Annotated in this window: 81 protein-coding genes, 5 tRNA genes and 1 other RNA gene (1 of these 87 only partly in view); 44 read left to right on the plus strand and 43 right to left on the minus strand. The window is 71.0% G+C overall.

The window, feature by feature from the left end; genetic code table 11:
• From BG418_RS18030 to BG418_RS18045, 4 genes are all read left to right on the plus strand, one after another.
• A protein-coding gene (locus BG418_RS18030) for an ABC transporter permease (RefSeq protein WP_188274933.1) crosses the window boundary here: on the plus strand, positions 1–814 show its 3' portion. The gene continues 5 nt to the left of window position 1, outside the view; only the last 814 of its 819 coding nucleotides appear in the window; its start codon lies off the left edge, out of view; the stop codon is at positions 812–814.
• 29 nt (positions 815–843) lie between these two features.
• Positions 844–2,082, plus strand: a complete 1,239-nt coding sequence (locus BG418_RS18035; protein WP_188274934.1) for a sensor histidine kinase — start codon at positions 844–846, stop codon at positions 2,080–2,082.
• Positions 2,079–2,744 carry a response regulator transcription factor gene (locus BG418_RS18040; RefSeq protein ID WP_188274935.1) on the plus strand — a complete coding sequence of 222 codons (666 nt, stop codon included), beginning with the start codon at positions 2,079–2,081 and terminating at the stop codon, positions 2,742–2,744. The genes BG418_RS18035 and BG418_RS18040 overlap by 4 nt, the downstream gene beginning before the upstream one ends.
• 22 nt (positions 2,745–2,766) lie before the next feature.
• Positions 2,767–2,839 (plus strand) — tRNA-Gly (locus BG418_RS18045).
• A 51-nt stretch (positions 2,840–2,890) separates the two neighbouring features.
• On the opposite strand, the gene BG418_RS18050 is transcribed toward BG418_RS18045, so the two are convergent.
• From BG418_RS18050 to ffs, 6 genes are all read right to left on the minus strand, one after another.
• The gene (locus tag BG418_RS18050; protein WP_188274936.1) at positions 2,891–3,802 is read right to left on the minus strand and encodes a phosphoribosylaminoimidazolesuccinocarboxamide synthase; all 912 of its coding nucleotides are present in this window, start codon (positions 3,800–3,802) and stop codon (positions 2,891–2,893) included.
• 97 nt (positions 3,803–3,899) lie between these two features.
• The gene (locus tag BG418_RS18055; RefSeq protein ID WP_188274937.1) at positions 3,900–5,351 is read right to left on the minus strand and encodes a N,N-dimethylformamidase beta subunit family domain-containing protein; all 1,452 of its coding nucleotides are present in this window, start codon (positions 5,349–5,351) and stop codon (positions 3,900–3,902) included.
• A gap of 376 nt (positions 5,352–5,727) precedes the next feature.
• The gene (locus tag BG418_RS18060; RefSeq protein ID WP_188274938.1) at positions 5,728–7,395 is read right to left on the minus strand and encodes a hypothetical protein; all 1,668 of its coding nucleotides are present in this window, start codon (positions 7,393–7,395) and stop codon (positions 5,728–5,730) included.
• Between the two features lie 407 nt (positions 7,396–7,802).
• Positions 7,803–9,059 (minus strand): phosphoribosylamine--glycine ligase, encoded by a 1,257-nt coding sequence (purD, locus tag BG418_RS18065; protein ID WP_188274939.1) that lies wholly within the window; start codon positions 9,057–9,059, stop codon positions 7,803–7,805.
• A gap of 61 nt (positions 9,060–9,120) precedes the next feature.
• Entirely contained in the window at positions 9,121–11,403 is a 2,283-nt protein-coding gene (locus BG418_RS18070; RefSeq protein ID WP_188274940.1) for a DNA polymerase III subunit gamma and tau, read from the minus strand.
• Positions 11,404–11,505: 102 nt separating this feature from the next.
• Positions 11,506–11,604: signal recognition particle sRNA small type (gene ffs / locus BG418_RS18075), an RNA gene on the minus strand.
• A gap of 71 nt (positions 11,605–11,675) precedes the next feature.
• On the opposite strand from ffs, the gene BG418_RS18080 reads away from it, so the two are divergent.
• From BG418_RS18080 to BG418_RS18105, 6 genes are all read left to right on the plus strand, one after another.
• Positions 11,676–11,763: transfer RNA gene (locus BG418_RS18080), tRNA-Ser, on the plus strand.
• A gap of 1,130 nt (positions 11,764–12,893) precedes the next feature.
• Positions 12,894–13,370, plus strand: coding sequence for a sigma-70 family RNA polymerase sigma factor (locus BG418_RS18085; protein ID WP_223279991.1), 477 nt, complete (start codon positions 12,894–12,896; stop codon positions 13,368–13,370).
• Positions 13,370–14,407, plus strand: a complete 1,038-nt coding sequence (locus BG418_RS18090; protein ID WP_188274942.1) for a hypothetical protein — start codon at positions 13,370–13,372, stop codon at positions 14,405–14,407. The genes BG418_RS18085 and BG418_RS18090 overlap by 1 nt, the downstream gene beginning before the upstream one ends.
• Before the next feature lie 39 nt (positions 14,408–14,446).
• The gene (locus tag BG418_RS18095) at positions 14,447–15,586 is read left to right on the plus strand and encodes a hypothetical protein (RefSeq protein ID WP_188274943.1); all 1,140 of its coding nucleotides are present in this window, start codon (positions 14,447–14,449) and stop codon (positions 15,584–15,586) included.
• A gap of 63 nt (positions 15,587–15,649) precedes the next feature.
• Positions 15,650–15,865 carry a type II toxin-antitoxin system VapB family antitoxin gene (locus BG418_RS18100; RefSeq protein ID WP_114041710.1) on the plus strand — a complete coding sequence of 72 codons (216 nt, stop codon included), beginning with the start codon at positions 15,650–15,652 and terminating at the stop codon, positions 15,863–15,865.
• Complete coding sequence (locus BG418_RS18105) at positions 15,862–16,284, plus strand: PIN domain nuclease (RefSeq protein ID WP_188274944.1); 423 nt, start codon at positions 15,862–15,864, stop codon at positions 16,282–16,284. The genes BG418_RS18100 and BG418_RS18105 overlap by 4 nt, the downstream gene beginning before the upstream one ends.
• A 289-nt stretch (positions 16,285–16,573) precedes the next feature.
• Here BG418_RS18105 and BG418_RS18110 read toward each other — a convergent pair whose 3' ends face one another.
• Both BG418_RS18110 and BG418_RS18115 read right to left on the minus strand, forming a co-directional pair.
• Entirely contained in the window at positions 16,574–16,801 is a 228-nt protein-coding gene (locus BG418_RS18110; protein ID WP_188274945.1) for a hypothetical protein, read from the minus strand.
• A 19-nt stretch (positions 16,802–16,820) separates the two neighbouring features.
• On the minus strand, positions 16,821–19,172 hold the full coding sequence (locus tag BG418_RS18115; protein ID WP_188274946.1) for an N-6 DNA methylase: 2,352 nt from the start codon (positions 19,170–19,172) through the stop codon (positions 16,821–16,823).
• Positions 19,173–19,594: 422 nt separating this feature from the next.
• On the opposite strand from BG418_RS18115, the gene BG418_RS18120 reads away from it, so the two are divergent.
• From BG418_RS18120 to BG418_RS18130, 3 genes are all read left to right on the plus strand, one after another.
• Entirely contained in the window at positions 19,595–20,509 is a 915-nt protein-coding gene (locus BG418_RS18120; protein ID WP_188274947.1) for a hypothetical protein, read from the plus strand.
• Between the two features lie 748 nt (positions 20,510–21,257).
• On the plus strand, positions 21,258–22,241 hold the full coding sequence (locus BG418_RS18125; protein WP_188275006.1) for an ATP-binding cassette domain-containing protein: 984 nt from the start codon (positions 21,258–21,260) through the stop codon (positions 22,239–22,241).
• Positions 22,238–23,080, plus strand: a complete 843-nt coding sequence (locus BG418_RS18130) for an ABC transporter permease (protein ID WP_188274948.1) — start codon at positions 22,238–22,240, stop codon at positions 23,078–23,080. The genes BG418_RS18125 and BG418_RS18130 overlap by 4 nt, the downstream gene beginning before the upstream one ends.
• 68 nt (positions 23,081–23,148) lie before the next feature.
• Here the strand turns inward: BG418_RS18130 and BG418_RS18135 are convergent, their stop codons facing one another.
• The 4 genes from BG418_RS18135 to BG418_RS18150 all read right to left on the minus strand — a co-directional run bounded on the left by BG418_RS18135 (position 23,149) and on the right by BG418_RS18150 (position 28,209).
• Positions 23,149–26,289 carry a BTAD domain-containing putative transcriptional regulator gene (locus tag BG418_RS18135; protein ID WP_188274949.1) on the minus strand — a complete coding sequence of 1,047 codons (3,141 nt, stop codon included), beginning with the start codon at positions 26,287–26,289 and terminating at the stop codon, positions 23,149–23,151.
• 92 nt (positions 26,290–26,381) lie between these two features.
• Complete coding sequence (locus BG418_RS18140; RefSeq protein ID WP_188274950.1) at positions 26,382–26,597, minus strand: hypothetical protein; 216 nt, start codon at positions 26,595–26,597, stop codon at positions 26,382–26,384.
• A 204-nt stretch (positions 26,598–26,801) separates the two neighbouring features.
• Positions 26,802–27,239 carry an ATP-binding protein gene (locus BG418_RS18145; protein ID WP_223185027.1) on the minus strand — a complete coding sequence of 146 codons (438 nt, stop codon included), beginning with the start codon at positions 27,237–27,239 and terminating at the stop codon, positions 26,802–26,804.
• Positions 27,240–27,468: 229 nt separating this feature from the next.
• On the minus strand, positions 27,469–28,209 hold the full coding sequence (locus BG418_RS18150) for a GntR family transcriptional regulator (protein WP_188274951.1): 741 nt from the start codon (positions 28,207–28,209) through the stop codon (positions 27,469–27,471).
• Between the two features lie 78 nt (positions 28,210–28,287).
• Here BG418_RS18150 and BG418_RS18155 point away from each other — a divergent pair, with 78 nt between their 5' ends.
• Positions 28,288–29,430: a DUF1152 domain-containing protein gene (locus tag BG418_RS18155; protein ID WP_188274952.1), complete on the plus strand. Its 1,143-nt coding sequence runs from the start codon at positions 28,288–28,290 to the stop codon at positions 29,428–29,430.
• Here the strand turns inward: BG418_RS18155 and BG418_RS18160 are convergent.
• From BG418_RS18160 to BG418_RS18175, 4 genes are all read right to left on the minus strand, one after another.
• Entirely contained in the window at positions 29,394–30,770 is a 1,377-nt protein-coding gene (locus BG418_RS18160; protein WP_188274953.1) for a serine hydrolase, read from the minus strand. The genes BG418_RS18155 and BG418_RS18160 overlap by 37 nt on opposite strands.
• A gap of 121 nt (positions 30,771–30,891) precedes the next feature.
• A complete protein-coding gene (locus tag BG418_RS18165; protein ID WP_188274954.1) occupies positions 30,892–32,163 on the minus strand; it encodes an ATP-grasp domain-containing protein in 1,272 nt (423 codons plus the stop codon).
• Positions 32,164–32,186: 23 nt separating this feature from the next.
• Positions 32,187–32,657, minus strand: coding sequence for a pyridoxamine 5'-phosphate oxidase family protein (locus BG418_RS18170; RefSeq protein ID WP_188274955.1), 471 nt, complete (start codon positions 32,655–32,657; stop codon positions 32,187–32,189).
• A 31-nt stretch (positions 32,658–32,688) separates the two neighbouring features.
• Positions 32,689–33,708, minus strand: a complete 1,020-nt coding sequence (locus BG418_RS18175) for a dipeptide epimerase (protein WP_188274956.1) — start codon at positions 33,706–33,708, stop codon at positions 32,689–32,691.
• Between the two features lie 485 nt (positions 33,709–34,193).
• Between BG418_RS18175 and BG418_RS18180 the strand changes: the two genes are divergently transcribed.
• From BG418_RS18180 to BG418_RS18210, 7 genes are read left to right on the plus strand one after another with little or no spacing between them, the layout of a single operon-like run.
• Complete coding sequence (locus BG418_RS18180; protein WP_188274957.1) at positions 34,194–35,564, plus strand: SUMF1/EgtB/PvdO family nonheme iron enzyme; 1,371 nt, start codon at positions 34,194–34,196, stop codon at positions 35,562–35,564.
• Between the two features lie 11 nt (positions 35,565–35,575).
• Positions 35,576–36,979 (plus strand): MBL fold metallo-hydrolase, encoded by a 1,404-nt coding sequence (locus BG418_RS18185; RefSeq protein WP_188274958.1) that lies wholly within the window; start codon positions 35,576–35,578, stop codon positions 36,977–36,979.
• Complete coding sequence (locus BG418_RS18190) at positions 36,976–37,983, plus strand: alpha/beta hydrolase-fold protein (RefSeq protein ID WP_188274959.1); 1,008 nt, start codon at positions 36,976–36,978, stop codon at positions 37,981–37,983. The genes BG418_RS18185 and BG418_RS18190 overlap by 4 nt, the downstream gene beginning before the upstream one ends.
• Positions 37,984–39,753 (plus strand): asparagine synthetase B, encoded by a 1,770-nt coding sequence (locus BG418_RS18195; protein ID WP_188274960.1) that lies wholly within the window; start codon positions 37,984–37,986, stop codon positions 39,751–39,753.
• 11 nt (positions 39,754–39,764) lie between these two features.
• Complete coding sequence (locus tag BG418_RS18200; RefSeq protein ID WP_188274961.1) at positions 39,765–40,865, plus strand: hypothetical protein; 1,101 nt, start codon at positions 39,765–39,767, stop codon at positions 40,863–40,865.
• Complete coding sequence (locus BG418_RS18205) at positions 40,862–42,301, plus strand: aldehyde dehydrogenase (protein ID WP_188274962.1); 1,440 nt, start codon at positions 40,862–40,864, stop codon at positions 42,299–42,301. Before BG418_RS18200 ends, BG418_RS18205 begins: the two co-directional genes overlap by 4 nt.
• Positions 42,298–43,341, plus strand: coding sequence for a low specificity L-threonine aldolase (locus tag BG418_RS18210; RefSeq protein ID WP_188274963.1), 1,044 nt, complete (start codon positions 42,298–42,300; stop codon positions 43,339–43,341). The genes BG418_RS18205 and BG418_RS18210 overlap by 4 nt, the downstream gene beginning before the upstream one ends.
• 267 nt (positions 43,342–43,608) lie before the next feature.
• Here the strand turns inward: BG418_RS18210 and BG418_RS18215 are convergent, their stop codons facing one another.
• The gene (locus BG418_RS18215; RefSeq protein WP_223185028.1) at positions 43,609–43,776 is read right to left on the minus strand and encodes a hypothetical protein; all 168 of its coding nucleotides are present in this window, start codon (positions 43,774–43,776) and stop codon (positions 43,609–43,611) included.
• 483 nt (positions 43,777–44,259) lie between these two features.
• On the opposite strand from BG418_RS18215, the gene BG418_RS40915 reads away from it, so the two are divergent.
• A complete protein-coding gene (locus tag BG418_RS40915) occupies positions 44,260–45,159 on the plus strand; it encodes a LuxR C-terminal-related transcriptional regulator (protein WP_188274965.1) in 900 nt (299 codons plus the stop codon).
• Between the two features lie 307 nt (positions 45,160–45,466).
• Here BG418_RS40915 and BG418_RS18225 read toward each other — a convergent pair whose 3' ends face one another.
• The 12 genes from BG418_RS18225 to BG418_RS18280 are packed head-to-tail and all read right to left on the minus strand — an operon-like array spanning position 45,467 to position 58,783.
• Entirely contained in the window at positions 45,467–45,925 is a 459-nt protein-coding gene (locus BG418_RS18225) for a rhodanese-like domain-containing protein (protein WP_188274966.1), read from the minus strand.
• Entirely contained in the window at positions 45,922–46,764 is an 843-nt protein-coding gene (locus BG418_RS18230) for a hypothetical protein (RefSeq protein ID WP_188274967.1), read from the minus strand. Before BG418_RS18230 ends, BG418_RS18225 begins: the two co-directional genes overlap by 4 nt.
• Positions 46,761–48,398 (minus strand): class I tRNA ligase family protein, encoded by a 1,638-nt coding sequence (locus BG418_RS18235; RefSeq protein WP_188274968.1) that lies wholly within the window; start codon positions 48,396–48,398, stop codon positions 46,761–46,763. The genes BG418_RS18230 and BG418_RS18235 overlap by 4 nt, the downstream gene beginning before the upstream one ends.
• Positions 48,395–48,997 carry a serine O-acetyltransferase EpsC gene (gene epsC / locus BG418_RS18240; RefSeq protein WP_188274969.1) on the minus strand — a complete coding sequence of 201 codons (603 nt, stop codon included), beginning with the start codon at positions 48,995–48,997 and terminating at the stop codon, positions 48,395–48,397. The genes BG418_RS18235 and epsC overlap by 4 nt, the downstream gene beginning before the upstream one ends.
• On the minus strand, positions 48,984–50,192 hold the full coding sequence (locus BG418_RS18245; protein WP_188274970.1) for an FAD-binding oxidoreductase: 1,209 nt from the start codon (positions 50,190–50,192) through the stop codon (positions 48,984–48,986). Before BG418_RS18245 ends, epsC begins: the two co-directional genes overlap by 14 nt.
• Positions 50,189–50,602 (minus strand): cupin domain-containing protein, encoded by a 414-nt coding sequence (locus tag BG418_RS18250; protein ID WP_188274971.1) that lies wholly within the window; start codon positions 50,600–50,602, stop codon positions 50,189–50,191. The genes BG418_RS18245 and BG418_RS18250 overlap by 4 nt, the downstream gene beginning before the upstream one ends.
• 30 nt (positions 50,603–50,632) lie before the next feature.
• Positions 50,633–51,928, minus strand: a complete 1,296-nt coding sequence (locus BG418_RS18255) for a SidA/IucD/PvdA family monooxygenase (protein ID WP_188274972.1) — start codon at positions 51,926–51,928, stop codon at positions 50,633–50,635.
• The gene (locus BG418_RS18260) at positions 51,925–53,322 is read right to left on the minus strand and encodes a diaminobutyrate--2-oxoglutarate transaminase family protein (protein WP_188274973.1); all 1,398 of its coding nucleotides are present in this window, start codon (positions 53,320–53,322) and stop codon (positions 51,925–51,927) included. The genes BG418_RS18255 and BG418_RS18260 overlap by 4 nt, the downstream gene beginning before the upstream one ends.
• 19 nt (positions 53,323–53,341) lie before the next feature.
• Positions 53,342–54,688 carry a lysine N(6)-hydroxylase/L-ornithine N(5)-oxygenase family protein gene (locus tag BG418_RS18265; protein ID WP_223185029.1) on the minus strand — a complete coding sequence of 449 codons (1,347 nt, stop codon included), beginning with the start codon at positions 54,686–54,688 and terminating at the stop codon, positions 53,342–53,344.
• The gene (locus tag BG418_RS18270; protein WP_188274974.1) at positions 54,685–56,214 is read right to left on the minus strand and encodes an ABC transporter substrate-binding protein; all 1,530 of its coding nucleotides are present in this window, start codon (positions 56,212–56,214) and stop codon (positions 54,685–54,687) included. Before BG418_RS18270 ends, BG418_RS18265 begins: the two co-directional genes overlap by 4 nt.
• A 29-nt stretch (positions 56,215–56,243) precedes the next feature.
• Positions 56,244–57,533 (minus strand): ATP-grasp domain-containing protein, encoded by a 1,290-nt coding sequence (locus tag BG418_RS18275; protein WP_188274975.1) that lies wholly within the window; start codon positions 57,531–57,533, stop codon positions 56,244–56,246.
• A complete protein-coding gene (locus BG418_RS18280; protein ID WP_188274976.1) occupies positions 57,530–58,783 on the minus strand; it encodes an ATP-grasp domain-containing protein in 1,254 nt (417 codons plus the stop codon). The genes BG418_RS18275 and BG418_RS18280 overlap by 4 nt, the downstream gene beginning before the upstream one ends.
• 235 nt (positions 58,784–59,018) lie before the next feature.
• On the opposite strand from BG418_RS18280, the gene BG418_RS18285 reads away from it, so the two are divergent.
• The 6 genes from BG418_RS18285 to BG418_RS18310 are packed head-to-tail and all read left to right on the plus strand — an operon-like array spanning position 59,019 to position 63,294.
• Positions 59,019–60,263 carry an MFS transporter gene (locus BG418_RS18285; RefSeq protein ID WP_188274977.1) on the plus strand — a complete coding sequence of 415 codons (1,245 nt, stop codon included), beginning with the start codon at positions 59,019–59,021 and terminating at the stop codon, positions 60,261–60,263.
• 41 nt (positions 60,264–60,304) lie between these two features.
• A complete protein-coding gene (locus tag BG418_RS18290; protein WP_188274978.1) occupies positions 60,305–60,940 on the plus strand; it encodes a DinB family protein in 636 nt (211 codons plus the stop codon).
• Between the two features lie 41 nt (positions 60,941–60,981).
• Positions 60,982–61,758, plus strand: a complete 777-nt coding sequence (locus BG418_RS18295) for a 2OG-Fe dioxygenase family protein (RefSeq protein ID WP_188274979.1) — start codon at positions 60,982–60,984, stop codon at positions 61,756–61,758.
• Positions 61,758–62,207 (plus strand): GNAT family N-acetyltransferase, encoded by a 450-nt coding sequence (locus BG418_RS18300; RefSeq protein ID WP_188274980.1) that lies wholly within the window; start codon positions 61,758–61,760, stop codon positions 62,205–62,207. The genes BG418_RS18295 and BG418_RS18300 overlap by 1 nt, the downstream gene beginning before the upstream one ends.
• Positions 62,195–62,971 carry an AzlC family ABC transporter permease gene (locus BG418_RS18305; protein WP_188274981.1) on the plus strand — a complete coding sequence of 259 codons (777 nt, stop codon included), beginning with the start codon at positions 62,195–62,197 and terminating at the stop codon, positions 62,969–62,971. The genes BG418_RS18300 and BG418_RS18305 overlap by 13 nt, the downstream gene beginning before the upstream one ends.
• Positions 62,968–63,294 carry an AzlD domain-containing protein gene (locus tag BG418_RS18310; protein ID WP_188274982.1) on the plus strand — a complete coding sequence of 109 codons (327 nt, stop codon included), beginning with the start codon at positions 62,968–62,970 and terminating at the stop codon, positions 63,292–63,294. Before BG418_RS18305 ends, BG418_RS18310 begins: the two co-directional genes overlap by 4 nt.
• 72 nt (positions 63,295–63,366) lie before the next feature.
• Here BG418_RS18310 and sigJ read toward each other — a convergent pair whose 3' ends face one another.
• From sigJ to BG418_RS18335, 5 genes are all read right to left on the minus strand, one after another.
• Positions 63,367–64,281 carry an RNA polymerase sigma factor SigJ gene (gene sigJ / locus BG418_RS18315; protein ID WP_398999281.1) on the minus strand — a complete coding sequence of 305 codons (915 nt, stop codon included), beginning with the start codon at positions 64,279–64,281 and terminating at the stop codon, positions 63,367–63,369.
• Complete coding sequence (locus BG418_RS18320; RefSeq protein WP_188274983.1) at positions 64,278–65,054, minus strand: SDR family oxidoreductase; 777 nt, start codon at positions 65,052–65,054, stop codon at positions 64,278–64,280. Before BG418_RS18320 ends, sigJ begins: the two co-directional genes overlap by 4 nt.
• Positions 65,055–65,195: 141 nt before the next feature.
• Entirely contained in the window at positions 65,196–66,158 is a 963-nt protein-coding gene (locus BG418_RS18325) for a cation diffusion facilitator family transporter (RefSeq protein ID WP_188274984.1), read from the minus strand.
• Positions 66,159–66,170: 12 nt separating this feature from the next.
• Complete coding sequence (locus BG418_RS18330) at positions 66,171–68,438, minus strand: terpene synthase family protein (protein WP_188274985.1); 2,268 nt, start codon at positions 68,436–68,438, stop codon at positions 66,171–66,173.
• Positions 68,439–68,563: 125 nt separating this feature from the next.
• Positions 68,564–69,286, minus strand: coding sequence for an ANTAR domain-containing protein (locus BG418_RS18335; protein ID WP_223185030.1), 723 nt, complete (start codon positions 69,284–69,286; stop codon positions 68,564–68,566).
• A 123-nt stretch (positions 69,287–69,409) separates the two neighbouring features.
• Between BG418_RS18335 and BG418_RS18340 the strand changes: the two genes are divergently transcribed.
• The 3 genes from BG418_RS18340 (at position 69,410) to BG418_RS18350 (ending at position 71,218) form a co-directional block, all read left to right on the plus strand.
• On the plus strand, positions 69,410–70,015 hold the full coding sequence (locus tag BG418_RS18340; RefSeq protein WP_188274986.1) for an HhH-GPD-type base excision DNA repair protein: 606 nt from the start codon (positions 69,410–69,412) through the stop codon (positions 70,013–70,015).
• A 173-nt stretch (positions 70,016–70,188) separates the two neighbouring features.
• The gene (locus tag BG418_RS18345) at positions 70,189–70,485 is read left to right on the plus strand and encodes a type II toxin-antitoxin system VapB family antitoxin (RefSeq protein ID WP_053725882.1); all 297 of its coding nucleotides are present in this window, start codon (positions 70,189–70,191) and stop codon (positions 70,483–70,485) included.
• 85 nt (positions 70,486–70,570) lie between these two features.
• Entirely contained in the window at positions 70,571–71,218 is a 648-nt protein-coding gene (locus BG418_RS18350) for a LytR C-terminal domain-containing protein (RefSeq protein ID WP_188274987.1), read from the plus strand.
• An 80-nt stretch (positions 71,219–71,298) separates the two neighbouring features.
• Here the strand turns inward: BG418_RS18350 and upp are convergent, their stop codons facing one another.
• On the minus strand, positions 71,299–71,934 hold the full coding sequence (gene upp, locus BG418_RS18355; protein WP_188274988.1) for a uracil phosphoribosyltransferase: 636 nt from the start codon (positions 71,932–71,934) through the stop codon (positions 71,299–71,301).
• 108 nt (positions 71,935–72,042) lie between these two features.
• Between upp and BG418_RS18360 the strand changes: the two genes are divergently transcribed.
• The 9 genes from BG418_RS18360 (at position 72,043) to BG418_RS39965 (ending at position 77,970) form a co-directional block, all read left to right on the plus strand.
• A complete protein-coding gene (locus BG418_RS18360) occupies positions 72,043–72,291 on the plus strand; it encodes a hypothetical protein (RefSeq protein ID WP_188274989.1) in 249 nt (82 codons plus the stop codon).
• A gap of 135 nt (positions 72,292–72,426) precedes the next feature.
• Positions 72,427–72,996 (plus strand): hypothetical protein, encoded by a 570-nt coding sequence (locus BG418_RS18365; RefSeq protein ID WP_223185031.1) that lies wholly within the window; start codon positions 72,427–72,429, stop codon positions 72,994–72,996.
• A 44-nt stretch (positions 72,997–73,040) separates the two neighbouring features.
• Complete coding sequence (gene tadA, locus BG418_RS18370) at positions 73,041–73,469, plus strand: tRNA adenosine(34) deaminase TadA (RefSeq protein ID WP_188275011.1); 429 nt, start codon at positions 73,041–73,043, stop codon at positions 73,467–73,469.
• A 103-nt stretch (positions 73,470–73,572) separates the two neighbouring features.
• Positions 73,573–73,657 (plus strand) — tRNA-Ser (locus tag BG418_RS18375).
• Between the two features lie 419 nt (positions 73,658–74,076).
• Positions 74,077–74,238 carry a hypothetical protein gene (locus BG418_RS18380; RefSeq protein WP_188274990.1) on the plus strand — a complete coding sequence of 54 codons (162 nt, stop codon included), beginning with the start codon at positions 74,077–74,079 and terminating at the stop codon, positions 74,236–74,238.
• A 97-nt stretch (positions 74,239–74,335) separates the two neighbouring features.
• A complete protein-coding gene (locus tag BG418_RS18385; RefSeq protein ID WP_188274991.1) occupies positions 74,336–74,629 on the plus strand; it encodes a Dabb family protein in 294 nt (97 codons plus the stop codon).
• 200 nt (positions 74,630–74,829) lie between these two features.
• Positions 74,830–75,681: an RNA polymerase sigma factor SigF gene (locus BG418_RS18390; RefSeq protein ID WP_188274992.1), complete on the plus strand. Its 852-nt coding sequence runs from the start codon at positions 74,830–74,832 to the stop codon at positions 75,679–75,681.
• 234 nt (positions 75,682–75,915) lie between these two features.
• The gene (locus BG418_RS18395) at positions 75,916–76,875 is read left to right on the plus strand and encodes an RNA polymerase sigma factor SigF (RefSeq protein WP_188274993.1); all 960 of its coding nucleotides are present in this window, start codon (positions 75,916–75,918) and stop codon (positions 76,873–76,875) included.
• An 852-nt stretch (positions 76,876–77,727) separates the two neighbouring features.
• The gene (locus BG418_RS39965; RefSeq protein WP_223185061.1) at positions 77,728–77,970 is read left to right on the plus strand and encodes a hypothetical protein; all 243 of its coding nucleotides are present in this window, start codon (positions 77,728–77,730) and stop codon (positions 77,968–77,970) included.
• A 9-nt stretch (positions 77,971–77,979) separates the two neighbouring features.
• Here the strand turns inward: BG418_RS39965 and BG418_RS18405 are convergent, their stop codons facing one another.
• Complete coding sequence (locus BG418_RS18405) at positions 77,980–78,189, minus strand: hypothetical protein (RefSeq protein ID WP_188274995.1); 210 nt, start codon at positions 78,187–78,189, stop codon at positions 77,980–77,982.
• Positions 78,190–78,451: 262 nt separating this feature from the next.
• Between BG418_RS18405 and BG418_RS18410 the strand changes: the two genes are divergently transcribed.
• Together BG418_RS18410 and BG418_RS18415 are read left to right on the plus strand one after the other, a co-directional pair.
• Entirely contained in the window at positions 78,452–78,928 is a 477-nt protein-coding gene (locus BG418_RS18410) for a MarR family winged helix-turn-helix transcriptional regulator (RefSeq protein WP_188275013.1), read from the plus strand.
• A gap of 15 nt (positions 78,929–78,943) precedes the next feature.
• Complete coding sequence (locus BG418_RS18415; protein ID WP_188274996.1) at positions 78,944–80,578, plus strand: MDR family MFS transporter; 1,635 nt, start codon at positions 78,944–78,946, stop codon at positions 80,576–80,578.
• Between the two features lie 126 nt (positions 80,579–80,704).
• Here BG418_RS18415 and BG418_RS18420 read toward each other — a convergent pair whose 3' ends face one another.
• From BG418_RS18420 to BG418_RS18450, 7 genes are all read right to left on the minus strand, one after another.
• A complete protein-coding gene (locus tag BG418_RS18420; protein WP_188275014.1) occupies positions 80,705–81,478 on the minus strand; it encodes a TetR/AcrR family transcriptional regulator in 774 nt (257 codons plus the stop codon).
• A 193-nt stretch (positions 81,479–81,671) separates the two neighbouring features.
• Complete coding sequence (locus tag BG418_RS18425; RefSeq protein ID WP_188274997.1) at positions 81,672–83,204, minus strand: MFS transporter; 1,533 nt, start codon at positions 83,202–83,204, stop codon at positions 81,672–81,674.
• Between the two features lie 384 nt (positions 83,205–83,588).
• Positions 83,589–84,326, minus strand: a complete 738-nt coding sequence (locus BG418_RS18430) for a response regulator transcription factor (protein WP_188274998.1) — start codon at positions 84,324–84,326, stop codon at positions 83,589–83,591.
• Between the two features lie 175 nt (positions 84,327–84,501).
• Positions 84,502–84,870 carry an antibiotic biosynthesis monooxygenase gene (locus BG418_RS18435; RefSeq protein ID WP_188274999.1) on the minus strand — a complete coding sequence of 123 codons (369 nt, stop codon included), beginning with the start codon at positions 84,868–84,870 and terminating at the stop codon, positions 84,502–84,504.
• Between the two features lie 132 nt (positions 84,871–85,002).
• The gene (locus BG418_RS18440; protein ID WP_317453688.1) at positions 85,003–85,947 is read right to left on the minus strand and encodes a DUF2797 domain-containing protein; all 945 of its coding nucleotides are present in this window, start codon (positions 85,945–85,947) and stop codon (positions 85,003–85,005) included.
• A gap of 43 nt (positions 85,948–85,990) precedes the next feature.
• Positions 85,991–86,063, minus strand: a tRNA-Arg gene (locus BG418_RS18445).
• 339 nt (positions 86,064–86,402) lie between these two features.
• Positions 86,403–86,496: transfer RNA gene (locus tag BG418_RS18450), tRNA-Ser, on the minus strand.
• A gap of 231 nt (positions 86,497–86,727) precedes the next feature.
• Here BG418_RS18450 and BG418_RS18455 point away from each other — a divergent pair.
• Together BG418_RS18455 and BG418_RS18460 are read left to right on the plus strand one after the other, a co-directional pair.
• Complete coding sequence (locus BG418_RS18455) at positions 86,728–87,168, plus strand: SSI family serine proteinase inhibitor (protein ID WP_188275001.1); 441 nt, start codon at positions 86,728–86,730, stop codon at positions 87,166–87,168.
• Positions 87,169–87,499: 331 nt separating this feature from the next.
• On the plus strand, positions 87,500–90,177 hold a 2,678-nt coding region (locus BG418_RS18460), incomplete at its 3' end, for a PAS domain-containing protein (RefSeq protein WP_188275002.1).

A 90,177-nucleotide genomic window follows, 5' to 3' on the forward strand; every position in this document is an offset into this window, starting at 1 on the left:
CACAACAGACGTCGTACGTACGGATTTTGACGTTTCGTCATCCGCTTCCGTCGGCACCGCCGCATCCCGTATGAAAGCGCTCGCCCGCGCCGAGCTCACGCTCTTCGGCCGCAACAAGTCGGCCCTGTTCACCGCGCTCCTGTTGCCCGCCATGCTCACCTTCTCGATGAGTTCAGCCGTACGCGGGATGGACCTCAAGGGCACCGGGCTGAGCGTCGGCACGGTGCTGCTGCCCGGGTCGCTCGGCTATGTGCTGCTGTTCGCGGTCTATTCGGCGCTGGTCGGCGTCTTCGTCGTACGCCGGGAGGAGTTGGTCCTCAAGCGGCTGCGGACCGGTGAGCTGCGGGATCAGGAGATTCTGGCCGGGGCCTCGTTGCCCGCCGTGCTGCTCGCCCTTGCTCAGTGCGTGCTGCTCGCGGCGGGGTGCAGTGCGGTGATGGACGTCGGGGCGCCGCGTGCGGTGTGGCTGGCGGTCGTCGGGCTCGGGCTCGGGATGGCGCTGATGGTCGTGCTCGCGGCGGCCACGGCTGCCCTCACCCGCAGTGCGGAGGGCGCGCAGATCTCGGTGATGCCGATGCTGCTCGCCTCGATGGCGGGTTCCGGCATGGTGGTTCCGCTGGACGTCATGCCGGACGCGGTGGCCCGCGTCTGCGAACTCCTGCCGCTCACCCCGGTGATCGAGCTCATCCGGGGCGGCTGGACCGGCGACCTGAGCGCGTACAAGGTGCTCGGCCTGCTGGCGACGGCGGTGGCCTGGATGCTGCTGGGCGTGTTTGCTGTACGGAAGTGGTTCCGCTGGGAGCCACGGCGCTGAACAGGGGAGATGACGGGGTGCTCGGGCGGATGGGTCGCGTGCGCGACTGGCGGCGACGCTGGCGGGAGCGCAGCAGGCTCCAGAAGATGGACCTCTACTCGCGCACCACGCTGAAGGTGCTGCTCTGGTTCTTCCTGGTCAGCTGGGGCGTGCTGCCGAACATCGCGGCCGGCCCCCGCAGCACCGGCGTCACCGCCCTGAGCGCGGCGCTGCTCGTGGTGAACATCGCGCAGTGCGTCCTCGGCGCCCGCCTGATCGACCCGGCGTTCGACGACTACCTCGGCCACGTCGACTTCCCCCGGCGGCGTCTGGTGGCCCCGGCCGTCCTGCTGGCCGTCGGCACGGCGCTGGCGGGGGCGCTCGCCGCCCTGGACACCAAGAGCGTGTTCCCGCTGCTGCTGATGAACCTGCCGATCGCGGTGGCGGTCCCGTACGCGCTGATCGTGCCGATCCGCACGTATCTGCTGCACTGCCTGGCGTACGCGGTGCTCACGACCGGCGTCTTCGCGGCGGCGGGGGTGCGGGGCGGCCCGCTCCTCGCGCCCACGCCGATCGTGCTGGCGATGGGCGCCCTGATGCTGCCGACGGTGCGGCCCGGCGCGTGGGGGCTGCGCAACATGTGGCAGACCGAGGAGGCCAAGGACATCCAGGCGCGGCTCGCCGTCGCCGAGGAACGCCTGCGCTTCGGCCGGGACATGCACGACGTGCTCGGCCGCAACCTCGCGGTCATCGCCCTCAAGAGCGAGCTGGCCGTGGAGTTGGCCGAGCGCGGGCGCCCGGAGGCGGTGGCCCAGATGGTCGAGGTGCAGCGCATCGCGCGCGAATCGCAGCGGGAGGTACGGGAGTTGGTGCGCGGCTACCGCGAGGCGGACCTCGCGGTCGAACTCGATGGCGCCCGGGGCGTGTTGGAGGCCGCCGGGATCGGCTGTACTGTCTCGGGCCCGGCCGACGGCCTGCCCGCCGGGGTGCAGTCGGCGCTCGGCTGGGTGGTGCGCGAGGCGACCACCAATGTGCTGCGGCACGGCAACGCGCGCTCGTGTGCGATCCAGCTGGCGACCGCCGACGCGGTGGTCACGCTCGTCGTCGAGAACGACGGCGTCCCCGACCGCGCCCCCGCCGCCCCCGGCTCGGGCCTCGCGGGCCTGCGCGAACGGCTCGCCCCGATGGGCGGCACGCTGGAGACCGCCCGCCCGGGCGACCGCTTCCGGCTGACGGTGACCGTACCGCTGCGGAGTGTGGCGGAGCTGGGCGAGGAGGTGTCCGTATGAACGAGTCGGAGGCCGGGCTTGAGGCTGGGGCCGCGCCTGCGTCCGAGTCCGCGCGGCCCGTGCGGGTCCTGCTCGCCGACGACGAGCATCTGATCCGGGGCGCGCTCGCCGCGCTGCTCGGCCTGGAGGACGATCTGACCGTCGTCGCCGAGGCCGCATCCGGGCCCGAGGCGCTGGCGATGGCGCGGGCGCACCGCCCCGATGTCGCGGTCCTCGATCTGCAGATGCCGGGCGCGGACGGTGTGAGTGTCGCCACATCTCTGCGGGCCGAACTCCCCGGCTGCCGCACCATGATCGTGACGAGCCACGGCCGGCCCGGCCACCTCAAGCGGGCGCTCGCGGCCGGGGTGCGTGGCTTCGTGCCGAAGACGGTGAGCGCGCGCGGACTCGCGGAGATCATCAGGTCCGTACATGCGGGAAACCGTTATGTGGACCCGGAGTTGGCGGCCGACGCGATCTCCGCCGGGGACTCCCCGCTGACCGTCCGCGAGGCGGAAGTCCTGGAGCTCGCGGCCGACGGGGCGCCGGTCGCGGAGATCGCCGAGCGGGCCGGACTGTCGCAGGGGACGGTCCGGAACTACCTCTCCTCGGCGGCCTCGAAGCTGGGCGCCGAGAACCGTCACACGGCGGTGCGTCTCGCCCGCCGTCGGGGTTGGGTATAGTTAGCTGCGCGCTACGGCGCATGCGGACGTGGCTCAGTTGGTAGAGCATCACCTTGCCAAGGTGAGGGTCGCGAGTTCGAATCTCGTCGTCCGCTCAGCGAAAGAAGCCCCCGGTCGGTTCTCCGACCGGGGGCTTCTTCGTGCGCTCAGCTCCAGCTGGTGCCGGTCAGCTGCTCGTACGCCTCGATGTACTTGGCGCGGGTGGCGTCGACGACCTGCTGCGGGAGCGGGGGCGGCGGCTGCTCGGAGTGGCGGTCCCAGCCGGACTCGGCCGAGGTGAGCCAGTCGCGGACGAACTGCTTGTCGTACGACGGCTGCGCGCGGCCCGGCTCCCAGGTCTCCGCGGGCCAGAAGCGCGAGGAGTCGGGGGTGAGGACCTCGTCGGCCAGCACCAGGCGGTCCTCGCCGTCGACGGTCTCGAAGCCGAACTCGAACTTGGTGTCCGCGAGGATGATCCCCCGGTCGCGGGCGATGTCCCGGGCGCGGCCGTACACGGCGAGCGTCGTCTGGCGCAGCAGGGCCGCGGTCTCCGCGCCGACCTGGCGGGCGACTTCCTCGTACGAGACGTTCTCGTCGTGGTCGCCGACGGCGGCCTTGGTGGCGGGCGTGAAGATCGGCGCGGGCAGCTCGGAGCCGTTGCTCAGCCCCTCGGGCAGCGCGAGCCCGCAGACCGTACGCGACTCGTCGTACTCAAGGAGCCCGGAGCCGGTGAGGTAGCCGCGCGCCACGCACTCGACCGGGACCATCCGCAGCGACTTGCAGACCAGGGTGCGCCCGGCCCAGTCGGCGGGGGCGCCCTCGGGCAGCTCGCTGGAGATGACGTGGTGCGGAACGATGTCCGCGAGCAGATCGAACCACCAGAGCGAGAGCTGGGTGAGCACCCGGCCCTTGTCGGGGATCTCGGTGGGGAGCACCCAGTCGTACGCGGACATACGGTCGCTGGCGACCATGATCAGGTCACCGGCCTCGTTCTGATAGAGGTCCCGCACCTTGCCCGTGTGGAGGTGGGTCAGGCCCGGGACCTGAATCGGCTCGGGCTTTTCTACAAATCCGGACACGGTTCCTCCGCGTAGATTGATCCAGGAGCGCTTCCGATTCTCTCGCACGCGACGAGTACCCCGGACACGCGCCTGGTCGCGCGCCCCTGCTCTTGGCTCAGTCCCGCTTGCAGATCCGGTCCAGCAGGTTGGCGGTGGCGCGCTGGACGCGGGCGTCGGTGTGGCCGGGGCGGTCCAGGGCCGGGGACCAGGCGAAGGTGCCGGAGGCGAAGACGAGGGCGCCGGAGGGCGCGCGGTAGAGCGAGGTCTCCTGGTGCCGGGTCGCGCCCTCGCTGTCGCGGTACGGGGAGTGGGCGAGCAGGATGCGGTCCTGGTGCTCGGGGAGCGCGGTGCGCGGGTAGTACCGGTCGGCCTCGCCCGCCACGAGCCCGGCGATCTCGTCGCCCTCGTTGGCGCCGGTGGCCTCCCAGAGCCAGTGCTTGGCGTTGCGTACGACGAGCGGGGACGGTTCGGGGACGCGGCCCGCGTACTGGATGCCGAGCAACTGCTGCTCGGGACGGGCGACTTCGCGCCACAGCGCGGGCTTTCCCGGGACGCGCCGCTTGCGGCAGGTCAGCAGCCGGTCCGGGACGCCGGAGGCCGAGGGCGCGAGATCGACCTGCCAGTACAGGGTGTTGGCCGACAGGAAGACGAGCGAGGTGCCGCTCTCGCGGGCGAGCTCGACGGTGCGGCGCATGGGGGCCGACCAGTACTCGTCGTGGCCCGGGAAGACGAGGCCCCGGTAGCGGGTCGGATCGATGCGCCCGGCGTGCAGGTCGCGGGCGTCGGCGTACGCGAGGTCGTATCCGTACCGCTCGGCCCACCGGATGAAGTCGTACGCGTGCCCCACGTGCAGGGGCAGTCCCGCGCCCGCGTACGGCCGGTCGAAGGAGACCGTGATGGCCGCGTCCTCCTCGCCGAGCAGCCGCCCGTGCGCGTCCCACGCGTGGTAGAGCGAGGCACCGGTGCGCCCGTCCTCGGGGAAGAGGTTGTAGGCCTGCCAGGTGATGTCGGGGAGCAGGAGCAGCAGATCGGCCGGATGGCTGTCGCGGACGGTGAAGGGGATGTGCGAGCGGTATCCGTCGAGGGTGGTCAGTACGGCCACGTACGCGCCGATGGAGGCGTACGAGGGCACCTGGTAGCGCCAGGAGAGCCACCAGTGGTGGCAGGAGACGGTGCGGTCGGCGGCGAGGGGGGCGGGCTGCACGATCCCGGCGAGCCGGGGAGAGGTGGCGATCTTGGCGGCCCCATCGCCGCCGTAATGCCCGATCCGATAGATATCCACGGAGAACTGCTGAGGCGGATCGACGGTGATGTGGAAGTCGATGGCCTCGCCGGGGGCGACGGCGCCGGTGGAGGCGAACCCCTTGATCTGCTGCCGTACGTCGTCGGCGGTACGGGGCCCGGAGGAGCCGGGCCGGGCCTCGACGTACCAGGGCACCACGTGCCCGGTGTCGTCGAAGTAGTGCTCCCCGCCGCGCAGCCACGGCAGCGGGCCCTGGCCGAAGGGATCCGAGACGGCGTGCGCGAGGGCTCCCGACTCCCACCGCCGAATCTGCTCCGCCCCCATGCCACTTCCCTCCCTCTCCCCCGACACCACATCGACCGCACGCATACGTCATATGACGCCCGGCCGTTCAACGACCGGTCTCCAGCACATCACATAACGCACGCACTCCGTCACCGTTCGTCGCGAATTGACGTGAACGGAACGGGTAGTTCCGGTACGGGGCGGGGGGCTACCGCGTGCAGTGGTTCGACTGCGGGCCGTCGTGGGCTGGTCGCGCAGTTCCCCGCGCCCCTAACAGGTGCGGCCACAGAGCGGGGTGCAGGGGCCGCAGGCCCCGCAACGGGGTCCGGGGGCGTAGCCCCCGGGAAAACTCCCCCTCCCCCCTTCACCCCCACCCACCCCCGGAGGGTTTAGGGAAGGGGCGGGGAGGGGCGCGTCACACCAGTCGTACCGGCTTCTCCGGGCGGACGCCCACCCCCACCAGCCACCGCCGGAGCGGCTCCGCGTCGCCCTCCTCCAGGAGCGTCAGGACCCGCGAGGACAGGTCGCCCCGGCGCTCGCCGTCCACGAGCAGCGCGGGGCCGTCCAGCCAGTCGAGCCCCGGCGACGCCCCCGCCGTGTCGACCGCCGCGCAGCACACCATCGCGGTGACGTGGTCGGCAAGGAGCTCGCGCCCGGTCCGGGGCGGCTGCAGAGGGAACAGCGGGACGCAGTCGCCCCACTCCTCCATCGTCGGCCGAGGCGGCGAAGAGGCGTCCTCGACGGCCACCTCCGCCTCGATCCCCACCGCCAGCGCCTCCCCGTCCTGCCCGGCCAGATGCTCCAGGACCCGCGCCAGCGTCGGCGCGACCGGCTCACCGCCGGGCCCCGCCCCGGCCCCGTCCAGCTCGTCCATCCCGTCGAGCACGCGGTGCAGCCGGGCCGCCTCCGCACGCCACTTCCGGTCGACGACTTCCTCGGGATAGTGCTGCCAGTCCACCGGCGACCAGTCGGGCCCGGGCTCGGCCGGACCGCCGTGGAACAGCCGGGCGGCGAGCAGCGAGGCCGCCTCGTCGGCGGCGCCCGGCTCCTCCAGCAGATCGCACGCGGGCCGCTCCCCGAGCCGGGACGCGAACCCCTCCGCCAGCCGGTCCCGCCGGGACAGCTCGGTCAGCGCCGACACCACGCCGGCGTCGAGCCGGGACGGCCACCGCCCCATCCGCCAGGCGGGCAGCGCCACCCGCGTGAGCAGCCGGTCCCAGCCCGCATAGGCGAGCCCGACCTGCTCCTGGGCGACGATCCGCAGCCCGTAGTCGACGGTCTGCGCCCGCTCGGACGCGGCGGCCGCGACCCCGCGCTCCATCTCGGCGGCATGCGTACGGCAGCCGCGCAGCAGCAGCCGGGCGATCGGCCCGACGAACCCGAGCAGCACCCGCCGCACCCGCCCGACACCGGACCCGCTGGTCACCGCGACGGCCGCGTCCAGCCCCCGTACGAACCGGCGGGCCGAGGCTATGTCGGGGTGCGCGGACGGCCCCGTACCGGCCACGACGGGCGCGAGGATGGCCCGCAGTTCACCGACCCGCATCCACCACAGGAACGGCGACCCGATGACGAGAACGGGCGCGTCGTCACTGCGGCGACGTATGCCCCGCGCGCCGACATCTCCCCGCATACCGAGGGCGCCGCGGCCACTTCGTACGGAGTGCGCCGGATGCGTACGGTCCTCAAGCCAGCTGTCGCAGTCCGGCGTGAGGGCTATCGCGGAGGGCGCGGGCACGTCGAGCCGGTCGGCCAGGTCCCGCACCAGCCGGTACAGATCCGGCGCGGACGATTCGGCGAGGTCGACCGTCGGGGAGAGCGCGGGTCTCGCCCGTACGATCACGGCCGCGACCGCGGCGGCGGCCAGCAGCACGGCGACCGCCGCACCCGTCACCGCCCAGCGCGCCGTGTCCCAGCCCCGGCCGTCGATGCGGCCCTGCGCGCCCGCGACGAGCAGCACGACGGCGACCGCCGCCGGCAGCAGAGCCACGGCCAGCGCCCGGCTGCGCACCCGCAGCACGGCCAGCGCCCGCGAGCGCGCCGACCGCGCGCCCGCCTCACCACCCATCCCGGAACCGGACACGGCCGGACGTCACCCCCTCTGCACTGCGTCGGCGTTGCTCACTCCCCCACTGTGGCACCCCCCACTGACATCGCAATGCCGGTGACCCAAGTGCCGGACCGCTCCCGCCGCACCCTAGTTGCGCCCCCGCCACGCGTCATCCGGATGGCCGAGCCGTCACCCGATGGAATGGCTTTGGGGTGGGGTTCGCCCCGCGCCGAGGAGCCGGATCCGCAGACAATCCCGCGCAGCGGCCGCCCCTCCCCCCTCGGTTGTGGGCAGGCGTTCCGCACGGCTGGGGGTCCCCCCTGCTCCTTAAGAGCTTGGGGGAGGGTGGGCACAGGGCCCACGGTCCGCAGACGAAACGGGTCCGGGGCGCAGCCCCGACAAGGGCCGCGCCCCGGACCAGGGCACGAGGAATCAGGCGGTCACGCCTGCAAGTCCGCCGCCTTCAGCGCGATGTCGCTCCGGTGCTGCGCCCCGTCGAGCCGGATACGCGCAACCGCCGCATACGCCCGCTCCCGCGCCTCCGCCAAGTCCGCACCCGTCGCAGTGACCGAAAGAACCCGTCCGCCCGCGCTCACGACCGCGTCCCCCTCGCGCCGAGTACCGGCGTGCAGTACGTACGCATGCGGCGCATCCAGGGCCGCGACCTCGTCCAGGCCCGTGATCGGGTCGCCGGTCCGGGGCGTACCGGGGTAGTTGTGCGACGCCACGACGACCGTGACCGCCGCGTCGTCCCGCCAGGCGAGCGGCGGCTCGGAATCCAGCGTTCCGTTGGCCGAGTTGAGCAGCACGCGCGCGAGGGGCGTCTTCAGCCGGGCGAGGACGACCTGCGTCTCGGGGTCGCCGAAGCGCGCGTTGAACTCGATGACCCGCACCCCGCGCGAGGTGATCGCGAGCCCCGCGTACAGCAGGCCGGAGAACGGCGTGCCCCGGTGGCGCAGTTCGTCGACGGTCGGCTGGAGCACGCTCGCCATGACCTCGTCGACGAGCTTGGGGTCGGCCCACGGCAGCGGCGAATACGCGCCCATGCCACCGGTGTTGGGGCCCTCGTCGCCGTCGAGCGCGCGCTTGAAGTCCTGCGCGGGCTGGAGCGGCAGCACGGTCACGCCGTCCGTGATCGCGAAGAGCGAGACCTCGGGGCCGTCGAGGAACTCCTCGATGACCACCCGGTCGCAGGCGAGCGCGTGCGCGCGGGCCACCTCGACGTCCTCGGTGACGACGACGCCCTTGCCGGCCGCGAGACCGTCGTCCTTGACGACGTACGGCGCGCCGAACGCGTCCAGCGCCTCGTCGATCTCGGCGGGGGTCGTACAGACGTAGCTGCGGGCGGTCGGCACACCGGCGGCGGCCATGACGTCCTTCGCGAACGCCTTCGAGCCCTCCAGCTGCGCGGCCTCGCCGGAGGGGCCGAAGCAGGGGATGCCCGCGGCCCGTACGGCGTCGGCGACCCCGGCGACCAGCGGCGCCTCGGGCCCGACGACGACCAGGTCGGCCGCGAGGCCGGTGGCGAGCCGGGCGACGGCCTCGCCGTCCAGCTGGTCCACGGGGTGGAGTTCGGCGACCTCCGCGATCCCGGCGTTGCCGGGGGCGCAGTGCAGCGCCGTCACGTCGGGGTCGAGGGACAGGGAACGGCACAGGGCGTGCTCGCGGGCGCCGCCGCCGATGACAAGGACCTTCACGGCAGCCAGCCTAGCCTCCGTGGCGGATTCTCCCTCGTACGGGTCACCGAACCCCGTACCGCTACTCGTTCGTATATTCCTCCACCACCGTCGCACCGAGCTCGCGCACGATCAGGTCGTGACCGGAGAGCGCGTTGTCGACGAGGTCCGGATCGTCATCCTCCGGAATGTCGTCCTCCGGCCGCACGGGGGGCGCTTCGTGCGTGACGGGGGCGGGCTGGGGGGGCTGGTTCCGTACGGGTGCGGAGGCCTGCGGCGACTGCTGTACGGGGGTGGGGGCGGCCGGGGTGGAGGGCTGGGGCGGGGCGGGGGCCTGGGCCTGGGGCACTCCGGGGTTGTTGAAGCCGCCGGGGTTGCTGTTGCCGCCTCCACCGAAGTTGCCGGGGCCGCTCGGGCTCGGGGATCCACCGAAACCGCCGCCGCCACCGGACCCGCCGCCGAAGTTGCCCGCGGCGGCCGGGGGCTGGGAGCCGCCCGACGGGTCGATGATCGCCTCGACCTTCCACTGCACGCCGAACCGCTCGCCGAGCACCCCGCGCAGCACTTCCTCGCTGCCGCTGCTCGCGAAGTTGTCACGGGCGCCCGCGTTGATGAACCCGAGTTGCAGGGTGGTGCCGTCGAATCCGGCCACCTGCGCGTTCTGACTCAGCAGGATCCAGGTGAAGCGGCGCTTGTTCTTCACGGCCTCCAGGATGTCCGGCCACATGTTGCGTACGTGGACGGCGCTGCCCGGGGACGCGGCACCGGCGGCCGGGGCGGGCGCGGCGGCGGGAGCCGGCTGCTCGGGGGCCGACGGCTGCCCCGGGGTGGACGCGGAGGGCCAGGCACCGGCGGCGGGAGCGGCGGCCTGTGCGGCTTGGGCGGACGACCCGGGCCAGGCGCCCGGACGCTGACCGCCACCCTGACCGGGCGCGGCGGCACCGGGCCACGCACCGGGGGCGGGCGCCTCCGGGGCGACGGGAGCGGGCACCTGGGGCGCAGCGACCGGGGCAACCGGGGCTGTCTGCGCGACCGGCACGGAGGCGGCCGGGGCAGGGGCGGGGGCGCCGCCGCGAGCAGCAGCCCGAGCAGCCTCGGCACCACCGGTCCCACCCTGCACGACGGGCGCGGGCGGCATGGGCGGATGGGCGTCCGCCCCCGGCACGTAACCCATCGCGGGTCCAGCGGCGGCGGGAGCCTGGAAGTTGGCGCCACGCTCCAGCCGGTCGAGCCGGGACTGGATCGAACGCTCGTCGTCGTACGCGGCCGGAAGCAGCACGCGCGCGCAGATCAGCTCCAGCTGGAGCCGGGGCGAGGTGGCCCCGCGCATCTCGGTCAGCCCCGTATTGACGAGGTCGGCGGCCCGGCTGAGCTCGGCGGCGCCGAACACCGAGGCCTGCGCCTGCATCCGCTCGACGACGTCGGCGGGCGCGTCGATGAGGCCCTTCTCCCCCGCGTCCGGGACTGCGGCGAGGATCACCAGGTCCCGTAGCCGTTCCAGCAGGTCGGCGACGAAGCGTCGGGGGTCGTTGCCGCCCTCGATGACCCGGTCCACGACCTCGAAGGCGGCGGCGCCGTCCCCGGAGGCGAAGGCGTCAACCACGGAGTCGAGAAGTGACCCGTCCGTGTAGCCGAGGAGAGAAGTGGCCATGGCGTACGTCACACCGTCGTCGGCGGCACCGGCGAGGAGCTGGTCCATGACGGACATGGAGTCACGCACGGACCCGGCCCCGGCGCGTACGACGAGCGGCAGCACGCCGTCCTCGACCGGGATCCCCTCCCGCCCACAGACCTCACCCAGGTACTCGCGCAAAGTCCCAGGCGGCACAAGCCGGAAGGGATAGTGATGAGTCCTGGACCGAATGGTCCCGATGACCTTCTCGGGCTCGGTGGTGGCGAAGATGAACTTCAGATGCTCCGGCGGCTCCTCGACGACCTTCAGCAGGGCGTTGAACCCCGCCGAGGTGACCATGTGGGCCTCGTCGATGATGTAGATCTTGTAGCGGCTGCTGGCGGGACCGAAGAAGGCCTTCTCGCGCAGCTCACGGGCGTCGTCCACGCCACCGTGCGAGGCGGCGTCGATCTCGATGACGTCGATGGACCCCGGCCCGTTGCGCGCGAGGTCCTGGCAGGACTGGCACTCACCGCACGGAGTCGGCGTCGGCCCCTGCTCACAGTTCAGGCACCGGGCGAGGATGCGCGCGCTGGTCGTCTTTCCACATCCGCGCGGCCCACTGAACAGGTACGCGTGATTGACCCGGTTGTTCCGCAGCGCCTGCTGCAGCGGGTCGGTGACATGCTCCTGCCCGATGACCTCGGCGAAGGACTCCGGGCGGTAGCGGCGGTACAGCGCAAGGGACGACACACCTACGAGGTTATCGGGACACACTGACAACCGGCCCCGCCGCAGCCACCCGGCGGCGCCAGGCGAACCCGGGCCCGCCCCGAAAAGCGCTTCCGCCCCGTAAACGCAAGCGCCCCCCACGCACCCGCCAGAGCCGACCTACCCTTGCTGCCTTCCGGCCCTGGGGGAGTTCAGTCAGATAGCGCCACGTGAGGGGCTCCGCACAGGGTACCCGATCCCGGCGGGGGGAACGAGTTCGCGAGCACCCCTCAGCGTCTTGTATTGTTTGCCGCGGAGGATTCGCCTAGTGGCCTAGGGCGCACGCTTGGAAAGCGTGTTGGGGGCAACCCCTCACGAGTTCGAATCTCGTATCCTCCGCCAGTGCCTCACCGGGCACGATGTCGATGGGCCCCACCGCTTGCGGTGGGGCCCATCGACGTATGCGGTGGCTGTCTTTGGGCAAGAGGGGTCGTGAGGAGGCGCATGAGGTCGCTCCCTCGGACCTCCGGCGCGCGATGGACCGTCTACGCGGTGGCACTCCGCTCCCAGCATGACGGTCACGTCGTACTCGCGAGGAGCACGGCCTTCCCTGGCCTGGGCCGCTTGTATCGGGAAGACGACGGGAGCCCGCTCTACGAGGCAGTGGCCCATGTCATGTGAAATAGGGACTTGTTCCCGACCGTGAGCGCACCCGCCGTGCCGCTGGCGCGGACGGACCCTGCTAGTCCCAAGAGTGGGAGGAGGCGGACCGCCTCCCTCCGTCTTGCCCAGCACGCTGCTCGCGGACACGCCCTTCAGCAGGACAGTTCAATACGGGGAGAGCTCCATATCCACTGCGCTCACTGGCCGACGATCCACGCACTTCTACGTACGGCTGGCCGAGCACAGCCTGCGCATCGCTGCCGCACTCGCTGTCACAGAGAGAGCGGCTGCTATCCGCAGTGCGGTGGTCGAAGCAGCCTGGTCCCTGGTGGCGTTCCATCACGGACACCTCCGTCCTGGCCGAGGAAATCGCCCCCCATGGCCTCTCCATACATCGAGGCCGCACACTTCTCACCTGAATCTCAGAAAGTACGGATCCGCGGTTCACGCCGGGAGTTCCCTCAGCCTCCTACTTATGACGGGCCACAGGAGGTCCGCCTAACCCAGAGGGAGATGCTTGTGGACGCGCCTACGGCGACCGTCGTGATCGTGTCAGTCGCCATCACAGAACTGTGTGCCTTATGCAGACTCTGGATGCGTCTGCGAGGGGACGAGCGACGTGACAAGGCCCGGTATGGGCATGCCACTGCGATAGCCCAGCTCCTGGCGGGGTCCGGCCGCCTCGGCCTTGGGGAACATCGCATGGACGGAAAGGGACTGAGCCTCAGGTTGTCCGCCTCCCCTGCCGAACAATCGAACGGCGTCGCGTGAACCGTCATGACCCGACCGAGGAGGCTGGCCCCCCAACTACCGATGGTCGGCCAGCCGGCAAGGCACACCCTGAGGAAGCCCGTCGTACCCGTCGCTCGGTGGACCGGGAGTTCTCAGCCTTCTACCGCAGCACGATCGACAAGCTCGTCGGCTTCCTGATCCACCAGGGGGCCTCCCTGCCGGTAGCTGCCGACATCGCGCAGGACGCGATGACTACGGCTTACAGGCGCTGGGAAGAGATCAAGCAGCCGTCGGCATGGCTCCACACAGTGGCCTCGCGGGCGCTCGCACGACGCATCGCCGACGTTCGTGAGGACGCCTTCGATCAGGTTCCGGAACCGACGGCCCTGCTGCCTCATCCTGAAGCTCTCGCGGAGTGGGAGGAGCACCAGGAGATCCTTCGAGTTCTCAGGGGACTCCCACCACGCCAGCGTCAGGTTCTGGCCTGGACCCTGAGCGGCTACAGCCCCGCCGAGATTGCCGAGGAGCTCCACATCGCGCCCGAGGCAGTCCGCGCCAGCCTCAAGAAGGCACGCCGCACGGCAGCGGCCTTGGTCAGCGGAGGGGAGGACTAGTGGCCAAGGACCGCGTCGGCCCGAATGACGAGGAGCTCGACGGTGCCGTGGACCGCCTGCTCGGTGGGCACACACACACCCTGTCGGCAGCCCTCCGGAGCGCGCTTGATGTCGAGGCCGGGCTGCGCGACATCCTGCTGCACTCTCGACACGACGATCTTGTCGATGACCTCGGTGCGATCCTCGACGTGGAAGCAGGCCTGGATGACATCGTCGGTGCCGACGTCTCTCAGCAACGACAGAGGCCCGAGAAGAACAAAAAGCGCGGCAGGAAGGCGGCAACCGCGGCAGAGCAGTGCCTGCGGATGGTCAGCCCTGAGATTCGCATCACTCTGCGCGTCAGTCCCGATGTGGCGACTGCGGCACTGACCTTCGAGAGGGCACACCGCTTTCTTTCGAGCCTGACGCAGGTCAAGGACTCCACACGCACGCTGAAGGCAAACCTGGAACCGCGCCTCGCGTTTGCTGTGTGCAGCGAGCTCCGGTCCGCCCACGAACATGCCATCGGGATCGCCGGTGACCTCGCCCACTCCGACGCTTCCCTCGCGGTGCGCGATCTGGCACGCAGCCTTGCCGTCGGTCTCACCAGCAATCTGGACACCGCCCGAACGGCAGCGGAAGTTCTTCTTCAACGCGATCCCCATTGCACCGACCCCGCTGAAATCAGAGAGCTGGCCGACGCCCTGTCCAGAGCAGCTACCCGCAACTGCGCCCGCGGCCGGCGCCTCCTCCGGCTCTGCGCCGAGGAAGTCCGGGGCGCAGTCAGCACGGTCCTCGGCCGGGACCTGCCCGTCCTCGACGAGGAGTCGATCGGTGTGTTCCTGGACGACTTCACGGCCTCGGACCTACGCGCCGCCGACCTGCTCGGCGTTGTGCTGGACGGCATTCGCTGGTCGGAGTACGGCACGCTCTGGCCTGCCGCTGTGAACGTCGAGGTCCTCAAAGCCCAATCGGATGAGACGCCTCCGGGAAGCGGAACGTACACCGTTCGGAAAGGCACTGCACCGATGCACAACACCTATGCAGGACTGTTCTGAAGAGCCTGGCCCGTCGCCGTACACGACAGGAGTTTCCCAGTGACGCACTATTCCTACGCCGTCGAGTCACACGCCCTGATGGCGACTTGGGCAACTACGAGGGGCAGGACGTCCGTCATCGTCGCCACCGCGCCCGAGACCATTACAGGCGACGAGATCCTCGATCTCGCGCGAGGCCTCGAACACCTCTCCCAGGCGGCCTGGCGTACCTACATCCGCCCCGCCAGTGCCAGTTCCGCCCAGCAAGTCAACAGCGAAGGCTGGCGCCGTAGACAGGAGCGCTCCTCCTTCCTCGAAGCGCTCAAGGGCGTAACGCACCCGAATCTGCCGCAAGACGGCCACCTACTCGTCAGCTACAGCCCGATCATCGAGTCTGGCCACCGCATCGGACGCACGCTCCACTCCATCGCCGACGACCGGCTCACCGCGTCCGTCCTCGCCGAGGCAGAGACCGAACTCGCCTCGGTGGAGCAGGCTGAACTCGGCAATCTGGACGGTCGGGCACGCCAAGCGGTACTGCTCACCCGTGAGGACGTCTCACCGGTACAACTGGCCGCCGCCGACGCTCTTCTGCACGCCGCCCCATTCGGCTCGACATCGTTGCAGACCGATGTGGATCCGACTGCTGCCGCCGTCGCCGCCGCACACTGGCTTCAGGCCGCTGCGGACGTCACGGCGGTGGCGTCCGGATTCCATCCGACGGACATCGTGGTGGAAGCCGACAACATCGAAGCCCTCCCGCACGAGACGCCCACCCGCGTGCTCGAACTCATCGACGAGGGTTCGTCCCCTCACGAGGTCGTGGTCACTCTCGTTCGGGATGCGTTGGCCGTGGCCGAGGGGCTGATCCCCGACCGGTCCGGCCTGCTGGATCAGATCGACCAGGTGGAGGATCTCGTCGAACGGCATGCCAGCACGGACGACGTGCTGGCAGAGGAACTATGGCGAATCCGGCTTACACCGCTCGACCCCCAGCGCCCTGCTCCCGACCTCCTGGAAGACCTGCTGGCCGGAATACGAGCCTGCTGGCTGCTCTTCGAGGAGTACGCCGAATCCCCGGACTATCCGGATGACGAGTGGGATCAAGCCATGTGGGAGGAGTGGCACGACGGCGAACGCAACAGGTTCATCGACCAGGTGCGGGCTGAGGCTGCCCGCACCAGCAAGCGACTCATGTGACCGAGCCTCGATGCATCAACTTAGATATACTGAGCGCCATAGACGATATACAGGGAGGTCGTGATGAGCCGCACCGTGATCGATCTGGACGACGACCTACTTGCCGACGTTGCTCAGGCTCTCGGCACCAGCACCAAGAAGGAGACCGTCAACACCGCTCTCCGTGAGGTGCTGGAGAACCGGCGTCGCGCGCTGGCCCTTACCCGCCTGCGCGCAGCAGCCGGCGAGGGTGCCTTCGACCTCGATCTCTTCGAGAGCAAGGGGAACTACCGCCGGTGAACGCGGCCCAGTTCCTGATAGACACCAGCGCACTCGCCCGGTTCATGCGCAGTGACGCGGAGCAGTACGGATGGGACCGAGCTGCCGCAGCCGGGCTCATCGCCACGTGCCCCATTACTGAGCTCGAGTTCTTCTTCAGTGCCCGATCTGCCGAAGCCCGGGCCCGGGGCATCGATGACATGCGGATGATCTTTGGCTGGGTGCCGGTCGACGATCGCGCATACAGCCGCGCTTGGCAGGTGCAGGAGGCCCTGACCAAGCGAGGGCAGCATCGCAGTGCAGGGGCCGTCGACTTGTTGGTGGCTGCCACGGCAGAACTACAAGGGCTGACCCTGTTGCATAGTGATCGGGACTTTGACTGCATCGCGGCCATCACCGGGCAAGCTCTCCAGTGGTACGGGCCCGAGCCAGGTAAGTAAACCGCGCTCGGTTGCAGTTCTGGTTGCATTCACCGCCGTACGGCACCGTTCAGAAACCCCGCCGCCCCCGACTGCACCGCAGGTCAGAACGTTCCCGTCGGCTCCAGAACGGTCGGGCGAAGGCTTGGAAAGCGTGTTGGGGGCAACCCCTCACGAGTTCGAATCTCGTATCCTCCGCCGGTTCAGAGGGCCGGACTGCGAAAGCGGTCCGGCCCTCTGGCGTTACCGAGGCCTGGACCGTGCGAGCTGTTCAGGCCTTCGGCATGGGCGGGATCGTTCGACCTGGGCGTCAGCCGCCGAGGCGCTTCAATTCCCGGACAGCGGCCGGCACTGCCAGACACAAGCCGAAGGTCGTCGCGAACGCGGTACCTGCAGGCAGGAGCGCATCGGCCAGGTCGACCCGGGCCCGCACCTCGATCAGGGCCACAGCCAGGGCAGCCACGACGGACAGCAGGGTGGCGATGCCCAGCCACAAGAGCCAGACGCGCGAACGCCCTGGGGACGGATGTGTGACCACGGAGGGGTCCTTTCGTCGGTCAGAGGGGCAGGACGGACGGGGCGAGCGGCTTATCCGCCGAAGGTCCGAGCATCAGGTGCTTCAGGAGCTCCTCCCGGGCCCGGACGAGGGCGTCCGCGTACTCGCGGTGCAGCACGGCCTGCCTGCGCAGAAGCGCGCTCACGCGGACGATCTCGCGCTGCTCCGACATCGATGGGAAGCGGACCGGCAGATGGCCGAGGGCATCGCGGCTGAGCGAAGGGGCGGCGGTGGCCTCCGCACGGTTCCGCATCCACTGCATGCTGTGCGGCAGCGAAAGCTGGTCCACAAGGAAACCCGGATCCACTCCGGCGCCCTCACGGACACGCAACCGGACCAGGTTGGTACTGAGGAGCCATCCCTCCTGCTCAGGCTCCACCAGTGCGGGCGGACGAAGCTCCCCTGTCCGGACGCAGACGACGTCCCCGGCCACCAGCCTGAAGTTAACAAGCTCCCGGGCCTTCTTGAGGAAGACGTTCTCCTCCTCGAGGAACAGGATCCTCCCGCCCTCCAACTGGCGGGGAAAGATCACGGGCACTTCCCCTCTCGGCGACCGGTCGGCCTTGCCGAGACGCGTGTAGGAAGGGCCCGGCTGGATGTCGCACAGCTCGGCCAGCCGCGCTTCCGTCCATCCCGGTGACAACGCCCCCTGGGCTCGAGCACCCGTGAGCCGGGCCCAAGCGAGGCCAGCGGCATCTGCGTCCGCCTCGTGCACCAGGCGGCCGAGCCGGGTGGCCTCCCCGTGGGTCTGGATCAACTCCTCGCGGGCGGGCTGCGCCGCGGACAGGGACTCCGGAACGTGATCCATGGGGCTCAGCGAGTAGCCAGAGGCGGCAAAAGCGCCCCGCGGCACCAAGGTCGTGTGAGGACGTGGCTCGCTGTATGCGACCGAGCCAAGCGCGGCTCCGAACAGCCACGGTCGCACGACCTCCAGGATGGCGCCGAGTCCGTCGTCGCCGACCACGTTCCTTCTGCCCGTTCCGGTGCCGAGATGCCGGGCGTCCACCAGGAGTACCTCGGGACGCGGCATCTCGGTGCGCCGAAGGCACCAGAGAGAAACCGGCACCGGAGTGGTGGAGAACAGCCGGGGCGGCAAAGCCACGACGCACTCGATTGCACCACGCACGATCAGGTTCTGCCGGATCTCCCGTTCGGCGCTGTTGACCGAGTTGCCCGCCTTCACCGGCATCACCACGATGGCCCGCCCGCCTGGCTTGAGGGCGTTCATCACATGCTGTACCCAGGCCAGGTTGTCGTTGCCCTGGGGCGGGGCACCGAACTCCCAGGCACCCTGCACCCGCTCCGCCCCTGCGGTGTCGCTCATGTTGAACGGCGGATTCGTCAGCACCACGTCGGCAAAGCCGGAGCGAGCCCCCTCGGTTGCCCACGGCGTGGTCCGAGTACTGCGGAGGACCGCCGGTGAGCCGTGCAGCGCGATGTTCATCCCGGCAAACCGCAACGTATCCCTCCGCGGGCTCTCACCGTGGAGTGTGGTTCCGGGCCCGACGGTGCCACACCGCATCGCCGCCGCAACCAGCATCTCCCCACCCCGCACGTACGGGTCGTAGATCGATGCGTTCTTCGGTGCCGACCCCAGGCCCAGTTCGGCGGCCAGCTGCACGACACCCCGCGGGGTGAAGAACTCTTCGCTCCGCAAGCCGGCGCGGTCCTCGTACTGGTCGAGGATGAGACGGAATGTCCCTCTCGGCAGCTTTGCCGTGAGCCTCACGACTCCCACGAGGTCTCTGTAGGAACGGGGTTCGAGCCGCATCAGGCTCTCGCGCATTCCCGGCGGAACTCCGTACCGGCGCAGCTCCCTGTCAGCAACGGCACCGATGCATGCGAGCAAACCCGCCATGTGCTCCACGCCCGTCCCCTTCTTCGCAGCGTCTTCCACATCTCGCCACGCTGCCGGGACGGTCTCCCGGAGAAACACGAGAGAGAACAGCAGGCTGAGGAAGTCCAGCATTGAGGCCGACCCGCTCACCCGATCCGCGTGCGAGCCCATGAGCTCGTTGACAAGCGCCTTGCCTGTGACGAGGTCTCCTTGTGCACCGCGCGCTCCGGGCTCGATCTGCCTCGGGACCTGCTCGAAACCCTGCTGCTCGAGGATCCGGACCCGGTACGTCGTCCCCTCCGGTTCACCGGGGCGGAGCTGGCTTCGCGGGACGATGCGCGTGCCCAACCAATCCAGCACCTCGGAGAGGTGGAAGTACTCGGCACCACCGGATCGCACCGGGGTGGGAAAGTCACCATGCCGCTTCTCCCAAGTGGTGACGGTCGCGCGGGCGACTCCTGCTTGCGCAGCAAGTTCCGCACGGCTGATCAATGGATCCCGCTTGTCTAACCCCATCGGGCAGCTCCTTCGTCCATACCTCTGCTGACGCCCAGAACGCTAGGGATGCAGCGCCTCAGCGTCCACTGCGCATGGCGAATGCGCAGTGGGGGTATGGAGGCCGTTGTGGCGGGCTTCACGGCTTCAAGCCAGGTGATAGCTGAACAGATGGCCCGCGCGCTCTCTAACTTGCACCTACCTGCCTCCTCTTAGGTGACAGGCGGGTTAGCAGATGGCCATGCCGTGGCCCCGCCCTCTGCACAGGGTGCATGCACGACAGCTGAGGCAGCGGAGAAAGAAAGAAAATGGCCATTCTCAGGCAAGTTCTGCCGCATTTCGATCAGCCGACCTCAGGGTCAGCCCACATCTGCAATGCTCCACGGCAAGACAGACGGGCTTGGCCCGGCCGCACTCTTTTTGGAACCGGAGGGATTCCGTCCATGCGCATTGAGACGATGAGGATCACGCCTGACATCTGCGCCCACTGGATGAAAAACAGGGTTTGCAACCGTGTGCCGTTGCGTCCCTACAACGTCGAGAAGTTCCGGGAGATTCTGCAAGCCGGCCAATTCCGGACGACCCATCAAGGCTTCGCGCTGGACTTGCACGGTTGCCTCATCGACGGACAGCATCGAGCGCAGGCCATCATCGACACGGGAATCTCTGTGACCGCACAGGTCACATATGACCTTGAACCGGACGCCTTCGCTGCCATCGACGGGGGCCGTGTTCGGACTGCGGGCGACCATGTGGCCCAGGCGTCCGGCATGGCTCAGAACAACGCCAACTACTACGGTGCGGCGTTGAAGATCCTGCGGAATCGAGCCGAGGGTCTGCACTGGACCCGTTGGTCAGCGGGCAAACTCACGGCTGACGAGATTCCCGCCCTCATGGCGTCCTGGCCCATCCCGGAATCCCGGATCAACTACATGCTCGCGAAGGGACGTCAGTGCCATGCCAGCGGCACGGGACTGCTCATCAGCCACCAGATAATCCTGGAGAAGTGGCCCGAGCACGTCGCCGAGCTCTTCTTCAGAGGCATCGGTGACGCAAGTCGCGAGTACGTCGGCAAGGATCCCCGGGCCGTTTACACGAACACCATGCTCAACGTGAACAAGGGCGTCATCAGCAGGGACAGCGTGCAACAGTCAGCGCAAGCGATCAAGGCGTTCAACGCGCTCATCGCAGGTGAGACCATCGGCACCCTGAAGAAGATGAAGATGGGCGGCGTCAAGGTCGTACGCGACCGCGAGACCGGCGAGGAGATTGAGCAGCAGTACCTCGCAGATCGCTACCCCGGTGTCATCGACGTACAGACCATCAGCCAGAACTGGCCACACGCTGAATCGGTCTGAAGATATTTACCGAAGGCAAGACATGGCCTCTCCCTACGTCGAGCCGTCGGCGTAAGGAGGCTCATCGCCGCGAAGAGCACCTGTCCATGCACGGGCAACCGCGGCTGCCCGTGTTCGTACTCGACGACGGCGAGGCTCTGCCCCTCGCCGTGCGTGGCGATGATCGCCCTTCCTGGACCTTGCGATGCGCGGCGCGGCTGAGCTGGTCACATCTCAGATGACGCCGATAAAGGCGTACGACGACAGAACCATCGAGCAGCGCTGGGACTGGGTGCTCTCCCGGCTCAAGGTCACCGACATCGGGAAGGACGAGGCTCGCCGGCTCCTGGCCGACGCCAAGTTGCACGGCCACAAGTACGCAATCGACGCGGTACTCACGGTCATCGCGCGCCACCAGAAGGGGCAGGTCACCGTCTTCACGTCGGACGTGGAGGACCTGGAGAAGCTGGTCCCGGAGTCGATCGTCGTCAAGAAGGTGCGACCGGGCGCTCCGGTCTCGGTCCCGTTCTCATGCGCCTGCGCCCGCGACGGGCAGCAAACGAACGCGTCCGACAGCCTCGCCCCAGCCGAGCCACTTCCCCCGCCTCCTGACACCCGCCCCCACCCCTGTCAGCACCCCCACACCCCCTGTCAGCCACCTACCCACCCCCTGTCAGCGCCCCCCGGCATCGTCATGTCCATCGAGAACGGCGAGAACGTCGGAAACGGCGAGCGGGGCCACACGAGCGGGTCAAAGGGGAGAGAGCACATGTCGTACGCCATCCGGGCCGAGGGTCTGGTCAAGCGGTATGGGGACTTCGTCGCGCTGGACGGGGTCGACCTGGAAGTGCCGGCCGGGAAGGTCATCGGGGTGCTCGGGCCGAACGGGGCCGGGAAGACCACCACCGTACGGATTCTGTCGACGCTGATCCGGCCCGACGCCGGACGGGCCACCGTCGGCGGGCACGATGTGGTGCGCGACCCGGTGCGGGTGCGGCAGCTCATCGGGCTCACCGGGCAGTACGCCTCGGTCGACGAGGCCCTGTCCGGTACCGAGAACCTGGTGCTCATCGGGCGCCTCCTCGACATGTCGAAGCGGGCCGCCAAGACGCGGGCCAACGAGCTCCTTGAGCAGTTCTCGCTCACCGAGGCCGCCAGCCGGCCGATCAGCACCTTCTCCGGCGGTATGCGCCGCCGACTCGACCTGGCCGCGAGCCTGGTCGGACGGCCGCAGGTGATCTACCTCGACGAGCCGACCACCGGCCTCGACCCGCATGCCCGTAACGAGGTGTGGGACGTGGTCCGGGCGCTGGTGGCCGACGGTTCCACCGTGCTGCTCACCACGCAGTACCTGGAGGAGGCCGACCAACTCGCCGATTCCATCACCGTGTTCGACCGGGGGCGGGTCGTCGCCGAGGGCACTCCCGGCGAGCTGAAGCGGCGCGTCGGTGGGCAGATCATGCAGGTGCGGCCCACCCTCTCCGCCGATGTGGACGAGGTCGCCCGGATCCTCACCGACCTCACCGGCGCCGCCCCCGCCCGCGAGCAGCACACCAGCCTGCTCACCGTCCCGGCCGACAACCCGCTCCTCGTCTCCGCCCTGGCCCGACGCCTCGACGCGGCCGGTATCGGCGCCGACGAGATGGGCCTGCGGCTGCCCAGCCTGGACGAGGTCTTCCTCGCCCTCACCGGCCACGCCAGTTCCACCGACGACAACACCGACGACATCACCCCCGAGAGGAACGCGGCATGAGCGCCCCCACCATCACCCCCGCCCCCACGCACGCCCCCGCCACCCACGCCGCCGCGCCCCCGCTCCGCCTCGGGTTCGGCCGTACTGTCCGGCACAGCCTCGCGCTCGCCGGGCGCAGCATCACCAAGTTCGCCAAGTCCCCGGCCCAGCTCACCGATGTGGTCCTCACGCCGGTCATCTCGCTGCTGATGTTCGTCTACCTCTTCGGTGGCGCCATCGGCGGCGGCGACACTCATGCGTACGTCCAGCTGATCGCCCCGGGCGTCATGGTGATGACCGTCTTCCAGGCCAGCATCGGCATCGGCACCTCGCTGAACGCCGACGCGAGCACGGGGATGTTCGACCGGTTCCGCTCCATGCCGATCGCCCGCTCCAGCCCGCTGATCGGCGCCGTACTGGCCGATGTCGTCCGTTACGTGGTGTGCCTCGTCACCCTGCTCGCCGTCGCCCTGGTCATGGGCTACCGGATCACCACCGACCCGCTCTCGACCCTGGCCGCCTTCGCCCTGCTGATCGGCTTCGGGCTCAGCTTCTCGTGGCTGTCGGTGTACATCGGGATGCTGGCCAAGACCCCCGGCTCGGTGTACGGCCTGATGACCGTCCTGATCCTGCCGCTGACCTTCGCCAGCAACGTGTTCGTGAAGCCCGCGACCATGTCGGGGTGGCTGCGGGCCTGGTCGGACGTCAACCCGGTCAGCCTGATGGCCGACACGACCCGCGCCCTGCTCAACGGCGGCGACGTCGCGGGCCCGCTGTTCGGCAGCCTCGGCTGGATGGCCGGTCTGATCGCGGTCTTCTTCCCGCTGGCGATGCGCGCCTACCGCAAGAACGCGGGCTGAAGCGGCCGGAGCGGGAGGGGAGTTGAACCACTCCGCCCGCTGGCTGAACCACCCCGTACACGTACCAACTAAGACGACGCGACCGGCTGGCCGACCTCCTCGGCCAGCCGGTTCAGCGCGTCCTGCCGCGCCAGCCCCGCGCCCACGCCGTACGCCTCCCGGTAGCCCGCATCGCCGAGCCGCGCCACCAGCCGGTCCACCAGCTCGCGCAGCTCCGGCTCGCCCTCGTCGAAGGCGCCCCGGATGACCTGGCTCATGCCGAGCGCGGTGGCCGCGCCGACCGGGTCGTCCTCCAGGGCGAGCAGCCCGCCCAGCAACTCCGCGACCCACGCGAGTCCGGCCCCGGCGCCCTGCGCGAACAGCGCGGCGGCGGCCCGGGGCAGCAGCTCACGGGCCTGCGCCGCCGCGCCCTCGGCGAGCCGGTTCTCCATCCGGGTGCTCACGATCAGGTCCTCGGCGACCTCGACCGCGATCGCCCGCCGCCGCACCAGGGCCTCCAGCTGGTCGAGTACCCCGTTGGCCTGGACGAGGTCGCCCGCGCGGCGGTGCAGATTGGCGAGGCCCACCAGGATGTTGGCCTCAAGCCGCCGGTGGCTGCGCTCCTTGGCCTGCCGCAGCGCGGACTCCAGGTCGCGCCGGGCGCCGTCGAGATCGCCGCTGCGCCGCCGCTCCCGCGCCAGCCTCGCCTTGCTGAGATAGAGGAAGTCCTCGGTACCGAGCTCGGAGCTGAGTGCCACCGCCCGCTCGAACGTGGCCACCGCCGCCGCGTGTTCGCCCCGCAGCGAATGGTCCCGGCCGACCGGCATCAGGCTCAGCACCAGCCCCCAGCGGTCGCCCACCGCCTCGAAACCGCGCAGCGCCTCAAGCCGCGACGGCTCCCCCGTCCGCAGATCGCCCTGCTCGGTCAGGACGAAGTCGTACGCGAGGTGGGCGCTGGCCCGCACCCAGGGGTCGGGCGAGTCCAGCGACCGCCGCAGGCTCTCGCTCGCGTCCACGGACTCCTCACCGGCGAAGGCGAGTTGGGATACGCGCAGGAGCATGCCCGCCGGGTGGAACTCCCGCGCCCCGGCGGAATCCACCGAGTCGGCCCCGCTCATCAGCGCGTGCGCGACCCCGAGCCCCCGCACCTCGGCCAGGGCCGTCTCCAGCTGGGTGTTCATCCCCCGGACCCCCCAGTACCAGAACATCGCCTCGACGAAACGGGAGGCCAGAGCCCCGTCCCCGGCGGCCACGGCCGTCCGCAGCGCGTGGACGAGGTTGGCGTGTTCGGCGTCGAAGACCGCGATCGCGTCGAGCTGTTCTCCCGTACGCAGCCGGGGTTCGTGCTCCTCGGCCAGGCCGAGGAAGTACGCGGCGAAGGGACCGGAGACGTCGTCGCCGGACGCGGTGAGCCGGGTGGCCGCGTACGCGCGTACGGTCTCCAGCATCCGGTACCGGGGTTCCCCTGATCCTTCCGCTTCGGACGCGGTGACCAGGGACTTCTCGATCAGCGCGTCGAGTACGTACAGGACGTCGTCGGGCACCAGGGCGTCGCCGTCCGCGCACACCGCCTCCAGCGCGGCGAGCGTCGCGCCGCCGGGGAAGGCCGACAGGCGGCGGGCGAGGACGCGTTCGGGCTCGTCGAGCAGGTCCCAGCTCCACTCGACCACCGCGAGCAGCGTGCGCTGGCGCGGCAGTGCGGTCCTGCTGCCCGAGGTGAGCAGCCGGAAACGGTCGTCGAGGCGGCGGGCGATCTGCTCCACGCTCATCGACCGCAACTTGGCCGCGGCCAGCTCCAGCGCGAGCGGCAACCCGTCCAGGCGCCGGCAGATCTCCACGACGGCGCCCACCGTGGCGTCGTCGACCGCGAAGCCGGGCCGGACACTGGCGGCCCGGTCGACGAAGAGCCGTACCGCGTCCGCCTCAGCCGCCACAGCGGGCTCGGGCGTCCCCGTGGGCACGTCGAGCGGCCCGAGGTGGCAGAGCACTTCCCCGGTGATGGCGAGGGGTTCCCGGCTGCTGGCCAGAATCCTCAACTGCGGTAGGCGTTCGAGGAGTTGATGGGCGAGTTCGGCGGCCGCCTCGACCAGGTGCTCGCAGTTGTCGAGTACGAGGACGGCGTCGCCGATGTCGAGCAGCTCGGCCATGCGGTCGACGGGTTCGGTCTTCTGACCCGCCTGCCCCGCGTCGTACAGGCCGCCGTCCGTGGAGCCGATCGCGCCGAGTACGGCGTCGGCCAGCTGATCGGCGGCGCCCACCGCACCCAGCGGTACGAACCACACCCGGCCGCGCGCGTGGGCCGGGTCCTGGGTCACCGCCTCCAGGGACAGCCTGGTCTTGCCCGCGCCGCCGGGGCCGACGATGGTGACGAGCCGGGAGGAGGTGAGCAGCCCGGCGAGCTGGTCGAGCTCGGCCTTGCGCCCGACGAAGCTGGTCAGCCGCGCGGGAAGCCGATTGGCCGAGCCCTTGGTCCGGGCGGCGGGCCGCTCCAACTCCCCCCGGAGCAGGGTGAGATGGATCTCCTGAAGTTCAGGAGAAGGATCAACACCCAGCTCATCTCCGAGCCGCTCCCGTATCTCCTCATACGTGGCGAGGGCGTCGGACTGTCGTCCCGCCGCCCACAGCGCGCGCATCCGCAGCTCGGCGAGGCGTTCGCTCAGCGGGTTCGCGGCGGCGGCCGCGCCGAGGTCGGCCAGGACCTCGGCGTGCCGGCCGAGCCGCAGCTCCGCGTCGAAACGGTCCTCGGCGGCGGTGGCCCTCATCTCGTCGAGTCGCGCGGCGGCGGCCCCGGCGAACGGGGCCTCCAGGACGTCCGCCAGCGCCGCGCCCTGCCACAGCCCCAGGGCCGCGCCGAGCGCCGAGGCGGCCTCGTCGAAGCGGCCCGCCGCGAGTTCCCGTCGGCCCCGCGCGGCCAACTCCTCGAAGCGGTGGGCGTCGACGTCCTCGGCGCGTACGGCGAGCCGGTAGCCCCCGGCGGCGGATTCAACAGTCCCGGCCCCGGTGCCTCTCAGCGCCTTGCGCAGCCGGGATACGAGAGCCTGGAGCGCGTTGGCGGCGTCGGCGGGCGGTTCCTCGCCCCACAGCCCGTCGACCAGGGCGTCCACGGACACGGTGCGCCCCGCGTCGAGGGCGAGCCGAGCGAGAAGCATGCGCAGCCGGACGCCACCAATGGGAACGGGTGCCGTGTCATCGGCGTACGCCTGAACCGAACCGAGCAGAACTATCCGCACCGCACATCCCCCCACGGCCTTCGGCGTTCGCCCGGGCCCGGCACAGTTCTATCAAGCGTTCCCATGCCGTGAGAGAAGGCGGCCGCGGACCCTCACGGACTGCCGGACCGCGAGACGCTGTCGGCGAGCTGCCCCATGAAGTGCTCGACCCCCTGCCCGAACCCGGTCGGCGCCACCAGCACGCCGAACGCCAGCGCCATGACGACGGTCAACCACTGATCGGACCGACTACGCGCCTGCACGCGCCGCCGCACCCGTACGTAGATGATGACGGCCAGCAGCACCGCCACATTGATCGACAGGATCACTTGGCCGGTCCTCCCGCCAGGCAAGACATCGGACAGCGTCGCGCTCCTGTCCTGAATAGTCCGAACCGAACGGTGTGGCAGCCCAGTCACCGGGGTTTGGCGACAAAGCTCTCATCTGAGGCTTGTTTGCCGGGCATATGCGCCGACGCATACGTGTGCGGCGACGCATTGGCGCCGGGGCTTCGCCATGTCGTCGACGTCGGCTCACGACGGCCAGGCATCGGCCACTACGAAGGAGACCACCGTCCCGCCGAGGCGACTGGGTCCGTGGTGCCATGAATCGGCGATGGAGTCGACCAGGAGCAGCCCGCGCCCGTGCGCGTCATTGGCCTCCGGCCGCCGCATCTGTACGTTCGCCGGGAATCCCGGGTTGTGCACCTCGACGCGGAGCGAGTTCTGCACTCGGAACCACTCGACGCGCACCACCCACGGTTCGTCCGACCGTCCGTAGACGATGGCGTTGGTCACCAGCTCCGAGATCATCAACGCGCAGTCGTCGACCGAGCAGGCCGGGTCGTACGGAGCGATGAACTTCCGGAACCAGCGCCGAGCCAGGGACACGGACTCCGGGAGGGGGTTCAAGGTCATCGCGCCGAGTGGCGCCGGGTCGGGACCACTGAGGTTGCCGCTGATGTCACCCATCCACACTCATCTCCTTGCCACTGCCGTCGCAGTCGAGGCAGCGCGGTTTCGATGGGGCACGGGCCCGCCGGATGGTCGGTCACGCAGAGCAGCAGAACTGCATGCGGGCTGACGCCCTTCCGACTACGCCCTGTAAGTGGCCTTAGCCACTTTATGGATAGTGGCATTAGCCACTTGAGGCGGCAAGCGGTTCGGCACAACTGCCGACCCGTCAGCGCTGTCAGGACTGTCAGGTGAGCGGGTAGCCCTGCTCGAAGACCCAGCGGTCAGGCGGGTAGATCGCCTCGGCGAACTCCAACGGCCGGTCCTGGAGGTCGTAAACGACGTGATGGACGATCAGAACGGCTGATCCGCGCTCGAGTTGGAGATCCGCCGCCTCGTCGTCCGTCGCGCTTCGAGCACACATACGGTCCTCGGCATAGCTGCCCTGCCGCCCCGTCATCTGCTCTACGTACATCAACGTGCCCTGCTGAATCCGCTCCGGATCCAGGAGCTTTGGCGCCCTCCGGGCCACGTCCGATGCGAACCACGAGGTGGACAGGGTGATCGGCCCGTCCTGGTTGTTCGTCACCCGGCGCCGGTGCACCGCCCGGCGGTCCTTCACCAAGCCCAGCGCCTCCGCGACGTGATCCGGCGCTTCGAGCCACCCGGCCGACGTGATCACCGCGTACTCACCGGGCGGGTAGATCTTCCCGGTCTGCCTGGCCCGGCCGTACAACTCACGCGCCCGCCGGTTGACTTCCAGGCTGCGCACGTACGTACCCGATCCCTGGCGCTTCTCGACGAGCCCCTGGTGACTCAGCGCTTCCAGCGCCCTCGCGGCCGTCGGCCTCGACACCGTCCAGTCAGCAGCCAGTTGTCGCTCCGAGGGAACCTCGTCCCCCGGCCGCAGGTCGCCCCGAAGGATCTGATCGCGGATGAAGTGCGCGATCTGGAGATACTTCGGCTGAGCCTCCTCAATCTGAGGCATCCGTCCTCCTCGCCAAGTGGCCATAGCCTCTGGCCACTATAGGGTGAACGGTCATCCTCGAACCCGTACGCTGAGCGCATGACGAGGTTGATCGTCGCAGCCGGAGGAGGGGGCGACGCGGTCGCCGCCGCGATGCTGGATGCCGCCCTGTACGGAGGCGAGGACCGGGCGGTGATCCTCACGTACGCGTGGGACCGGCTGCTGATCGACCCCGTTCCGGGCCCCCGAGGAGCCCACAACTTCACGGGACTCGCCCCCCTCACTCCCGCAGTCCTGGCAGTGCCTGCCGAAGCCCGCCCGATTCCTCCCGCGGGCTCCACGCTCCCCCGGCTCGCGCAGGAGCTCCCGAACACGTTCGCCCTGCTCGACCCACACCACGGAGCCGAGGGCATCACCCGCCAACTCGAAGCACTGCTACGGCACTTGGAACCGGATTCGATCGACCTTCTGGACGTGGGCGGGGACATCCTCGCGCGGGGCGACGAGCCGACGCTCAAGAGCCCGCTCGCCGACGCCCTCACGCTGGCCGCCTGCTGCCAGGTGAACGCGTCCATCCGGCTGCTGGTCGCAGGCCCCGGCCTGGACGGCGAACTCCCGCCCGAAGACCTGCGCGGCCTGCTCGGACCTCTCGTCCACACCCTCACGGCTCGGGACGTGGACCCGATCAGCTCGGTCCTGGAGTGGCACCCGTCGGAAGCCACCGCGATGCTCGCCGCGACGGCTCGGGGCGCGCGAGGCACCTGCGAGGTACGAGACGCAGGGCTCCCCGTCCCCCTCACCGACGAAGGCCCGACGGTCCACGAAGTCGACCTGGACGAAGCGTTGAGCCGCAACCGGCTGGCCCGCACCCTCATGACGACCACCACCCTGGACGAGGCCGAGGCCCACTGCCGTGAGGTCTGCGGCACCTCGGAGATCGACTACGAGCGCGACAAGGCGGCATCACTCAGGCAGCAGCCGCCGGCGGAACTCGACCCCGCCACCGCACTGGCCCAGCTTGCCCGGTTCGAGGCCGAGGCCCGAACCCGCGGAGTCACCCACACAACGTTCCGCCACCTCACCGAGGCACTGAACCTGGCCGGCTCACAACGCGAAGACCTGCGCCAACTCCTCATCACCAGCCACCCGGAGCAGTACGCGGCTCCGCTGTGGCACATCCGGGCTGACGGCCGAGGACAACGCCGTCACCCCACCTTCGGCGCAGCCCGCATCCCCACGTAGCAGCATGCCGTTCCGTCGGCCAGGGTGGCGAAGACCACCGGCATCCAGTCCTCGCTGAAGGCCGCGCCGACGCCCGAGCCTGCGAAGACCGTGGACGTCACCGGGGAGAGGTCGATCTCCAGGGGCGGGGAGAAGTCCTTCATGCCGCCTACGAACTCGTAGCGCAGGTGACCCCTGCCGCCCTGTGAAGTGACCGTGATGACCACGCCCTCGCGCGCGTATGTGCCGACCAAAGCCGTGAAGTCCACCGCTACCGGGTGCGCGGCGGGCTCGAACGGGGGCGGCATTTCCACGTCCGCCAGTTCCGCCAGGAGTTCGCGCATCAGGGTCGCGTAGAGGGGGCGGGCGCCGCCGCCGTTCGTCAGGAGGGCCACGGCCACGTTCGCGTGCGGGACCACGCGGAGGTAGGCGTACTGGCCGATGGACGCGCCGTCGTGGCCGTAGCCGGGGTCGCCGGACCAGTCGTACAGGGTCCAGCCCAGGCCCCAGCCGTCCGCGCTGACCGTCCACTTGTCGGGGACGTCCACCACTCGGCGCCTCATCGAGGCCACCGAAGAAGTGGACAGTACGCGCGTGCCGTCCTGCGCCACGCCGTCGTCCAGGTGCATCTTCGCCAGGCGCACCACGTCCGCCGCGCTCGCTATCACCCGGCCGTACGGGCCCGCCGAGCGCGGCATCAGGTCCCAGGCCGGGGCCGGCGACGGGTCCTGGCCCGGCTCGCCGAGGTGGCCCATCGCCGCGCGGAAGCGCAGCGCCTCCTCGGGCAGGGTCATCGTGTGCTCGGCGCCGAGCGGCGCGAGGAGGCGTTCCTTCAGGGCCTCGTCCCAGGTCCGGCCGGTCAGCACCTCGACGATCCGGCCGAGCACGTTGTAGCCGACGCTGCTGTACGAGACCCCCGTACCCGGCGCGCAGTCGAGCGCCACACCCCGCGCGGCCTCGACGTACTTGGCCAGGCAGTCGTCACCCCGCCCGGTGTCATGCGTGAAGTCGCAGGTCAACCCGCTGGTGTGGCTCAACAGTTGGCGGGTCGTGATCGACCGGGTAGCCGTCGCGTCGGCCACCGCGAACTCCGGCAGTACGTCCACCACCGGCGCGTCCAGGTCCAGTTCGCCGGACTCGGCCAGCTGCATCACCAGCGTCGCGGTGTAGACCTTGGCGATCGAGCCGAGCTGGAACACCGAGTCGGTCGTCGCCTCCACCCCGGTCCCCCGGTGCAGCACGCCACTCGCCAACTCGTGGATCTCCCCGTCGACCAGGACGGCGAGCGTCGCGCCCGGGACGCGGTGGGCGGCGCGCAGTTCCTCGAAACGGGCCTGCCAGTGAGCGGTGTCGAAAGTCATGACGGTCTCCCCGATCGCATCGCGGCGCATGCTGTGGCGCCCTCGCGCCCAACTACGAACACTGTACGGAGTCCGTACAGTGTTCGCAAGCTTCGTACGCCGTACGCGATCGGCTGTCAGCTCATGACTCGTCCGCCTCTATGTCGTAGAAGCCCTCCCTCTCCCACCGGCGGATCGTCTCGTGGTCCCTCGCCACCACCTCCGCGTCCGCGTGGATCAGGTAGACCGCGCCCGGGCGCGTGAAGAGGTCCGTGGTCTGAGGGATGTACTCGCCCGCCTTGGGCGCCGGAGCCAGCAGGCTGTGGAAGGACGGGAGGGTGTGCAGCGGGCTCCAGTCCAGGTCGCGACGGAGACGGCCGCCCCTCGGGCAGATGAAGCTGACACCGCGCGCCACCCGCTGGAGCGGGGGCGCGGGCGGGCCGCCCCGGGCGTACAGATCCGGGTCGATCAACGCGTGCACCGCCTCCGCCACCGGGTTGCGACCCGTCGCCCGGGTGATCGCGGAGAGGTCGGCGGTGCCCTGCGGGCGCGCGGCCGTCTCCACCAGGCGGGGACCGGCGGGGGTCCCGATCACCTCCGTGTGGGACGGGCCCCACTCGATGCCGACAGCGGTCAGGGACGCGCCCACGTACGCGGTGATCTCCTCCACCGCCCCCGGATCCACCAGCTCCGTGTAGTCGTACACCGGCGACGATCCCACCACCGTCTTCACCGACCGCCACACCTCAAGGACCGTGTGACGGCCACCCGCGCTCACGCAGTTGACCATGTACTCGTCGCCCTGGAGATACTCCTGGACCAGTACGGAGTCATTGCGCTCGCCGTAGATCGACTCGCTGCCCAGCAGCTTCTCCGCCGCCCCGGCCACCTCCTCCGGGTCCGCGCAGAACACCACCCCGTCCGTGCCCCCGCTGCGCAGCGGCTTGACGATCACCGGGCCCGAACCGTTCCGCCGCGCGACCTCCCGGGCCTCGGCCGCCGAAGTCACCGCCGTGTGCCACGCCGTGGGCACCCCGGCCGCCGCCAGCGCGCGCTGCATCGCCAGTTTGTCGCGGCGGGCCGCCGAGGTCGCGGGGTGGTTGTGCCGGGTGACGCCCAGCTCGGCGGCGAGGCGGTCGGCCAGGGCGACGCCGGAGTCCGTGCCCGCGATCACCCAGCCGACCTGGTGGCGGCGCACCTCCGACAGCAGCGCCGCCCAGTCCCCGTCGTACGCGTAACACGCCCGGTACGTCTCCGGCGCGAACGTCCGCAGATGCGCCTCGGAGCGCTCCGCCCGGTTCTCCACGTGCACCGAGCCGATCCCGTACGCCGTGAAGGCCGGGGCCAGCAGCGCGCCGGTGGAGTGGCCGTCCACCACGACCGCCACCCGCTCGTTCATCGTCTGAACCGGCACCGAATCTCCCTCTGTTGGGACTGTTACCGCGGCTTGGCCGCCAACCACTCGCCGTCCTTCATCAGCGTCCGGCCCGCCAGTTCATTGACCTCCCGCCACGCCTGTACGCGGCGGGGGCGGATGCGGAAGTACTGATACGGCTCGGTCTCCTCGCGCGGATCGAAACCCGTCTTCGCGGCGAAGGCGTCCGCCAACTTCTTGTCCAGCGCGTCCTGTTCGATCGGTACGGCCTCGCCCTCGACCAGGATCACGTCCCTCGTCGCGCCGAACGCGAGCCGTACAGAGCCGCCCGCCAGCAGGTTCCTGCTGGTCGGCGACGTGCGGACCGTCGAGATGACGACACTGGTGCCGTCCCAGAGGAACGAGAGCGGGACGAGGTACGGGGTGCCCGTGTCGGACGCCGTCGACACCCACGTGTCGACGTCATCCTCCAACCGCTTCCGCGTGTCCCGGATCCGCTGCTCAAGCGTGCGTGCCGCCGCTGCGTTAGTCATGCCGGCGAAACTACCCCCGAAACACAGGGCCTCACCCCCACAACTCCCGTGCCGGCGGCTGCAACCAGCCGTCCTTCGCCGGCATCCTCGGCTCGATGTCGTCGACGAGCCGAAGGTGGCCGTCCAGGTCGACGAACTCGGCCAGTTGGGCCGCGTGGAAGCCGACGGCGGCGGAGAGCGAACTGCCGGGCAGGCAGCCGACCATGATGCGCAGGCCCTCCCGGCGGGCGCGGCCGATGATGCGCAGGGCCGCCGTGAGGCCGCCGCACTTGTCGAGCTTCACGTTGACCCCGTCGTACAGGCCGCGCACCCGTTCCAGGTCGTCCTCGGTCTCGAAGGACTCGTCGGCGACGATCGGGATGGTGCGGCGCAGGCCCCGCAGACCGGGCTCGGCCGCGTCGCCGACCGGCTGCTCGATCATGCGGACGCGATGCTTGACCAGCAGCGGAAGCATCGTGCGCAGAGTGTCCAGGTCCCAGCCGCCGTTGACGTCGACCACCAGGCGCGCGTCCGGTCGGGCGGCGCGCAGCTTCTCCAGGCGGTGTACGTCGTCGTCGGCGTCCGGGGAGCCGAGCTTGAGCTTGAGGACGTGCGCGGAACGGCTCTCGGCGAGCTCCTGGGCCAACTGGTCAGGGTCCGCGAGGGAGATGGTGGTCATGATCTGGAGGGGCTGGGGCGCGGGGATGCCGAGGAGTCGCCACACGGGGGTGTCGGCCTTCTTGGCCGCCAGGTCCCACAGGGCCGCGTCCAGCGCGTTGCGCGCGGCGCCCCGGCCGAGCCGGGACAGCAGCTCAGCGCGTTCACCCACGTCACCGAGGTCGCTCACACCGCTCTCGACCAGCGGCCCCACCGCTTCGAGTTCGGCGACGGTTTCCTCCGCGGAAACCTCGAAGAAGCTCTCGAAGGGCGCCCCTTCGCCGCGCCCGACATGCTCGCCGTCGCGCAACTCGACGCGTACGACCGTACACGTGAGGTCATGACCGCGCGCGTACGTGTAGGGAAGTGAGAAGGCAATCTCCTGGCGTGACACTGCGAACCGCAAGGAATCCACGCGCCGAACGGTAACCCAGGTTCCGGCATTTTCGACAGGGATGATTGAACTTTTTAGCTGTGACGTGCGCAACAGGTGGTTTCTGGCCAGGTCTTGGCTTGTCAATTCCCCGGACGGAGTCAATCCAAAACCGTCGCGAACAGCGGAACCCTTGATCGACGCACGATATCGGGCAGTGTCAAGGCGACCAAACCAGCCCCGTCCGCGCTCAATTGAAGATCGAGCTGTTGACGGACCACCACAAGCGACGGAACATGATTTGGGTCGGCAAGCGGTTGCTGTCCGGCCGCGGTCGACGGTCTTGTCATTTCCTATGTGGAAGGAGGCTGATTCTGATGTCGGAAAAGGACTTCATGGGAACGCGCGACAACGAGCAGGACACCACGAAGTGGTAGTTGCCTCTTAGCGACGCGATCAAGACGATAAAAGGCCGCCCGCGTGCTTCCAGCGCGGGCGGCCCTCTCAGCGGAGGAGGGAACGATCCGATGGTCGGCAACCTGCCAGCCACGACCGTGGAACTGCCGCCCGAGTTCTTGAAGGTGGACGGGTCCGACGACACCCGGTACTGGGAGTCCGTCCAGTCCGTGGTGGACCTCGCCGACCGTCGCGGCCGGGACCCCAAGGGCGTTCCGATGCTGGTCGGCCTGGCCGTGCAGCATCCGGAGTGGCCGGTCAGGGCGGCTGCGATCAGGCTGCTCGCGGTGCACCACCGGGAGGATCCGGCGGCGGCCGCGGCGGTCGCCGGCGGCACCCACGACCCGGTCGACTGGGTCGCGTTCACCTCCCTCAAGATGATCACAGACCACCGGATACGGGCCGCCGTGCCCGACCTCATCCGGATATCCGGCTGGCCCAGCAATTTCGCCCGCGAGGACTTCTCCCGTAAACCGGTGGGCTGCGGCGCCGCGTTCACCAAGCGGGCGCTGCTCACCATTTTCGGCACCCGGGACCCGGCGGAGCTGCGGCGTCTTGAGGACGAGTACTTCACCGATATGCGGGCCCGTATCAAGGCACATGGAGAACGCCCCCGGCGGACCGAGGACGCGATTCTCGTCCCCGCCGGTCCCTTTCTCGCCGGAACCGCCTCCGCGCAGAGCGGACCTTTCCGTATGACACAGGACGACAATCCGTTACGGGCCGTCGACCTCCCCGCCTTCTTCATCGACCGGACCACCGTCACCAACGCCCGCTACGCCGAGTTCCTGGAAGAGGCCGGCGAAAGCGGGGTGTTCGACCACCCGGACCAGCCCGAGGACGGCAGAAATCACCGTCCGGCACACGGACACGATCCCCGGTTCAACGCACCGGAAATGCCGCAGGTCGGAATCGACTGGTATGACGCGTGGGCGTTCGCGAACTGGGCGGGCGGCTCGCTGCCGAGCGAGCTGCAATGGGAGAAGGCGGCGCGCGGAACGGACGGCCGGACCTACCCCTGGGGGAACACCTGGGATCCGGAGCGGGTGAACTATGTCGAGCGCTCCTACGGGCGGCAGGTGGCCGACCTGGACGAGTTGGAAGCACTGTTGGTCACCACTACCCATGACGACAACCCCGCACACCCCGTCCTTCCCTCCGACAGCCTCCCCGGCGGCGCCAGCCCGTACGGAGTGCTCCAAATGTCCGGGAACGTATGGGAGTTGACCCGGACCAACTTCTACACCGGCGACGACATGGACCCCTTCTTCAAGGGCCGCCACCCGATGGAGTTCATGAACCGCAAGGACGCCTTCCATGTGCTGCGCGGCGGCACCTGGACCTCGCCCGTCGCCTGTCTGACCACGTTCTACCGGGGCAAGGACCTGATCACCGATCTGCACAACGAGGTCGGGTTCCGCTGTGTGTACGAGGCGGAGTGAAAGGCGGAACCATGCGGCTCACCTCCCTCGGCCACGCGGCCGTGCTCATCGAGACCAATGAGCGGCGCATCCTCGTGGACCCCTGGCTCACCCAGCGCCTCGACCGGTTCTGGGAGCACCACCCGGCCCTGCCCGACGGTCTCGATCAGGTCCTGGACGGCGGCGTCGACCACATCGTCTTCAGCCACCACCACTTCGACCACCACCATTTCCCGTCCCTGACCCGGCTGTCGGAGGACGGCGAGGTCGACTTCGACGACAGCCCGCACCGGGCCGCCGAGACCGAGTGCGTCTTCCCCGTCGGGCAGGTCCCGCCCCGCTTCACCGCGTCGGGCCTCGGCCACCAGGCCATTCCGTGGACCCTGCGTCGGCTCGGCTTCGAGCGGCTGACACCGGTCACCCCGGGCGACACCGTCCACCTCGGCGATGTCGTCGTGCGGACCTTCGTCTCGAACGTTCCGTTCCCCGAGATGAGCGTGCTGATCGAGACCGAGGAGGCGGTGGTGATGCTCTGCGGCGACTCGATCCTGCACGAGTCGACCGTCCGCTACTTCGAGCAGCCCGATGTGCGCCCGATCGACGTGGCCTTCGTACCGGCGCACAGCGTCTCGCCGCCCGGTGTCCTCACCGAGCGCAGGCCGCTGATCGACCCGGGCGCGGTACGGGCCCGCGCGGTCGCCAACTTCGACCGGTATGTGACCACCCTGAACGCGGCCGTCACCGTCCCGTCCTCCTTCGGCTGGAAGGTCAGCGGCGACGGCGAGCAGGACTACGACTGGTGCAACCGCACGATCTTCCCGTTCACCCCGTGGGAGGCCCTGGCCCGGCTGGACGAGCTCGGCCATGAGGGACTGCTGTGGGGCCCCGGCCAGATCCTGGAGGTCGCCGGCGGCAAGGCCGAGCTGCGCAACGGGCCGCAGGCGCCCGGAGGTTACGACTTCGAGGCCGTGTACGCCGAGGTCACCCTCGACCCGGACGCCCCGGTTCCCCCCTTCGACCCCGAGCACGACCGCTTCGGCCGCCAGACCCGCCCCTCGCACGCCCTCCTCACCGAGGTCATGGAACGGATCGTCGGCACCGACTTCTGGTACCGGGCGCTCGACAGCGGCGCCACCCACACCATCTCGCTCCACGACGACAACGGCTCCACCCACGCGTATCTGCTCGAACCGGTCAGCGGCCGCATCAGCCACCTCGGCCCGGGCCCGGCCCGCGACCACCTCAGCCAGGACAACGGCTACACCGAGATCGCCGCCAGCACCCTCCAGGCGCTCCTGGACGCCGAGTTGCTCTTCGGCAGCTCGTACGGGCTGTGGGCGAGCAACAGCAATCTGCTCTCCGCCGTCTTCCACCACCCGGCGTACTACACACGGCTGGTCGACCGAGCCCTGACAACGGGAGACGGCCGCGCATGAGTGAACAGCTCGGGACGCGCGTCCTGGTCGAACACACCAGCGCCGCGCTGCGCGACAACCCGCTCGGGGACCCGTACGAGCGCCGCATCGAGGTACTGCTCCCGCCCGGATACGACGAGTCGAAGCGCTATCCCGTCGTCCACTGGCTGCCCGGCTTCGGCGCCAACCCGACGCTGACCGGCCGCGCGCTGGCGTTCGGCGAGGCGCCGGCCGACCGCATCCACCGGGCGATGGCGCGCGGCGAGATCCCGGCCGCGCTGATCGCGGTCCCGGACGCGACCACGGCGTACGGCGGCTCTCAGTACCTGGACTCGCCCGCCTGTGGCCGCTACCTCACGTATCTGGGCGAGGTGGTCGCCGAGGTCGACCGGCGGTTCGCCACCCTGGCCGAGCCGAGGTGGCGGGCGGTGGGCGGGAAGTCGAGCGGCGGATACGGGGCCGTGGTCGCGGCGATGGAGACCGAGCTGTTCGGGGCGGTGCTCGCGCACACCCCGGACGCCGGGTTCGAGCACAGCTATCTGCCGCTGCTGCCGGGGGTTCTGGACACGGTAGAGGCGGCGGGCGGCATGGAACAGCTGCTGGCCAAGCGGGAGTCGGGGCCGCACGACACCCCGTTCATGGTCGCCATGAGCATCCTCGCCATGGGCATGTGTTACGCCGACAAGCCCGGCACCGCGCCCGCCGAGGCGCTGCCCTGCGACCCGCGCACGGGCGTGTTCCGCCCGGAGGTGTGGGAGCGCTGGCTGCGTCATGACCCCGTACGTATGGCCCCCGCGCACAAGGATCAACTCAAGGCGCTGCAACTGCTCTACCTCGACACCGGATTGCGCGACGACTACCACATGCACTGGGGCGCCCGGGCGCTGCACGCCGTCTGGCAGGAGCACGGCGTCGCGCACGAGTACCAGGAGCACGACGGCGGCCACCACGGCATCGAGCACCGCTTCCTGACCTCGCTCGCCCTGCTCGGCCGGGTGTGGGACGGCGCGGGACAGGGGGACTGAATGTGCGGGATCGCGGGCTTCATCAGCCTGGACGGCCCGCGCGAGCGGCCGTGGCTCGGGGCGCTCGGCGCGGCGATGACGGACGCGCTGCACCACCGGGGCGAGTCGGCGGCCGAGCCGTGGATCTCGCCGGACGCCACCGTGATGCTCGCCTGTGTGCGGCTCGCCGTACAGGACCGGTCGGCCGCCGGGGACCAGCCGATGTCCTCGCCGGACGGCCGGGTCACGCTGGTGTCCAACGGTGAGGTGTACGCGTCCCGGGCGCCGCTGCCCGAGCCGTGGCCCCGGCGCACGCACTGCGACACGGAGTTCGTGTTGCAGCAGGTCAGCGAGGTTGAGGACACCGGGCCCGTACTTGCTTCTCTGGACGGGATGTTCGCGCTGGCCTGGCACGACGCGCGCACCGGCCGCACCACGCTGGCCCGCGACCACTTCGGGGTCAAGCCACTGGTGTACTGCCGGGTCGCGGGCGGGCTGCTCTTCGCCTCCGAGCCGCAGGCACTCCTTGCCACGGGGCTGATCGCGCCGGAGGTGGACCGTACCGAGTTCGTGCTGCGCTCCTGGGTGCGGATGGACGCGGCGGACGAACGGACCTGGCTCACCGGCATCGATGCGCTCCAGCCCGCCGAGTATCTGACCGTCGAGGGCTCGCGGGTGCGGACCGGGCGCTACTGGCAGCCGACCCCGTCCGACGAGCCGGTCGGCGCCGAGGAGATCCGCGCCGCCTTCGACCGGGCCGCCGCACTGCGGACCGCCGCCGACGTGCCCCGGGCGGCGGTGCTCAGCGGCGGCGTCGACAGCTCGGCGATCTTCGCTGCGCTGCACACGCGGGGCGTGGAGTTACGCCCGTACGTCCTCCAGTACGAGGACGGCGTCGGCGGGTCGGGCAGCGACGTCGAGCACGCGCGTACGGTCGCCGATGTGCATCAAGTGCCGCTCACCGTCGTCGAGTTGTCGCGGCGCGACGCGGTGAAGCTCATCCCGGAGGTCGCCGGGCGGCTGACGCGGCCGATGCTGCACGGCGCCGAGCTCGCGATGTACCAGCTGTACGAGCGGATCGCCGCCGAGGGGCAGGTCGTCGTCTACTCGGGCCACGGGGCCGACGAGATGTGGGGCTACCAGGACGGCGGCTACTTCCCCGTGGTCGCCCCCGACGCCCCCACCCATCTGCACGGCCGCCACTACCTCACCCACCGCCTCTACCCGGACGAGCGGCCGGTGTGGGGTGAGCTGGTGGAGTGGATGGCGGCCGGGCTCGACGTCGACATGGACGAGATCCGGGAGCGGGTGTGGGAGCGGGTGCTGCGCGAGTACCGCGCGCTCGACACCCTCGACCCCGTCAAACGCGGCCGCCACCATCTGATGCGCCGCTTCCTGGTGTACGTGAACGACATGGTCGACCTGACGTCGTCCACGTACACGCTGGAGGACCGGCCCGTCTTCCAGGACGTGACGCTCGCCGAGCTCGCCTTCCGCTGCCCGGAGCACCTGAAGAGCACGGGACGGCCCGGCGACCACAAGGACCTCCTGAAGGAGGCGCTGAGCGGGCTGCTGCCGCCGACCGTCGTCCGGCGCCGTAAGCAGGGCTTCCCGGCCCCCTCCGACCCGTCGTACCGAGAAGCGCTGCGGAGTCTCGCGGACGAGCAGGGCATGCCCTTCGGGCTACCGGAGCCGCCGGAGGCGCTGCGCTCAGCACTCGGCACCGGCGAGCTCATGTACCTCGCGTCCAGCGCGGCCTGGCTCACCCGAACCACGCTCACAGGGAAGTAGGACAGAACCCCATGGCCTCCACCGAACTCTGGCACTGGCGCACCGCGCCCGACGCGGCCGCCCTGGAGGACGTGCCGCCGCACCTCACGCCCCAAGAGGCCCAGGAGTGGTGCAACTTCACGCTGTGGCACCCCTCCGCGCTGCCCGAGGGATGCGACACGGCCGTCGGCACCCTGCGCAAGGAGGCGCCGCCCGGGCGCACCGGCCCGGAGGCGGGGCGTTCGCCCTGGTCGGCCGCCAATCCGGCCGCGTTCCGCACCGAGATCAGCGGCCCGGGCCGCAGTCTGCGGATCAAGCAGTTCCTGTACGACTGGGCGTTCCCGGCGGCCGACCACCCGGCCCTGTGGGGCAGCGAGACCCGGCACTTCCCGATCGGCTCGGGCCGGGTGGTGTGGCTCGGCACCGACTACCTCGGGCATGCGGCGGCGTCGGCGCGGATGCTGCGGACGACCGTCGAACTCTCCGTATTGGAGGGCGAGTTCAGCGGAGAGGAGCTGGTGGAGCTGTACCGGTCGCTGCGGCCCGCCGTCGCGGAGGTGCCCGCGCGGGTGGTGCGTACGCCGTTCAGCGCGCTCAGCTACTGGGCGCGGCACCGGGACGTGGAGATGGTGTCGGTGCCGACCGGGCTGTTCACCTTCCACCGCCGCACCCGGCCGCACGAGGGCGATTGGGTGCCCACGGCGGAGCTCGCCGCCTTCCTCGCGCAGCAGCGCCTCCCGGCGTCCCTGGGCGGCTTCGCGTGCGACAGCGCGGCCGTCTTCGCGGACGCCGACGGGTCAGGCGAGCTGGAGGTGATCTACACCTCCGGCGACGGCGACGAGCTGCGGCTCGTACTCCAGCGGCCTGGCGGCGGCCGGATGCCGTTCCCGCCGCAGCGCGAGAAGCACCCGGGCCGGGCCAAGGAGATCTCGTTCGATGGCCGCACGCTCTACCTCGCGTACGTGGACGACGAGGTCGGCCCGTTCGACGCGATGTGGCAGGACGAGGCCACCGGGGTCGAGGGCAAGCTGCTCACCAGCGCGCGGACGGGCCTGGACAAGGAGTTCGTGCTCGCGTGCGTACGGGCGGTCCTCGCCGCCGCGCCGCTGACGGGTGACGGGATGGCCATATGAGCGGTGAGGGGCGGGAGTTGACCGATCCGGCGACCGGCGAGGTGTACGCGCATCTGCCCGACAGCTCGGCCGTGGAGTGCGCCCGGACCGTACGCCTGGCCGCCGGGGCCTTCGACGGCTGGCAGGCGGCCGGGCCACGCCATCGCGCGGAGCGGCTGCACGTGCTGGCCGATCTCGTACGCGGGCGGCGCGCCGACTTCGTCGAGCTGGAGCGGCGCGGTGCGGGCAAGCCGGTCGGGCGGATCGGCGGCGAGGTGGACTTCGCGGTCCGGGCGCTGCGCTGGTTCGCCGAGCAGGCGCTGCGGCCGGCGGGCGAGATCCATCCGTCGGGCCCGGGCACGCGCGCGTACACCGACCGGGTGCCGCTCGGGGTGTGCGCGGCGATCGTGCCGTCCAACTACCCGCTGCTGATGGCTGCTTGGAAGGTGGGCGGCGCGCTCGCGTACGGCAACACGGTCGTCGTGAAGCCCGCGCCGCAGACCCCGCTGAGCGTACGGCTGCTGGTCGAGCTCGGCCGCGAGGCGCTGCCCGCACATGTGCTGGGCGCGGTGTACGGCGGCGCCGAGGTGGGCCGGATGCTGTGCCAGCTCCCCGAGGTCGCGGCCGTCTCCTTCACCGGCTCCACGGAAGCGGGCCGCATCGTGGCCGCCAACTGCGGACGCACGGTCAAACGCGTCTCGCTCGAACTCGGCGGCAAGAACCCCCTGGTCGTCTTCCCGGACGCCGACCTCGACGCCGCCGCGGCCTCGGCGGTCGAGGCGTTCACCGGGAACTCGGGCCAGATGTGCGTCGGCGCGTCCCGACTGATCGTCCACGAGAGCGTGCACGACGACTTCGTACGGGCGGTCGCCGCGCGGGCCGCCGCGCGCCCCCTCGGCCCGACCGACGACCCGCGCACCGAACTGGGCCCGCTGATCACCCCGGAGGCCGTGGAGCGGATCACCTCGGCGGTCCTGGAGGCGGTGACCGAGGGCGTGCAGGCCCTGTTCCCACCCGGCGAGAAGGACGTACGCCCGGACCTCGACGCCCCGCTGAGCGGCGGCAACTACGTCAACCCGGTCGTCCTCGACGAGGTGCCGGACGCACTGCGGGCCTGGCGCGAGGAGCTGTTCGGCCCGGTGCTCGCGGTGCGCTCGTTCCGTACGGAGGAACAGGCGCTGAGCCTCGCGCACGACACCGAGTACGGCCTGTCGGCGTCGCTGTGGACCTCGGACGCGGGCCGGGTCGAACGGTTCGCGCGGCGGCTGCGGGCCGGGATGCTCTGGTTCAACACCTGGGGCGACACGGACGAGCACATCAGCGTGGGGGGCCTGGGGCAGAGCGGGTACGGGCGGGAGCTGGGGGTGCACGCGGTGGAGCAGTACACGCATACGCGGGCGGTGTGGATCGCGCACGGGGTGGGGTCGGGGGGTCCGGCTTCGGGGGGTGCCGGGTGAGCGTCCTTCTGGACTTCCGCAGCGACACCCGGACCGCTCCGGACGCGGCGATGCGGGCCGCGATGGCCGCGGCCGAGGTGGGCGACGACGCGTACGGGGACGATCCTTGCGTACTGCGGCTTGAGGAGGCGGGGGCGCGGCTGCTCGGGAAGGAGGCGGCGCTGTTCCTGCCGAGCAGCACGATGACCAATCTGGTCGCGGTGCTCGCCGCCGCGCCGGACCCCGGGACCCGGCTGCTCACCGGTGCGCACACGCATGTGGCGCGCTTCGAGGACGCGGGGATGCGGCGGTTCGCGCGCGTCGAGCTGGTGCCGCTGGCGCAGCGCGACGACGGTGCGCCCGACCCGGACGCGCTGGAGGCGGCGCTGCGGGAGGGCGCTCGCGCCGGTCGGCCGCAGGTCGTCTCGCTGGAGAACACCTGCATGCTGCACACGGGCAACGCGCTGGAGCTCGCGGTCCTGGACCGGCTGGCGGGGCTCGCCCGGTCGTACGGCGCGCACGTCCATCTGGACGGGGCCCGGCTCGCCAACGCCGCCGTCGCGCTCGGCCTGCCGGTCGAGAAGCTGGCGGTCCCGGCGGACAGCGTCACGTTCTGCCTGGCGAAGGGGCTGGGCGCGCCGGTGGGGTCGCTGCTGGGCGCGCCGGCGTCGTTCGTGGACCGGGCTCGGTCGTTACGGCTCCAACTCGGCGGCACCATGCATCAGTCGGGGGTGCTGGCCGCTGCCGCGCTGGCGGGGCTGGAGGGGGTTTCCCGGCTGGCCGAGGACCATGCTTTGGCTGCCGCCTTGGCTCGGGGGCTCGGGTCGGTGCCCGGGGCGGAGGTCGCGGAGCCTCCTTGCCGTACGAACATCGTGACGGTGCGGGTGCGGGGTGTCTCGGGCGTCGAGCTGATGGGGCGGCTCGGGGAGCGGGGTGTGCGGGTGTTGCCGCTGGATGATGGGTGGGTGCGATTTGTTGTGCACCGGGAGCATCGGGATACGGCAGTGCCGGTGGTGGTGCGGGCGGTGTCGGACGCGGTCCGTTTGCGGCCCGGCGGCTGATCCCCCACCCCGCCCCTTCCCGAAAGCCTCCGGCGGTTGTCGGTCGGCTGCGGGCCGGTGGGGGCTGGTCGCGCAGTTCCCCGCGCCCCTAGGAGCGCCCTCCGGGCGCATTTAAGGGGCGCGGGGAACTGCGCGAGCAACCCAGCACGATCCGCAGACGAAGAACCCGGCCGCCCGCCCAGGGCTTTCGGGAAGGGGCGGGGTGGGGCCAAGGGGCGCGGGGAACTGCGCGGGCAACCACGCACGATCCGCAGGCGAACCACCGGGTCAGGCGACCGTCGCGTCCCAGCCCGGCTCGGTGGGGGCGGTCGGGGCCGCGACGGCGGCGGAGGCCGGGGTGGCCGCGAACGCCGTCGCGCCGCACAGGGCGAGCAGGGCGGCAGCGGTGACCGTGACGAGCTGGGTGACGACCTTGCGGCGCATTCGGGGCCTCATATCGCTTTCGTCGGGATGACTGGCAGTTGGCCGGTTTCTTTCCCTTCCGGCGAGCACCATCGTGCCGAGGGCACACGGCCGGTGTCGTCGATTCCGGCTGGCACAAAACGCTCTGACACGACCGTGCCAGGCCGTACGACCAGGGCTTCCGCACCCTCCGCACAGCCACCCCACAGCCTCGTCAGCGGCGACGGTGACGCATGGTCATGACCATGCCTGTCCGCGTAATGGACGGTGTTTGCGCAGGCGGCAAGTGGTCTACACAATCCACTCGACAAAAGATCGCCCTTTGGGGAGGCCGCACGGGCGCCGTGTCTTCACGGCGCCTCTTCCCCGCCGCCAGCGTTGTCGGTCCGCTCCACGTGCGAGCCGCTCCAACTCGCGACCGGGGGGAAAACCGTGCTCGTCCCACTTGGGCTGACCGAACGTTCCGACACGTTGTACCGGCTGATTCTCAGACAGCCAGAACTGAGGGTTCCGGGGGTGGTGGACACCCTCGGAAGACCCGAGGACGAAGTCCGCGCAGATCTTGAGGAGTTGACCCGCCTCTCGCTCCTCGCACCGTCCTGGCGGACCGACGGGCAGCTGCGGGCGGTGCATCCGAAGGCCGCGCTCGACTCGCTCCTCGCCCACCAACAGGCCGAGATCGCCCAGCGCCATCGCGCGCTCGCCGAGAGCCAGGCGGCCGCGAGCGCGCTGCTCTCGCAGTACGCCGAGCTCCACCCGGCCCGCGAGACGCACGAGGCCGAACGTTTCCAGGGCCTCGACGCGGTCCGGGCCAAACTCACCGAGCTGAGCTCGCGCACGCGACGTGAGTCCGTCGCCTTCATGCCGGGCGGCGCGCAGAGCCCCGCCTCGTACAAGGCGAGCGAGCCGCTGTCGCAGGAACTGCTCGACCGGGGGGTCCGCATCCGTACGCTCTACCTCGACTCCATCCGCAACGACCCCGCGAGCTTCGAGCACGCGCGGTGGCTGACGGAACGGGGCGGTGGCGTACGTACGGTGCCCGCGCTGCCGATGCGGATGTACATCAGCGACCGGGAGTCGGCGATGGTGCCGATCGATCCGGCCGACTCCACGCAGGGCGCTGTGCTGCTGCGGGAGCCTGGCGCCGTGGCGGCGTTCTGCGCGCTGTTCGACGCGGTGTGGGAGACGGCGACGCCGTTCGGGGAGCCGCCGCGCCGTAGCCTGGACGACCCCGGCTCACAGCCCCGCGAGCTGCTTCGTCTCCTGGCCCAGGGCTACACGGACGAGGCCGCGGCCCGCCGCCTCGGCATCTCCCTGCGCAGCGAGCGCCGCCTGATCTCCGAGCTGATGGAGAAACTCAACGCGCAGAGCCGTTTCCAACTGGGCCAACGAGCGGCGGAACACGGCCTGTTGTAACCGGGTGGGCTCGCTTCCGTCTGCGGACCGTGGCTGGCTGGTCGCGCAGTTCCCCGCGCCCCTTGGCCCCCACCCCGCCCCTTCCCGAAAGCTCTGGGCGAGCGGCCAGGTTGTTCGGCTGCGGGCCGGTGGGGGCTTGTCGCGCAGTTCCCCGCGCCCCTGGGGGACTGTGGCTGAGCCAAGCTTTCCGGCTGCGGCGGACTACCTAAGGGGCGCGGGGAACTGCGCGATCAGCCCCTACCGGTCCGCAGACGAACGACATCCGCCGGAGGCTTTCGGGAAGGGGCGGGGTGGGGAAAAGGAACGCTCAGCAACCGCAGACCGCACCGGCGGCAACCGGCGCAGTAAGCGGATCCGGGGCCCCGCGCCGCACCCCGTCGACGTCCTCCACCGCGAACCCTTCCCGCGACCAGTACTCGAACCCGCCCAACATCTCCTTCACCTGATACCCCAGAGACGCGAACGCGTACGCCGCCCGGGTAGCCCCATTGCACCCCGGCCCCCAGCAATACGTGACAACCACGCTCCCGGCCGGCAAGGCCCCCGCCACGATGTCGTCGGTGGGCAGGTGCACGGCCCCCGGTATGTGCCCCTGCGCCCACGCCTCGGCGCTGCGACTGTCGACGAGGACGAACCCGCCCGCACCGCTCTCGATGTCCGCGTGAACGTCGGCCACGTCGGCCTCGAAGGTGAAGCGACGGTGGAAGTGGGCGGCGGCGACGGCCGGATCGGCGGGCGGGGTGCGCAGCACCTTGGAAACGGTCATGAGCGTGAACTCCTCAGAGGAAGGGAAAAAGCTACGAACAGAAAAATGGCCGCAGTGGCCAGGCCAGGACCGAGCAGCAGAACCGGCAGAGGAAGCCCCGTGGCGAGAGCCCCCAGAGCGAGCACCGCACCCGGCACCCGACTGGCCCGCCGCCCCGTGAGCTCGGCCCAACGGACGCCGGTGGCCCGGAGATTGGTGCAGCAGTAGAGCAGACAGAGAACGGCGGACGCGACGCCAAGGCCGGGGGGTACGGGCAGGACGCGCCCGGGCGGGTGCAACACGAGCGCGTACAACACCGCCGCCACGGCGACCGCACCCAACACACTCCCAAGCCGCACACCCACCACCCCCTCCAACCCCACCCACCCGAACAACAACGGCACCGCCACCACCACCGCAGGCCAACCAGCCGTCGGCGAGCCGGGGTTGGCCGGGCCGCACAGCCACCACACCGCCGCCGCCCCCAGCACCAGCCACAACCGCACCCGGCAAACCACCCCCGGCGGCGTCCACACCGCCCCCACCGCCAGCACGGCCACCGCGACCACGTACGGCTCTCGCCCCACGAACCGGCCCGCGCCGAGCGCCACGGCTGCCTGGCCGGTGGCGATCCCCGCGAAGTACAGGGCGTTCACGGCCCGGGCCGAACGGCCGCCGAGCCGGGCCCGTACGAACGCGACCGGGCCATCCGCAGACGTACCCCCCACCCGCGCCACCAGCACGCACCACCCGGCCAGCACGGTCGCGAGCACCAGCCCGGTCACCGGCGGCACCCGCCCCAGCGCCTCGGGCAGCAGCAGCACGCCCAGGCCCAGCACCGCGCCCAGCGGGCCCGTCACGACAGCTCGTGGAAGAACAGCGGCACCGACCCCGGCACCGCCGTGCCCTCCGGCAGCAATTCCCCCTCCAGCAGGGCCCATTCGGGCATCCGGGTCGCCTGGTTCACCGGCAGGCCGAGGTGGCCCGCCAGGAACGCCGACCAGCCCGGCATCAGCGGCGCCGCCGCCACCGCGACCGCCGCCAACAGCTCGGCGTGTGCGGCGAGCCGGGACGCGTACTGCTCGCGCGGGGCCGAGGCTCGCAGCAGCGCCAGCTCGCGGAGGTCGTCCGTCGCCCGGTCCACGACCGTGGCGATCGCCGCCGCCGCCCGCTGCGGCGAGAACGCCTCCGCGCCCAGGGCGGCTGCGATCTCCCGGGGCAACGCGTCCCGTTCGGCCCTGAGCGGGTCGCCGCCCCCGGCGGGAACCGTCGAGTCGAAGTCCTGCGACAGGAGGTCGAGGACCGTGTCCGTCCACCGCTCGATGCCGCCCGCGAGGACCGTGCTCATCGTGTCCGCGAACTCCTTCATGGAGAAGTTGTTCTGCTCCCGCTCGGGGCCGGTCAGGCACAGGTGGAAGCGGAGCGCGTCGGCGTTCACCCGGCGCAGGAACTCGCCGCCCCAGATCGCGTGGCCCCGGCTGGTGGAGAACTTGTCGCCCTCAAGACGGTAGAACTCGTTGATCACCACCTGGGACGGGAGCGTCAGTTCGCCCTGGGCGAGCAGCAGCGCCGGCCACAGCACCGCGTGCGAGAACGAGCAGTCGAAGCCGATGAAGTTGATCAGCTGGGTGGAGCGGTCGGTCCACAGGCGCTCCCACTCCCCCTCGTCGCCCTCAGACGCCGTCAGCCTCGCAGTCGCCGCCGCGTAGCCCCAGATTCCGCTGAACCAGGTGTCGAGGATGTGGCCCTCCCAGCCGGGCAGCGGCACCGGGACGCCGTACGTCGCCTCGCGGCTGATCGGGGTGGCCGGGAGCGCCCGCTCGAACAGGCCGTCCAGGTACTCCCGCAGCCTCGGCCGCCACTCCGCCTTCGCCTGGGCCGAGGCGTAATAGCCCTCCAGCCGCTCGCGGTAGTTCTCCAGCGGGAAGACGATCCGGCGCAGGGTGGTCGTCCGAGGCGTCTTCCAGCACGCCGTGCACTTCGGTGCCGCCAACCCCGCCGGGTCCTGCGGCAGGCCGCACGCCTCGCAGTACACGCCGTCCGACGGCTCGGCGCAGAACTGGCACTCGCCGCGCACCTCCGCCTCGTACAAGTAGCGCGAGCAGTCCTCGCAGTGGAAGACCGGGAGCTCCTGGACCTCAAGCGCGCCCGACTCCCACAGTTCGAGGAAGAAGCGCTGGACGAAGGCCGTGTGGGTCTCGTCGGTGAGCGGGCGGGTGAACCAGTCGTGGTGCATCGCGCCCAGCGACAGCGTCTCCTCCATGCGGTCGCCGAAGAGTTTCGCCGTGGGGTACGCGGTCGAGTCGATCTCGGCGGCGCGGCGCGGGACGTAGCAGGAGTGCTCGTCGGAGTAACCGACGTAGTGCACGTCGTGGCCGACCTGGCGCAGATGGCGGGTGAGGACGTCGGCGCCGAGGAAGGGGCCGGAGAGATGGCCGAGGTGGAGGTCGCCGTTGGGGTTCGGCGGGGCGCTGGTGACTACGTACGAGGTCATGAGGTGGGGGTTCCTTCGGAGAAGTCGGAGAAGAGGGTGGTTTCCAGGGGCGGGAGCGCGTACGAGGTCGCCGCGACCACCCGGCTGCGCGGCGGCAGGTCGTCGAGGACGACCGAGTGCGCGCCGATGCGGGAGTCGGCGCCGACGGTGACCGGGCCGAGCACGCTGGCGCCGGTGCCGATGACCACGCGGTCGCCGATCACCGGGTGGCGGCGCGCCCCGGACGGGCGGCGCAGGTCCTTCCACCAGCCGACCGAGCCGAGGGTGACCTGGTGGTAGAGCATCACGTCGTCGCCGATGCGCACGGTCTCGCCGATGACCACGGCCGTACCGTGGTCGACGAAGAACCGGCGGCCGATCCGCGCGCCCGGGTGGATCTCGATCCCGGAGACCGCGCGGGCCAGCAGCGACAGGGCGCGGGCCGACACCCGGTGGCCCCGGTTCCACAGCCGGTGCGCGATCCGGTACGTCCACAGGGCGTGGATGTGCGGGTAGAGCAGCACCTCGGCGCGCGAGCGGGCCGCCGGGTCCTTGGCGAGGACGGTCGCCACGTCCTCGGCGAGCACCGCCCGGATCCGCCGCTTGTCACATGTGGTCATACGGCGCCTCCGGCCGGATCGGGCGGCCCGCGAGGAACCGCTGCGGGCGGTAGGGCTCCAGGAGCTCCTGGACCGCCTTGCCGGGGACGGCCCCGCCCTCGACGATCTCCTTGGCGGCGAGCTCCGCGACGGCGGGCGCGAGCTTGAAGCCGCCGCCGCTGAAGCCGAGCGCCAGGTAGAGGCCGTCGGGGCCGGCCGCGCCGACCACCGGGCGCTTGTCGGGGGTGTAGCCGTCGAGGCCGGAGCGGGTGCCCGCCAGCGGCGCGGTGGCCGCCGCCGGGACCCGGTCCGCGATGGCGTTCAGAGCGGACTCCAGCTCGGCCTCGGTCAACGGCTCTACATCGCGGCCGAGTTCGGTGTCCGGCTTGCTGGGGACGCCGAAGTAGAAGCGGTCCAGGCCGTCCGGCCGGAAGTAGCTGCCGGTGGTGTCGTCGATGCAGGTCGGTACGGAGGCGGCCGCGCCACGCCGCCCGGCGCCGGGCAGTTCGGCCTGGGCCAGGCCGATGCGGCGCGCGGTGACGGGGATGTGGATCCCGAGGTACTCGGCGGGCGCCGAGCCCCAGGCGCCCCCGGCCAGCACCACCAGGGGCGCGTCGATACGGCCGATGGAGGTGAGCACCCCGGTGACGGTGCCCGCGTGCTCCAGGACCTTCAGGGCCCGGATGCCCTCGGAGGGCGAGACGCCGAGCCGGTAGGCGGCGGTGAGCAGCGAGGCGGACGCCGCCATCGGGTCGGCGTAGCCGCCCTCCGGCTCGTACGCGGCGAGCGCCACGCCCTCGGTCCGCAGCCCGGGGTACAGCTCCTTCAGCTCGGCGGGCTCGATCACCTCGACCCGGCGGTAGCCCGCGGCCTCGGTGGCGGCGGCCGCGTTGAAGCGCAGGTCCGCCGCGTGCTCCTCACCGACGAGCATGACGAAGCCGGTACGGCGGTAACCGCAGTCGCCGCCGATGACGTCCGACCACTGCTCGAAGACGGGCAGGCTGCGGGCGGCCAGGCGGGTGTCGGCGCGTGCGGTGTGGTGCAGTCGCAGCAGGCCGCCGGAGCGGGAGGTGGCGCCCTGGGCGTTGACCCGGCCCTGGTCGCACAGGACGATCCGGCCGATCCCGGCGAGCGCCAGCTGATGGGCGATGGCCGCGCCGATCACCCCGCCGCCGACGACGACCGCGTCGGCGTGCGCGTGGACGATGGGACTCATGCGCCCGCCGCCACAGCGCTGTCGTCGATCCCGAACTCGGCCGCCCACTTGGCCCGTTCACGCGCCACCGCCTCCGCGCCGCCCCACCAGATGGTGACGAACCGCAGCTTGGTGTCGCCGTCGTTGGTGAGGTCGTGGTCCTGGAACGGGGTGATGAAGACCGTCTCCCCGGCCCGCACCCGCTGCCGCTCCTCGCCGATCCGCATCACGCCGCTGCCCTCGACGATGAAGAACATCTCGTTCTCGTCGTGGTGGTGCGGCGTGGAGGTGGCGCCGGGCGCGACGTCGACCCAGGCCCCGCCCCAGCCGGGCTCGGCCACCGCGTCGGGCCAGGGGAAGATCCGCCGCCCGCTGACGTTGTACGGCTCCTCGAAGACCATGTCGTCGTCGTGAGCGCTGAAGATGTGCATGCGTACGGGTCCAATCGAAGTGTCGGGAGTTCAGGCGGCGACGGGCTGCCGCAGGCGGCTGCGCAGATCGCGGTGGATGGTGTCGGCCTTGGCGGCCATCTGGCTGAAGGAGGTGGCGCTGCCGATGCCGTGCCGCCACTCGGTGAGACCGTCGAGATAGATCCCGACCTCGCAGTCGTCGGTGGTCCCGGCCCGGTAGGCGCGGGTCACCTCGGGTCGGCCCTGGTCGTCGAGCTTCAAGTACGTTGAGAATGCGGCCAGTTGCTCAGGAAGGGCCGCCTCGCGGTAACCCGTGCAGACCACCACCGCGTCCACCTCGATACGGCCGCGCTCCCCGGTGAAGACCTCCTCGGTCTCCAGGAGCACCCGCTCCCCGTCGACGTCCAGGCCGGTGATCTCGGTGCGCTTGTGCATGTGCAGGCGCTGGCGCCCGGTGAAGCGGTCCTGGTAGACCGCCTGGTAGAGCGCGGTGGAGACGTCCGGGTCGACGGCCGCGTAGTTGGTGGCGCGGGCCTGGCCCAGCGCGCGCTCGCGCTGCTCGCCCTCCAGGCCGTAGAAGTAGTCGGTCTCGTCGGGGAAGTAGACCTCGTTGCTGAAGTGGCCGAGCTCGTACATCCGGAAGCCCGCGTGGCGTACGACCGAGTGGATCTCGGCGTCGGGGTTCCGCGCGGCCAGGTGCAGCACGATCTCGCCCGCCGTCTGGCCCGCGCCGATCACCGCGACCCGCCGCAGCGGGCCGAGCGCGGCCAGGGACGGAAGCAACCGGGAGGCGTGGAAGACGCGCTCGCCCAGATACGGGCGGAACGTGTCGGGAACGTACGCCTCATGGCCGGTCGCCAGCGCCACATTGCGGCCCTCGACGGAGTGCAGCGAGCCGTCGCGGGTGTCGCGGGAGACCACCCGCGCGGACCGCACCCGCCCGTCCGCGTCGGCCAGCGGCTCCACCGCGACCACCTCGCGGTGGTAGTCCACCGGGCCGCGCACCTGCCGGGCCGCCCACTGCACGTAGTCCGACCACTCCAGGCGGCTGACATAGCCGCCCATCAGCGTGAACGGGTAGAAACGGTCGCTCTGTTGGAGGTAGTGCGCGAACGTGAAGCGGGAGCGGGCGTCGCGCGGGGTGGCGAAGTCGCGCAGGAAGTGGTGCTGGATGTCGGTACCGGGCAGCACGAGGTTGGGCTGCCAGGCCGAGTCGGCGGCCTTCTCCAGATAGCGGGCGGCGAGCGGAGCGCCGCCGGTCGCGTCGTCGTGGTCCTCGACGGCGGCCGCGAGCGCGATCCCGGACGGCCCGAAGCCCGCGACGACCAGGTCCTGGACGTCCGTCATCGCGCACCCCCGAGCGAGAGCCCGGCCAGCGCCGCCGTCAGCGACTCGCGCAGGATGCGGCCCGCCGTGTCGATCTCGTACGCCGTGCAGTTGAGCGGCGGCAGCATCCGTACGACACAGTCGTCGCGGCCGCCGAGCTCGACGATCAGGCCCCGGCTCACCGCCTCCCACTGCACCCGCTTGGCCAGCGCCGTGGCGGGGCGGCCGGTCGCCGGGTCGGTGAGCTCGACGCCGGTCATCAACCCGAGCCCGCGCACGTCGGCCACGTACGCGCTGAGCGCGCGCAGGTCCTGGAGGTGGACCATCAGCTGGTCGGCGCGGGCCCGGACGTTCTCCAGGATCCGCTCGCGCCGGACCACCTTCATGGTGGCGACCCCGGCCGCGAAGGCGGGCTGGTTGCCGCGGAAGGTGCCGGAGTGGGCGCCGGGCGCCCAGGTGTCCAGCTTCTTGTCGTAGAGGATGACGGCGGCGGGCAGGCCCATGCCGCTGAGCGCCTTGGACGCGCAGACCACGTCCGGCTCGATGCCGTACTGCTCGAAGGCGAACCAGGTGCCGGTGCGGCCGCAGCCGGACTGCACCTCGTCGACGATCAGCGGGATACCGAGCCGCCGGGTCACCTCGCGCACCCGCTGGACGAACTCCACGTCGGCCGGGATCACACCGCCCTCGCCCTGGACGAGCTCCATGATGACGGCGGCGGGCAGCGTGATGCCGCCGTTGACGTCGGTGAGCGCGCGCTCCAGGAAGGCCGCGCAGTTCACCTGGCAGCTGTCGCGCTTGAGGCCGAGGGGGCAGTTGTGGCAGTTCGAATACGGGAAGAAGTGCACCCCGGGCATCCGGCCGCGTACCGGCTCCTTCTGCTCGACGAGACCGGTCACGCTCATCGCGGCCATGGTGGCGCCGTGGAAGCCGCCCTGGAAGGTGATGATCTCCTCGCGGCCGGTGGCGGTCTTGCAGAGCTTGAGGGCCGCGTCCACGGCGTTGGCGCCGGTCGGGCCGCAGAAGTGGATCCGGGTGCGCTCGCGCATCGGCTCCGGCAGCATGCCGATGGTCAGCTCGGTGAACTCGTCCTTGACCGGGGTCGGGAAGTCGAGGCCGTGCACGAACTCGTCGAGCTGGCGGTGGGCGGCGGCCAGCGGCTCGGGGTGGTTGTGGCCGAGCGAGAGGACGCCCGCGCCGCTGAGGAAGTCGAGGAAGACGTTGCCGTCCAGGTCCTCCACGTAACTGCCCCGGCCGCGGCGGATCGCGATGGGGAGTTTGCGGGGGTAGGAGCGGGAGTTGGACTCTCGGGCGGCCTGGCGGCCCAGGAGCTCGGCGCTGCGGGGGCCCGGCAGGGAGCCGGTGACGCGCGGGCCGGTGAAGCCGGGCGCCGCGTGGTCGACGGTGGCGGTCATGAGGATCGTGTCTTTCCGGTCAGGCGGCGGCGAGGGCGGCGGCGCGGTCGGTGCTGGGGTCGAGGGAGGCGGTGAGGCGGCTGGTCAGCGCGTCGGCGAGGGTCGCGGCGCGCAGCGAGAGCAGGCTGAAGGAGCCCGCGTCGCCGATGCCGTGGCTGGACTCGCACAGCCCGTTGAGGAAGAGCGGCGGTACGCCGTCGGCGACGGGCTGGAGCGCGTAGTCGGCGCCCACCAGCAGACGGCCGTCCGGCTCGGTGGTGAACCGGTCGGCGAGCGCGGCCATCAGCGGCGGGCACAGCTCCTCGTGCGCGGCCGGGCCCATGTTGCGGAAACCGGTGGCCAGCACCGCGAAGTCGACGGTGTCGGTGATCCGCTCGCCGGTGTGCCGCTCCACGAAGTCGAGCGCGACCCGCTCGCCCGCCTCGCGCACCGCCACGGCCTCGTGGTTGCCGCGCACGAACACCCGCTGCTCGCCGTCGAGTTCCTGCTCGTAGATGGTGAGGTAGAGCTCGCGCAGGACGTCGCCGTCGGCGGAGGAGTAGTTGGTGCCGTGCATATATGCGTCCAGCGCCTTCTTGCCCTCGCGGGAGGCCTGGAAGTAGTAGTCGGTGAACTCGGGGAAGTACCCCTCCTCGCTGAACGGGCTGGTGTCCTTGAGCCGCAGCGAGTGCGAGCGGGTGTACGTGGTGACCTTGGTGCGCGGGAAGCGACGGCTCAGGTCCAGCGCCAGCTCCACGGCGCTCTGGCTGCCGCCGATGACCGCGACCGACTCGGGCGCGCGGCCCTGACCGGCCAGCTCGGCGAGCCGGGGCAGGTACTGGGTGAGGTGGAAGACGCGCGGGGTGCGGACCGTGTCGTACGGGCTCGGGATGTACGGGGTGCGGCCGGGGCCGAGGACCAGGGTGCGGCCCAGATAGCGGTCGCCCGCCATGGTGGTCACCTCGTAAAGGCGCTCCCCGCCCGCCTCGACGACCTCGACGGACGCGGCCCGCTGGTTGCAGTCGACCAGGTGCGAGAAGAACGAGGACGCCCAGCGCAGATATCCGGCGTACTCCTTGCGCAGCGGGAACTCCGACGGCAGGTTCAGGTGGCGCAGCAACCGGCCCTGCTCGTGCAGGTAGTTGAGGAAGCTGTAGCGGCTGCGCGGGTTGCGCAGGGTCACCAGGTCGCGGCTGGGGTGGTTCTGGATGTCGGAGCCGTCGAGCAGCATGCCGGGCTGCCACTCGGGGGACGGGCGGGCCTCCAGGAAGCGGGCCGTGAGCGGCGAGTCGCGCTCCTCCAGGGCGATGGCGAGGGCGAGGTTGGCCGGCCCGAAGCCGACGCCGAGGATGTCGTACACCGGGCTCGTCATGGTCGCGGCGCTCATCGTGTGGTGCTCCTTGAAGTGACGGAGGAAGTGACAGAGGTGACGGTGGTGAGAGTGGGATTGCCGTCGAAGTCGATGCGCAGCCCGGCGATCCGGTCGGCGGCGTGCACGCGCTGGTCGGTGCGGTACCAGAGCGGGATCAGGGCCAGGTCGGCGAGGGCCGTGCGATCGGCGCGCCGCCAGGCGTCCGCGCGCTCGGCCGGGTCGGTGGCGGCGCGCGCCTTGGCGAGAAGGGCGTCGAACTCCGGGTTCACATACCGGCCTTCGTTGTCGCCGTGCGCGGTGCCGTCGGCGTCGGGCGCGGTGCACGAGGAGTGCAGCAGCGGGAAGAGCATGTTGTCGGGCGTCGGGTAGTCGCACGCCCAGCCCGCCCGGCAGAACCCGGCGGCGGCGAGGGAGGTGCGGTGGTCGACGAGGCCGCGCGCGTCGGTGCGGATCAGCTTGATCGCCCAGCCGAGGACATCGCGCAGACCGTCGGCGAGCGCGTGCACCCAGTCGTCGTGGCCCGCGCCCGTGTTGTACGCGAAGTCGACGCGGCTGCCCGGCGGAAGCCCGGCGTTGAGGGCCGCGGCCCTGGCCCGCTCGGGGTCGTACGTGGTCCAGTCGTCCTCGAACTCCCCGCGCGGGGTGTGCGCCTCGCCGAACCAGGGCGAGAGCAGCGAGTGCGCGACGGTGCGGCTGCCGTGGAAGTACGTGTCGATCAGGCTCTGGCGGTCGATGGCGGCCGACAGTGCCCGGCGAGCGTCGAGCGAGTCCATCGGCGCCTGGTGGCAGAACGGGATCAAGTAGAAGAGCCCCGCGCCCTCCTGCTCCAGGAACCCGTCCGATGCGGCGGCCTCGGCGGTACGGGCGGGCGGGATACGGGCGTAGTCGTACGTGCCGTCCAGGAACCGCTCGTACTCGTCGTCCAGGGCCGTGACGGGGTCGAGGATGTCGATCCGGACCTCCGCGATCTGGGGCGTGGGCCCGAACCAGCGGTCGTTGCGCAGCAGCCGGATCGACTCGCCGTGCCGCCACGGCTCCGCCATCACGAACGGCCCGTTGCCGATCGGCATGTCGTTGTACGAGGGGTCGAGCGCCGGGCCCGTGCCGCTCGGCACCGGGCTGAAGATGGGCTGAAGCGTCTTGAGGTCGAACTCGACGTCCGGCTCGGCCAGTTCGACGATCAGCGTGTCGTCGCTGTCGGCGCGGAAGGAGCGCACGCCCGCCAGGTGGTAGGCGGTCTCCGTGTTGGCCGCCGGGTCGAGCGCCCGCGTCCAGCCCCGTACGAAGCTGTGCGCGGTGACCGGCTCGCCGTCGCTGAACACCGTGTCGGTGCGCAGGGTGAAGGTCCAGACGGTCGCCGTGTCGTCGCTGTGCCAGGAGGAGGCGGTGGCCGGGGCGAGGCGCCCGTCCTCGTCGAGGGCCAGCAGCCCGGTGAACAGGGCCTTGCAGACCAGGATGCCCTCCCCTTCCTGGGCCTTGTAGGGGTCGATGGCGGTGGGTTCGGTGATGCCCATGCGGAACACGGGGTCGGTGGCGTGCACGTACAACTCTTTCCGCTTGTTCTCGCAGGTCAGACGGTCGATGCGGCCGGTACGACCACGACGTCCAGGCGTTCGTCGAGGTCGGCGGCGATGCGCTCGACCCGGTCGATGTCGGCGGGCTCCCGGTAGGGCGCGGCCACCGCGAGCGAGCCGGCGATCTCGTACCAGCCCTCGGGGGCGCGCCGCAGCCGGGCGCCGGGCCTGGAGGCGGTGATGTACGAGCGGAAGTACGGGGAGTGGAAGGCGTCGCCGGGGTTGTTGCGGACCAGCGTCCCGGTCCGGTAGGCGAACTTGATGCAGGTCGCGGCGCGCGGGACGGCCGCCCTCGGGACCTCGCCGGTGAGGATCTCGGCACGTTCGGCGGGGTCGTCCCCGGCCAGTACGGCTTTCGCGTAGAGGCGGACCGCGTCGATGCCGTGGACCTCGCGCAGATTGCGGTAGTTCTGCCCGCCGCTCATCCGGGTGGCGAACTCCACGACCCGGTAGCGGCCCTCGGCGTCCTGCCGGAACTCCGCGTTGAACAGGGCGTGTTCGACGCCGAGCCCCGCGACGATCGCCTCCGCGACCGCGACCAGACCCGGCTCCTCCTCGGGCGTGCGGAACGGGAGCGTGTAGAAGTCCTCCTCGAAGTACGGGCCCGGCATCTGCATCTTGTTGGTGACGCCCACCAGATGGAACCGCCCGGCCACGACCACCCCGTCGAGGGTGACCTCCTTGCCCGGCAGGAAGTCCTCCAGGAGCGCGATGTCGGGGCCGTCCATGGGGAAGTAGCCGGCCCACTGCTCGACGAGCTTCGTGATGTCTTCGAGCGCCCGCTCCAGACCGTCCCGGTCGTGGACCAGGCTGACGCCCATGGAGGCGGCGAGCGCGCTGGGCTTCACGATGAAGGGGTACGTGAACGACTCGGCGGCGGCGAGCCCCGACTCGACCCCCGTCACCGCGACCGCACGCGGACCCGGCAGCCCGTGCCGCTCCAGGAACGCGCGCTGGAGCCGCTTGTCGCGGGAGATCTCGTCGGCCTCCGGGCGCGGCCAGGAGTGGCCGAGCAGCTGGTTGACCCGCGAGGTCACCACGATGTCGCTGTCGTAGAAGGTGAGGGCGCTGGCGATCCCGAGATCGACGGCGGCCTTGGCGCAGACCTCGGCCAACTCCTCTGATTCCAGGCCCTTTTCGAGCCGTACGACGGAGGCGAACCGGCCGTCGTCCTCGGCCTCGGCGACCTGGGTGGCGAGATGGATCTCCAGACCCATCCGCTCCAGCGTCTCGATGTGCTCGCGGTGCCACGCGTACGTGTTCCGCATGATCAGCAGGATCTTCACGCGCCCGCTCCTTCGGTGACCACGGTGACCTTCTCGGTCAGGCGCTCGGCGGTGGCGATCGCGGCGGCGGTGTCGGCGCCGGTGGTGAGCACCTGGCCGACGCGGTCCCAGTTGCCGCGCAGCTCGCCGACCGTGTCGCCGGGGCGGACGGTGGTCTCCACGTCGATGACGTCGTCGAGCTCCTTCGCCTCCTCGGCGCCCTGGATCTCCACGACCGTGCCGGGCCGCGCCGACAGGAAGCGGGTGGCGGCCGACGTACGCGGGACCGGGCGGCCGGTGAGGGCCGGGATCAGCTCGAACTGCCAGGCCACGATCCATTCTTCGAGGTCGATGCCGAACGCCGCGTCCAGCAGGTCGAAGATCCGGTCACCGCCCATCCGGTTGTGGCTCTCGATGATCTGCGGGCCCGACGGGGAGAGCCGCAGCTCGGTGTGGGCGGCGCCGTCCCTGAGCCCGACCGCGTCCAGGAAGCGGCTCACGGCCTGCTCGATCCGGCGCTCGTCGGCGGGGTCGAGCCGGGCCGGCAGCGCGTGCCCCAGCTCGATGAACCCCTCGCCGCCGGTCAGCTTCTCGGTGACGGCGAGCACGATGTGGCGCCCGGCGAACGAGAAGGTCTCCACGCTGTACTCGGGCCCGGAGATGTACTGCTCGGCGAGGAACCGGCCGATGGTGAAGAACGCGCCCCACTGCAGATCGGTCCGCGCCCGCAGCGCCTCCACGTCCGCCCAGGCCGCCTCGGCCTCTTCCGGTCCATCGATCCGTACGACCCCGAGGCTGGCGGTCGCGTCGACGGGCTTGAGGACGAACGGGTAGCCGTGGGCCGCGCCGAAGTCCACCAGGTCCTGGGCGCCCGCCACTTCGGCGGCGGCGACGGAGAGCGCGCGGACCTCCTGGGACTCCGAGGCGGCCAGATGGCGACGCATCGCGTGCTTGTCCCGCAGGAGTTCGGCGACCTCCTCACAGGTGCCGCCGAGCCCGAGGTGGCAGCTGATCCGCCCGGCCGGGACCAGACCAGGCTCGGTGATCGAGACGACCCGGGTGAACCCGTACGCCTGGTGGGCCGCCTCGACGAGCGGGCGGGTGGTGGTCCAGTCGGTGTAGTCGGCGATGAGGACGGCCTCGGCGAGCCGCGCGGCTTCCGGCACGAACTGGTCCTTGTGCTGGATCAGTACGAAGCGGATTCCCAGCGCCGCCGCCTTGCGCAGCGTCTGTATCCGGCCGCCGACGACGAGAAGCATGTGATCGGTCATGGCCAGAACTCTGCGGCAGGAATTGCGGCGGGGAAATGCTTTCCGGCTGGCACAAGCGTGCACGGCACGAATGACGCGCGGCGGCCTGCGGAACGGGGTGCTGGCACGAATGTGCCAAGCCGTTTCGTGCCAGCTCACAGCCCTGGGCAGGGCTGTGAGCAGTGGGTTTCATGGTGGCCATCACCTCCCCGAAAGCCTCCCCCCGACCCCGGTGTCCCCCGGAAGGAGCCCCGCCATGGCGGCGAGCGACGAGCCCCTGCGCCGACGATTGCGCGAACTGCCCAGAAGCGCCTGGGTGATCTTCGCCGGAATGTTCCTCATCAAATTCGGCAATTTCCTCAACGTATTCCTGGTGCTTTTCCTCGTCTCGAAGGGTTTCTCCGCCTTCCAGGCGGGCGTCGCCCTCGGCACGGTCGGGCTCGGCGCCTTCGTCGGCAACGCGGTGGGCGGCGCGGTCGCCGACCGCTTCGGGCGGCGCACCGCGATCGCGGTGTCGATGTTCGGCTCCAGCGCGGCGACGGTGGCGGTACCGCTGACCGGCGGCCTGTACACCACGACCGCGCTTGTCGGCCTGGTCGGCGTCTTCGCGCAGCTCTACCGCCCGGCGGCGGGCGCGCTGCTGATCGACACGGTGGCGGAGGAGCGCCGGGTGACGGCGTTCGCGGTGCTGCGGCTCGCCATCAACGTCGGCATGGCGGTCGGCCCGCTGGTCGGCGGCCTGCTGAGCGGCTACTCGTACACGTACGTCTTCCTCGGCGACGCGCTCTTCTCCTTCGCCTTCGGCACGCTGGCGCTGCTCACGCTCCCGGCGGGGCGACCGGTCGCGCAGGACGTCCCGCCGGACGCCAAGTCGGCCTCGGGCAAGGGCGGTTACCGCGAGGTCTTCGCCGACCGGCCGTACCTCCTCTTCCTCGGCTCGATGGTCGCGGCGACCTTCGTGTACGGGCAGTCGACGGCCACGCTGCCGCTGCACGTCACGGACGCGGGCTTCGGCAACGGCGTCTACGGTCTGCTGCTCGGGCTCAACGCGCTGCTGTGCGTGGTCATCGAGCTGCCGCTCACCAAGTACACCGAGCGCCGCGACCCGCGCCGGGTGATCGCCGCCGGTCTGGTGCTGCTCGGCATCGGCATGGCGCTGACGGGGGCGATGAGCGCGGTGTGGCTGCTCGCGCTGACCGTGGCGATCTGGACGGTCGCCGAGACGGTCTACACCCCGATCGCCAACGCCTACCCCGCCGAGTTCTCGCCCGCCCATCTGCGCGGCCGCTACCAGGGCGCCGAGGGCATCGCCCACACCCTGGCCGGCGCGCTCGGCCCGGCCGTCGGCGGCCTGCTCTACAGCGTCTCGCCGCCGCTGCACTGGACGGTCTGCGGAGCCGTGGCCTGCGTGGGGGCGCTGCTGATCCTGGGCGCGAAGCCGCGTGTGCGGGAGGAGGTGTCGACGACGACGGAGCCGCTGACGGCCGCCGCCACCAACTGACGTATCCAGCCAGCCAGTTCACTCACCGGAGAGCACACATCATGACCACCGAGATCGCACCCGGGACCGGGATCACCCCCGAGTCCCAGTCCGTCCACCGCATCGACATCCCCTCGGCCACCGAGGACCCCGCCGCGTACGTCACCGCGCTGCTCGACGTCGCGGGCGAGCGCGACCCGTTCGACGTGCTGGCCAAGACGCCCGTCTGGGCGCGGCAGCTCTTCGCGGATCTGCCGACCGAGCTCGCCGAGACGGTGCCGGAGGAGGGCGAGTGGCCGGCCGCGTTCATCGTCGGCCACCTCTTCGACGTCGACATCGTCTACGGCTTCCGCTGGCGCCTGGTGGCCACCGAGGACAACCCCGTCTACCCCGGCTACGACGAGGCCCTGTGGGCCCCGCTGCCCCGGCTGCCGTTCCGCCAGATGCTCGACGCCTGGACCGGGCTGCGCGCCTCCAACGTGGCGCTGCTCGCGTCCCTGCCCGCCGCCGACTGGCAGCGCACCGGCCGCCACGGCGAGCAGGGCGGCGAAACGATGGAGGTCATGATCCGCAAGGTCATCGGCCACGACATCGCGCACATCAACCAGATCTACCGGGCGATCCGCCTGGTCCGCCAGGCGGCGGGTCTCGACGTGGCCGAGCTGGACGCCACGTACGAGTCGCTGGGCCTGCGCTGACCCCTTTCGTATCCACTCAACTCACCGACAAGGAACAGAAGATGACCACCGCTGCCCTGATACCGGCCCCCGGGACCATCACCTCCGTCGGCCCCGACCTGCGCGAAGAGCTGCGCGAGCGGCGTTACGCGCTGGTGTCGGCCAAGGACCTCACCCTGGACCCCGAGCTCGCGGCCGCGTTCGACGGCCTCCAGGAGTCCTGGGGCCGGCTCACGCCGGACGAGCACTTCGGCGGCGGCGACCGCGCCGTGCGCACCCGCCGCTACAGCGACTTCACGTACGTCCCCGCCACCGGCGAGCTCGCGCCGCTCGACCATGTCGCGTACTTCCAGAGCGAGGAGATGAACTCGTTCGTCGGCGGCGTGGTGCGCCACTTCGGCGACGTCGAGGAGTCGACGTACCGCAACCCGCTCTTCCAGGCGCTCGTACGGTACGACTTCGACAACCTGCCGATCGAGGACGAGTACCGCGACCGCGCCTGGCAGTGCCAGATCCACCAGATCCGGATCGAGATCAACGCGGGCCAGTACAACGAGCTGGTGCCCGAGGGCATCCACTCCGACGGCTACCCGTGGGCGGGCCTGCACCTGATCTCGCGCGTGGACGTCGAGGGCGGCCACAGCACGGTGTTCACCTGGGAGGAGGAGCCGCTGGCCAAGGCGACGTTCCTGACCCCGCTCGACTCGCTGATCTTCGAGGACCGGGCGATGAAGCACCACGTCACCGGCCTGAGCGCGGCCGAGGACAAGGGCGGCTACCGCGACGTCCTGGCGATCTCGTTCTCGCTGCCGGGCTCGCCGTACGAGACGCTGGTCTGATGAGCGCGGCGGTACTGGCGCTCGCGCCGCAGGCGGTCTCCGCGCCGATGTCGGCCTCGGACGTCCCGCAGGTGATCGCGCTGCTGCGGGCGGCACCGCAGACCGCGTACTGCGAGTGGGAGAACGAATCGCTCCTGCGGGCCCACCTGGCCCACTCGGCCGAGCTGTGCCGGGTGGTCCGGGACCCGGCGGGCCGGGTCGTCGGCGCGCTGCTCGCGGGCAGCTTCGGGGTACGCGGCAGCATCAGCCACGCCGTGGTCACCCCGACCCACCGCCAGGCGGGCCTGGCCCGCCTGATGGCCCGCGACGCCCTGACGGCCTTCCGCGCCCGAGGCGTACGCCGAGTCCACCTGGCCGTCCTGGACGGCAACCCGGCGGCGGCCGCGCTGTGGACGGCCGTGGGCTTCCGCCCGGCGCTGGGGGAGAGGACGTACGAGTGCGACCTGTAGAAGCCGTACCGGTCCCCGGGGGACTCGCCCCCGGGGCCGGGCGGGCCCCCCGCCCACTCGCCACCGGCCTCGCCCAGGCCGTCCCCGTCATGCTCGGCTACGTACCCGTCGCCTTCGCCTTCGGCGTCCTCGGCCACACCGCAGGCCTCCCCGGCTGGGCCCTGATCGGCATGTCCCTGTTCGTGTACGGAGGTTCATCCCAGTTCGCCGCCCTCCAGCTCATAGGAGTCGGCGCGGCCCCGTACGCCATCGTCCTCACCACCTTCGTGGTGAACCTCCGCCACCTCCTGCTCTCGGCAGCCGTCGCCCCCCGCCTGGCCGCATGGCGACGGCGTGAACAGGCCCTGTTCGCCTATGAGTTGACGGACGAGGCGTTCGCCGTGCACTCGGCGCAGTACGGCGAGCGACCCCACCGCCCCAAGGCCGAGGTGCTGAGCTTCAACCTCGCCGTACACGCCTCCTGGGTGGCGGGCACCGTCGCGGGCGTACTGGCCGGAGACCTGGTCACCGACGTACGCGCGCTCGGCCTCGACTACGCGCTGCCCGCCATGTTCATGGCCCTGCTCGCGGCCGGGATCGTCACGGACCGGCGCCAGCTGGCGGTCGCGGCGGTGGCGGGCGGCGGCGCGGTCGTCCTGACGCTGCTGGGCCTCCAGTACTGGGCGGTGCTGGTCGCGGCGGCGCTGGCGGCGACCTTCGGCCTGGCGATCGCGCCGAGCGAACCGGCAGAGGACCCGACCCAGAACGAAAGAACCCTCCAATGAGCCAGCTCACCCTCGCCCTCACGATCGCCGGAATGGCCGCCGTGACCTTCGGCCCCCGGCTGCTGCCCACGCTCTTCCTGGCGGCGGCGCGACTGCCCCGCCCGGTGGTGGTGTGGCTGCGCCAGGTCCCCCCGGCGGTCATCGCCGCGCTGCTCGCGCCCTCGCTGTTCGTACCGTCGGGCCACCTAGACGTCGGCCCGACCAACTACGGCCTCTGGCTGGCCGTTCCCACCCTGTTCCTGGCCTGGCGGACCCGGAACTTCTACCTCACGATCGCCTTCGGCATCGGCGCACTGGCCGCGCTCCGGCTGGTCACCGCATGACACGTGACCAGCCGGAGCGGGCTCTCCTGGACTCCCCGGACCGGTCGGCGTGGCTCGGGGTTCAGGACACGCCTACGCGTCCGGTACGTGAAGGAGCTTGTCCGGGTTACGGATCGCGTCCACGGAAGTGATCCGGCCGCCATCGACGGTGATCGCCACGATCGTCCGGGCACCGTCCCAGTGCCACAGGGCAAGACCGGGCGCGCCGTTGACATGGGCCAGGCGCAGCCCGTCCGGCGGGACATGGACCCGGGTGAGCGCGATGAGGCCGCGCGCGACACTCTCCGCCCCCCGCACGATCCCCCGCAGCGCCGTCACCTTCCCGCCGCCGTCACCGCGCCAGACCACTCCGGGGTCGAGCAGTGCGACCAGCCGCTCCAGATCGCCCTCCTGGCACGCCTTGCCGAACGCGCTGACCAGTTCCCGCTGGCGGGCGTACCCGGCGGGGTGGTGCGGACGGCTGCTGTCGACATGGCGGCGGGCCCGGGACGCCAACTGGCGTACGGCCGCCGGGGTACGGCCCACGACGCCCGCGACCTCCTCGAAGGGCAGCCCGAACACGTCGTGCAGCAGGAACGCGGTGCGCTGCGCGGGCGACAGCTCGTCCAGGACGATCATCAGCGCCATCGACACCGACTCGTCCAGCGTGACCCGGTCGGCGGGGTCCTGCTCGTCCGGCGCGTGCTCGACCAGCGGCTCGGGCAGCCACGTACCGACGTACCGCTCACGCCGTACGCGCGCGCTCCCCAGCGCGTCCAGGGCGAGACGCCCCACGGTCGTCGTCAGCCAGGCCCGCAGATCCCGTACGGCCCCGGGGTCCTTGAGGCCGCGCAGCCGCAGCCACGCCTCCTGGACGCAGTCCTCCGCCTCGGCGAGGCACCCGGTCGTCGTGTACGCGACCCGCAGCAGCCGGGGCCGCTCCCGCTCGAAGGCCCGGGCCAGACCGTCCTCGCTCGACAGCGGGCCGCGCCCACCGACCGTGCTCACCGCAGCCCCGCGACGCTCGCCCACACCTGTTCGGTGCGCAGCCACTCCCCGAACGACATGGTGCCGCGTACGTCCGGTTTCTCCACGGTGAGCGCGCCCGACCGCAGCGCCTGGCCCACGGGCCCCGGCAGCGGCACCGGCATCAGGACCGCCTTGCGGCCCGTCACCGTGCGCCAGACCCGCGCCATCTCCCGTACGTCGGTGTCCTCGGGCCCGCAGACCTCGATACGTCCCCGGTGCGGCACCCCCTCCGCCACATCGGCGACCACCCAGGCGGCCTCCATGCAGGCGACCGTCCGCAGGCGTGCCCTGGGCACCGGCACCACGCCCCATTTGGCGGCGGACGAGAGCGCCGAGGCGAGCAGTTCATGGAACTGGGTGGCCCGCACAATCGTCCACGGCACGCGTCCCTCGCGTACCACCCACTCCTGCTCGGCCTTGGTCTGCAGATATCCCATCGGCACCATGTCGCAGCCCACGATCGAGACGCACACATGGTGCTGCACGCCGACCGCGCGGGCGGCGGCCAGCAGCCGCCGCGAGCCGTCGACGAGCGTCCGGGCCGCTCCCTTGGCGGACCCGTGCGCGTTGGACGCGTCCACCACGACCTCGCACCCCGACAGGGCGTCGATCAGCCCTTCACCGGTGGTCAGATCGACCTTGTAATCCGGGGACCGACGGCTCAAAACCCGCACCCGGTGCCCCCGCGTACGCAACTCCTCGGCGACGCGGCTACCCAGCGTCCCCGTCCCTCCCGCAATGGCGATGTCCATGTCCCTAGGACGACGCGCCGCCCCGGGATGTGACAAGCACGAACCGCGCCCCCGGTTGGTACCCGAGCCGATGCTGCCCCCTGTACCTACAGGGGCGCCGGGAACTGCGCGACAAGCCCCCACCGGCCCGCAGACAAACGCTCACCCATGCAGGGCACCGGCGGCCTCCGCATGCCCCTCGGGCTCCAGCTGAATGGTCGAGTGGGCAACATCGAAGTGCTCCCCCACGCACCGCTGCAACCGCCGCAACAACTCCCCGTACCCGTCAACAAGCGCCGCCTCCTTGACCACCACGTGCACGGTGAGCACAGGCATCCCGGACGTCACGGTCCAGCCATGCAGATCGTGAACGTCGACCACACCCCGCTCCTCCAGCAAATGCGCGCGGACCACCGCGAGGTCCACATCCTCCGGCGTCGCCTCCAGCAGCACCCGCACGGAATCCCGCAGCAACCCGTACGCCCGCGGCACGATCAGCAGCCCGATCACGATGGAGGCGATCGGGTCGGCCGCCTGCCAGCCGGTCAGCAGGATGACCAGACCGCCGACGATCACCGCGACCGAGCCGAGCGCGTCGCCGAGTACTTCCAGATACGCGCCGCGCAGATTGAGGCTCTGGTCCTTGGCGTCCCGCAGCAGCCACAGCCCGACCATGTTCGCCGCGAGCCCGCCCACCGCGACCGCGAACATCAGCCCGCCCTTGACCTCGACCGGCTCCGCGAACCGACCGATCGCCGACCACAGCACCCACACGAAGATCCCGACGAGCAGCAGCGCGTTCAGGACCGCCGAGAAGATCTCGACCCGGTAGAAGCCGAAGGTGCGGCGCGGGGTCGGGGCGCGCTGGGCGAGCGTGATCGCGCCGAGCGCGAGCGAGACGCCGACCGCGTCGGTGAGGCTGTGCGCGGCGTCGGCCAGCAGCGCGAGCGAGCCGGAGATCAGCGCGCCGACCACCTGGATGACGGTGATCGACGCGCTGATGCCGATGGTCCACAGCAGCCGGCTGCGGAACGTGCCGGTGAGGGTGCCCGAGGCCGAGGATGGGGGTCCCTCCCTGTTCGAGCGAAGCCGAGAACTCGGGGGAGGTCCGTGGTCATGGCCCATGCCGCAAGTCGATCACGCCCCGGCGAGCCCCGCGACCGGACGGTCCACCGGCGCGGGCGACAGCATCCGGTGGGCCAGCCGCAGCGCGTCCGTGCCCGGGCCGGAGGCGGCGAGGACGGACGGCACGACGTTCGGCAGCGAGCCGCCCCGTAGATCCTCCTCCGAGTAGCGCCGGCTGTGCCGGTGCCAGTTCAGGATGCCCGCGAGCCAGTCCTCCAGCTCCCGTACGTACGCGTCGAGCGCGGCCCCGCCGTCCCGGTCGAGCCCGAACTCCTCTACCAGCAGCGGCAGTTCGTGCTCCTTCACATGGAAGTACTGGCGCAGCCGCGAGCGCATGAGGTCGTCGACGATCCCGAGGGCGGTCGGGTAGTCGCACCCGAAGAAGCGCTCCACGACGAGGACCAGATTGTGCACCTCGCCCTCGAACTCGATCTCCTTCTGATAAGAGAAGACGTCGTTGATCAGCATCCCGTAGTCCATGGCCGCGTGCTCCAGGGCCTCCATCGTCCCGGTCCGGAACAGCTCGGCCGGAAGCGCGTCGAGGTGCCGCAGCCGGCTCAGCGCCAAGGTCGCCTCGGAGCCGAAGGTCTCCCGGCGCATCTCGATGAAGTCGACCGGGTCGGGGATGCGGTGCTGGGCCTGGTTGTGGAGCTCCCACAGCCAGCTCCTCAGCATCACCTCGCTCCCCCGACGCAACTCCCCCCGCGCACGCGGGGACATCGGGGCGGCCGAGCGCACCCAGACGTCCGCGAGCGCGCGCTCCATCGGGGTCGCGGCGAGCGCCGCCCCGGCCGCCGGATCGTCCACGTCCATGCAGTCCAGCATCCGCTCGACGCACAGCCGCGCCCCGACGAGATCGCGCGAACGCCCGTACACCAGCGGGAAGTAGTCGTCCGCGTACGTACCCCAGGTCAGCCACTCCGCACTGAGCTCCAGCTCCTCCAGGGTGGCGTCGGGGTCGAGCCCGGCCGCGCAGAGCGTGAAGTCGTAGCCACGGAGCTTGTGTTCGTCCCAGATGTCGTCGAGCAGCCCCATCCGGTCCGCCCAGGCGACGGAGAGATCGCGCGCCTCGGCCAGATGCGGGCTGATCGTCAGCGGGAACGGCATGGCGAAGTCGGGCAGCAGGGACGGCCCGACGTGCTGCATCGGCACATGGGCGTGGCTGCGCAGCCGGGCCTGCGCCGGGCGGCCGAAGAGGGTCTTGATGTCGAGCGCGGAGGTGCCGAGTGCCGAGGTGCCGAGCGCGGAGGTGCCGAGCAGCCCGTCGGCCGTCGCCGTACGCGTCCGCGCCTCCTGGTTCATGTACCGGCTGGAGCGCATGTGCCACTCGTGGCCGCCGGACTGCCAGTCCTGGAGGCCCTTGACGTACGCGGCGACCCGCGCGCACTCCTCGGGGTCGAGCCCCTTCTCCAGGCAGAGCGGCGGGAGTTCGGTCAGCGCGGTGTTCTCGAACTGCTGGAGCCGCGAGGTGAGCAGATCGTTGACGGTCTCGGCGGCCTCCTGCGTCGTACACCCGAGAAAGGTCTCAAGGACGAGGATCCCGTTGCTCAACTCCCCCTCGTCCTCGACCTCCCGCTGATACGAGAAGAGGTCGTTGCGCAGATGGACGCTGTCCGCGAAGGCGTCGGTGAGGACGCGCAACGGCCGGGAGCCCGCGACGGCGTGCGGGATCTCGGCGTCCGCCGCGTACTCGACGAGCCCCGCCGACCAGGGCGCGCCGCCCACCTTGCGCCGCATCTCGATGTACTCGACGGGGTTGGCGATCCGCCCCTCGTTGATGTTGACGAGCTCCCACATCGACTCGTTCAGCAGATTGCGGGTGGACTCGGCGAACCGTTCCCGCCAGCCGTACGACATGCTCGGCACGGTCCGCGCCCACAGGTCCGCGAGGCCCTTCTCGACCTGGTTGACCGGCTCGGGGAACCCGTCGGCGAGGTCCATCGGCATGAACGCGGCCAGCCGCTCCAGATACTTCCTGCCGCCGTCACGGTCGAGCGTGCGCTTGAACGCCTCCAGGAAGTGGTCGTCGAAGAAGAACACCCACACGTACCAGTCGGTGACCAGCGACAGCGCGTCGGCGTCGCAGTCGGGGTGGGTGTACGAGCACAGCAGCGCGTAGTCGTGCGCGTCGAGGTCGCTCTGCTCCCAGATCCCCGACCCCTCCAGCATGCCCATCTCGCGGGCCCACGCGCGCGAGTGCGTACGGGCCGCTTCGAGATGGGGATTGAGCCGTGCCGGATACGGCATATAGAAATCCGGCAGGACGAACGGCTGGCTCACTGGGCTTCCCCTCCTGATGGCACCAGTTGGTCCGCCCAGCACTACCCCGCGCGCCCGAAGGCATTCGGAATGGGCGCGCCGGTCATACGAAAGCGTGAGTTCACGAGAACGTACGTACGAGAGGGTTACGGTCGCCGCGCCCTCCCGGCAGTCCTCATCACCGTCGTGTCCACCTCGCCCGCGATGACCCCCCTCGCCAGCACGGCGATCCGTAGCCCATGCGTACGGGCGTAGTCGCGGAGGACCGCGAACGCCTCGTCGACGGTCATCCGCCAGCGTTCGGCGAGGATTCCCTTGGCCTGTTCGATGACGATTCGGCTGGTCAGCGCGGCTGAGAGCTGGTCGCGCTCGATGCGGCCGCGCTCCAGGGCGCGCCCCTGGACGACGGCGACGGCCGCGAGGGCGGCCAGGGCCTGGGCGAGGGCGACGCCGTCGGGCGCGAGGGGGCCGGGGTCGCGCTGGAAGAGGGTCAGCGCGCCGACCGCCGCGCCCCGGCCGGGCGGTCGCAGCGGCAGGGTGTGGGCGACGGCGAATCCGGTGCGGCGGGCCCGGGCCGTGAAGTGCGGCCAGCGGGCGGCGGCCGCGGGGTGGCCGAGGTCGATGCCGGTGCGGGCGGTGCCGGTGCGGTGGCAGTCCACGCACGGCCCCTGACCGCGTTCGACGGCGAACGTCTCCAGGAGCCGGGTGGGTTCGTCGGAGGCGGCGACGAGCGTGAGCTCGTCGTTGCCGTCGGCGGCCACGACGGCGCCGGAGGCGAGGCCGAGCACGTCCGCGCAGCGCCCCGCGAGGCCCTGGAGGACGCCTGTCATGTCGACGGAGTCCAGGTCGTCGGACAGGGAACCGCTCAAGACGTGGGCCACCTCCACAACCGATACGGGACGGATGGAACGTTCCCCTGCTTCTGCCCGCAAACGGACGGGGACACGCGCGTCCGCGTGCGGGAGCGGGTGCGCGCGCCGATGATCGATGCCATGGCACCCGAGAAGCAGCCCACGACCCTGCACCTGGCCCAGCAGCCCGAGGCGGACGAGCTGCTGAGCCGCAGTCCGCTGGCCGCGCTGGTCGGCATGCTGCTCGACCAGCAGATCCCGATGGAGTGGGCCTTCGCGGGCCCGTACACGATCGCGACGCGGATGGGCGCGGACGACCTCGACGCGGCGACGATCGCGGCATACGACCCGGAGGCGTTCGCGGAACTCCTCAAGGAGAAGCCCGCGGTGCATCGCTACCCCGGGTCGATGGCGCAGCGGGTGCAGCAGCTGTGCCGCTTCCTGGTGGAGGAGTACGGCGGCGACCCCGAGGCGGTGTGGCGGGACGCCGCGACCGGCGCGGAACTCCTCACCCGCCTCAAGGCCCTCCCCGGCTTCGGCGACCAGAAGGCCCGCATCTTCCTCGCCCTGTTGGGCAAGCAGTTGGGCGTCCGCCCCCCGGGCTGGGCCGAAGCCGCGGGCCCCTACGGCGAGTCCGACTGCCACCGCTCGGTCGCCGACATCACGGGCCCGGAGACCCTGGCGAAGGTACGGGCGTACAAACAGGAGATGAAGGCGAAGGCGAAGGCGAAGACAAAGGGCGCGTGACCCAGCTCTGTGGCTGCGTCCCGATAGGGGCGCGGGGAACTGCGCGAGCAACCCGGCACGGTCCGCAGCCGAACACTGACGCGCGCACTATGTCGCATTCGCCGGGCTTGCCCCGGGATCGCGCTGACGCACCATGGCTGCGCCATGAGCCGCTTGCCCGGTAGGCTTTCCGTGTGATCTTCAAGCGCATCGGAAGCGGGCGGCCGTACCCCGACCACGGCCGGGAAAGCACCCGGCAGTGGGCGGACGTCGCGCCGCGCCCGGTCCGGCTCGATCAGCTCGTCACCACGAAGGGGCAGCTCGACCTGGAGACCCTCCTCGCGGAGGACTCCACGTTCTACGGCGACCTCTTCGCCCATGTCGTGAAGTGGCAGGGCGACCTCTACCTGGAGGACGGGCTGCACCGCGCGGTGCGCGCGGCGCTTCAACAGCGCCAGGTGCTGCACGCGCGCGTACTGGAGATGGACTGACCCTTTCGGGCTCTTTCCGGCGCATACGGCGCCATCCATTGATCATTTAGTAGGCATCGTCACCGGGCGGCACTACGCTGCCCACATGAGCATGCTCACTCCCCCCGGCATGGGCGGAAAGTACCGCATCACGGGTGACAAGTACCCGAGGATGCGCCGCCCCCGCCGACGCGGCCGAATCCTGCTCGCGGCGGTCGCCGCCGTCGTGGTCCTCGGCCTGATCGGCTGGGGGACGATCCAGCTCATCGACGTATTCGGCGGGTCGGACGACGCCAAGAAGGACTCCGCGGCAGGCTCCGGCCACGACTGCCCGGCGAGCCCGAAGCCGTCCGCCTCGACCGCCACGGCCGTGGCCGCCGCGCTGCCGAAGCCCGCGCAGATCACCGTCAACGTCTACAACGCGACGCCGCGCGGCGGACTCGCCAAGGACACGGCCGACGAGCTGAAGAAGCGCGGCTTCGCCATCGGCAAGGTCGGCAACGCGCCGGAGCCGTACGACAAGAAGGTCACCGGGAACGGGATACTGCTCGGCGCGTCCGCCGCCACGCGCGGATCGTTCGCGGTTCTGGGTACGCAGCTGAAGGGTGCGGCGCAGAAGACGGATACCCGGGCCACTGGGGACGTCGACCTCATTCTGGGTACGACGTTCCAGGCCCTGGATCCGGAGAAGGACGCGGCGACCGCCCTGGCCGCGCTGGCCAAGCCTGTCCCCGCGTCCTCCGGGAAGTGCTGAGCGCCCTACAGGGGCGCGGGGAACTGCGCGACCAGCCACAGACGGTCCGCAGCCGAAAAACAGCGCTGTCCAGCGAAGTACTACTCCGCCGAGCCGTACATGCGGTCACCCGCGTCGCCGAGGCCCGGCACGATGTACCCGTGCTCGTTGAGCCGCTCGTCCACAGAAGCCGTAACCACCGTCACCGGCGTACCCGCGAGCTCGCGCTCCATGACCTCAACGCCCTCGGGAGCAGCGAGGAGCACGACCGCGGTCACGTCGTCCGCGCCGCGCCTGATGAGCTCCTTGATGGCCGCGACCAGCGTGCCGCCGGTGGCCAGCATCGGGTCGAGGACGTACACCTGGCGCCCGGAGAGGTCCTCCGGCATGCGCGTCGCGTACGTGGACGCCTCCAGCGTCTCCTCGTTGCGGATCATGCCGAGGAAGCCCACCTCGGCGGTCGGCAGCAGCCGGACCATGCCGTCCAGCATGCCGAGGCCCGCGCGCAGGATCGGGACCACCAGCGGACGCGGGTACGACAGCTTCACGCCCGTCGTCGGGGTCACCGGGGTCTCGATGTCGACCTGCTCGGTGCGCACATCGCGCGTGGCCTCGTACGCGAGCAGGGTGACCAGCTCGTCGGCGAGGCGCCGGAAGGTCGGCGAGTCGGTGCGCTTGTCGCGCAGGGTGGTGAGCTTGTGGGCGACCAGGGGGTGGTCGACGACGTGGAGACGCATAACCCCACAGTAACCGGGGCAGCGGGCCCTGCGCGCCGTCCGCGCTGGCATCAAACCACCCACCCGGGGGAAGGTGGGAGGGACTGACACACCCGGGGCGGTGCCCACATGGCCAAGCAGCAGGACCACCGACAGGACCGACAGGGCCGGGACGACGAGCCGGCCGCGACCGACGCCGACAGCGGCGCGGACCCGTACGGCGAGCCCGCCGAGACGGCCGCCGAGCGGCGCCGCCGGCGCGCCCACTTCCTGCGCGAGCTGCACGAGGCGAAGGCGCTGCGCGACCGGGTCCAGCCGCGCCGCGCCCGCGCGGCCCGTATGCGTCAGGCCATGCGCATGCGAACCTTCCGCTGGTGACCTGAGAACCGGGCTCCACGACGACCGGGAGAAACGACCGGAGAAACGCAACCGCGGAAGAACTCTCGCAACGGCGTTGTTTCTGCAACGATTCCAGTGAAGCCACGGCCGGGGGGACCCCCAACCGGCACGCCTATGACCAGTGGGAGAGTCACGGTGTACTTCGCCGCACTGCTCGCGCGCACCGAAGACGGGTGGGAAGCGAGCGACACAGAGCTCGACGATGTGGAGACCCTGTCCGACCTCGCGGACCTGGCCCGGGAGGCCACGGCCGAGGGGGCCGACGACACGGTGCTCGTCTTCATCGAGCAGGAGGATGTCTGGTTCGGTGTCGTCCGTTTGGACGGCGAGGAGGACCCGCGCATCTACGTCTCGAACGCCGCCGCAGCCGCTCGTTCCTCGTACGGGGAGATCCTCCTCACCGACGAACTGCTCGGCCGCGATCCGGCCTCCGAGGACAGCGCCGACGACCTGGACGCGCTGGACCTCGACGGCACGGAGGACGGCGACCTCGAAGAACAGGAGGAAGTCGACGACGAGGCCGTCGACGGTCTGGACCCGGTGCCCGCGGGCCCGCTCGGCGACACCGCCATCCTCGCCGACCTGGGCGTGAGCGAGGGGCAGCTGCTGACCCTTGACTCGGACGCGCTGGTGGAGATCGCGGACGCGCTGGGAGCGGCCGAGGTCCTGGAGGCCGTCCGCTAGTGGCCGTGGCGCACGATCCCGTACGCGACCCCTGGACGGAGCCGATGCGCACCGCCCTGGGGGAGGCCGGGCGGGCCGCGCTGGCCGGCGATGTGCCGGTCGGCGCCGTCGTGCTGTCCGCGGACGGCACCCTGCTGGCGACGGGCCACAACGAACGCGAGGCCACCGGCGACCCCACCGGCCACGCGGAGATCGTCGCGCTGCGGCGCGCGGCGGAGAAGACCGGCGAGTGGCGGCTGACCGGCTGCACGCTGGTCGTGACCCTGGAGCCGTGCGTGATGTGCGCGGGCGCGCTGGTGCAGTCCCGGGTGGAGCGGGTCGTGTACGGGGCGCGCGACGAGAAGGCGGGCGCCGCGGGCTCGCTCTGGGACCTCGTACGGGACCGGCGGCTCAACCACCGCCCCGAGGTGATCCAGGGCGTCCTGGAGGACGAGTGCGCCCGCCAGCTGACGGCCTTCTTCCGCGACCGCTGAGGGGCCGGTGACGGGGCGGTGACGAGGGTGGTGACCCACGTCTCACCCCGGTCGCCGCATACGGATTTCAAACCACGGCCCACCTTGGGCTAAGCTCTCTCTCGGTAGCGTGTCCGAGCGGCCGAAGGAGCTCGCCTCGAAAGCGAGTGTGGCGCAAGTCACCGAGGGTTCAAATCCCTCCGCTACCGCTTGTGAAGGGCCCCGACATCGTCGGGGCCCTTCGTGCGTCTCCTGTACGGGTACGCCGAAAAGCCCCGGCCATGGACGGCGGCCGGGGCTTTGGCTTCTCGGGACGGGGGGAGCGGCGTCGGGGGGACAAAGCCGCTCCCCCCGGCGAGAACAGGACCTGCAAGTCCTCGCCGCGTTCAGGGGGAAGCTCGCGGCGCTGACCCCGCAGTGAGGTCCTGTTCCGGGCCCGTGGATTCCTGCCAGATCCCTCGGGCTCTGGAACCATCCTGCTCTCCCGTCACGTCCGTAACGTGCGGCGAAGGGCCCCGAACCGGGGGTCCTTGGTCCTTAAAGACGGGGTGAGGACGCGAGCGGTGTTGGTTAGACTCACGCGATCATGTAGGGGAATCGCACAGGGGATCGGGGAGGGTGCACGCACGTGGACGTGAAGAAGGTCCTGCTGTACAGCGCGGTCGTCTTCGTGCTGTACACGATCATCACCTCGCCGGTGCAGGCCGCGGGCATGGTCCAGACGGGCTTCGAGGGGATCTCGTCCGCCGCGAAGGGCATAGGCAAGTTCATGACAGAGCTGGTGCGCTGAGTTCCGACCCCTGGCGCGCTGGTCCGCCGGCTTCGCCGCTGCTGCTCGTACGATCTTCGAGGGCGCTGACTCGAACGTACGACGGCAAGGAGCACACATGATCCGCCATCTGGTCCTCTTCAAGCTCAACGAGGGCGTCGCGCGCGACGAGCCGCGCGTGGCCGCCGGGGTGAAGGCGTTCCAGGAGCTGGACGGACTCGTGCCCGAGCTGCGGTTCTGGGAGTGCGCCTGGAACATCACCGACCGGCCCATCGCGTACGACTTCGCCATCAACTCGGCGGTCGAGGACGCGGCCGCGCTGAAGCGCTACCTCGAACACCCGGCCCACCAGGCGGCCGCCGCGCAGTGGCGCGAGTTCGCCACGTGGGTGATCGCCGACTACGAGTTCTGAGCCGGTACGCGCAAAGGCCCCGCACCCCGTGGTGCGGGGTTTTTCATGTGCCTTTGTGCCCAACTTGCCCTCAACACGTGGATATACGGTGCTTGCACACAGTGGACATGTCTTGTGATGCTATGACCGCTTTTGACGGATGAGTCGACGATGCGTCGACAGTCACCGGATCACAGGACCACAAAGGGGTGGCGTTGACCGTGCCGGCCAGTACCGCACCTCAAGTGCCGCCCCAGAACGAGCCCCAGGAGGCCCCCGAGGCGCACCGGGCCCCCCTGCGCCCCAGCAGCCGGGGGGCCGACACCCGGGCGCTCACCCAGGTGCTCTTCGGGCAGCTGAAGGGCCTTCGGCCGGGCACGCCGGAGCACGACCGGGTACGCGGGGCGCTGATCGAGGCGAACCTGCCGCTCGTGCGGTACGCGGCCGCCCGCTTCCGGTCCCGCAACGAGCCGATGGAGGACGTCGTCCAGGTCGGCACCATCGGGCTCATCAACGCGATCGACCGCTTCGACCCGGAGCGCGGGGTGCAGTTCCCGACGTTCGCGATGCCGACGGTGGTGGGCGAGATCAAGCGGTACTTCCGGGACAACGTGCGCACGGTCCACGTGCCGCGCCGGCTGCACGAGCTGTGGGTCCAAGTGAACGGCGCCACCGAGGACCTGACGACCGCTCACGGCCGCTCGCCCACGACCGCCGAGATCGCCGACCGGCTGAAGATCGGCGAGGACGAGGTGCTGGCCTGCATCGAGGCGGGCCGCTCGTACCACGCGACCTCCCTGGAGGCGGCCCAGGAGGGCGACGGCCTGCCGGGCCTGCTCGACCGGCTGGGTTACGAGGACCCGGCGCTGGCGGGCGTGGAACACCGCGACCTGGTCCGCCACCTTCTCGTACAACTGCCCGAACGCGAACAGCGGATCCTGATGCTGCGCTACTACAGCAATCTGACGCAGTCCCAGATCAGCCAGGAATTGGGCGTATCCCAGATGCATGTGTCCAGGCTGCTGGCCAGGAGCTTCGCGCGGCTTCGATCCGCAAATCGAATCGAGGCATAACCGGATCGAGTGATCCACCTTCGGCCGAACATCTGGGCCGGAAAACCGGCACACCCCCCTCTAACTGCACGGATCCGCGCCTGACTTGTCGACATGTCACTACAGCGTGTTGCCGACATGTGACATTCTGCTGGAACCGCGTTTGCCGCAGCTCCGCCTCCGGTATTCAGGTGGAGGCTGCGTTCCTCCGATGGTCGTGGCCACCGCGACCGTCCGCGACCTCAAGGGGGTGGCATGTCCGCAGAACAGGGCAGCTCGAAGGTGCAGGTGCTCACGCTCACGCTCACGAAGAGCGCGCCCGCGCCCGATGTGTGCCAGAGCTCGGTAGCAGCCATCGACTCCGTGGAGGCCGCGGAAGTCCTCCGCTTCCCGGAGCCGGCCGCCCCCCGGCGCGAGGCGACCGTCCGCCCCTCGACCGGCTCCCGGGACCCCATCGACACCCGGACCCTGTCCCGCTCCCTGTTCCTGCGGCTGGCCGCGCTGGGCGGCGGCGACAGCCCGGAGCGTACGTACGTACGCGACACGCTGATCGAGCTGAACCTGCCGCTCGTGCGGTACGCGGCGGCCCGCTTCCGCTCGCGCAACGAACCGATGGAGGACATCGTCCAGGTCGGCACGATCGGCCTGATCAAGGCGATCGACCGCTTCGACTGCGAGCGCGGGGTCGAGTTCCCGACCTTCGCCATGCCGACGGTGGTCGGCGAGATCAAGCGCTTCTTCCGCGACACGTCGTGGTCGGTACGGGTGCCGCGCCGCCTCCAGGAGCTGCGCCTGGCTCTGACGAAGGCGAGCGACGAACTCGCCCAGAAGCTGGACCGCTCCCCCACCGTCCCGGAGCTGGCGGCGGTGCTCGGCGTCTCCGAGGAGGACGTGGTCGACGGCCTGGCGGTCGGCAACGCGTACACCGCCTCCTCGCTCGACTCCCCGTCCCCCGAGGACGACGGCGGCGAGGGCTCCCTCGCGGACCGCCTCGGCTACGAGGACGCGGCGCTGGAAGGCGTGGAGTACCGCGAGTCCCTCAAGCCCCTCCTGGCCAAACTCCCCCCGCGCGAACGCCAGATCATCATGCTCCGCTTCTTCGCGAACATGACGCAGTCCCAGATCGGCGAGGAGGTCGGCATCTCGCAGATGCACGTGTCCCGGTTGCTGACGCGGACGCTGGCGCAGCTGCGGGAGGGGTTGATCGCGGACTAGGCCCCCCCTTCCCCCAGCTGCGGGATGCCGCTGGGGGAGCCCGCCCCTACGGGCTGCGGGCGCCCGTACCCCCTCGCCGCTGCGGTGTGCCGCTTACCCTCTCCCCCCCCCAGCTGCGGGCAGCAGTGCCGCTGGGGCTGGGGGTCCCCCCTGCTCCTTAAGGGCTTGGGGGAGGGTGGGCGCGCGGCACTCCGCGTGCGCGGGTTAGCACATCTGCCTCCCCCGCAACCACGTTCCCGGGTTCCCATTTGACGGTGCGTCAGCAACACTGGCCGGATGCGACGTGCTGCGTTGATCGGCATAGCGGCAGCGGCCACGTTCGGCCTGGGCGGGACCTTGGCTGCCTGCGGCGGGGAAGGTGGCAAGCCGTACGTTGCGCTGGGCGCGGCTGGGCCTACGCCTGGCGTTACGGGTGCGGTGCCGCCGCGCGGCAAGGTGGAGCTGGTTCCGCTGGACGGGAGCGCGGGTACGCCGTCGACGACTGCGGGCAACACGCCCCGCACGGGGGCGTCGGGCTCGGGTCAGGCATCAGACACAGCCCGGCGGGACGGGGGCGTCTCTGTGCCCACCCGTGCCGCCCCTAGCGGCACCGCTGCCCACAGCGACGGGGGAGGTGGCAGCGGCGACCCAAGCAGCGGAAGCGACCAGGCAACCGGTGGCAGCGGCGGGGCCGGGGGCGCCGGTCAGGATGGCGGAGGCACCGGTGGCAGCGCGGGCGGGGCCGGTGGGGCGACTGGGGGCAGGGGCAACAGCAGTGGCTCCGGGGGTGCACCCCCGCAACCCCCCGCGCCCGCCGCCCTGAACGTAGGCGCGATCACCCGCACCCCCACCACCCCCCGCTGGTGCGACCGCGTGACCGTTCCGCTCAGGAACACCGGTGGCGCGCCCGTTCGGACAGGCACGCTCACGTTCGCGACGCACGTCATCGGGCTGCTCGGGGTCGACTGGGCGACGCTCACGTCGACCCAGCCGCTGCCGGCGCCGATCGCCGCCGGGGCGACCGCGTCACCCACGTACACCGTGTGCGTGGACTGGTGGCGGGTCCCCATCGGGATGCACGTGGAGACCCGGACGGTCACCGCCGACTGGCGGTGACCGGGGACGTCAGCCGAGCGCCAGCCAGGCGACGCCCGCGAGGACGGCCAGGACGATGATGACGCCCGCGATGAGGCCGACGCGGGGACCGGCCGGCGCCGCCGCCGGGGTCGCCGCCTGGCGGCCCTGCGGCGCGCCCTCGTCGACGAAGGCGCGGAACATCTGGGTGCTGCCCGCGGGGTCGTAGTTGCCCTCGGGGCCCGGGGTGTTGTGTGCCATGCACGGGACCCTAGCGAAGTCCGGGGTTCCGCCCAACCCCCGCCCCCGGACGCACACGCCACCCGCACACCGGACGCGAGCCATCGGCCGACGACCCCGCACCCGCCCCCACCTGCGGGTTGACTTCCCGTATGCAAATCCTTTGCGCGCACTTTACCCACCTTCCCCGCCATTCGCTTGCCTTCAGCAACCAACCACCCCTATCGTGCTTATGGTTGCCCTAAGCAACGAGATCATCGCTGACCTGGACCGGAGGAACCCGATGGCCGCGCAGAGCCACTACGAGGAACTGGCCCGGCAGCTCAGCGCCATCGGGGCCGTGAAGCGCGGGCTCGGGCGGATCCTGCCCGCCGAGTGCCCGGCCGGGTCCGCCGCCGTGCTCACCCTGCTCGGGCGGCACGGCGAGATGCGGATGAGCCGGCTCGCCGAGCTGCTCGACGTCGACATGTCGGTGACCAGCCGCCATGTCGCGCACGTCGCCGCCCGCGGCTGGATCGAGCGCGACCCCGACCCCCTGGACAAGCGCTCCCGCATCCTGCGGCTGACCCCCGCCGGGCACACCATGCTCGACGAACTCGGGCGCCGCACCGCGGACATGTTCGCCCACACCCTGCGGGACTGGACCGACGACGAGGTCGGGCAGCTGAACGCCATGCTCGCGCGCCTGCGAGAGAGCTTCGACTGCCGGACGACAGCCCCCGCCATCAACCCCCGTACACCCGCCGCACAACTCACGTAACAGACAAGGAAGTTCATGGCCACCACCACACCGGCCGGTGTGCGGGACGGCAGCGCCGCGCACGGGGGGCACCCCTCCGACGGCGGCGCGCCGATGACTCACCGGCAGATCATGGAGGCGCTGTCCGGGCTGCTGCTCGGCATGTTCGTCGCCATCCTGTCCTCGACGATCGTCTCCAACGCGCTGCCCCACATCATCGGCGACCTCGGCGGCGGCCAGTCCGCGTACACCTGGGTCGTCACGGCCTCGCTGCTCGCGATGACCGCGACCACGCCGCTCTGGGGCAAGCTCTCGGACCTGTTCAGCAAGAAGCTGCTGGTCCAGATAGCCCTGATCATCTACGTCAGCGGTTCGATCGTCGCGGGCCTCTCGGTCAACGCGGGGATGCTGATCGCCTGCCGCGTCGTGCAGGGCGTCGGCGTCGGCGGTCTCTCCGCGCTGGCCCAGATCATCATGGCCGCGATGATCGCGCCGCGTGAGCGCGGGCGGTACAGCGGTTACCTCGGTGCCACGTTCGCGGTCGCGACCGTCGGCGGGCCGCTGCTCGGCGGCGTCATCACCGACACCGACTGGCTCGGCTGGCGCTGGTGCTTCTACGTCGGCGTGCCGTTCGCCGTCATCGCGCTGATCGTGCTCCAGAAGACCCTGAAGCTCCCGGTGGTCAAGCGCGAGGTCAAGGTCGACTGGGCGGGCGCGTTCTTCATCAGCGCGGCGGTCTCGCTGCTGCTCGTGTGGGTCACCTTCGCGGGCGACAAGTACGACTGGCTGTCGTGGCAGACCGCCGCGATGGTCGGCGGCTCGGTGCTCCTCGGCGCGGTCTTCGTGTACGTGGAGTCGAAGGCGGCCGAACCGATCATCCCGCTGCGGCTGTTCCGCAACCGCACGATCACGCTGGCCTCGGCCGCGTCGCTCTTCGTCGGCGTGGCGATGTTCTCCGGCACGGTGTTCTTCAGCCAGTACTTCCAGCTGGCGCGCGGCGAGTCCCCGACGATGTCGGGCGTGCTGACCATCCCGATGATCGGCGGCCTGTTCATCTCCTCGACCGTCTCCGGCCAGGTCATCACCAAGACCGGGCGCTGGAAGGCGTGGCTGGTCAGCGGTGGCGCGTTCGTCACGGCGGGTCTCGCGCTGCTGGGCACGATGCGGTACGACACCGCGTACTGGCAGCTCGCGATCTACATGGCGCTGATGGGCCTCGGCATCGGCATGATGATGCAGAACCTGGTGCTGTGCACGCAGAACCAGGTCTCCCCGGCCGACCTCGGCTCGGCGTCGTCCGTGGTGACCTTCTTCCGGTCCCTCGGCGGTGCGGTCGGCGTCTCCGCGCTCGGCGCGGTCATGGCCAACCGAGTCACCCACTACGTCAAGGACGGCCTCACCGAACTCGGCCCCAAGGCCGCCGGGATGGCCCAGGGCGGCGGCGGTGGCGGCATCCCCGACCTCCACAAGATGCCCGCGCCGCTGCGGACGGTCATGGAGAGCGCGTACGGACACGGTGTCGCGGACGTCTTCATGTACGCCGCGCCCTGCACGCTCATCGCCTTCTTCGTGACGATGTTCATCAAGGAGGTCGCGCTGAAGTCCCGTGCGGCCGCCCCGGCGGAGGCCCCGTCGGAGACCGCGGAAGAGCAGAAGGCCTCGGCCTCGTAAAAGCTCGGGTGTCCCGAGCGGAGGCACCCGATACAGGGGTGGCGGGCAGGGGACGGCCCTGCCGCCCCGACTCCCCCGCGAAGGGGTCCACGCGCACCGCCCGTGGACCCCTTCGTGTTGTCCCGCTTATCCCTCGCGCTTCGCCTCGATGCCCGCGATCAGCAGGTCAAGGGCGAAGACGAAGTCCCGTTCGCGCATCTCGGCCACCGTGTCGCCGCCGCGCGCCTCCATGAGCTCCTCCGCGATCGCGAACTGCTCGTGGATCTCGGGGCGTTCGCGTACGGTGCCCATCGCCTGGGCGAAGTACTCGTCCTCGGTGACCCCGGCCTCCGCGCAGCGCGCGACGAACTGCCCCTCGATCGTGCCGAACCCGTACACGAACTGGAACACCGCCGACAGCCCGCCGGTCACACCGTGCGGCGGCAGCCCGCTGCGAGCCATGATCTTCTGGGCGGCGACCGAGAAGGCCATGAAGTTCGGGCCGATGTTGAGATACCGGCCCATCAGCGGGGACACCCACGGGTGGCGCACCAGCATCGCGCGGTAGCCGACGGCGAGCGCGCGGGTCTGCTCGCGCCAGTCGGCGCCCTCGTCCTCGACGTCCGGCACGGGCACCTCGGCGGCGACCGCGTCCAGGGCGAGTTCGAGCAGGTCGTCCTTGGTGTCCACGTACCAGTACAGGGACATCGCGGTGACCCCGAGCTCGCCCGCGAGGCGGCGCATGGAGAACTTCGCCGCACCCTCGGCGTCGAGGAGCCGTACGGACTCGGCGATGATCCGGTCGCGGTCGAGAGCGGCCGCGGGCTGCCCGGACCGCTTGGCCCGGCCCCCGGTCTTACCGGCCTCCAGCCACACGCTGGTACGCATCGGATGCTTCGCGCGGTCGGCTGCCGACACCATGGCGTGCCCTCCTCGTAGATCGTCGTCTGACGGAGCGTCGTCGGACTGGTCGTCGGACTTCTGTACGTACGACTGTCGTACGCCGTTCGTGCGGCAGTACGCCACAGCCGTCATCAGCCATGGGTCCACGGCGGTCAGCGGCCGCGGCGACCGGCGGAATACTGCCCTCCGTCGATCACCGCTCCGATGCTATCTAGGCTGCGGGTGCGGCCTGCGGCGCCGGGGTCTGCTCCCTGTCACTGTCAGAGCGCTCGGCGCGGGCGAGGAGGGCCGCCGCGAGCAGGCCGCCCGCGAGGACCGCCACCGCGCCGACCAGTTGGCTGGTCTGGAGGCCGTCGGCGAACGCGTCCGCGATCTTCTTGCGCTCGCCGTCGCTGCCCGCCGCCGCGAGCGCGGCCGGCAGGGAGGCGGCGCCCACCACGGACGGGATCAGCGCGGCGAAGCGTGAGTTGAGGACCGCGCCGAGGACGGCGACGCCCAGGCCGTTGCCGAACTCCGCGAGCGTGCCGTTGACGCCCGCGCCGACGCCCGCCTTCTCCGGCGGGATCGCGCTCATCAGGGTGTTGGCCATGGCGGGCATGGCGACCGCGATGCCCGAGCCCATCACGACCAGGCCGAGCAGCATGCCGGCGTAGTGGTCACGGCCGAGCAGCGCTATGGACGCGAGACCCAGGGCGTTGGCCGACATGCCGACCGCGATGGTCCTGGGCGTACCGAGCTTGGGCAGCAGCCGCGCGCCGACCCCCGCCATGTTCAGCGCGACCACGGCGAGCGCCAGCGGCGCCGTCCGCAGACCGGCCTCCAACGGGCTGTAGCCGAGCACGAACTGGAGGTGCTGGGTGAGCAGGAAGAGCGAGCCGCCCATCCCGAACGCGACCAGGATCGAGCCCGCGACCGCGCCGGTGAACTTCTGGTTCCGGAAGAAGTTCATGTCCAGCATCGGATACGGGACGGACAGCTCCCAGCGCGCGAAGGCCGCCAGCGCGACCAGGCCGACCGCCGCCGAGACGAGGACGTGCGTCGACGTCCAGCCGTGGCCGGGGCCGGAGATGATCGCGTAGACGACGCCGCCCATGCCGATGGTGGAGAGCAGCGCGCCGAGCAGGTCGGGCCGGTCACCGAGGGGGTTCTTCGACTCCGGGACCATGACCAGCACGGCGACCAGCCCGATGGCCGCGACCGGGATGTTGATCAGGAAGATCGCGCCCCACCAGAAGTGGTCGAGCATGAGCCCGCCGATCAGCGGTCCGGCAGCGAAGCCGAGCGAGTTGACGGTGGCCCACAGGCCGATCGCCTTGACCCGCTCCTCGTTGTCGAAGATCTGCACGACGACGGCGAGGGTGGTGGTCATCAGCAGCGCGCCGCCGACGCCCATCCCGGCCCGGGCGGCTATCAACTGCCCGGCGTTCTGCGAGAGTCCGGCCGCGAGCGACCCGATCCCGAACAGCGCGAGCCCGGCGGCCAGCATCTTCTTGCGCCCGTACCGGTCGGACGCGCTGCCCGCGGTGAGCAGGAGCCCGGACTGGACGAGCGAGTACGCGTTGATCATCCACTGGATGTCGGCGGTGGACGCGCCCACGGAGGTGGTGAGGGAGGGGATCGCGACGTTCAGGACGGTGTTGTCCAGCAGCACGGTGAGCTGGGCGAGGCAGATGACACCCAGAATCAGCCACCGCTGCGGGTGCCGCGAGGGGGCGGACGTGTTCTCGGCGGCCGTGGCCGTCATGCGGGCTCCTCATGCAGTTGTACAGCGTATGGGGACGTGCCGTACACCGTAAGGGGCTTCCTTGTACGGTGTAAAGCGATTTCCGTCTGGACGCTGGCAACTGGGTGGGAGCGGGTGGGTAGGGGCTGAGCGCGCAGTTCCCCGCGCCCCTGGGTATTTAGGGGCGCGGGGAACTGCGCGAGCAACCCAGCACGATCCGCAGCCGAACAGATCCCCCGGAGGGTTTAGGGAAGGGGCGGGGTGGGGGCTACTCCGCCGGCGACGCCAGGTCGTAGAACGTCGCACCCGCCGCGGCCAAACCGCCGAAGCGGTCGGCCGGGCCGGGGACGCGGCTGCCCGGGCCGAGATCCGCCAGGGCCGCGGCGCGGAGGCCCGGGCACCGGTTCACTCACCGGGCTTGATCAGATACCCCGCCCCCCGCCGAGTGTGGATCATCGGCGAGCGCCCCGCGTCGATCTTCCGGCGCAGATACGAGATGTACAGCTCCACGACGTTGGCCTGGCCGCCGAAGTCGTACGACCAGACCCGGTCGAGGATCTGCGCCTTGCTCAGCACACGGCGCGGGTTGCGCATCAGGAACCGCAGCAGTTCGAACTCGGTGGCGGTGAGATGGATGTTGACCCCGCCCCGGGTCACGTCGTGGCTGTCCTCGTCGAGCGTGAGGTCGCCCACGACCAGCAGCGACTCGCTCCGTACGGCCGCCGTGCCGGAGCGCCGGATCAGCCCGCGCAGCCGCGCCACGACCTCTTCGAGCGAGAACGGCTTGGTGACGTAGTCGTCGCCCCCGGCCGTGAGCCCCGCGATCCGGTCCTCGACCGCGTCCTTGGCGGTGAGGAACAGCACGGGCACGTCCGGGAGTTCGCGCCGCAGCCGCCCGAGGACGGCGAGGCCGTCCATGTCGGGCAGCATGATGTCGAGGATGACGACGTCGGGCCGGAAGTCCCGGGCGGCCCGCACCGCACCGGCTCCGTCCCCGGCGCTGCGCACCTCCCACCCTTCGTAGCGCAGCGCCATCGACAGCAGCTCGCTGAGCGCCGCCTCGTCGTCCACGACGAGCACCCGGACGGCCGCGCCGTCCGCCCTGAGCAATTCGGTACGCCCCTGGGGGGAGATGGTGGTCATGCCCCCACCCTGTGAGCGGCCCGTGAGAACACCCTTGGGCGTTTCTGTGAATTACCTGAGAAGTTACGAGGCGGGGCGATGCCGGGTGCCCTACAAGGGGCGCGGGGCTGTGACATTGTGCGGCTCCGCCGCGTGGGCGCGACCAGCCACAGACGGCCCGCACCCGACAACGCTCCTAAGAGGCCGCGCCGCTCCCACCGTCCCGCACGAAGTGGTACGCCCGCTCAACCTTGGCAACATGCAGGCTGTAGCTCTCGTACCACTCGGCCCGCCCGCGCCGCTGCGCACGCTGATGCTCCAGCCGCGACCGCCACGCGGCAATCGCGTCCTCGTCGCGGAAGTACCCCACGGTGATCCCGAGCCCGCCGGGCGTACGCGCGGACTCGTACCCCAGATACCCGGGTATCTCCTTCACCAGCTCGTTCATGAGCTCGGCGGTCTCTCCGTACCCCCGGTCCCCTTCCGTACGCAGGGAGGTGAACACGACGGTGTAGTAAGGCGGTTCGATACCGGCGACAAGACCGGCCACAAGGTGATCGCTCATGCGGCAACCTTCAGCTGTCAGTGGTCAACGTGTCCATACCCCTTACCGGAAGGGATCCAAAGGGGATCCAACTCTTGACCAAGGGGTACGGTGAGCGGCCCGGACGGCCTGGCGAGCGGGTCGGAAGCGGGTTCAGAACAGCTGGTCCTGCGGGTCGGGCCGCCGCCCCCGAAGCGCCCGTACGGGCACGGTCACGCCCCCGTCCCCAGGCGCGGCCCCCACCAGCCCCCACCCGCTCATGAGCCGCGTGTCCAGGACGACCACACGCCCGTCCCCCGTACCGAGATGCAGATCGGGCCCGGCCGCGGCCAGGACGCGCCCGGCGACGACCCCTTCGGGCACCAGCTCCGCGACCACCCCGTCGGCCGGCCCAAGCCCGGGCAGGCCGAACACCCGGGCGTGGTCGACGACGTCGCAGCCCAGCGCCGCCAGCGACTCCGGCCACCCGGCCAGCGCGACGGCCCGCGCGTGCACCCCCGCCACCTCACCGGCCCGCTCCTCGGCACCGGGCAGAGCGGCCCGTATCGCCCGCTTCTGCTCGTACGAGATCCGGTCTGGCACCCCCAACGCGGCCCGCAGCAGCTCCTCGCAGCGCCGCGCGGCCATCAGCGGCCCCCGCCCGAGCCACGAGAACGCAACCGCCCCCTGCTCCCGCAGCCGGGCACCCCCGCGCTCCTCGGCGGTGATCCCGACCTTGACGAGCCCGGGCCCGAACCAGGCCAGGTAGACCCGGTAGACCCGAGGATCATCGGGCACCCCGTCGGCGGCGACGGAATGCACCCGATCGAGCCGCCCGCACTCGGCGCACCGGGCCTGCCCACTGCCCCGCGCCACGAGCACGCGCCCCGGACACGCATTCCCCCGCGCCCCCACACACGTACGCTCCCCCACCACCCGGAAGCCGATCTCACCCCCGTACGCGATCGCACTGACCCGCCGCTCCCCGACACCCCGCTCCCACACCAGCCCAGGCCCGTCCTCCCCCCATCGCACCCCACCACTGCGCCACACCCCAGCCATGTCCACGACGGTAGCGGGGACCACTGACAACGGGACGGAACGCCGGAGCGCGGACATACGAGAAAGGCCCCCCGGATCTCTCCGGGGGGCCTTTCGGCTGTGCACTCGGCAGGATTCGAACCTGCAACCTTCTGATCCGTAGTCAGATGCTCTATCCGTTAAGCTACGAGTGCTTGTTGCGTTTGCTTCCCGGTTTTTTTCTTCCCGGTCGGCGTTGCGGGAACAACATTACATGAACCGCGCCGTGACGCGAAATCCATTCCCCACACCCCACCTGACCTGCGAAAACGCCTCTGCGTGAGCAAGGACGGGAAGAGCGGGCCGCGGGCGGCGATGTGCCCGTAAGAGGCGAAATGTGACCGGGGTCACCGGATCTGCGGGTCTCGTACGGGCGTAACCGGCCTCGACGGGGGGCAGCCTCAACAGTCGGGCGTCCGAGCCTCACTCGGTCCGCACCCGCCCCCGGAAACGGCCGAAGCCCCGGCCGTGAGGGCCGGGGCTTCGGGTCTTGCTGGCGGAGGCGGAGGGATTTGAACCCTCGATGGGCTTTAAGACCCAAACCGCATTAGCAGTGCGGCGCCATAGACCGGACTAGGCGACGCCTCCAGCACACCGTCTCGCGTACGCGAAGTGGTGCGTGCAGATGATGACACAGCCTTGCTCCGCGTCACCAATCGCACCCCACGGTACTAGGCAGGCGGCCGCCAGAGCAAAGCGTTACGCGGGCGCGCAACGCGAGGGCGTGCGACGCGTTAGTCAGGGGGAAGCAGAAGCCCCCCCCGGCCCCCAGAAAGCCCCCGGTCCCTGGAAACCCCCGGCCCCTGGAGTCACACGCCCATGTTGCGCCGCATCGCCCTCACCGCCCTCACCACCGCCGCCTTGTCCGCGTCCGGCTCCGCCGTCGCTTTAGCCGCACCACTGCCGCTGCCCACGCTCCCCCTCCTCGACGGCGGCAGCCCCGACCACCTCACGCTCACCGTCACGCACAACGGGGAGACCGACGGGACGTACGAGCTGACATGTCACCCGGCGGGCGGGAACCATCCGCAGATCAATCAGGCGTGCGACCGGCTCGACCGGGTCACCACCTGGGGCCGGGACCCGTTCGCGCCCGTCGCCCCCGGGACGGAGTGCACGATGATCTACGGCGGGCGCGCCACCGCCCACATCACCGGCAGCTGGGCCGGACGGCCCGTGGACGCCACGTACCGCAGGACCGACGGATGCGAGATCGCGCGGTGGGACGCGCTCGTGCCGGTGCTGCCCGGCGCGCGGTGAGTACGGGTACCCCGCCGCGGATCCCGAGGTGCACCCCGACGCGCGCGGTGAGCGCAGGTACCCCCACGCGTACCCTCAGGTGCACTCCGACGCGTACGGCGAACCGGTGAGCACGCCCGCGCGGCACCCGCGACACGCCGCCCCGGCCGGACCGGTGGGCGGGCAGGTGGGAGCGGTCCGACCCGTCGGTTCGATCTCCCGGCATACGCCATGGTCACAGAACCTTGGTGAGAGCTCCCCCTCATCCGCCGTCGCGCGGACATCCCCTGCCTTTAGACTCCCTCCCAGTGACAGGCCGCAAGGTGCAGTGGTTCAGGGAGGAAGCGTCGTCGTGAGCAGCAGGCCATCCCGAGGCGCTGCTCGCCTCGCAGCCATACTTGACGCCCTTCCGGACGGGCTCGTACTCGTCAACTGCAACGGCACGGTCGTCAACGCCAACACCATCGCCCTGGAGATGTTCGAGTCCCCGGGCACCGGGCTGGTGGGGCGGGGCGTGCTCGACCTGCTGCCCACCTTCGACTCCAAGCTCATCCCCGGCTCGATGCGCCGCCCCGAGTCCGAGGACGAGCAGGGCCGCACCAAGCCGACCCGGATGGTGGCCCGGCGCACCGACGGCAGCGAGTTCCCCGTCGAGGTGACCAGCGCCAACCTGGAGGACGGGCGCGACGCGTACGCCTCGCCGACCTCCACGTACGGCGGCGCCAGCGGGCACTTCTCCGGCGACGAACTGCTGATGATCGTCGTACGCGACCTCTCCGGCACCGTCGACACCGAGGCCGAACTGGCCCGTTCGCAGCGGCAGACCGAGATGATCCTGCGGGCCGCGTCCGAGGGTGTCGTCGGCACGGACACGGACGGGCGCGTCGTCCTCGTCAACCCCGCCGCCGCCCAGATCCTCGGCTACCGCGCCAGCGACCTCGGCGGCCAGGAGTTGCACCCGCTGGTGCTGCACTCGCGCGGCGACGGCGAGCCGTTCCCGTACGAGGAGAGCCCGCTCGCCGACACGCTGAAGTCCGGCCGCAAGCACCGCGTACGCGGTCAGGTGCTGTGGGCGAAGAGCGGCGCGAGCGTGCCGGTCGACCTGACGACCGCGCCGGTACGGGACGGTGACCTGCTGGTCGGCGCGGTGATGACCTTCACCGACCGCCGCCCGTACGAGGACCAGGCCGCCAAGCACGCGGAGATCCTGGAGCGCGAGACCTCGCGGCACGCCGAGGTCCTGGAACGGGAGACCTCGCGCTACGACGCGCTCTCCGCCCGGCACCAGCAGCTGCTCTCCGTGCTCGGCGGCTCGCTGCGCGGCCCGCTGGACGAGCTGCGGCGCGAACTGTCCACGCTGGCGGCCGACGACGCGGGCCAGCTGTGGCCCGAGGCCAACCAGGTCCTGCACCATCTGGCCGCCGGCTACGCCCGGATGACCACGCTCGTCGACAACGTCCTCGCCTACCAGCGGCTCGACTCCGGCACGGAGCAGCTGAAGAAGGCGAAGGTGCTGGTCGGGACGGTCGTGACGGCGGGCGTCGAGGGCGCGATCGAGCTGATCGGCCCCGGACGGGCCCAGTTCGCCGTCCACGCGCCGCCGATCGAGGCCGAGATCGACCCGGCGCGCCTCGCGACCGCGCTGGCGCACCTGGTGGCGGACGTCGCGGGCGTCGACGCCACGGGCAACGCCCCGGTCGGCGCGGGCGGCTACATGGACTCGACGGTCGTGGTCGCGGCGGCGGTACGCGGCGAGGTCGTACGGATCGAGGTGCGCGGGCCGTACGCCGGGGGCGACCCGGTGCACGAGCCCATCGTCCGGGGCATCGTGGCCGCGCACGACGGCGTGCTCCAGACCGTCGAGGTGCCGGGCATGAGCGGCAGCGCGTACGTCCTTGAGGTCCCGCTGGGGGAGGGCGCCGGGTCGGTGCCGGAGCCTGCTGCGATGGGGACCGAGATCGCGTTGATGGGTGCCCAGGAGGGCGTCCAGCCGAGCGCTCAACTCTCCGCTCAACTTCCCGCGCAGCAGGGCGCTCCGGCCGCCGGCAGCGGCCGTCGACGCGCGCGACGGGCCTCCACGGACGCGTTCCTGGAGAGCCCGGTCGAGGAGGAGAAGACCCCGACGGGCCGCCGACGGGCCCGCGCCCAGGCCGAGGCCCAGGAGGGGCAGGGTGGCGACGCCGTGGCTGCGCCTGCCGCTGCCTCTGGTTCTCCCGCTGAGCACATCCCCTCGCAGCAGACGGGCGACGGCCCGGTGCCCGCAGAGGACGCCTCCGGTACGGGACGGCGGCGCGGGCGGCCCAGCCCCGCCGAGGACGCCCCCGCGCCCGCCGAGGGCTCGGTCGTCACCGCCGCCGAGAGCGAGCGCCGACAGGGCGCCGGACGCCCGGCCGCGCTGAGCGAGACCGTCCCGCCGCAGGGCATGGCCGCCGACCCGGACACCCCCTCGGGCCGCCGCGCCCGACGTGTCCTGCCCGCCGGAACGGGCACCGCAACGGGCGCCGGAACCAGCACCGGAACCGCCTCCGGGGAGCAGGAACCGAGCGGCCGCCGGGCCCGACGCGCCCTCGCCGCCGCACCCGCCCAGCCCGAGAACGAGGGCGCGGTACGCACGGCGTTCGCCCTGCCCCCCGCCGAGGCCGACCGCACGCCCCAGCCGACGAGCCCGCTCCCGGCCGCCCCCGACGGCCGCGTCCCGGCGACCGGCCCCGCCGAGGCCCACCGCCCCCTGGGCAACGGCCCCGTCCCGGCCACCGGCATCCCCACGAGCGCCCCGGCCCACCGCCCCCTCCCGAACGGCCCCGCCGCACCCGCACCCGTAACCCCTGAAGCCGAGCGCACCCCGCTGCCCTCGGCGGCCGGTCGCGGACGCCACGACGCCGTACGCCCCGAGCCCGACGAGCACACCCCGCCGCAGCCGCATCCCGTCGAGCAGCAGCCCATGTGGGCCGTGGGCGGGGCGGTTCCGGCGAGCGGTCCGGCGGCGCCGGGCACCAGCGGCGCCGCGACGCCGCAGCCCGCGCCCGTGCG

Source organism: Streptomyces sp. CBMA152 (genome assembly GCF_014596475.1).
Classification (GTDB): domain Bacteria; phylum Actinomycetota; class Actinomycetes; order Streptomycetales; family Streptomycetaceae; genus Streptomyces.

Bases quoted from the DNA above. Each gene is read 5' to 3' on its own strand.
- BG418_RS18035 (WP_188274934.1), top strand. From the start codon at position 844: ATGGGTCGCGTGCGCGACTGGCGGCGACGCTGGCGGGAGCGCAGCAGG.
- BG418_RS18040 (WP_188274935.1), top strand. From the start codon at position 2,079: ATGAACGAGTCGGAGGCCGGGCTTGAGGCTGGGGCCGCGCCTGCGTCC.
- BG418_RS18055 (WP_188274937.1), bottom strand. From the start codon at position 5,351: ATGGGGGCGGAGCAGATTCGGCGGTGGGAGTCGGGAGCCCTCGCGCAC.
- BG418_RS18100 (WP_114041710.1), top strand. From the start codon at position 15,650: ATGAGCCGCACCGTGATCGATCTGGACGACGACCTACTTGCCGACGTT.
- BG418_RS18115 (WP_188274946.1), bottom strand. From the start codon at position 19,172: ATGGGGTTAGACAAGCGGGATCCATTGATCAGCCGTGCGGAACTTGCT.
- BG418_RS18120 (WP_188274947.1), top strand. From the start codon at position 19,595: ATGCGCATTGAGACGATGAGGATCACGCCTGACATCTGCGCCCACTGG.
- BG418_RS18125 (WP_188275006.1), top strand. From the start codon at position 21,258: ATGTCGTACGCCATCCGGGCCGAGGGTCTGGTCAAGCGGTATGGGGAC.
- BG418_RS18130 (WP_188274948.1), top strand. From the start codon at position 22,238: ATGAGCGCCCCCACCATCACCCCCGCCCCCACGCACGCCCCCGCCACC.
- BG418_RS18145 (WP_223185027.1), bottom strand. From the start codon at position 27,239: ATGGGTGACATCAGCGGCAACCTCAGTGGTCCCGACCCGGCGCCACTC.
- BG418_RS18150 (WP_188274951.1), bottom strand. From the start codon at position 28,209: ATGCCTCAGATTGAGGAGGCTCAGCCGAAGTATCTCCAGATCGCGCAC.
- BG418_RS18155 (WP_188274952.1), top strand. From the start codon at position 28,288: ATGACGAGGTTGATCGTCGCAGCCGGAGGAGGGGGCGACGCGGTCGCC.
- BG418_RS18160 (WP_188274953.1), bottom strand. From the start codon at position 30,770: ATGACTTTCGACACCGCTCACTGGCAGGCCCGTTTCGAGGAACTGCGC.
- BG418_RS18170 (WP_188274955.1), bottom strand. From the start codon at position 32,657: ATGACTAACGCAGCGGCGGCACGCACGCTTGAGCAGCGGATCCGGGAC.
- BG418_RS18180 (WP_188274957.1), top strand. From the start codon at position 34,194: ATGGTCGGCAACCTGCCAGCCACGACCGTGGAACTGCCGCCCGAGTTC.
- BG418_RS18185 (WP_188274958.1), top strand. From the start codon at position 35,576: ATGCGGCTCACCTCCCTCGGCCACGCGGCCGTGCTCATCGAGACCAAT.
- BG418_RS18190 (WP_188274959.1), top strand. From the start codon at position 36,976: ATGAGTGAACAGCTCGGGACGCGCGTCCTGGTCGAACACACCAGCGCC.
- BG418_RS18195 (WP_188274960.1), top strand. From the start codon at position 37,984: ATGTGCGGGATCGCGGGCTTCATCAGCCTGGACGGCCCGCGCGAGCGG.
- BG418_RS18200 (WP_188274961.1), top strand. From the start codon at position 39,765: ATGGCCTCCACCGAACTCTGGCACTGGCGCACCGCGCCCGACGCGGCC.
- BG418_RS18205 (WP_188274962.1), top strand. From the start codon at position 40,862: ATGAGCGGTGAGGGGCGGGAGTTGACCGATCCGGCGACCGGCGAGGTG.
- BG418_RS18215 (WP_223185028.1), bottom strand. From the start codon at position 43,776: ATGAGGCCCCGAATGCGCCGCAAGGTCGTCACCCAGCTCGTCACGGTC.
- BG418_RS18225 (WP_188274966.1), bottom strand. From the start codon at position 45,925: ATGACCGTTTCCAAGGTGCTGCGCACCCCGCCCGCCGATCCGGCCGTC.
- BG418_RS18235 (WP_188274968.1), bottom strand. From the start codon at position 48,398: ATGACCTCGTACGTAGTCACCAGCGCCCCGCCGAACCCCAACGGCGAC.
- epsC (WP_188274969.1), bottom strand. From the start codon at position 48,997: ATGACCACATGTGACAAGCGGCGGATCCGGGCGGTGCTCGCCGAGGAC.
- BG418_RS18245 (WP_188274970.1), bottom strand. From the start codon at position 50,192: ATGAGTCCCATCGTCCACGCGCACGCCGACGCGGTCGTCGTCGGCGGC.
- BG418_RS18250 (WP_188274971.1), bottom strand. From the start codon at position 50,602: ATGCACATCTTCAGCGCTCACGACGACGACATGGTCTTCGAGGAGCCG.
- BG418_RS18255 (WP_188274972.1), bottom strand. From the start codon at position 51,928: ATGACGGACGTCCAGGACCTGGTCGTCGCGGGCTTCGGGCCGTCCGGG.
- BG418_RS18260 (WP_188274973.1), bottom strand. From the start codon at position 53,322: ATGACCGCCACCGTCGACCACGCGGCGCCCGGCTTCACCGGCCCGCGC.
- BG418_RS18265 (WP_223185029.1), bottom strand. From the start codon at position 54,688: ATGAGCGCCGCGACCATGACGAGCCCGGTGTACGACATCCTCGGCGTC.
- BG418_RS18280 (WP_188274976.1), bottom strand. From the start codon at position 58,783: ATGACCGATCACATGCTTCTCGTCGTCGGCGGCCGGATACAGACGCTG.
- BG418_RS18285 (WP_188274977.1), top strand. From the start codon at position 59,019: ATGGCGGCGAGCGACGAGCCCCTGCGCCGACGATTGCGCGAACTGCCC.
- BG418_RS18290 (WP_188274978.1), top strand. From the start codon at position 60,305: ATGACCACCGAGATCGCACCCGGGACCGGGATCACCCCCGAGTCCCAG.
- BG418_RS18295 (WP_188274979.1), top strand. From the start codon at position 60,982: ATGACCACCGCTGCCCTGATACCGGCCCCCGGGACCATCACCTCCGTC.
- BG418_RS18300 (WP_188274980.1), top strand. From the start codon at position 61,758: ATGAGCGCGGCGGTACTGGCGCTCGCGCCGCAGGCGGTCTCCGCGCCG.
- BG418_RS18310 (WP_188274982.1), top strand. From the start codon at position 62,968: ATGAGCCAGCTCACCCTCGCCCTCACGATCGCCGGAATGGCCGCCGTG.
- BG418_RS18320 (WP_188274983.1), bottom strand. From the start codon at position 65,054: ATGGACATCGCCATTGCGGGAGGGACGGGGACGCTGGGTAGCCGCGTC.
- BG418_RS18325 (WP_188274984.1), bottom strand. From the start codon at position 66,158: ATGGGCCATGACCACGGACCTCCCCCGAGTTCTCGGCTTCGCTCGAAC.
- BG418_RS18340 (WP_188274986.1), top strand. From the start codon at position 69,410: ATGGCACCCGAGAAGCAGCCCACGACCCTGCACCTGGCCCAGCAGCCC.
- BG418_RS18350 (WP_188274987.1), top strand. From the start codon at position 70,571: ATGAGCATGCTCACTCCCCCCGGCATGGGCGGAAAGTACCGCATCACG.
- upp (WP_188274988.1), bottom strand. From the start codon at position 71,934: ATGCGTCTCCACGTCGTCGACCACCCCCTGGTCGCCCACAAGCTCACC.
- BG418_RS18360 (WP_188274989.1), top strand. From the start codon at position 72,043: ATGGCCAAGCAGCAGGACCACCGACAGGACCGACAGGGCCGGGACGAC.
- BG418_RS18365 (WP_223185031.1), top strand. From the start codon at position 72,427: ATGACCAGTGGGAGAGTCACGGTGTACTTCGCCGCACTGCTCGCGCGC.
- tadA (WP_188275011.1), top strand. From the start codon at position 73,041: ATGCGCACCGCCCTGGGGGAGGCCGGGCGGGCCGCGCTGGCCGGCGAT.
- BG418_RS18385 (WP_188274991.1), top strand. From the start codon at position 74,336: ATGATCCGCCATCTGGTCCTCTTCAAGCTCAACGAGGGCGTCGCGCGC.
- BG418_RS18395 (WP_188274993.1), top strand. From the start codon at position 75,916: ATGTCCGCAGAACAGGGCAGCTCGAAGGTGCAGGTGCTCACGCTCACG.
- BG418_RS18405 (WP_188274995.1), bottom strand. From the start codon at position 78,189: ATGGCACACAACACCCCGGGCCCCGAGGGCAACTACGACCCCGCGGGC.
- BG418_RS18410 (WP_188275013.1), top strand. From the start codon at position 78,452: ATGGCCGCGCAGAGCCACTACGAGGAACTGGCCCGGCAGCTCAGCGCC.
- BG418_RS18415 (WP_188274996.1), top strand. From the start codon at position 78,944: ATGGCCACCACCACACCGGCCGGTGTGCGGGACGGCAGCGCCGCGCAC.
- BG418_RS18420 (WP_188275014.1), bottom strand. From the start codon at position 81,478: ATGGTGTCGGCAGCCGACCGCGCGAAGCATCCGATGCGTACCAGCGTG.
- BG418_RS18425 (WP_188274997.1), bottom strand. From the start codon at position 83,204: ATGACGGCCACGGCCGCCGAGAACACGTCCGCCCCCTCGCGGCACCCG.
- BG418_RS18430 (WP_188274998.1), bottom strand. From the start codon at position 84,326: ATGACCACCATCTCCCCCCAGGGGCGTACCGAATTGCTCAGGGCGGAC.
- BG418_RS18435 (WP_188274999.1), bottom strand. From the start codon at position 84,870: ATGAGCGATCACCTTGTGGCCGGTCTTGTCGCCGGTATCGAACCGCCT.
- BG418_RS18440 (WP_317453688.1), bottom strand. From the start codon at position 85,947: ATGTCCGCGCTCCGGCGTTCCGTCCCGTTGTCAGTGGTCCCCGCTACC.
- BG418_RS18455 (WP_188275001.1), top strand. From the start codon at position 86,728: ATGTTGCGCCGCATCGCCCTCACCGCCCTCACCACCGCCGCCTTGTCC.